The following is a 115343-nucleotide window of genomic DNA, read 5'->3' as shown; positions in this document are numbered from 1 at the left end:
AACATATGACAAACTTGTTTTGGCAACAGGTTCAGTGCCAATTTCGCCAAAAGTACCTGGTCGTGATTTAGCCAATATTCATTTCTTGAAGAGATTCCAAGATGGCCAATCCGTGGATAAAGAATTAGCAGCTGAAGAAGTAAAAAATGTTGCTGTCATCGGGGCCGGCTATATCGGAGTGGAAATTGCAGAAGCTGCAAAACGTCGTGGTAAAAATGTTCTTTTATTTGATGCCGCTAACCGTGCATTACCAAACTACTATGACAAATGGTTCACGGATGACATGGATCAAAACTTAGCAGAGAACGGGATCGAATTGCACTTTGGTGAATTAGCTCGGGAATACAAAGGAACCGACAAAGTAGAAGCAGTGGTAACGGATAATGGAGAATATCCAGTGGATCTTGTAATCAATGCGATCGGCTTCTTGCCAAACAATACATTAGGCAAAGAGCACTTGGAACTATTTACGAATGGTGCCTACTTGGTAGACCGTCACCAACAAACAAGTGACCCAGATGTTTTTGCGGTTGGAGACTGTGCAACGGTTTATTCGAATGCATTGCAACAAACGACCTACATCGCTTTGGCAACAAATGCCGTTCGCTCAGGGATCGTAGCTGGCCATAACATTGGCGGTACATCATTGGAATCAACTGGGGTCCAAGGATCAAACGGAATCTCAATCTTTGGATACAACATGGTTTCTACAGGTCTTTCCGTAGAAGCAGCAGAACGTAACGGTGTGAAAGTGAAGTATTCAGATTATGAAGATACTCAAAAACCTGGATTCATGAAAGAAAACGACACCGTGAAAATCCGGATCGTTTACGAAGAAGAATCACGTCGGGTGATTGGTGCCCAAATGGCATCACGTACTTCAGAAATCGCTATGGGAATCCACATGTTCTCATTAGCAATTGAAGAAGGTGTAACCATCGACAAGATGAAATTACTTGATATCTTCTTCTTACCACACTTCAATCAACCATACAACTACATCACAATGGCTGCATTGAAAGCTGAATAATAAATAGCTGAGGGAGCTGTGACAAAAATCTTGTCGCAGCTTCTTTTTTCAAATAAACGATTAGAAGTAGCTTCTTTGGAACCAAGCCGAAACTTCAGGTGGCTGGGCACTTTTGTTATGCGCTCTTTTTTGAAATAATCATGAAAATCATTGACAATAACTAAAAAAAGCAGTATACTATAAAAGTTGAGAAATTAAAGCAGAAGCACCCGCTTCTCGCCTGAGTGACTGTATCGCTGGGCAGAATAGGATTCCTACATTTTGTGTATGGAGTACGTGCGGGTTCGTGAAGAACTCGTTTTTTTTATTGTCTGATTTCGAATCGACAAGCTTTTCTTTCTCTCAAAAAACTCGGAGGTGAATGACCATAGCAAAGGATATGATGGTAAACGACGGCATTCGTGCACGTGAATTGCGTTTGATTGATCAAAACGGCGAACAACTTGGTGTAAAGAGTAAAGCTGAAGCATTGCAAATTGCAGAACGAGCAAACCTTGATGTGGTATTGGTGGCACCAAATGCGAAACCACCGGTAGCAAGAATTATGGATTACGGAAAATATCGTTTTGAGCAACAGAAGAAAGACCGTGAAGCTCGTAAAAAACAAAAAGTAATCAACATTAAAGAGGTTCGTTTAAGTCCAACGATCGACGTCAATGATTTCAACACAAAGTTGCGTAATGCACGTAAATTCCTTGAAAAAGGGGACAAAGTAAAAGCTTCGATCCGTTTCAAAGGCCGTGCCATTACCCATAAAGAGATTGGTCAGAAAGTGTTGGATCGTTTGGCTGAAGAAACAGCTGATTTAGCATCCGTTGAACAAAAACCAAAAATGGATGGACGCAGCATGTTCTTAGTATTATCGCCAAAAAACGATAAATAATGACTCACTGAGTTTCAGTTTAAAGTCAGATAACGAAAGATTTTGAGGAGGAAATTAGTTATGCCAAAACAAAAAACACACCGCGGATTAGCAAAACGCGTAAAACGTACTGGCGGCGGCGGATTGAAACGCTTCCGTGCATTTACTAGCCACCGTTTCCACGGTAAAACAAAAAAACAACGTCGTCAATTGCGTAAAGCTTCTATGGTTTCAGCTGGCGATTACAAACGTATCCGTCAACAATTAGCACGCATGAAATAATTGCGTCCCAGGCTTTACAAATTCAAACAACTATCGATTTTCATATTAGGAGGAATTATACATGGCACGTGTTAAAGGTGGAACAGTAACTCGTAAACGTCGTAAAAAAGTGCTAAAATTAGCAAAAGGTTACTACGGTTCTAAACACACTTTATTTAAAACAGCAAAAGAACAAGTAATGAATTCATACAACTACGCATACCGCGATCGTCGTCAAAAGAAACGCGACTTCCGTAAATTGTGGATCGCTCGTATCAACGCAGCGGCTCGTATGAATGGCTTAAGCTACTCAAAATTGATGCACGGTTTGAAAGTTGCTGAAATCGACATCAACCGCAAAATGTTAGCTGACTTGGCTGTAAACGATGCAACAGCATTTACTGCATTGGCTGACCAAGCACGCCAAGCCCTAGAAAACAAGTAATAGGCAACTTTTGAATACCCCGAACCCACTATAATCAGTGGGTTTTTTATTTTGCATTTTGTTATATTTCATTCATGAATTCAGCAAAACGATTAGCTGTTTTATCTCTTTGGTCTTTGGATAAGTGAGTGTAAATGTTCAGTGTCGTTTTCACATTAGAATGTCCAAGTCTTTCTTGAGCTTCTTTAATTGGGATATTTGCTTTGTACAATAGACTTGCATGTGTGTGCCTAAAACCGTGCATTGTAATTGTTTTGATTTCTTTACCAGTCTTTTTCCTATACAATCTCTGAATCGTTAAAAACCACTCTTTAGTTATACCTGATTCGAGATAAGTATTTTTGTAATTAGAAAAAATAATCTGTTTAGGATTTAGCTTAGGTAAATCAAATTTTATTGCTTGTTTTTCCTGCCATGTTTTTAAAGCTACTAATGTGGTATCGTCCAAACTTATTCTTCTAAAACCAGCCTTTGTTTTCGGTGGGTGAATTAGGGTTTTGTTTCTGTCTCCTTTAGCAACAGTTTTAGTTACTTCTAAATACTTCTCGTCAAAATTAATATCCTCCCAAGTTAAAGCAAATGCTTCTCCTTTGCGTAATCCAGTAAATGCCAATGTTCTAAAAAAGGCATATCTTTCAGAATCAAAATTTTCTTTTGTAAATCTCAGAAACTCGATTAATTCTTCTTTAGTAAAAAAATTTGAAAACTCTTCATACTGATTTAAATTAAGATTGGTTACTGGTTTTTTTACATTAGCCATTGGGTTTTGATAGATTAATTCTAAGAACATAGCATGTTCCATTACTCTATTAAAATAGTAAATAAACCTACTAGCTCTTTTTGGTTTATCTTTATACCATTCATTTACTATTTGCTGACAATAAATTGGAGTAATGTCTTGGATTTTCATTTCTTGAAATTTTGGCAATATAGCATACTTGAATTCACATTTAGCTGTAACTGCAGTGCTTTCCTTTACTAAGTTGCAATACTGCTTATACCATAGTGTGAAAATTTCATTAAAGGTACGGTGTTTCTTAGGTACATACTGTTCAGTTGCAACCAAAAGACTTAATTCCGCTAATGCTAAACTAGCTTCTTCCTCTGTTTTAAACCCCCTTCTAGTTGTTTTCTGTTTCTTCCCAGTTTTAGGATTGATGCCTACATAAAAATCAAACATATAATTGATAGTGCCATCCTGTTTTTTGTATGGTTTAATTTGTGCCATAAAAATTCTCCTTTTTATGGCATAGGATAAAGTTGAGATTATTATATGATATCGAGTAGTAAAATTCTATAAAAAGTATAAGTGGATTTTTCTACTTTTTCCCAGAGAAATAGGATTTTCCTGTTTACTAATGAAGATTTATTGTATAATAAATAATGAATATACCATCAAAATTTAGGAGATGTTTTTATGGAATTTGCTAAAATTTTTAAAAAAGTAGACCGTAATTCATGTGAATTTTTGCTGATTCCGTATGATTCTTCTAAGATTAATTATTCTGATTTTATCAAGTCGCAAAGAAAAAGAGGATTTAGACAAGTTTTATTTAATACAGAACTGATGCTTTTTTTAGTAAAAGCTACTTCTAAAAATTCAGATATTATTTTAACCAAGATAAAAATGTCTGAAGATGCAGAGGATGGTATTCAAGAAGAGCTTAATCATTGGTTACTGCAATTGAGGACGCAACCAAATAATATATATAAAATCGTTTCAGAATTAGAATGGATTTCAGACAAAGAATCTATAGATATTATGGAACTTAGATTTTTAAATAAAAATACTAGTTCTGAAATTACTATTAAATCAAATGGTATTTGTTTAGGACGAAAAATTGAGAAAGTTTTTGATAGCTTTATTTCTAAATGTCTTCTGAGGTACTTTTATGAAGAATGAAATATTTAAACAAATAAAGCAGTTAATAATTGTTATTATATCAGGAGTTTGTTCTTATTTTATACCGATTGCTCATTTTTTTGTTAATATCCCAGACACAAAAATCCTTACAGGATTTGATATTGCTATATTTAGTTTTATTGGAAATAGTTTATTCTCCGCTATAGACTATTTTTATAAAAAAAATAAGTTAATGATTAGAATTTCTATAGAAGCCATAGAACAAGAATCTGACAAACTAATTCTTTATGATAAAGATATAGATAAACAATTGGAAATAAAAGCTAACATTAAAATAGAGGGTAAAAAGAGGAAATGCCCATTGATTTCATTAAAAGTTCCTGATTGTTACTTATTACAAGTGCAGAACAATAAGAGTTCTTCTTTTGTAAAAGAAATTTCTACTTCTGAAGAATATGAAATTGATATAAATAAAATTTTACAGAAAAGCCCCAAAGAAGGAATATCGATTACAAGAGAAATTAAATTTATTTTATTATTAGAAGAGCATAATAAAGGAAATAATGATTATCTTGTTTGCGAAAAAGATAGTGGTTGGAAATATCTTGGTATGACGAATATAGATAGTAAAAGACTTCAATTGTTGCAAAAGTAGGAGGAGAATTTTAAGTTATGATTTATTCTAAATGGATTGATAATTCAAATGTTTCTTTGGATGATTTAATTAATAATATAAAAGTAAGTGAACAAAATCACGTAAGAGAGATAGATGCTTTTGATAATACTCCTCTGAATTATGAAGTTGATTTTGTATATGAAGAAAACCAAATTACGATAATAAATGGTAAAAAGGTATACTTTAATTATCTAAAATTTAATTATGAATATGTTAAAAATCACGAGGCTGTAAATCCGAATAGAGAAAAGCGGGTTTCTACTTATGCTATGAACGTAATTATTTTTAGCTTTGAGGGTAAAAACTATTACATATGTAATAAGAGATATAACAATAATACTCTGAAAAATTTAAGAAAATTAGTTGGCTATAAAAAAGACTTAGTTATAACAGAGCAACGAGTATTAGGTATAAAAACAGATTTATTTATTTGGATGACGCATTATTTAATAGACAATCCAAATGAGTTTTTGGAAGAAGATAGTGAAACTAAATTACTGAAGTTAACTGGTTTTAAGGGGAGAACTAAAGACAAACTAGCAGAAATTTCCGGTTCTGGGCAAAAAATTTTAAATATGTTAACAACTCTCTTATTTTTATTTGAAAATAAGGAAATATCAAGCGTTAAAGTAGAGTTATCAAGGTTTCAAGAATTTTTTTCTTTAACTTTAGGTGAGAAAAGCTATGTAGATATAGATGTTAATGAATACAGAGGAACAGAATATTTTGAAATGGCAGAAACAATAGAAGCTATTGTAGTTTTGAAGTGTTTTGTGGATGTAATTCCCTCTTTAGTAATAATGTTTTCTAATGAATTAGATAGTAAGAAGTGGACACCTAGAAAAGAAAATAAATTCTTTACAGGTATAGGGAAAACTCTGTCAAAAAAAATAAATGAGAGTTTGAGAAATAAATAATAACTGGAAAATATCACTAATATTTATTGGTGATATTTTTTGTTCTATAAATTTGCAACCCTTATAAGATGATGCTATAAAGGTCCTTGCAAGGGATACTTTTGTAATTAGTATCCCTTGAAGATGTTGATTTATCAACATCGAAACAGACCATAAAGATGATAAGGATACTTTAATTATTATTCAATATAAAAGTATCCCTATAGAACAGCAATAGGAGGAGGCAAAATGACACGATGACACGAAATATTATAAATGTAAAACCTATAAAAGACAAACAAGTGATGGTAGATTTTTTAACGGAATTGAAAAAAGGAAAACATGGAAAAAGAGACCATTTGATATTTACCATAGGTATTTTCACTGGCTTACGAATTTCTGATATTTTAAATTTGAAAGTTTCTGATGTTCAAAATAAGACTACTACAGTTATTGTTGAGAAAAAGACAAATAAACAAAGAGAATTAAATCTATCGAATCTAACAAGTTTGATTATTGATTATTTAAATGCTTATCATGATGGACAATCTAATTGGTTATTTTATAGACCTTCTGACCATTCTAAACCGTTAGGAACCCATCAATACTATAAAGTCTTGCAAAGAGTCGCAAATGTTCTTGAATTGGATTATATTGGAACACACACGATGCGTAAAACGTTTGGTTATAAATACTATCGTCAATTTAAAGATATTCCTACACTGATGAAAATTTTGAATCATTCTAGTCAATCAATCACGATTCGGTATATTGGATTAGAGGAAGAAGAAATTCGAGCAAGTTTAGACAAGTTTAATCCGCTAGATTGAATATCTAAGTTAGTCACCAGTGGATATTATCAACAATTTTTTATCGAATTACTTGTAATAGAAAATTATCTATGATAACATATAAATGAAAGTAAGAAGTTTATCTTTTCAAATATTTGTCGTTCCTCGATATACGACTAATAAAAGGTCGAGTTCAAATGTTTGTCGTTCCTCGATATACGACTAATAAAAGGTCGAGTTCAAATGTTTTTTACTCTATTCTTTTGAATAGAGTTTTTTTGTAGGAGGAAAAGAATGAATGTAGGGCATTTTTATTACTTAAAAGACCAGTATTTTATAGATTTTCCAGACCAATATTTAATGAAAAACAAAGAAAGAATTAATGGTGCATTTCACGATAGACCTTGTTTTTATACATTTCAAGATAGGAGTACTAGTTTATATTGGTTAATACCATTTTCTTCTCAAGTCTCAAAATTTAGAGCAATATATCAAAGTAAGATAAACAAGTTTAATCGATGTGACACAATAGTATTCGGGAATGTATTAGGTCATGAAAAAGCATTTTTAATTCAAAATATGTGTCCTGCATCAAGAAATTATATAAAAAATGAATACTTAGATAGTCGTGCAAATGTTGCTGTCCGAATAGATGGCGTACTGGAGAGAGAATTATTAACTAAAGCAAGAAGAGTTTTAGCTCTACATAGAAGAGGTATACGTTTAATTTTTCCTGATGTTTTAGAAATAGAACGACAATTATTACAAAATAATAACAGGAGAAATTCTTAAAATAATATAAAAGCACAGTCAGTCAAGATTGTGCTTTTTGTTTGCTCTTTTTTAGCTGAACTGTATTAAATTTTTCTTTATTTTGTTGACTTCTAGTATAGAGCCTATGTGCATAATTAAATTCTTGTTTATTTGAAGTAAAGTATAGTGAAGTCTTTGACTTAGAAAATTTAGCGACATAATAATAGAAATCCATTAGAGAAGAAATCACATGAACACCATATTGTCTGTTTTGCTCCATTTCATAGAAAATAAGTTTACCTAGGTTTTCAACATAAATCAGTATATCGTCACGTATATACTGACTATTCTTTTCCGAATTTCTATATGAAAAACTATCTAATTTTAGCTCAATTAGTGGTAAATATTCAATGTTAGGAACAACTAAAATATCAATCATATCTAATGAATGTGTGTGATAGTTTATATCTAATTTATTACGAAGACATGAAACTCGAATAGGAAATTTAGTTAATACATTTTTGATACATTCGACAAAAAAATTATATTCTTCAGATTGTTGTGGTAATTGATTCACTAATTTATTCGCTTGTAGTTTTAGATGTTCATTAGTTTGAAAAGTATCTTTACCTGAAGAATAACAAGATAAATACAATTCTTTTTGATGGTCACAATTCGTTACAATATGAATATTTTCTGTAAAAATACTATAAGCTACAAGTTTTTGAACAACATTAGTTTGTCTATCTAATAGGCTTAAATTCTTAGAATCAAAATGGTTCGTATAAAAGAAATATTTTCCCAATTTTTGTTTCGTAATCATTTTATTTTTTTCAAGTGTTTTTAACCGACTTTCTAAACTGATTCGATTGCACTGAAGAATCTTTAGTAGGGTGGATTCATAGATGCCATCTGAGTTATTTATTATCTGAAATAATTCTTCTGTGTCAATTGCTCGTTTGTTTACAAATTGTGTTGTCATGTTCACTCCCTCCAATAGTAATTTTGTATAATTGATAATATATTATATTTAGTAAACTTAATTGTTCATTCTCTAAACTATCCCTTAAAACTATCCATTCAATTTGCTGATTGTAAGTTAGTAGAAAATTAGGATGATTGTAAGGAGCAGCCAGTTAGAAAAAATTCACGGAGGTTTCCATTCAATTTTTTCAAAATCCTTTCAAATTTTCTATAGTTTTAAAAAAGTTCTCACGAAAGTTCTCAAAAAGTTCTCATCTGCTTTTATTAAAAAATGCTTTATGTAGGGTTTGTGAAGGGATTATGTAGCCTATAAATTTTATAGATGTAGGGTTTATGAAGGGGTGGTAATTTAATAAAAAAGAGTGTTCAATTCCTAAAAGTATCCCACAAGAGTATCCCAAATTCATAAGTATCCTAACCCTACTTCACCCCTTCATTATATCATCTTAAAATAGATGATGGAAATTTGAATCATGTCTTTAAAATTGTTGACAAACTAATAAATAAACCTAGTATGTTTTAACATACTAGGTTTATTTATTGCATTGTGTAGTAAGTATTATCTTCTAATCTTATTGACTGTGATTGTATCATTAAATCTTTACTATTATTTATGACTTTTTCAAATTCGGATGAATAAAATGCTCTGTTTCCGATTTCTTTTAATGAATGATTGATTATTAAATTGCCCGAGAATTTACTATACATAAAACTATCAGTGCCAACATATTCTAAGTCAGTGGGAAATTCTATGCTTTTTATAAATCTAGAATCTCTAAACGCTCGATTATCAATATATGTTAGGGTAGATGGTAATTTCAGCTCTCCTTCAAATATACAATTAAGAAAACTATCGTATCCTACATATTGTAGTTTATTTGGTAATCTTAAATGACCATCAAGCTTAGCTAATCTGAATGGATAATCACCGTTCTTGTTTCCTATATGAGTAATTGGTTTACCATTAATAGTATCAGGAAAAGAAAGACTACCAACCATGTCAGGTGTTCCGCTATTATAATTACTATCTGTAATACTTGATTTTACAATCCGCAAACCATTATTTTCTAATTTTTCAGCTTGTATCCAAATTTCTGTTTCATTTCTTTCGAGATTCGCTTCTCTTATTTTGGCGTATAAATAATGTTCATCTTCTCTTGTTGAGGATATATTTATTGAACATTCACCTGATAAAGAACAATTAGATTGCTCTAAACTGTCTGTAAATATTGTCGATAAGCTGGGTTTTAAAGTATTTCTAAATAATAAATAACTAATAGCTATAAAAATACCAAATATAATTATTGCAACAACTACGAATAAACCTTGACTTGTTCCATTTGTCATGAAATGACCTCCTTTGATAGTGTTATTTAATTTAGTACACATTATAGCAAGTACCTATGACAAATCAATTTTATAGAACAGGATAATTTCTGTAAAAAAGCGTTTTTGTTAGAATAATAAAGTGTTTAAAGGGAAATAATAGAAAAGTAAAGGAGGATTAATTCGCTGGACATTTGTTATTTTTGATGCAATAATAAATGTATACCTTGATGAAATACACCATTGTCATATAAATAGATACAATATTGGATAATTGTATTCCCTCTATATGATAGAAAATCCCTAATTTGCTCTAGTATCTCTTCTGTCTGGGATACTAGGGTATTTTTGTGTAGAAAATAAACGGTTAAACTAAAGAAGTAAGGAGGTTTATGAATATGCCAAATAAAACAATTGGATACATTAGGACAAGCAAAAATAATCAAAATCTAGGGGTAGAAGTTCAAAAAGAAGCACTTATTCGCTATAATATTGATTCTTATTTTATAGAACAAATCAGTGGTCGGAAAGAAAATCGAAAAGAATTGAATAAAGCGTTAGAATCTCTTGAAAAAGGTGATACCCTAGTGGTTTATAAAATTGATAGGCTAGGTCGTTCTACTAAGCAGTTAGTAAACATCATGAGTGAACTGCAAGAAAAAGGTATCAATTTAATTAGTATTAAAGAAAATATTGATACATCGACACCGATGGGAAAGGTTATTTTTACTATATTATCAGCGATTGCAGAGCTGGAAGCCGATTATATATCTGAACGAACAAAAGAAGCATTAGCAGTTTTAAAGGAAAATGGAGTGAAACTAGGAAACAAAGGATTGGATGTCAAAACTGTCAATAAAATAAAAAAACTTTATACTGAAACGACTTTAACTCAAAGGGAGATTGCAGAAAAATGTGATGTTTGTATTAAAACAGTATATAATGTGAAAAGGAAGTATCGTTTATCTAGATGATGGGTTTCACTATTATATATAATTTGATATAATTATTGCCGGTAACAAACGTTCGTTTGTTACCTATTAGATATAAAAAAATATAAATACATACAATAGTTGATAAATCTGAGTTCTACTCTTTAGATTTATCAGCTTTTTTTATTTGTTTCAAACGAACGTTTCGTTCATCTCACAAAAGAAGAGAAAGGATTGAGTTTTATGTCTTTAAAAGATGGTGTAAAAATAATTATCCAAGATGTAGTAGAACCAGAGCCAGAGAAAGAAGGTTGTCTAACAAAAATAGGAAGTTTTTTAGTTGTAATGGCAATTATTATTACTGTATTAGTTTTACTTTTTAAATTCTTTATGAATCATTTATTCTTGTTTTTTATTTTGTTAGTAGGATTTATTATTGTTGCAACAAAATTTGGTAGGAATTAGAAAATGTATTCAATGGAATTGGCACAAAAGAAATATGTCAAAAATAAGGTCAGGAAAGCATTTATCAAAGCAAATGTAACGATTCCTAAAATAGTAATCAATGGGATGGCTACTGCTCTATATAAAGAATTTATAAATTTATCTATTGAAGAGCAAGAAAGACTATTATTTAGTGATGAATTATTGCCTCTGTTGGTTCAAAAACATGTAGAACGAATGGAGCAAGAGTTTATTTTATAAAAATTTAGGAGGAAAAAAATGAATCGCTTAGAAAAAACAAAAAGAAAAATAAGAGGGAAGCAACTTCGGAAAACTGCTGTAATTGCCACATTGTCTACTATGTTGATTGCTCCCACAGTTTTGGCGGCTACTAATGGAACAAACAGCTATGAACCTAACAGCAGTGTCAAAGCAGCTGAACAAACAGCAAGCTTTACATGGAATGATGATGCAGATAAATGGACTCATGGTGATTTAGGAAGTGCTAAAACTGTAACTATTGGTAATGCTAAAATTGGTATTTATTCTCAACAAGAGGGTGTTTTAACAGTCGCAGCAGGAGATGCTCAATATGATAATAGCTACATGGCATCTCCAATGGCAACTATTCCTGTCGTTGAAGGAACTACTCAGTATGCTACAATTAATTTAGCTGATACTGGTTCTGAATTAACAGGAACTTTTACAGTAGCAGTTACTTTTGCTAAAGGTGAAACACCAACACCTGATAAACCACAAGCACCAAGTAATATTACATTTAATGATGCAGGTGATTTTGTTACTGCTTGGGTAGGAGCAAATACTTCAACTTCCGTCTATGATGCAAGTGGGAATAAAATTGATGATGGTTCAATGTATATGCAAACAGAAGGTCAAGCTCAATTAGACCTAGTTCGTCCATTAACTAAAGGTGAACAAATTTATGTTGTATCTATTAACCCTGATACACAAGTCGAATCAGATAAAACTTGGGCTACATTCATGCCTGTAACTGCTAAAACTGCAGTAACTGTAATGGGTATGGATAGAGATAGTGGAGAAACACTATGGTCTAATGTTCAAGAATTGGATTCTGATATGACACATACTCTAACTTCTCAAGCAGTTGAAGGTTATGATTTAGTATCACCTGCAAGTGAAGATGTTTATGTAACTGGAGATTCTATGACACATGTATTCTATTATGTGAAAAAAGCAGTTGTTCCAGAAGATAAATTCTCTACTGTAACTATTCAATATGTAGATAGTGAAACAGGACAATCTATTGCACCACAAACAACTATTAGTGATGTAAAAGTAGGAACTGATTATGTAGGAAATGCTATTGCAATCGATGGTTATACACTATCAGATGATGCATCAAAAACAATTAATGTTGTAGAAGATGCAAATAGTAATGTTATTAGCTTCCGTTATACAAAAGATGCTCCTGTAGTAGAAAAAGCAAATGTAACAGTAAAATATGTTGATGAAAATGGTAAATCAATTGCTGATGATAAAGTAGTGAAAGATTTAGAAGTTGGAACTAAACATACTGAAAAAGCAATTACAATTGATGGCTATGAATTGACAAGTGAAGCTGAAAAAACAGTAGATGTTCAAAGTGGTGGTTCTGAAATTGCATTTACTTATAAAGTGAAAGAAGTAAATCCACCAGTAGTAGAAAAAGGTAATTTAACAGTTAAATATGTTGATGAATCTGGTAAAGAATTAGCAACACCTAAAGTGGTAAAAGACTTAGAAGTTGGTAAATCACATACAGAAGTAGCTTTAGCAATTAAAGGATACGAATTAGTAGGTTCAGATACAGAAGAAAAAGAAATGGTTATTAAAAAAGGCGAAAACACAATGACATTTACTTATAAACAAGTAAAAGAAGTTGTAGCTAATGCTGAAAATGTAGAGTTCTTAAATGGTAAACAAATGACAGCAGTAATTCCAAAAGGATTAACAATGTATGTAGTATATAAAGGAGAAGTAATTGGTAAAGCAGAAAACCAAAAATCATTCTTCAATCGTGCAATGTTTGCAGATTTTGACCCAACATTAGAACCAACAACATTAAATCTAACAAAAGAAGTAGCAAAAGGAGATACTGTTCAGTATTACACAGAAAATGCTGAAGGGGAAAAATCAGAAACGTTAGAAATTACACGTCCTGAAGATGTAAACCCACCAGTTGACCCTACTGACCCTGTTGACCCAACAGAGCCTACAAATCCTGTTGTTCCAGAACCAGAACAACCCGTAAATCCTACTGAACCAACAACACCAACAGACCCTGAAAAACCTACTGATAATGGTGATGGAAATGGAAATGGTAATGTTGTAACAGATACTGAAGGAACTACTGATACTACAACAACAGATACAAATAAAGAAACGACTAAAGAAGATTCTAAAGAAAAAGAAACAACAAAAGATTCTAAAGAAGATAAGAAACTACCAGATACTGGTTCTAAAGTCATGAATAGTGCTATATTAACAAGTAGTGGATTGGTACTGGTGTTAGGCGTATTAATAATGTTTAAAAAAAGATTTAAGAAAAGTAAATAAACAAGAACAGGCTGAAATATGATTCTTAAACGAATCGTATTTCGGTTTTTTTATAGAGATTTTTAAGAGGTATCCGATATTCAAAAATGTTTTTTCGTATGATGCATGTAAATAGCTACCTTGGGTAGAGAATTTTTCTCTATTTTTCATTTCAGGAAATTTTTTTTCAAAATTTTTGTCAAAAACCACTTAAAAAATGCCTCTTTAAAAATCCAGTAAAATTAATATTTTTCTACTTGTTGACGGAAATACAAGATTACTGTTATATCAACGTTTTAAAGCACTGTTTTTCAAAAAACACCTCTCAGACTCCAATAAAAATTTTTGATGGAGAATTAACCACTTAAAGTTTATCTGAGATATATTTTCAGGTATATGTCTTGAATAAGTGTGGGAAATAAGTATAGATTACAGGGGATAGTAATTCTTTCGTTTTTGTATTTTGTTAACATATTTGTGGATTTTATTGTGTTTTATTTTTAATAATGTTAAACTATATTAAATATTATTTATCATTATGGGTGGAGGTAAGTATGTGGAATGGTTTTTCAAGTTAGAACCTGAGGAACAAGTATTTATTAAAAAATTTTTGTTGGCATCAGGTTCTTTAAAGCAGTTAGCAAAAGAATACGAAGTGAGTTATCCAACAGTAAGAATAAGATTGGACAGATTAATTGAAAAAATAAAACTTTTTGATGGAAAGCAAGAAGATTCTTTTGAAATATCAATTATGCAACTAGTTATAAATGAAAAAATAAGTTTAGATATAGCAAAAGAAATTATAAGAAAGCATAAGGAGAGTATAAATGAGTAATTTAATGGAAATTCTAATAATTATAGCTGTTATTGCGTTTCAAACGCTAAGTGGATATATAGGAAATAAATATATGGGAGCAATTTTACCACTTATTTTTAGTGGTTTAGTTATATATATCATTCTATCAGGGAATTTAAATCTATCTGTGAGAAATGTATTGATGCCTATAATAGGATTGGTTGCCTTGATTTGTATCTATGAAGGTGGAAAAGAATCAAAGAAAAAAAAGACAATAAAAGAAATGGAAAAAATGAAAGCTAAGGATATTTTGAATAAATAATAATAATTAAAATTCTATCTCAAAATAATTATAAAAACATACTTAAAAAATGACCTCTTAAAAAGTCGATAAAATCAAGGGTTTTATCTATGTTGACAAAATTAATAGATTGCTGTAATATCAACGGTTTTAATCACAATTTTTGAAAAAACACTTCTCAGATTCAATTAAAAAATTTTTGTGGGTAATCAACCACTTAAATTAATCTGAGATGTGTTTTTTTGTATGAATTGTTTCTTATACTTGTGATAAACATTGATATATCAGCGTTTTTTATTATTTCATTTGTCTGAGAGAGGTATAGATAGAAATAGCTGAAAATATAGAACACAGTCTGATAAAAATACACTAAACATTTTTTATTGTCCAAATCCGATACATTTGCTTTACTTCAGTTTTCTATGATGGTAAGGTCCTATCGTGATTAGAAAATTAATAACTATAAAGGAGAAAATTAGCATGAGCAATAAAAAATTCACAGAAGAAACTATTCAAAGACAAGAAAAAGTAAAAGAGTGGTTAGATACTTTAGAAGGATATTATGGAGTGAAGATGACTAGTGTAGCTAAGGCTGTTGGGATTCACTATCAAAATTTACATAATTTCAGAAAAGGACAACGAACGATAAGTGAAGAAAAATTAAGTGGATTAGAGGAACTATTACAGTTCAAATATGGTAAATTATTCGAGGAGGAGTTATAAGTATGAAAATTGAGCTGTGTATGGAAGATATTCAAAGAAAAAGTAAACCTAATCCTGATGAAATTAGATTGATTCAAAATACTTTATATAAAAAAATAAAGAAAAAAGAAATTGAAAATATTGCTGAAAGTATTGCTGTTAAAGGGAAAACAAGTATGTTGGCAACGTATTTTGAAACAGAAGAATTCTCTGAACGCATTCATTCGATTAATTTTAAACAGCAACAACTGATTATGCTTGATTTTGATAATTCTAAAGTAGATATAGAAAAATACGGTATGACCACTTATGACTATGTAAGAAATCATGACTTTATTAAACAAAATGCTTGTTTCATGTATCGAACCTTCTCTGATAAAGAAGCAATAGTTGATAAATTTAGAGTAGTCTTTGTGCTGAATAAGCCAGTAATAGACTATTTAGAAATTGGTAATATTTATACTAAATTGTTTCGTTTATTCCCATCAGCTGATAGGAAATGTTCTAATCCCAATCGGCTATTTTTTGGAAGTGATAGAGGGTATGAAGAAATTAATTTTTCCAATCTTTTGAATGTTAAAGAATTTACAAGTGATATTGTGCCGATGAAAAAACAGCCAAACAAAATAGTAAAATCAGAAATTTCTAACGAACAATATGAAATTCAAGATAGAAAGCTGGTTTGGCAATTAATTAAAGAAAATACACAGGAATCAATTAATGAGGCAAGAGCTATTATCCTAGATAAATTCGATTCAGAAATTTCTAAAATATATCCTTCTTACACAAATGCACGAGTGATATTACGGCAAACAATTGATATGAGAGAGTTTTTAGAACTACCTAAATCAGAACCGTTTCATGATATTTTAGAAAAAGACGAAAATCCAAGTGCGAGCGTGATTCAATGGGAAGATGACACACAAATTTACCATCGGTTTAATAAGGATTCTTTTGCCAATTTAGATATTTTGCGAGTAATTTCTAAACTGTTAAATCTAACAGGGTATGAAGGAAGTTGTAAATCCATCGATTTATTACTATATTTAACTGGAAGTAGTTTGGATAGAACTTCTGAATCAGCAGAACAAATCGATAAAATTCAATTCTTTAGAAAAGTACTGAAGAGTGAAAAATTAGCTGTTGAATACCCTAAATTCAGAAAGTTTCTAGGAAGTGATTTGAATATATCTATCGCATTGTTGGATATGCTTTCTGAATATATGTATGAAGATTTTAAAACAGGAGAAGTTCGACACTTACTATGCCTAACAAGTGAAAATATTGCAAAAGAAATAAATATTGTTCTGGGAACAAGGTATGATAGTAAAAGAATACAAAGAGTAATTAACAAACTGGCGATTACAGAAAATATTGAAAAGCTAGAAGAATCACAAATACCTACTGAATTATTTGAAAAATACACAGAAAATTCTTATGAAAAAATAACTCGCAATAAATATCATCATACAAATTTTATAGAGTTTAAAAATGCTGACATAGAAAAATCGGAGAACATATCTAAAGAATTATATGCTAATAATTATACATTGAGTGCTTTGAATTTTGAAGGAATTGCTAGAATTCTGGGAAAAGATATTGCTAGTAATGTATTTAAGCAAAGAGAAACAACTGTAGTATCTAAAAAAATTAAAGTAGATGAAAATCTATTATCAGAATCAAAAAAGGAAAATGAGTTGAAAATAGCTAAATTCATTTTAAGAAAAATAGAAACCCAAAGATATGTTGCTGAAAGAGATATAATTTTTTATGTTTATAAATATCTATTAAAGAAAAAGACAAAGAAAGATGCTGAATATTTGGTAAAACAATGTCGTGCAAATATCTGTAAAGACTATGATTTAGAGCTTATCAGAGTAACCAATAGTATTCGAGACAGTTATAAAATATCTAATGAAATTAGGAGTAGAAGTATCATATACGTGAAGAATTAGTATTATTGAAGAGATTGTATAAGTTATACCATAGTTTTATTGAATTGTAACTTTCATTTGATTTTTTCAATAAAACTAGGGGTAAATCATAACTTTTATAATCATACCTCAAAGAACTATTATTTATTTATTCTTATTTGAGGTATGATTATAAAACCTAATAAGTTTTACCAGAAAAACTGGGTTTTCTCCATGAAAGTTCCAATTCAATATTAATGGTGTATATCATGTAGGTTTTATAATCATACATACTGATTGAGTATTAGCAAAGCTATGCTTTGCTTACTTATATAAGGAATATTGAAATTTAAAAAGAGGATGTTTTCTTGTTTTTAGGTAGTAGCAAGTCAAAGACTTGCTTATTAAATAGGAATTCTAACTTTAGTCAAATAGCTAAAATTTGCTGCCTAGAAGGTTAGATGAAATCTTGCTAGAGTGAGAAATAAAAGAATAGAATTATTCAAAATAACTTTCAGAAAATTAGAGCTGATGTTTATAATAAATATGATATTAGGAGAGAATAGGTATTAATGAACAGGTAGGAATTCGTACCTGTTTTTTTATATTTTAAATAGTAATTATCAGATAATTACTTATTGTCAATAGATTATTTACATGAAAACTAATATGATACATAAAGAAAGTCCCCATAAAATCTAGCCTTTATTGACCAAAACGTTTTATAATAATAGATATATATATATTCTATTCTATTGTTATAAAACGCTACACTTAATTTTGCCCCTTTTTTCCTGATAAATTTGAATTTTTTTTCTAAAAATCGTGTAAAAAATTTTATTATACTTATTCTTCAAAACGTTTAGGTTTTTAAAAGTCAATAAAACTAGGGGTAAACTATCTGTTTTCACATATATAAATACGCAAAAACCTATTTACACTTGATGATTGTGTGATAAAAATAGCTATAAAATGTTGATATATCGGCATTTGTTTTTTTTACTAGCAAGATGAATCTTGCTTACTTAATAGCATTTGTTTAGGTTCAGTAAAATAGCTAAAATTTGCTGCCTAGAATTCAATATATAACAATAAATAAATGGATATATCGAATATACTTTTTAAGAAAAGCAATTTAAATTTTTTATACGAGCCTCTTCAGAATGAGAATATAACGTTAATGATATAAAGCAGTAGAATTTTATATTCATATGGATAAAATAACTTAAAATAAATTTTAAGAGGTCTGTATAATCATCTGTGAGTTGTTAAAATATTTTACGATAAATTATGCACAAAACTTTAAAACGTCTTAAAACGCAAATTAAGCAGTATAGAATTGATTTTACATTTTACAGAGTTACTTTAAAATGAGTAATTGGAGATAGGATTTAGTTAGGTAATAATTTCAGCGAGGATTTTTTAAACCTTGTTAATGCTGGAAATAATTTTAATTTGGAACCAATTCCTAAATGTATCCACATCATCAACTGATGTAGATGATGCTAAAAATGTTGCTATTTTATTTCTCCATTCGTGTTGAAGCTTTTTCGTATAGCAAAACCATTAGAAGTGTTATGATTCCACCCTGTATATGTTCCATCTTTATTTTGTTCAACGTTTGAAAAAAGAATAGAACCTTCAGGCAAAAGAACTGCTATTGCTGACAAAATCTCAAATAGATACTTTAAGTTTCCATATTCTGACATCATCTGTAAAAATTGGTGTCGTAAGCTTTGATATGCGTTATTCCATGAATATTGACGGTTTCCTTTAACATGTTTGTTAGTGAATGTTTTATTTAATCTTTCTTGGTTCTTTTTAAAGGGAGTGAATATTTTTTTTGGAAATTCATAATCTAAAAAGGTCACTATAACAACTTTATTTTCTAAGTCCAATTTTGCAATTATACAATCTTCATCATATTTGATGTCAGTTTTACCATACTTTTCTTTGATAATTGATTCTAGTAAGCTTCCAGAACGAAGAATTAAGTCAGCTATTCTTGGAGAGTAAACATTTTCTTGCTCTGCTTTAAAAGATATAGAATAAGAAAGGTCAATCACTTCTGTTTCAATATGATTTAATATTTTCTTGTATGCTTCCATGTAAGGCACCACCTTTCTTAAACAATAATAAATATATTGTTAAAGTTATTTTATCATAACTAATTAGTGAATAAAGTGAGTGTTAACTATAAATTCTATATCTATTTGAAAATATGTGAGTAAAAATTTATTTAGTAGTGGTTAATTCCCCATAAAAATTTCTTCGATGAATTTGAGAGGTGTTTTTTCAAAAATACCAAAAAACGTTAGTACTACAATAATATTGTATATTTGTTAACAAGTATAAAACCATTGATTTTATTGACTTTTATATAGGTTACTTTAAACGTGATTTCTGGTAATATTTTTGAGATGAAATTTATCTTTACATAGAGACAAATATTTTTCTTCATATGCTTTTGATAAGTAATAATTGATTTTAATTTTAATTTTAATTTGGTATTAAAAGGCTATCATAATATAATGAAAATGTAGATTTTCACTCTAAGGTGTGATGCTGATAGATAAGGATGATTCTGGAAAGGAGAAGAAAGTAATTAAGCAACAGAAGAAATTACAAGATGCATTTAATGATAAACGTGAAGTAGAAGTTATTCCTGCGAAAATTTCTGATTCGTATATCCAGAAGAAAAGGGGAGGCATATTGCTGAGCAAGTGCTTATGCCTAAGCTTAATCGGGTAGTTTCGAATTACAAATTCAATCGTATAAAGAAAAGATATTGTTAAATCTCGCATGGGAATTTACTGGTATTTATGAGTAGAGGAGCATCTGTTACAACTATCAAAAAAAGAGAACAATTTAATAGTATGCTAAATGATTGTCGGTTGAACAAGATGATTTGATTATTGTGAAAAGGATTATCCGCTTTTCAGGGAATACTGTTTATTTTGTTGTTATAGCAAGAGAATTCAGGACTTAAAAAATCTTGTAAGGTTTTATTGAAGCCTTAAATTTAAATACTTTTGATTTAGTTACGGAATGCTTAAATAATGAGAAGTTAGGAATGTTATTATGTGGAAATTAGATTCTTTAGAAATTTCTGGACTACATTTATTAATCGGAATATTTCTTATTCCAATAGTATTTTATGTAATAAAAAATATTATCAGAAAACTAATGTATCAAACCAAAATAACTGGAGTTATAGATATATTTTTTACTAAAAGATATTTATCATTATTAGGAGAGGTATTGCTTTTAATATTATTTTTCAGTTTATTTTTATTTCAAAAGAGACTATCAGTTAGATTATTTGAACCTACTACTTTTAAATTTAACTTAATAGAAATTTACGGTTTTGTAATTGGCATATTGAGTATCTATGGGATTTATATTGGTTTTTTACAATTTGTTATTGGTGATAGTGAGAAATCTAGGTGGTTAGGAAAAAACAAATTGAAATACTTAACAGACACATCAATTTGGTATCAAATTACACAAACAAAATACTTTTTAATTACATTGTTTATATTGGTTATCCTTCCAGTACCTATAATTTATACAAGTGATGAAATTCAGAATGATTTACTCTACATTTGGCAGGCGAGCTTAGTAATTCTTTTATGTATCTATATTTTTCTAATAGGAATGAGTTTAGAAATGTTGTTAATTTTATTTTTAATAAAGGGAGAAAGTGACTGGGGGCTTGAAAGGAATATAAAAAAGTATATTGAAAATGAATACTATAGGTATTTTAAAAAGATGTATAAATATGGATTTGATGCAGAAAAAATTGAAGTATTTTTTAGAAAATTAGCAAATAATCTTCAAAAAGTCAACGATGAGGAGGTTGACGAATTCATACTAACTATTTTTTCTGAAATAAATAAAAATATGATGTATCCTTTCGGTGAATTTAAAAAAGTACGAAAGATAAAGACGTTTTATGGAACTGATGATAAATTTTTATACTATGATTATAAGCGGTTTATTTATAAAAAGTGGGAATTTTTGACTAGAATACAGGAAGATATTAGATTTTCATCTTTTAAAGAGTTAATTGATGATGATATGTTTATTATTAGTCAGCTAGTAAAAGAAAATCCTGAATTTATAGAAGAAAGAAATGTCATGCAGAGAATGTGGTATGAACAAAATGAAAATACTCATGAATATTTATTTGATAAGTTGATAGAAAAAGCTATTCTAGACAATCGTATGGATGAACTTTGTAATGAAGTTAAACGAACAACTATGCAACTTGAGCATATAAGTAATGAAAAGAAAATCTTAATTGACTTTTATACGAATATCGAGAAATATAAGTGGGAAAAGATTTTTGAAGAGTACTGGAAAAACAGTGGTCAATTTGAATTGCCTAAATTTAGAAAAAAAGAAGAGAGAGTAATATCTACAAATAGATACCAAGAGAATATAGAATTGATAACGATAGACCCAGATAACTATGAATTATACTCTTCAGTTTTGTTTCATTATCTAATAAGTAATTTTGGTGACTTAGATAAAAAACATTTTGACAATGAAAAAATCAAAAAAATGATTAAAGCGATGGATAAAGAGTATTCTGTAGCATATTCTTTGTATCAATTATTATATCCAGATGGAAAGAACAATTGGAATGAAACTACGTTTTATTTTGGTAAACAGCTAGATAAATATTTTGATTTCTTTGATGAGAATGAACAAAGAGAAAAGCTATATATGACTGCTGCAAGTAAGGTGTCAAACACTCATATCGGTCATAGAATTACTTTAAAGGTGTTACGAGAATTATTTGACACTAGATATCAAATTATTACAAGTATGACTTATTTTGAGCAATTTCCTTTTAGTCGAATATCAATGTTAAAATGGTTATATGTCCAAGAGATGTTAGTTGAAAAGTATGAATGTAAAAGTAGTAGTATTTTGATTGATAATAAGGAAGATGAAAAAGAACAAAGACTTGTTGAAGAATTGGTTGTCAGTTATCTAAGAATGATTGATGATTTGCCTGAACTAAGTACTAATGAAGGCTTAAGAGATAAGATAGTGTCTTTATTTGAGTGGGTAACTATTAGAAAGTGGTTACTTTCTAAGGGGTTAGGTGTAGTAGGGTTAATGTATTATGAATACTTGCTGATGTATCATACAAAAAATTTTAATCAAGAAATATTTATTGATGCAATTAGGTTTAGTAATGACGAAAAAGAAAGGTATTATTTCATGTCTGATGGGATACTTGAATTTTTTGTATGGAAATTAATTGATGATACCTATAAAAAAATTTTTGAGAATAAGGAAATATTATTTTCTATAAAGTCAAAAGTAAGTTATACATTAAGAAGTAAAAATATGACTGTCAATGAATTTGTTGAAGAAATTTACATTAAATTAGATAAACTAGAGTTTTTACAAGTGGGAAAAATAGATATTGATTTGATAACAAACCGATTGTCTGAAATATTGTTTGAATAATGAACTTAAAAAGAATCATTTGAGTTAGGTGCTGTGGAATATACGCAAAAGCATTATCCTTCAGCAATCTTATTGATAGATTTAATTCCTAAAAATAAACGACATTTCATTCATTAAACTAAGTATATTTGTTATTTAATCTCTTTTTATTTATTTTTTTAATAAAAATCAACTTTATCCTATGCCTGTTTATTTTTGATTGAATACCCCATTGAATACCCCTAAATTAAGTGGAATGGAGTAACGATATTAAAATTAAATTTTTTTTGATAAGCTGCCTTGTCGTCAAAAGAAACGTGACTTCCGCAAATTGTGGATTGCTCGTATCAACGCAGCGGCTCGTATGAATGGCTTAAGCTACTCAAAATTGATGCACGGCTTGAAATTAGCTGAAATCGACATCAACCGCAAAATGTTAGCTGACTTGGCTGTAAACGATGCAACAGCATTTACTGCATTAGCTGACCAAGCAAAAGACGCTTTAAACAAATAATCTCACGTTGTTCTACAACGATTGAACCCGCTCACTGAGTGGGTTTTTTTGTTTCTTCCACTAAGCAAAATACCAAATTCGCTTGACTAATGGTATAGTAGTCTACAATGAAATCGGATTCCTATTAGAGCTGGGAGGATATAAAATGAAACTAGTAACGAGGAATGAAGTATTGGAAGAATCAAAGGCAGTCCTGAAAATCATCGTGGGTAATAGTTTGATGGGATTTGCTTATGCGAAATGGATGAAACCTAATGGGATCATCAATGGTGGTGTCACTAGTATGGCGATGATTTTAGAAAAGGTGACCAATGTACCGATCGTTTATTTGACATCTGGTATTACGACCCTTCTGCTGGTTTTTTGTTGGCTATTTTTAGGAAAAGCCAATTTTTTCAAGTCCATTATCAGCAGTGTTTTTTATAATTTATTTTTTGCTCTTTTTTATTATATGAAGATTGATTTTCAAGTAAACCTGATGCTTGATTTCTTATTTGCGAGCTTGTTCATAGCGGTAGGGTACTATTGCTGCATCACGGCTAACGCTTCAACTGTTGGGATGGATGTGATTGCCATGGCTATCAACAAAAAGCGTCCTGATTTTAGTATTGCTCGGGGCATCCGGTATATTAACTTTATAGTATTGGCACTAGGTTTTTTGACGTATGGCTTCAAATCAGTAGTGATCGGATTATTATTTAGTTTGGTCAATTCTTATTTATTAGATTTTTTATTGAAAAGAAGCAGTCGGTGATTGAACCTACGATGGCATGGTTGTTATTCCTCGTAGAAATACTATAGTAATACGACAACAGACTAAAAATAAATAATGAATTTTGTCCTATTATGAGACAGACAATAAGGAATAGGCGAATAGAAATAAGTCTGTTTATCAAAAAGGTCATGCAAGTATTGAAAAAAATAGCTTTCATAAAAGTTTTGATGTAACGATTGTTTTTATTGGTAGGAAGAAGTGAGATTGAACTACGATGGTAGTAAAGAAATTGACACATGTTTTCTTTTTCTGGATAAACAATAAATAACTAGACTAAAAAAAATAATTTAGCCTTTATTCTGTCAGTTACACGAGCTGAAAATATTCAATAATAATATTGAGTATTTTTAGTTCTTTTTGTTTAGTTTTTACTTAAAAGAAAAGCCATTTTTTGATAGCAACAATATTTGACAGATAGCATGAGCAATAATTTTGTCGTTGAGGCTCGGATGGGGTTGTTTTGATTAGCTGCGTTGGTTACAGTTTTTTGACCTTTGTTTTCGATAGATGCAAAAGAAACGTCGTCGAAAAAGCTAGACAGCATGAATAAAACAGTGCAAGACAAAGAGTCTTGCTATCTTGCTCGTAACTTCTCATAGAGAGAGAAGGTTGCAAAAAGACAAGAACAATGAAAAATGACACCGCAGTGCATTTAGCAGACTAGACACTTTGGGGAAGCAAACTTTGGAATTCACGAATAAACGAATATAACTGTACGGAAAAAGAAGAATTGCCAGAAGAATTAATGCAGGAGAAAAACGTTCATTTCAAATATGACTACATTTTAGGAGAAAGCTGAGGGGAAAGCTTTTTCCTAAAATAATTGGAGGAAATCTGATGTTGGGCCAAACATTTCAAATCAAAACGATTCAAGACTATTTAAATTATTTCATTAACAGAGTAAATGATCCGGTATTCTCAACGAATTTACCGAAAATAAAAGAACGGATTCTGCAAAATTGTGTCGAATTGGAAAAACAAATTAATGGTATCAATAAAGATAATTTCTTTCAGCGTTGGGCGAGCATCAATCGTCTAGAAGCCCAAATCTGGATCTTGTTGGAATTAAGTGAAGTCGCAGTAAAAAAAGGAAGAGTATTCACGGAAGAAGAGGTCGTGCTTACCGCACAAGAGGACTGCCAATCGTATTTTAAAGAAAAATGTGGCATGCGACTTTTAGACGAAACACCGCATTCGCTTCATTTTTCTATCAATTAGCTGCTACGAAAAGGCTCGAGAAGCTGTCATCACACACGTGAAGAAATGAACTTGGGGGGCGTATTCTCTGAGGAGAGAGTTGAAGTAGCACTGTTTTTCTTTCGCCAATCGTTGTTTTAGTAAAATTGGAGCATACAAGTGAATATTTCAAGAAGGCAGTAAAAAACTTTTTGCTTCTGCATAAAAAAGTTTTTACTGCTTTTTTATCGGGAAAGCAAGTCTTATAAATTGAATTGCATAATATAAGATGATATATTCTAAAGTTTAACAATAATAAGGGGGCCTTACTGTGCTAGATTCTTTTTTTAGAGGACAGGATCGGTTAGTGCAAAGTTTTTTTACATTCTATTATCGTTCATACCAAAATACTTATACCTACAAAGAATTAGTTGAGGAACTGAATGTTTCTTATCCAGTATTGAATAATGTACTTGAACAGGTAGAAGAGATCCAAAAAGGATACGCAGAGTTTTCGATAAAACGAGATAATAAAGAGATTCAAATGACTTTCTCGGAAAAATTTCTGTTGAATAAAATTCGTGTCAATTTGACTAAGTCTACCTTGCTATTCACTATTTGGGATGCGATTTTTTATCAAAAATTCAAGTCGCTAGAAGCCTTTAGTCAGAGTCAATATGTCAGTGGTCGTACAGTCCAACGTCAGATTGGTATCTTTGCCCCGATTCTAGATCAGTATAAGCTGGAACTCAATTTAAAAAAGAATGGGTACCTTGTGGGAGAAGAGTATCGAATTCGCTATTTTTTCCATAGTTTTTACTGGCACGTATATGATGAGATCGAAAGCAACCGTCCCCCGATTGTTGAAAAAAGCACCACCGAAGTCTACAAAAAGTTAACCGATTATTTTCCATTTCTGAGGCACGCGGCCAAAGAACGTTTTATCAATCTTTTGGCTGTATCAGTTACGAGGATTAAGCAAGGCTATGAGATACAAGAAATACCGGAAAGTGTCAGAAAATTTTATAATCCCTTTATGGATAAGAGGACATTTGACAATGAGATTTTGCTTCCATTTTTTGAAACAAACTTGATTTTTCAGAAGGATCTATCGGACGACGAGCTTATGTATCTTTACTATATGTTCACAGTAGGTCAAAGCTATTCTCAAGAGTCATTGCAGCGGTTACGTCTGCAATCTCCGATGTATTTGAATGATTATCGAGAGTTGATTGATGACTGGATCTCCTTAATAGAAAAACAAATTCACTTTTCTTTTGGGCAGAATGAACGGAAATTGCTTTTCATCAATGCAACATATATTTTTTCTTTCTTGCTGACGTTTGGTTTCGGGAGCAAAATCGATTCCTTTGGTGATTACACCACATTGTCAGAAATCGAGAGACAGTACCACTACTGGTTCACGGTTTTAGAAAAGATATCTTGCAATCTTGAAACAGAAAATCCTGAATGGTATGAGATTCTAAATTCTAATTCCTTTAAATACTATGCTTCTCAGATTTTGTATTACATTCTCTCCGATTACGATGCACCTGTCAGAGTGGCTGTTGAGTCAAAAAGTCGTGGGATAGAAGAAGAAATCCAAAAGCAAAAGTTGGTACGGATGAGTCCACGACCAATCAATATCGTAGGCATCAGAGAAAATCCGGATGTGATCATTTCTGATTACGCTATCGATCTATCCAAGTATTTTGCAAAAGAGATCCCCTATCTTTTTCAGTGGGGAGAAAAGCAATACTTGCCGGATTGGATTCGCGTGATCACATTTATTGATAAGATCAGAGATGAGAAGTATTACCGTCTATTAGAAGAGAACTAGTTTATTGCTGTACGACAAACATTTGCGGAATTGCTTTAGCCAGCAAAAAAGGTAGTAAATCTTCATACAAGGAAAGATTCGTTTTTGAGAAATTGCAGCAAAGATAGAACGATCAAGTCATCCGTGCCGGAATCGTGGACAGAGTCTAAAATGTCGGTTACAGGCTTACTGAGTGGCTCGCGCTATCAACAAAAGTGGATCTTTCTTTTTTTATTTTCATCCTTAGACTAGATAAGCATCATTTCCATTGTTTCGCGCGGGAATGTGCTATACTAGATGCTTGTAATCGCACCAAGAACCGGTGCTTGAAAGAAGGAGCATAAGAAATGAAAAATTTAAAAGTTCAAGACCTGATTGCTGTCGGGATATATACAGCTATTTATTTTTTATTGATGAGTTTTTGTCTGCTGATTTTACGGTTTGTTATTCCAGGGTTTCATAATTTATTCATTCCAGCCGTTACAGCACTTTTTTCTGGGGTCATTTATCTATTGATGTTGAATAAAGTACCAAAGTTTGGCGCGATCACCATCATGGGCAGTGTGGTAGGTCTCTTTTTTTTGATTTCAGGTCACTTTCCGCTAGCCTTTATGCCGAATATTTTGTGTGCAGTACTGGCAGATACGATCCAGTATAAAAGCAAGTGGAAAGGAAGTCTCAAGACAACTATTAGTTATACCGTATTCAGCTTTGGTTTAATGGGTCCCATCTTGCCATTGTGGTTCATGAAAAATGCGTATATTGATTCGCTAGTTGCTCGTGGAAAAGACCAAAGTTATATTGCAGGGGTCTTTGCTCATACTTCCACAGCGATGCTGGTGATTTGCGGGCTCGCTGTACTGGTTGCTTCGATTGTCGGAATAGGCCTCGGTGCTCGACTATATCAAAAACATTTCCAACCAACGTTGCATCAAACAAACGGGTGATCAATGTGACTAGGCTCTCACTTGACCCCAGAAGCAAATTATTTGTGACATTCTTTGCAAGTGTCACATTGATGATTTCATTGACGTGGACAAAAGAGTTGATTGTGATCAGCTTTTTGTTTATCTTGTTTCTACTTAGCGGTTTCTGGCGAAAGGGATTGTTGTTTTTCGGGCTGTTTCTATTATTGTCCTTGGTAGAAGGGATTTTTGCAGGGCAAAACAATTCAATAGTAACCACACTGCTGGATTTCTTTTCCGTAGGGTATCGCCGATTGTTACCGACGATCATGGCAGCCGTATTTGCGATGAGTGGGACGAAAATCAGTGAATGGTTAGCTGCTTTGCAAAAAATCCGCATTCCCTCATTTTTGCTGGTACCGCTGGCCGTACTGTTTCGATTTTTTCCAACATTGTTGCAAGATGTCAAAAGTATTCGCCAAGCGATGCGCTTTCGGGGAATTGCTTTGAACGGCTGGTCCTACATAAGGCATCCGCTGCAAACGGTGGAGTATTTCTTGATTCCTTTATTGATGTCTGCAGAAAATACTGCGACAGAATTGTCAGCGACCGCATTAGTAAGAGGCCTGTCGGCAAAAAATACCCATACGTCGGTTTATACACTGCGATTGAAACTTGCCGATTATGTAGTGTTTGGTACTGTGTTGCTACTTATTTTTTTGTTTGTAAGGATGTGAAGGAATGATCACCATCGAAAACCTATCTCTTAAACGGGGCACGCAGCAGGTATTGAAAGACGTCTCTTGTCAGATTTTTGCTGGTGAAGTCGTTGTGTTATGCGGCCAAAGCGGTAGCGGTAAGTCAACCTTGTTGAATGTTCTCAATGGCTTGATTCCTGAGCTATATCCAGCAGAAATGACGGGGGCTGTTCAAGTGGCAGGGGATTCTTTGCCGACGGAAGACTTTCCCGCCTACGCCAGAAAAATCGGTGTCGTTTTTCAAAATCCCAAAACACAATTTTTCACAACAGATGTTTATTCTGAACTGGCGTTTACAATGGAAAATGCAGGGGTAGAGCCAGTAGAAATACGAAAACGGATCAAAGAAGTGGCAGAACAATTTTCTTTGTCAGAATTGTTGGATGCAAGTGTTTTCGAACTGTCTGGTGGCGAGAAGCAGCGAGTAGCAATCGCTTGTGCAACGATGCTTTCTCATGATCTCTTTTTGTTCGATGAACCTTCCAGTAATCTTGATGAAGAAGCACTACAAAAAATTGCCGCAGCGATCCGTCTTTTGAAAGAGCAAGGGAAGACGATCGTCATTGCAGAGCACCGATTGTCCTACTTGACGGGGATTGCGGATCGCTACATATTACTAGCAGAAGGTCGCTTGGTCACAGAGTATACCAGTGAAGCATTGCTTTCTCATACCCCGCAACAGATTCACGATCTCGGATTAAGGCGGATCAACGAGCCGCAGTTTGAGTTGGCAATCAACGAAACAGAGGAAGCGAGTTCCTCAGCTGGTCTGATTGCGACGAATCTCCAAGTCACTTATCGACGCCAACAGCAACCAGCTCTTGATATTGCGAAACTTGTTGTGCCTACGCGACAGGTCGTGGGTTTGATTGGCCCGAACGGTGCTGGCAAATCAACATTGTTTCAAGTGTTCGCTGGCTTAAAAAAATGTTCAGCAGCTCAATTTTGGCTGCATGGTCAACCAATCAATCAAAAACAGTTATTGCGAGAAAGTTTTCTGGTTATGCAAGATGTGAACCTGCAGCTTTTTTTTGAATCTGTCGAAAAAGAATTGTTGGCAAAAGCTGCCAGACCGGAACGTTTTGAACAAGTCGTGACTTTGTTGGAACTAGAGCATTTACTGCGAAGACATCCACAATCTTTGTCCGGTGGCGAAAAGCAGCGGGTCGCGATCGGCAGTGCATTGCTTTCAGGTAAACGCTTGTTGTTTTTCGATGAACCGACTAGTGGATTAGACCTGCAACAAATGGAAGAGGTTGGAAATCTGCTGCAGGAAGTTGCCAAAGAAGTCGATCTGTTAGCCGTGATCAGTCATGATAAAGAGTTTTTGGATGAAACCTGCCCTTACGTGATCCAACTCGAACAGGGAAAGTTAGTTGATACCTATCAGTTAGCGACAAATGGGGAATAAAAGAAAAGCGGAGTGAGCGTTGGTTCACTCCTTTTTTGTCTGAACATGAAAAAATCTTCATGATTTTTTCTTTCAATCCGTTAGGAAGTTTTTACAAAATCCGTTATGATAGAAGCAAAAATAGGAGGAGAGCAGATGGCCTTGAGAATCTTGATAGTGGAAGACGAAGAAAGTTTAGCCAGTTTTATCCAGACTGAGTTGACTTTTGAGGGGTACGACACGGTATGGGCCAAAGATGGCCAAGAGGCATTGACCTTGTTCAATCAGCAAACTGATCTGTTTGATCTGATTTTGTTGGATTGGATGCTGCCAATCTATGACGGTATCACGGTAGCGCGGCGAATTCGCAAAGAAAGCGATATTCCGATTTTGATGATGACAGCCAGAAATCAAACCGCCGATGTCGTGACTGGTCTTGACGTTGGTCTAGATGATTATTTAACGAAACCCTTTGAAATCGAAGAATTGTTTGCCCGGATTCGCGTGATTGAGCGACGACTGCAGCGGGAAGCCCAACAGCAAAAGAACCAACAAAATCAGTTGGTGGTAGGCGAGTTGATGATGGACATCGCCAAACACTTGGTCCAGGTTACCGGAGAGACCATTGAATTGACCCCTAAAGAGTTTGGGATCTTGTATGAGTTGATGAAAGAACCAGAAGTAGTCAAAACCAGAGATGAGCTATTGAATGAGATTTGGGGGTATGAATACGATGGTCAAACAAATGTGGTAGATGTTTATATTCGCACCCTTCGCAACAAGCTGGATGTCTGCGGCAAAGGTAAAATGATCGCAACCGTTCGGGGATTAGGCTATGTGTTGAGGACCGCCCATGAAGAATAAGGTTGCCAACCCACGCAGAAAAACTGCCCAGTTTCAATTAACGAGCCGCTTTTCTTTGATTCTATTTGGTTTGCTGATTCTCTTCAATGGATTGTTTATCTTGTTATCCGTAGGGTATTTGTTTGAACATATCGAAAATCGTGCGAGCAATATTCTTGAGGCTATCGAAAACGGGGAGGCTTCAGGCGATGACTGGAATGATCTAGTCAATGCCTATGTTTCGGCAGATGAAGAAGATGCCTTGCAAGTGATCTTAGCTGATGGCAGTGTCATTTTATCGGAAGATGCAGCAGAGATTTTTGCCGAGATCAATCACGGACGGATCATCCCATTTTTGGAGGGCATCATCTTTACAGATGATGGTATCTATTATACGAAAACCCAAGAAGTCGATGGGGATCAGGTAAAGATCGCCATCAATGGTGAGGACAGTGTGGAATTAGCCTATGGTCTCTTTATGATCAGCAGTTTCCTGAACCTGATCGCTGTAGTCGTTGGCAGTCTATTGATTTATTGGAGCGTTGGGAAATGGAGCCGGAAATTAACAGGGATGGCGCAAGAAATTGCTGAAATCGAACAAAGCCAAAAAGGCGAATTGACGATTGTTGAAGAACCAATCGAGATTCGTTCTGTGGTGTTGGCTTTCAATAAACTACTGAAAGAACAGCGTGAGACGATCGCGCGAGAAAAACGGTTTGTTGCCGATGCTTCTCATGAGCTGCGGACACCTTTAGCTGCGATTCGCGGACATGTCCAATTGATCCAGCGGCGTGGAACCAAACACCCAGAAGTCATTCCTTCTTCATTGGCCTTTATCGATAAAGAATCGAAGCGTTTGGAAACATTGAGTAATCAACTGCTGGATTTGGAAAAAAACCATACCCAAGAAATGAGCCTCGTGAATGTCTCACAGATCGTGCGAGAAGAATGTGAAAAACAAGCAACGATCGTTTCGCAATCGATTGAATATTTTGTGGAAAACCAGTGTAGGAAGCAAGGGCACAAACGTGACTTCCAACAGATCATCCAAAATCTTTTAGAAAATGCAGCGAAGTATTCACCAGCAGATCAGCCCATTCATGTGAAACTGACACAAGATCAAACGCACTTGTCTCTAAGCGTTGCCGACTTTGGTATTGGGATCCCCCATGATAAGAAAGTGATGATTTTTGAGCGTTTCTATCGAGTGGAAGATTCTCGTTCCAGTCAAATTTCCGGTTCAGGAATCGGATTATCACTGGTAAAACAGCTGGCCGATAAGTATCATGCTGAAATTACCGTCACGGATAATCAGCCACAAGGCAGTGTCTTTAAAATTGATTTTCCAAGTGAAAGAGAAAGATGAAGATTTTTTTAGATTTTCTTCAAGCATTTTTGATTCTTTTTTCTGAAGGACTTGTTATTCTAAATATATAGAAAAAAGGAATAGACAATTAATTGGAGGAATGAAACATGAAAAAAACAACAATTTTGTTCGGAATCGCTGCCCTAGGATTATTGGCAGGATGTACACAAAATAATACTGGAAATTCTGAACCTGCACAAAACAGTAGTTCAAGCACAACAGTCGCATCATCAAGTGAAACAACTTCTTCACAAGCTGCGGACAGATCTTCAAGCAGTGCAGCTATCGCAAATGGCGGTTTGCCTGCAGTGACAGTAGAAGAAGCTATCCAAGTGTTCCAAGAAAAATATCCAGATGCAGCAATCACTTCGCTTGACTTGGATACTTCTTTTGGTAAGTACTTCTATCAAGTTGAAGGCGTAGATGACACGAATGAATTTGAACTAAAGATCGATGCAGAAACAAAAGAAACTTCTGAAGAAAGAACGGAAAAACTAGATGCGGACGAACAAAATGGTGTCAAAAAAGAAGCCGATCAATTGGATCTGACCAACTTGCTTTCATTGGCAGAGATTTCCGATAGTGCTGTGAAAGAAGCTGGCGGTGGACAAGCAACAGATTGGGATCTTGATAAAGAAATGAATGTGACTTATTGGGAAGTCAAAGTTGAAGATGGCAACAAAAAAACAAATGTCAAAATCAATGCGCAAACAGGAGAAATTTTAGAAACTGAACAAGATGACTAGCAAAAGCGATAAGCAATAAAAAAAGCAAGGCAGCGAATAATGAAACTTACGCCAGTAAGCGTTCTTTCGCTGTCTTGCTTTTTATTGATTTGGCTTTACTTCTGTGAGAGGTTTGACTCGTCCGCCTATTTTTGCTGCAAAGGCTTCCGACTGCTTCCGATCTTCAAAAATCCACAACTTGTCCGGTATTTTTTCACGAGTGCGACGACCATCTTTGCCAATGTAACCATGCAAGACTTTAACAACATACATTGTCATCATCCTCCCATAAAAATTACCTTTGATTATACAAAAAAGTGCTCTAAATGCAATTAATCTGCCTCGAGATTAATTTTTCGAGGCAGCCGATAACGCCGCATAATCTGAAAATACTTGATGGATCTCAGGAAAGTTGCGCTTCAAATGGACCAGGCGATAGGTCTCTTTACTCAAAAAACAATGTTTGGAAGCGCCAGTTGTCACTAACTGATTGTTGTCAGTTCTATAGATCTCATAACGAAAATCAAGTCGAGTACCGGTGTAATGCTCGACGAGCACATCGATGCGTACTTGATCCTCATAACGGATCATTTCCTTGTATTGTGCGTTGACTTCAAGAACGGGAACAATCAAACCAGCTTCTTCGATTTTATGGTATGGCAATTGTAAAAAGGCTAGCATATCTACTCGTGCTTCTTCGAACCAACGGATGTAATTTGCATGGTGAATGATTGCCATCTGATCGGTTTCATAGTAATGAGGTTGGCGGATATAGCCGGAATATAAGGACATCGGGTTTGCTCCTTTTCATAACTGTTTTCATCAGCATAATACAAAACAAGAGAAATGCAAAGTGCCTTCTCTTGTTTCGGGACTATTTAAATTCAGCAAACAGTTGATCAATCGCTTGATAATCGGTTGCGGATAAATGGATATCCAATGCTTGCGCGTTGTCAGCAACTTGACTGGCTTGTTTTGCACCAGGAATAACTGCTGCAACTGCTGGATTTTTCATGTACCAAGCCAACACAAGTTGGGGGATCGTTGCATCATAAGAGGCAGCGATTGGTTGCAATTGGTCGACAGCCGACACGATTTTTTTAAAGCGATCACCTTGAAAGTCCGGCTTTTTACTACGGATATCGTCTTTTGCAAAGGTCGTTTCTTGTGTGTACTTTCCAGTCAACAACCCAGATGCTAGTGGAAAGTATGGAACAAAACTGATTGAATGTTCAGCTAAATAAGGGAAAAGCTCTGATTCAGCTTGGCGATGGATCAAACTGTACTCATCTTCCACAACATCGACGTACCCTTCAGCATTGGCTTCTTTTAATTGTTCAAGTGTGAAGTTGGAGACACCGATCGCACGGATTTTGCCAGCTTCTTTCAGTTGATGCAATGCGCGAATCGCTTCATCTTTAGGGGTGGTTTCATCTGGAAAATGAATATAAAATATATCCAGATAGTTGGTTTTTAAGCGTATTAAAGCTTCTTCAACGGCTTGGGTCAGGAATTCTGGCGAATTATCTTTTTTGTTTGGTTCTTCTGGTCGATGAGCTGCTTTGGTGGCAATGATAACTTGATTGCGATCGAACGCCTCTTCTTGCAAGACATCACCGATCAGTTCTTCTGAACGACCTTCACCGTAAATATAGGCAGTATCAATCAAATTGATCCCATTGCGCAGCGCCGTCCGCACAATTTCCTTGCCTTCTTCTTCATCTAAGTTTGGAAACAAATTGTGGCCGCCGATGGCATTTGCACCTAAGCCAAGGGAGCGTACATAGACTTGTGATTTGCCGATTTGAACATCTGTCATAAAGCAATTCCTCCTTCTAATCTCTTCTTTTAGTGTAAAGGAAAAACTTGAAAAACGATATTCATAAGTATTGAAAAAGCCTATGAAACAGCTTGACATTTCCAAAGGATTCTTGTAGTTTATAGATAATATCAAAAATCTGTGAAAGATCGAGTACGTCATTTTGGACCTTCAAAGAGAAAACTGCCATGGCTGCAAGCAGTTTAGGACAAATGCCGGAAAGACAATCTGGAGATGAACAGAAGAAAAGCTGTTCCGTGAACGAGCGTTAATCGAAAGGAGAATGAAAGTTCTCGAATTTTAGGTGGTACCGCGTGTAATAACTCGCCCTTGTGTAGAAAACAAGGGCGAGTTTTTTGCTGTGAATCACTGCGACTGGTCGAAGACCAGAGCAGATGATGAACAGTAGTAGGCGACCAAAGGGAGCGTAGTCACCGCTTTCCGAATCACTGCGATTGGTCGAAGACCATGCAAGTCCTTCTTAGCGACAGCTTAGAAGCGACTGTAGGCGTAATGCAGAGTAGACGAGCAGATGATGAACAGTACTAGGCGACCGGAGGGAACGTAGTCACCACCTTCCGAATCACTGCGACTGGTCGAAGTCCATGCAAGTCCTTCTTAGCGCTAGCTTAGAAGTGACTGCAGGCGAAGCGCAGAGTAGAAGAGCAGATGATAAACAGAAAATCGTTTCCCACAATGAATCAAATCAGTATAGTTGTAATGAATACATACGATCGTTTTTGATCGATCGAAGATACCCACAATAGGAGGATGAAAACAGATGAGTTATCAACGTCCAAAAGGCACCAATGATATTTTACCAGGAGAATCCGAAAAATGGCAGTTTGTTGAAGAAACAGCCCGTTTGGTTTTTCGTGACTACCAGTACAATGAGATCCGCACACCGATTTTTGAACACTTTGAAGTGATTGCTAGAAGCGTTGGCGATACAACCGACATCGTTTCAAAAGAAATGTACGATTTCTATGACAAAGGAGAGCGCCATGTGACATTGCGTCCGGAAGGCACAGCGCCGATTGCTCGTTCTTATGTTGAAAATAAACTTTTCGGACCAGAGTACAACAAGCCTTACAAAGTCTTTTATGTTGGACCGATGTTCCGTTATGAACGGCCGCAAAAAGGTCGCTTACGTCAATTCCATCAAATCGGTGTAGAAGCATTTGGTTCCGCAAATCCTGCGACAGATGTTGAAACGATGGCGATGGCGATGGATTTCTTTAAACAATTAGGGCTAAGTCAACTTCGACTAGTGATCAACTCTTTAGGGGATAAAGAAACGCGTAAGAATTATCGCCAAGCACTGATTGATTATTTATCGCCTCATGAAGCAGAATTGAGCGACGATTCAAAACGCCGCCTGCATGAGAATCCACTGCGGGTTTTAGATAGCAAAGACAAACGAGATCAACAGTTCGTTGCGGATGCTCCTTCGATCTTGGACTATTTGAGTCCAGAAGCTAAAGCCCATTTTGAAACAGTCATCACGATGTTGGATGCTTTGGACATTCCTTATGAGATCGATTCAAATATGGTCCGGGGATTGGATTATTATACCCATACTATTTTTGAGATTATGAGTGAAGCGCCAAAAATGGGGGCGCAAGCTACGATCTGTGCGGGTGGACGCTATGACCATCTGGTCGAAGAATTAGGCGGCCCACAAACGCCAGGTTTCGGTTTTGCGATGGGCTTAGAACGTCTATTGATCACAATGGAGGCAGAAGAAGTCGTTATTCCAGCATTGAATGAATTAGATGCTTATGTTGTTGGTCTAGGAGAAGCAACCAATTTGGAAGCATTGAAAGTCGTTCAGGCGATCCGTAATTTTGGCTTTTCTGCAGATCGTGATTTTATGAATCGGAAAGCAAAAGCGCAATTCAAATCGGCAGATAAGCAAGGGGCGCGTTTGGTGCTGACCCTAGGTGAAAATGAATTAGCTGAACAAGTGATCAACATCAAATCGATGGCAAGTCGGATCGAGAAACAATTCAAGCTAGCCGATCTATATGATCATTTTGATGAAATCTATGATGAAATGACTACAATCTTAATCAAGCAAGGAGAAGAAGAATGAGCAAACGTACAGTATATTGTGGGCGCGTCTCAGAAGCCCATTTAGATCAAACCGTTACTTTAAAAGGCTGGGTCCAAAAACGTCGTGACTTAGGCGGAGTGATTTTCATTGATTTGCGGGACAGAGAAGGGATCGTGCAAGTTGTCTTTAATCCGGAAGTATCCAAAGAAGCATGGGCGATTGCAGATACTTGCCGCAGCGAGTATGTGCTAGAAGTGACAGGTCAAGTCATCAATCGGGCACCAGAAGCAATCAATCCTAAGATGAAAACCGGGCACTATGAAGTGATGGTCAGCGAGATCACTATTTTGAATACAGCCAAAACACCTGCATTTTCAATTGAAGATGATCAAATCGTAGGAGACGAAACGCGGTTGAAATATCGTTATTTGGATTTACGCCGTCCCAAAATGACTAAGAATATCATGATGCGGGCAAAAACGACACAAGTGATTCGTCATTTCTTGGATACCAATGACTTTCTAGATATCGAAACCCCTTATTTAGCGAAATCAACACCAGAAGGCGCCAGAGATTATCTCGTTCCTTCCCGGGTTTACCCTGGTCATTTTTATGCATTGCCACAATCGCCACAAATTTTCAAACAATTATTGATGGGTGCTGGATTCGATCGTTACTATCAAATTGTCCGTTGCTTCCGGGATGAAGACTTGCGGGGAGACCGTCAGCCTGAATTTACCCAAGTCGATATTGAAACAACCTTTTTGACGGCAGAAGAGATCCAAGCTTACACGGAGGAACTGTTAGTCAATGTCATGCGTGAAGTCAAAGGGCTAGAAGTAACTACGCCGTTTCCGCGAATGACTTACGATGATGCCATGGCACGTTATGGCAGCGACAAGCCAGACACTCGGTTTGATATGGAATTGATTGATTTGTCCGAAACTGTTAAAGATGTTGATTTCAAAGTTTTCCAAATGGCGCTTGAAAATGGCGGTGTGGTGAAAGCATTGAATGCGAAAGGTGCTGCGGATAAATATTCCCGAAAAGATATGGATAATTTGGGACATTACGCAGGACAGTTTGGTGCGAAAGGGTTAGCATGGGTCAAAGTAGAAGAAGATGGCTTAAAAGGACCAATCGCAAAATTCTTGACTGACGCTGCAGCATCGATCATTGCTGCTACGAATGCAGAAGTGGGCGATATCCTAATGTTTGGTGCGGATAAGTTTGAGATCGTTTCGGCGGCTTTAGGAGCAATCCGCAGCAAGTTAGGAAAAGAATTAGGCTTGATCGATGAAAGCAAGTTCAATTTCTTATGGGTAACAGATTGGCCACAATTTGAATACGATGCAGAAGCTGGCCGCTATGTCTCTGCTCACCATCCATTTACGATGCCTAAAGAAAAAGATGTACCATTGTTGGCAACTGATCCTGCAAAAGTGTATGCGGAAGCTTATGATATCGTCTTGAACGGTTACGAGCTTGGCGGTGGGTCTCTCCGGATCCATCAGCGGGATGTTCAAGAACAAATGTTTGAAACCCTTGGTTTTTCTCGGCGTGAAATGGAAGAGCAATTTGGTTTCTTGTTGACGGCATTGGACTATGGGTTCCCACCACATGGCGGAATCGCATTAGGTTTGGATCGTCTAGTGATGTTGCTGGCTGGCGAAGAAAATATTCGTGAAGTGATCGCGTTCCCTAAAAACGGGAAAGCAGCCGATCCAATGTCACAAGCGCCAAGCAAAGTTGCTCCTCTGCAATTGTTTGAATTGAATATTGATGTCACGACAGTTGAAGAAGATTAAGTAAAACGTAAGTAATAAGTAAGTAATAAACGTGCGAATGATGAATGAAAATAGACGATTAAGAAAATTCCATGAGAATTTGTCTATTTCTTTCATTGTTCGTTTCTTTTTTTACTATCTGAAGTATAATAAGAGCAAATCAACAAAGCGAGGCTCTTGAATGAAATGAATACCCTCTTTAAATGGCTGCCACACCCTGATTATGCCAACAAATTATCGTTTTCGATTGTCTATGCCATTTTATCGGCGATCGCAGTCAATTTTTTTTATCAACCCGGCAAAATCTATTCTAGCGGGATCACAGGGATTGCTCAAATTTTGACCACCGTTTCCACGGATTGGCTCGGATTCTACATCCCTGTCTCAGTCGCCCTATTGTTGCTGAATATTCCGCTTTTCTTTCTCGGCTGGTTCAAGATTGGTCATAAATTTACGATTTTCACAGGAATTACTGTAGTCCTAACATCTTTGTTCGTACAGATCCTTCCAGAAGAAACACTGACGACAGATCCGATGATCTGCGGGATTTTTGGGGGAGCCATCAACGGAGCCGGTATTGGTTATGCGCTAAAAAGCGGACTTTCCTCTGGCGGCCTCGATTTTGTAAGTATCGCGATCCGGAAACGTACAGGGAAAACCATCGGATCCATCTCGATTTTTTTCAATATTGCCATCATGTTTGCTGCGGGCATCCTGTTCGGCTGGCAGTATGCGCTATATAGTGCCATTGCGATTTTTGTCAGCGGTAAAGTCACCGATGCTGTTTTTACCAAGCAAAAGAAAATGCAGGTAACGATTATTACGAGAAGTCCTGAAGAAGTCATCCATACGATCCAGAAAAGTCTGCGCCGAGGAATTACGATCATCAATGAAGCAGAAGGAGCCTACAAGCATGATAAACAGACAGTGTTATTGACTGTCGTTACCCGCTTCGAGTTGCCGATGTTACGTTCTGCCATGAAAGAAGCAGATCCCAAGGCATTTGTCAGTATTGCTGAAAATGTACAAATATTGGGTCGTTTTTATGAAGAAGAATTATAGGAGAGCTTGGATCAAAGCGTTTCGTGATGAAATGCTTTTTTCTTTTTGTAAAAATTAATTTTTTTAGAAAATAGAGTATTCTTGCTAGCTTTCTTGTTGCTTTATCTGGTAAATTATGAAGAAATGGGTCATTATTTTTTAATGGTTCCACATTGACTGTTTCTTACGAAAAACAGTTGATCAAAAAAAAGAAAAGTGGTTGGAGAATGAACAAACGGTTAAAAACAAGCCGCTATATCACTGGTTTCGACGGTATCCGTACATTAGCCGTGATCGGCGTTATCTTATATCATTTATTACCTACTCAAATGCGAGGCGGGTATTTAGGAGTTCCTGTTTTTTTTGTAGTTTCTGGTTATTTGATCACCGATTTGCTTCGACAGGAGTGGGACCAGAACGGTCGTATTGCTGTCAAAGATTTTTATGTCCGCCGGATGAAACGACTGTATCCTGGCATGGTGGTGATGCTGCTTCTGTCTGCTGCCTACATTACATTATTCCAGCGGAATTTACTGAACAATCTGCGGGGAGTCGTCGTCAGCAGTCTCTTGTATGTCAACAACTGGTGGCAGATCAATCACGGTCTTTCTTATTTTGACCGATTCGGCAATGAATCTCCCTTTACGCATCTATGGTCTTTGGCTGTTGAAGGGCAGAATTATTTGATTTGGCCGTTACTCTTTATTTTATTGATGAAGTTAGTCAAAAATCGTGGGACGATTTTTAAAATCGTGATCGGCTGCTCGTTACTTTCGGCTCTTTTATTAGCGATCTGGTATTCACCAGGGGCAGACCCTACTCGAGTTTATTATGGTACCGACACGCGTTTGTTTTCGATTTGGATGGGAAGTGCGTTGGCTTTCATTTGGCCTAGCACCCATCTAAAAAAAGAAATTCCGAAGAAAGCGAAGCGGGTATTGAACCTAGCTGGTGGTCTTTCTTTTATTGGTTTAGTGATAACATTTTTTGTGCTAGATGATCATCTTTCCTTTGTTTATTACGGAGGAATGCTGCTAGTCAGCTTGCTTTGTACGATCTTGGTGGCGGTCACTGCCCATCCTGGAGCTAGTCTGAACCGTTGGCTGACAAATCCGTTATTCAGTTACATCGGCAAGCGGAGTTATGGGATTTATTTGTATCAGTTCCCTGTGATGATTTTTTATGAAGCAAAGATTGGGAATGTTGGCGAGAATGTTCTTCTGCATACATTGATTGAGATTGTATTGATTCTCTTGATCAGTGAATTGTCCTATCGATTTATCGAAAATCCGTTGCGGAAATTTCACTACAAAGATACTTTCCGTACGGTGCGCAATTGGTTCAGTAAGCCAGTGATCAGTCGCCAAAAACCTTGGCTGCTTCCAGGACTGCTTGTTTCCTTAGTTGCTCTTTATGGAATAGCTACCGCTCCGGTGAACTATGTAGATGCGCAACAGCAGCAGTTAAAAGAAAATATTGCTGCCAATAAAAAAGCGGCTGAACAGACACAAAAAAATGCGAATGGCTCGGATACAGAAAGTACAGGAGACAATTCTTCAAAGGCAACGGAAGCCGAAAAATCAGTAATGGAAAAATATGGGTTGACAGAAGCCCAGGTGAAGAAGGCCGAAGAGCTGGAAATTACCGCTTTTGGTGATTCTGTTATGCTGGATGCCACTGCTGACTTGCAAGAAATTTTTCCCAAAGCTGTCGTTGATGGGGATGTGGGACGACAATTGTATGAGAGTCCTGAACTGATCAAAGCGTTGAAAGAAAAAGATTTGTTACGAGATACAGTATTGATCGGTCTAGGAACGAATGGGTCCTTTACAGAAACTCAATTCGATAATTTGATGAAAGAAATTGGCGATCGCAAAGTCTATTGGATCAATGTGCGGGTACCTACGCAAAGATGGCAGAATGAGGTCAACAGCATGCTGGAGAAAATGGCTGCTAAATACGACAATATGACATTGATCGATTGGTACGATTTAAGTAATGAGCATGAAGAGTGGTTTTATGAAGATCGAGTCCATCCAAATCCTGATGGCATGTTGCAATATTGTACACTAGTTTCCCAAGCTATTTTGCAATAATGGCGTTGACAATTTCTTAGAAAAATAAACTAACCGAGAGGTCTCAAGCACAGATTCTTGTTTGTCTTCAAGAATCGCAAGAGATCTCTCGGTTTTTTGTATCGCCCTTCCTAAGTGGATGAGGATCTTTATCCAATCGTTGCAACAAGCGTTTCAAACAACAATGCACTGGAAGCGGCACCTGGATCGATATGTCCGATTGCCCGCTCGCCTAAATAAGAAGCACGGCCTTTTTTGGCGACTAGGTCTTTTGTATGTTCTTTGGCTTCCTCGATTTGTTCTTTAGTCAGACTGCCGTTTTTTAACGCTGCGGCAACAGGTTGCCAGACATCGACCATCGTTTTGTCTTCGAATTCTGCTTTGCCTCGAGCTTTGATCCCATTAAGTCCTTCTTCGATGATGCTTCCTAATTGTTCATACGAATCAATTGTTTCTAGGTCTTTTGTAGCTTTGGTCATGTTCATGAATGCTGAGCCATAAAGTGGACCTGAAGCACCACCAACTTTAGAGATCAATGCCATCGAGAGTACTTTGAATGTGTCTGTGATTGTTTTAGGCTGTTGTTTTGCAAATGCTTCTTGATAGGCTGCGACGCCGCGAGCCATATTGTTGCCGTGATCGCCGTCACCAATAGGGGTATCTAGATCACTTAAATAGCCTTTATTTTCCTCAATGGCTTTTGTAAATGCATTTAACCATTGTTGGGTCATCTCTGTTGTCATTTGCATTGAAAATTCCTCCTTTACCAAGCGATCGTTTCAACAGGTTCGTTGAGCGCATCCGTCGCATCGTTGTTACTGAAATCGATCATGGTCAATGATAGACCTTGCATATCGATAGAGGTCATATAGTTGCCGACTTTATGGAATGTGACAGAAATGTCTTTGTCTGCGAGCAATTTTTGTACATCGTTGGCAAAGACGAATTGTTCCATCAGTGGTGTACCGCCCATGCCGTTGATCAAGACACCAACTTTTTTCGGTGTTTGTTCATAATCAGCTAAAATTTTGTCCACCAATTCCTTGGCTAGCTCTTTCGATGGTTTCAATTTTTCCCGGCGATAACCAGGTTCTCCATGGATTCCCACGCCATACTCGATTTCATCATCTGCTAATTCAAAACCAGGTTTACCCACTTCTGGAACGGTTGCTGCTTTTAAGGCAACACCAATAGTTTTGATGGTTGGAACTAATGCTTCACCTAATTCTTTTAATTCAGTTAATGAACGTCCTTGACGAGCAGCAGCACCCAAAATTTTATGAACGAGAATGGTTCCAGCCACGCCTCGTTTTCCAGCAGTATAGGTACTGTTCTCGACGGCAATATCATCATCTACGACGACGATTTCAGCAGTGATGTCTTCCATCTCAGCCATATCTTTGGCCATTTCAAAGTTTAGGATATCTCCCGTATAGTTTTTAACGATTAAAAGCACGCCTTGCCCTTGATCGGCTTCTTTGATCCCAGTCAGGATCTGATCTGGTGTTGGAGAAGTGAAGACGTCTCCCAAGACGGCGGCACTCAACATACCATCACCAACAAACCCAGCGTGTGCCGGTTCGTGTCCGCTGCCTCCGCCTGAGACTAAGCCAACTTGTTCGTGGGTGGCGTTTTTTGCTACGACTCGGGAGTCTTCGACTTGATGAACCAGTTGCGGATAGCTGGCAACTAGACCAGCTAGCATTTCTTCGACGATCGCTGAAGGATCATTGATTATTTTTTTCATTATTGATTCCATCCTTTCTCAGCTGCTTTTTGGGCTTCTGCTGTGATCTGGGAGAGGTCATCACTGAATCCAGCGGTGATTGCTGCGGCAAAAGCACCTTCTACAAGCGGTGCATCAATCAAGTGATAGCGGGTTTGCTGTTCCGGTTCCAACATATCATAGGCTAGCTCTGCGTTTAGTACGGCACTACCCAAATCAGCAAAAACGAGAATCTGTTCGGCATCCGGAGACTGATTGACCGCTTCAACGATTTTTGTCGGATCAGACCCTAATTCGCCTTCAGCTGTTCCACCCAATGAAAAAAGAGTGACTGTTTCGCTGTCCGACATGTCTTCGATCATGGCTTTCAGTCCGTCTGTCAGTTGTTGACTGTGAGAAACAAGTAAAATACTTTTCTTCATTTCGATTCACCAACGCTTTCTTAAATAGATTCAGCGGCAGTAGACGAAACCGCCTTCACTAAAAGTATAACAAATTTCGCAAAACTTGCATGAATGACGATTGCTCCACTATATAAATAGAAAATAAGTGAATAAATAGAAAATAAGTGAAGAAAAGATAAAAAAACCGAACAACTACAAATAAATATCCTTAATTAGGAGAATTTATCATAGTTGTCCGGAATCATTTTCTTCCATTGATCAAGCCGTAGCGTTTTGCTCTAGCCGGCGGGTGATCTGTGTTGCAAGGGCAGATAGCCCCCACTGCAATAAGCAGTTGATCGCCATCAATCCAACAAAGATTGGCAAGGTGATGCTAGTCAAAAAGCCTACTTCTAAAATATGATGGAAGAGCATTGCGGCGATGTATGTTCCGCTAATCGTGGTTACGATCAAAAATAAGCGCAATGGATTTAGCGGCAAACAACTGCGGATCACAGCTAAACAACTGATGCCGATCAGCAGATAATAGAACAATGTAGTTGCGGTCATTGGTTCCCAGCCATAGTCAGTTTGCAGGAACTGTACAGCGAAATAATTCAAAAGCACCAAGAGTGCGCTCGGCAACGCCCGCAGCAATGCGGTAGGCAAGTAACGGCCGGTGATTCGCTTTTTGTCTTCTTCAAAGGAAAGGAAGAAGGAAGGGTATCCTTCAATCGCCAGATCCAATAATGTGATTTGGATCGGAATAAAAGGAAATGCCGTAGAAGTGGCAACACATAGTAAGGACAATAGGAAGCTGTAGATCGTTTTGATAAAAAAGATCCCAGATACTTTCGTCACATTATTAACGACACGGCGACCTTCAAAGAGTGCTGCTGGCAGTGTCGTGAAATCGGAATCTAATAAAACCAGATTCGCGATTTGGCGAGCCGCACTGTCCCCAGCAGCCATAGCGATACTGACATCGGCTTCACGCAGTGCCAACACGTCATTGACGCCATCTCCAGTCATGGCGACCGTATTGCCTAGTGCCTTCAACTCAGAAACTAGCAGTTTCTTTTGCTGAGGCGTCACACGCCCAAAAACGGTATAGGTTTGGGCAGCTTGACGAACATCTGCTTCTTCAGTTAGTTGGGAAAGATCGATATAGTTCTCGGAATCAGGCAGCCCAGCCCGTTTGGCGATGGCTGACACAGTGATTGGATTGTCACCCGAGATCACCTTCAAGTCCACTCCTTCTGCAGACAGGTAGGCCAACGTGTTTTCTGCATTTTCCCGAATCACATCAGCAAGAACAAGAACTGCCAGCGGGGCAGCCTTTGCTGGATCAAAGGGCTGATTGGCGTCGTTATAATGAGGGTCAAGAGTCAAGACGAGGACTCTTAAACCAGCCGATTGCGCTTCTTGAATTTGCGGCAGCTGTTGATTGGCAATCGTCTTTTCAGGTGCTCCTAGATAGACTGCCCCTAATTCGTGAAATGCGATAGCGCCCCATTTCCGATCAGAAGAAAATGGCATTGCTGCAAAGGACTGGTAATGATCAGATCCAGTGATGGTTTGGCGCAACGCTTGCATCGTCACATTGTTGTCAGTACTGGCAGCCAAATAGCTGCCTAAGATTGCCGTTACATCTTGGGTGTCATCGATTGGCTGGATCGATTCGACGGATAGTCGACCTTCCGTTAATGTGCCGGTTTTGTCCAAACAGAGGGTATCGACATGGGCCAGTGTCTCGATCGCGTACATATCTTGGACTAAGATCCTTTTTTTGGCTAGTTTGATGACACCCGTGGTCAAAGCAATGCTGATCAATAGGACGAGTCCTTTAGGCAGCATTCCCAATAAAGCAGCAGACGAAACGATCACTGCTTCTTTTAAGTCGCTACCACGAAATAAATAAGCTTGTAGAAATAGGATCACCCCTAATGGAACAATCACTAGGCTTGTGAATTTTGTGACTTTGCGAATCGAAGAAACTAGCTCTGAGCGCAGCGGTTTATGTGTTTTGGCTTCATTGCTTAATTTTGCCGCATAATTCTCTGCTCCTACGCGGATCACTTTTGCAGTGACCTCTCCACTGGCGACAAAACTGCCAGATAAGAGGATCGCGTCGTTTTCTTTGACGACGAGATCGGCTTCGCCTGTCAGCATCGACTCGTTGACATCGGTTTGCCCAGATAAAACCACCATGTCGGCTGGAATCTGTTCTCCTGCACCAATGACAACAAGATCGTCAAGGACCAGGGATTTGGCATCCACCGACTGTGTAACGCCATCTCGTATCACACGTATTTCTTGTTGGGCGATGATCGAGAGTTTTTTGACTAGATTCCGAGCGTGGATCTCTTGACTGATCCCTACAGTGATATTGATCAAAATGATTACCAGATAAAATAAATTGGAATAGGCGCCAACTGCCAGAAGACAGACACCAATCAACAAGTTCAGCAAATTGAACAATGTGAGGATATTGTCCTTAAAAATTGCTGTCGTAGACTTCGATGTTTTTGTTTCATAATCGTTGTGTTGGCCTTGTTCGGTTCGTTGTGTGACTTCTTCTGAGGTAAGCCCCGTATCTATTTGCTTCATATAATTCTCCATTTCTTTCAGATTCCTTGTTTAGTCTAGCATGCCAAGAAGTCATTGCAAGAAATGGTGAAAAAATAATTGAAATCTTAAAAAACAGTAGCGGTTTGTTCGGAAGAAGAGGCTTTTCATTGACTTGTTCCCAGAAACTTGATATAGTCATAATGCTCAAATAGTAATGATTTCGATTTGTTGTTTTTGAATCGAAAATGGAGGACTCTGCTAGCTGATTTCTTTTCTTTTTAGAATGATGGATAGAAAAAACAAAGGAGAAAATAATGGCCAAAAAATCAAAACAAGCAAAAGCAAAAAAACAAGCCGCAATGATCGAGCAATACGCAGAGATCCGTTACCAATTGAAACAAGAAAAAGATTACCAAGCTTTAGCAAAATTACCTAAAGATTCTAATCCGAATCGCTTGAAAAATCGGGATATGACCGATGGTCGTCCACGGGGCTATATGCGTAAATTTGGTCTTTCACGGATCACTTTTCGACAATTGGCACATGAAGGCAAATTGCCAGGTGTAAAAAAAGCCAGTTGGTAAACGTTTAATAGGTGTAAGAAAAATAATACAATCAAACGATCTCCCGTCTAGATAGCTCAGAAATACGCTGTATGGAGGGATATTCAAGGAAAACTATCTGAATGCTGAGGCAGCTGATCTCCTAAAAAGACTGGGAGATAGATGCCGAGCGTTTAGGTAGTTTTTTGTTTGAATTTTTTGAGGGTAGCGATTCGACTAATCGGAAGTGGTCTCGTATAATAGAAAAAGCAAAGACGAAGGTCTGATGAACACATGTTGGATAGGAGTATATCATGTCTTTAAAAGAGAAAATCATCGCAGAAAGCAAGCGTTTAGGTATTGATAAAATCGGTTTTGCTTCTGCTGAACCGTTTTATGAATTAGAGTCCTCGTTGAGGGAGCAGCGCGCAAAAGGCCATACATCTGGTTTCGAACATCAAGTGATCGAAGAGCGGATATATCCAGAAAGAACCTTTGAAAATCCGCAAACAATCATTGCGATCGCTCTGGCATATCCCACAAAAATCAAAGAGAAAGTGCCGCGAGATGAGAAACGGGGGATGTTTGCCCGCGCCTCTTGGGGGATCGATTACCATGATATTTTACGTGATCGCTTAGAAAAATTGATCCAGTTTATCAAAGCGCAAGCAGAGAATCTGGAAGAAGCAGAAAACTGGCGGTTTGCCCCGCAAGTGGATACCGGTGAGCTGGTGGATGTGGCAGTTGCACAGCGTGCTGGTTTGGGGTTCATTGGCCGCAATGGCTTATTGATCACGGAAGAATTTGGTTCTTTTGTTTATTTAGGCGAGATCGTCACCAATATTTCCTTCGAAACAGATGAAGCGGTACCCTTTGGCTGTGGGGATTGTATGCGCTGTGTTACTGCCTGTCCCACAAAAGCGCTCTTAGGGGATGGACGAATGAACGCACAGCGCTGCCTTTCCTATCAGACACAAACAAAAGGCATGATGCCTGAGGAGTATCGTAAAAAGATGCATAATGTCATCTATGGCTGTGATATTTGTCAGTTGGTCTGCCCCTATAATCGAGGCAAGGATTTCCATTTTCATCAGGAAATGGAGCCGGAAGTAGAAACCGTTTATCCTAAGTTGCAGCCAATGCTTTCTTTATCAAATAAAGCTTTTAAGAATCAGTTTGGGCATTTATCTGGTTCTTGGCGCGGGAAGAAACCATTGCAGCGTAATGCGATCATTGCCTTAGCAAATCTGGGAGATCGCACCGCATTGCCAGCCATCTGGCGGTGTGCGACAGAAGACGTCCGACCTGTCATCCGTGGAACAGCCTATTGGGCCATTGGACAATTAGGCATCAAAGAACCCGAACAATGGCTAGAACGCTTACAGCAGTGCGAAGAACTAGAACCGGAAGAAGAAGCACGCGTTGAACTACAAGCGGCGATCGAACGCTTAAAAACGATCGTGGCATCCTCCGGAGAAGAACGGAAAAACAAGTCAGTTGATTGATCGCGTGCTAGGTAGAGCTCCATAAGCACGTGAGCAATCGTACAAAAAATTGAAGCATGCGATTTTTGATAATAAAGAGCCGAGCAATGTTTAGCATACGTCAACTATGCCGCAAATGCGACATGACCTGAAAGGTCTGGAAGTATTCCAACATCGCTCGGCTATTGGTCGAATGGATGCTATTTTTGGGGGAAGATTTTTCACAGTAGCCTATTTTTTCAGCTTAATCCAGCACATCATCGCTTTCAACGATTTCTTCTGAATCTAATTCAAAGTCTGGTGCTGGATGGACACGTTCCGGTAATTCCATCTCTAGTTCAGCTGTTTGTTGGTATTCGTTGTCGCTATCAGCAACGTCAATCAATATATCCGTTGGCAGTTCTTGATCGATTCGATAGCCTTGTGCATGGCGCGCATCGAGTAGTTCTAAGAGGTGCTGCCATTCATCTTTGGCAATCACCACGACATCGATTCCTTCTTGATTTTGAATTTCGACAACAGAAGATAGATCAGTTCCAACAGTCTGAATGATTTCTTCTAATGACCATTTTACGTTTTCTAATGCAATTTTTTGTGCCATTTGGTTACCCCTTTCTTGTCAATTGACTCTCATTTCATTGTAGCGGGAATTTGGTTGATTGCAAAATAGTATGATCGCAGGTCTATGAAAGGGGTTAAAAAAATGAGAAGAAGAATTGAAGTCTTTTGTGAACAAAGGTAATATGGTATTAAAAGAAATGAGGGAGTAAAGATGAAAGAAAAACAAACGTTTCATGTTAACGGTTACTTAGCACTGATCGTCTTGATCGCCTTAATGATCGGCGGCGGCTATCTCTTTTATGATGGGATCGTCCGCAATGCGGTTTGGGAGTTAGTCATCAGTGTCGTGTTGTGGATCATCGCTATCTTGTTCATTAGTTCATTGACGATTGTGCAGCCGAATCAAGCGAAAGCGATTCTTTTCTTTGGTCAATATTTAGGTACCATCAAAGACAATGGACTCTTTGTGACTGTGCCGCTAACACAGAAAATCAATGTATCACTGAAAGTCCGTAACTTCAATAGCTCTTTATTGAAGGTCAATGATTCTGATGGCAATCCGATCGAAATCTCAGCAGTCGTCGTCTTTCGAGTCGTAGATACGGCCAAAGCATTGTTCGATGTCGATTACTACCAAGATTTTGTTGAGATCCAAAGTGAAACAGCGATTCGCCATATCGCTACCCAGTATCCTTATGACACTTTTAATGATGATGATTTGACTTTGCGAGGCAATACCAATGAAGTTTCTGAAGAACTGGCACAAGAACTGCAAGAGCGTTTAGCGGTAGCCGGTGTCGAGGTGATCGAGACGCGGTTGAATCACTTGGCGTATGCCACTGAGATCGCTAGTGCCATGTTGCAGCGTCAGCAAGCCAAAGCAATTTTATCGGCACGACAAATCATTGTTGAAGGAGCGGTCTCCATGACACAAATGGCCTTGGAACAGATCGAAGATGGTCAGGATATTAACTTTACTGACGATCGAAAAGTCCAATTGATCAACAATTTACTCGTATCGATCATTACTGACAAAGGCACTCAACCTGTGATCAATACAGGCGATGTGAAAGAAAAGGCGGTGTAATCAAATGAAAAAACTTTACATCAAGCAAAAAGTCTTCAGTATCGGTGAAAAATTTACTGTCATGGATGAGCAGCAAAAGCCGCGCTATTTTGTCGAAGGGAGTTTCATGAAGATTCCTAAAAGCTTTGCGATTTATGATGAACGACAACAGCAAATCGGTGAAGTCACAAAGAAAGTGTTTAGTCTATTGCCCAAGTTTTTTGTTGAGGTACATGGAGAAGAAGCAATTGTTCTAGAAAAAGAATTCACGCTTTTCAAAGCGCGTTATTCCATCCATGCCCAAGGAATTGAAATTCAGGGGAATTGGTGGGACATGGACTTTGTCGTCAATCGACAGGGACGTCAAATTGCTGAGATTCATAAACGATGGATCTCATGGGGGGATACCTATGAAGTAACGGTTTATGAGGAAGATCTGGAGGACTTGATTATTTGTCTCGTCATTGCCATCGATCGCGTAAAAGCCGATGATGGTGCAGCTGCGAGTTCTGCCAGTACTTAAACAGAAAATGAAAGCAACGATGGAAAAGGAGACGAAAAGATGTACGGATCGATAGAAGCAGGCGGTACAAAATTTGTTTGTGCGATTGGTGATGAAGAAATGACCATTAAAGAACGGGTCAGTTTTCCCACCACCACACCAGAAGAAACAATGGCATTAGTGATCGATTTTTTCAAAAAGTATGAAGACCAGTTAGTGGGGATCGGTATTGGTTCCTTTGGCCCAATCGATATCCATCGAGATTCCGCAACGTATGGCTACATTACCTCCACACCCAAATTAGCTTGGCAGAATTTTGATTTTGTAGGTACGATGAAACAAGCCTTTCCCATCCCCATTGCTTGGACCACAGATGTCAATGCTGCAGCTTATGGGGAATATGTTTTCGGTAAAGGAAAAGGACTATCCAGTGTAGTTTATTATACGATCGGCACCGGTGTTGGCGGCGGTGCATTACAAGATGGCCGCTTTGTTGAGGGATTCAGCCATCCGGAGATGGGACATATGCTGGTAGTGCCTCATCCTGATGATTCATTCGAAGGCAGCTGTCCATTTCATGGCAACTGTCTCGAAGGGATGGCCGCAGGTCCAGCGATTGAAAAACGCTTAGGAAAGAAAGGACAGGAACTGTCTGAAGATGAGCCTTTCTGGAGCATCGAAGCTGAATATATCGCGCAATGCGCCTACAACACTACATTGATGCTTTCACCGGATGTCATTATTTTTGGTGGTGGCGTAATGAAGCAGCGTCACATGGTGGAAAAGGTTCATCAAGCTTTTGAACGATTGGTCAACGGCTATGTCAAAACACCAGCAGTTGCAGACTACATCGTGACACCTGAATTAGAAGACAATGCAGGAACATTAGGCTGTCTGGCACTAGCACGAGAAGCTGTGTTACATTCCTGATACATGTGATCACACCAAAACATTGGTGTGATTTTTTTGTGATTGAAGGGATTATTTGGCAGGTAAGAGCAGAATGCGTATACTTAAGCAGAGGTGGAAAGAGATGAAAATTGCAGTTCGTAAAAGAAAAATCGGGAATATCCCAGTATTGGAAGTCGTTCCAGAACATTTGATCTATGAACCGTTGCCGTTGATCATTTATTATCATGGTTGGCAAACGAGTAAAGAATTGGTACTGACGCAAGGTCGAAAACTAGCACGGGAAAACTTTCGTGTGATTTTACCTGATGCCGCCAATCATGGCGAACGAAAGACCCAACTATCCGAGATTCCTTCATTGATTTTCTGGCAAAGCATTCATACCAACTTATTTGAGTTTTCTTATTTGGTGGATTTCTTTGAAAATCTAGGCTTGGTAAATGGGCAAATCGCTGTAGGAGGCGTTTCAATGGGAGGGATGACGACTTGCGGCTTGCTATGTCAACATCCGGAGATCACCGCTGCTGCGTGTGTGATGGGCTCGCCATCGATGATCGGTTACCGTGAACGGATCCAGAAACATGCGGGTGCTGCAGGTTTCTTTGTCCCAGATGACTATCAGTTGCTACTGGGATGGATCGAAGCTTATGATCTCCAGACGCAACCAGAAAAACTAGCTGGACGTCCATTGTTGTTCTGGCATGGGACGGAAGATGAGAAAATCCCTTACGCCGATGTAGAAACCTTTGTGCAAGAGAATCCAGAAGCGAATCTGACATTTATCTCTCGCGAAGAACGACATTTAGTTCGTGGAGAGACCATGGATCAGGTAACGGCCTTTTTTGTTGAACAATTAGGAAAAAGCACTGATTCACTCTGACAACAAAAAACGACAGGTATCTAGGTAAGCAAAGGGATTGTGTGGTTATGTACAAGCATAAAATTCGTGTTCTTCATTTTTCTTTTTTATACTGTAGGGTGGAAAAAAGGAGGAATGACTGTGAACTATCGCGTTTTATTATTTTATAAATACACGACCATCGAAGATCCAGAAAGTTTTGCGAAAGAGCATTTAGCTTTTGGGAAAGAGATCGGTATCAAAGGTCGAATTCTTGTTGCGAAAGAAGGAATCAACGGAACGCTTTCTGGAACGATTGAAGCAACGGATGCCTATATGGAAAAAATGGAAGCGGACCCCCGTTTCAAAGGAATCTACTACAAAATCGATGAGGTGGAAGAACACGCCTTTAAAAAATTGTTTGTTCGACCGCGAAAAGAATTGGTGTCATTGAACTTAGAAGATGATATCGATCCTTTAGAACTAACCGGAAAGTATCTAGAACCGAAAGATTTCAAAGAAGCGTTGTTGGATGAAAATACCGTAGTGATCGATGCGCGGAATGATTATGAATACGATCTTGGTCATTTTCGAGGTGCGGTCCGTCCCGATATCCGCAGTTTCCGTGAATTGCCTCAATGGATCATTGAGAACAAAGAGAAATTCATGGATAAAAAAGTGGTCACTTACTGCACAGGTGGGATTCGCTGCGAGAAATTCTCGGGCTGGTTGTTGCGAGAAGGATTCCAAGACGTAGCACAACTTCACGGGGGAATTTTTGCTTATGGCAATGATCCAGAAGTTCAAGGAGAGTTGTGGGACGGTAAGATGTATGTCTTTGATGAACGTATCAGTGTTGAGATCAATCATGTCGACAAGACCGTGATCGGTCGCGATTGGTTCGATGGCACACCATGTGAGCGTTACGTCAATTGTGCAAATCCAGAGTGCAATCGTCAGTTCCTCACTTCGGAAGAGAATCAAGCGGCACACTTAGGCGGCTGCTGCTATGAATGTGCCGCCAATGAAAACAATCGTTACGTCATTGAGCACAATATCTCTCAAGAAGAACAAGCAGCAGTTTTAGCACAACTAGCGTCTGAAGTGACGGTTTAAAAAGATCCTGAAAAGGATCTTTTTTTGTTCTTTAATTATCTGAAAAATCAAACGATTCCAATTGATTTTTTTAACAAATTTCACTTTAAAAAAGGCAAGCTCCTCGCATATTTGTTTGATTTGGAGTAAACTATACCTAATTGTCAGATAGGAAAGAGGAATAGAGATGAAAATTGTTATTGCTGGTGCTGGTGCCATGGGCAGCCGATTTGCCATTAAATTAAAAAGAGGCGGCAACGATGTAACGTTGATCGATGGTTGGCCAGCGCATATCGAAGCGATCCGTACCAATGGACTACAAGCAAATTTGGATGGAGAAGAAATCACAGAATCTTTCCCCATTTATCCACAGTCCGAAGTAACGGCGGATACGCCAGCGGATCTGATCATTGTTTTTACAAAAGCGATGCAATTAGACCAAATGATGCAAGACATTGCTTCACTAATCGGTGATCAAACAAGAGTACTTTGCTTACTTAATGGCATTGGACATGAAGATACAATTGAAAAATATGTCGCTACCGATAAAATTTTCTTAGGAAATACCCTATGGACAGCAGATTTGATTGGACCTGGACAAGTTCGATTGTTTGGGGAAGGATCGGTTGAACTGCAAAACATTGGTGAAGGCAAAGAAGCAGCGGCCAAAGAACTGGCTGAGGTACTAACTGCTTCTGGATTGAATGCGTCATACTCTGAAAATATTCGCTATTCAATCTATCGTAAAGCCTGTGTCAATGGTACATTGAATGGTTTATGTTCAATTTTGGATGTCAACATTGCACAGTTTGGAAATACAGCCACTGCACGACAAATGGTGCAAACCATTGTTGGAGAATTCGCAGCTGTTGCGGCTCATGAATCGGTAGAACTAGATGTTCCAGAAGTCGTTGCCCATATTGAAAAAACCTATGATCCTGCAGGTATTGGTTTACACTATCCTTCCATGTATCAAGATTTGATCAATAATCATCGTAAAACGGAGATCGATTACATCAACGGGGCTATTTCGCGTAAAGGTCGAAAATACAATGTTCCCACGCCTTATTGCGACTTCTTGACCCAATTGATCCATGCCAAAGAAGATGTGCTTGAAGCGAAGTAGTAGTAAAAATAAAAAACTATGATATAAGTCTAATAATAAAAGATCCGAATCATCTATGTAATGCCCTGGTAGTTTAGGAGAACATCGTCACACATTTTGGACGTTCAGGAGCAATCAAACATTTATGGTCCGGATCCTTTTTTTTGTTCATATCGTAGTGACTTTAATTCAATTGACGATAAAGAATTTTTCCTGCTATTGCTTATTACAAATTTTACTTGTGATTAATTAACTTTTTTTGAAAAGTGACGGTATTGAGTAGGAGTCATCTGCATTTTGTTTTGAAAGAGCTTGAATAAGGAGGGCGTACTCTTGTAACCTAAATTTTCAGCGATAGTATCAATAGTCATGGAAGATTCTCTAAGTAATCTTTGTGCTTCAATCAAACGTTTTTGGTCGATCATTTCTTGAAAAGTCGCGCCAGTTTTTGTCTTGAGCATATTACCTAAATAGTTTTGGTTATAACCAAACTCCGTGGCTAATTTTTTGAGAGTGATAGTTGTGTAATGATCGTTAATATATTTTAAGAGTGCAGCTAAATCATTTCTTTGAGAAGTTAACGACAGTTCATTCAAACTAGGAATTGCTGCTAATTCCAATAAACATGATCCTAAAAGGAGACTTAAGGAACGATGATAGAAGATTTCTTTGAGATAAAATTTGTGAATCATCAAGAATAAAAGCTGATTGATGATCGCGTGTTCTTTTAAATCAAAAACTAAAAAAGTATTATGAACACTATCCTTTTTAGCAGCATTCAAAAAGAAGTCCGTGACTGGATTACTTGAAGCGGGCAAGTGGTTCAAGAGCTCTGTTTGTAAAGTATGTTTGTCAATTAAAATATTGAGAATCAAATCATCTTTTCCTACATAATCAATTTGCTGAATCACTTCAGTGTCCATAATAATCAATTGCTGTTCAGTGAACCTCCATGCCTCCCCGTTTATTTTTTGCCGACAACATCCTCTTAGAAGGTAATTCATTTCAATGAAACTATGAGTATGAGCAGACGTATAAGAGTAGCGATGATGCTTATTGATATAAATAGATCCCTCTTCAAAAAAATCATTAACGGGTATTTTTGGAATTACTGATCCATGATAGTCTAAATTCATTTCATTAATATTCTTCCCAGTAGTTCTTTGCTGGGCTTCAATTCGATCTTCTATATCAAAAAGTTTAATCAAACTTTCCATCCGTCAATCACCTAATTTTTTTATATAGTTAGTTCTATATATAAGTTATTCCCAATAAATAGTCAATATTTACTTTGCTATTAAAGGGTTTGTCAGATCAAACAAATAGCCTTTCAAAAAAATTCAAATTTATGACCTGTGAATTTGATAGTAAAGACCTACATTTTTGAAATTGTACCATTTTGTGTAAGCGTTTAATATAACCCTATGAACAAGAAAGGATGTTTCAAATGGACACAAATGGAAAGCAGCAATCATTAGTGAAAAAGTATTCTCCTTTAGCAACTGCAGCCGGTGTAGGTTCTATGTTGGGTTCTGGATGTATCGTTGGTCTCTCGGCAACCATACCGGTTTGGCAAAAAGGGTTGAACTTATCTGCGGGACAAGTTGGATTAATCTCTGGTGCACTAACCTTTGCAATTGCGTTCGGCTCTTTGTTTGCAGGACAAATTACAAAAATCTTCGGCCTGATTCGAGCGTTCAACTGGATCAATTTGTTTTATGCTATTGGAGCAGCAATTTGTGTATTTTCAGGAAATTTTGTGGCTTTATTATTAGGAGTCATCGTCATGGGGATTGCATCTGGGGCGGATTTACCAATCAGTTTAACCGTTGTCTCTCATGATGCACCAGATGAAAAAACTTCTGCAAGTTTAGTATCTTCGACACAAATATTTTGGCAAATTGGTATTTTTATTTCCTATATTTGTTCTTTCTTACTTTCCGGAGTCAATGGAGTTTTGGGAGCGCGTATTGTTTTTGTTATTTTATTGGTCTTTTCAATCTTTGCGTGGGTTTGGCGGACAGTCTCAAAAAAATTTCGGATGTTCCACGAAGAAGGTGCAGCACGTCAGTCTGCGTTGAATCTGGTTAGCAATCAACAAAAAATTTCACTAAAAGAGATTTTTAGTGGGAACAATGCAAAAATTTATCGCAACTTTTTCTTCGCTATTTTAGTCTTTTATGTTTGTTGGAATTTGTTAGCGAATACATGGGGACAATTTCAGACATACGCTTTGACTAATGCTGGTGCTACACAAATGCAAGCAACAGGGCTAGGTATTGTGCTGAATATCATTTCTTTAGTGACTACGATTATCTTTGCTTCAGTAGCGGGTGGAAAGCATCGGAATAAAGCATTTTTTGTTGGCGCTTTTGTTCAATTCATGGCAATGGTTGGTATGGCAGTTATTGGCGGTAGTGCAGGATTCATCGCATTGGCGATAACGATTGCTTTTTATAATTTTGGAAATCCATTAGCAGGGGAAGCCATCTATAAAGTTTGGACTCAAGAATCATTTCCAACAGAATCTCGGGCATTCTTACAAGGCGTTATCAATGGTTTTTCACGGTTGTGTTGCGGATTGTTTGCCTTTGTCACACCATTTTTGGTATCGCCAAACAATATTCAATTTTCGATGTATGGCTTTGCGGCGATTGTTCTAGTAGCAGCTATTGCAGGAGCTGTCATGATGAAATTGCAAAAAGGAGCTAAAACGAGAGCAAACAGTCGAAGAGATTCTAATCTAGCTGATTTAGTAAAGTAGTTGATCGATAGAATATAAATGAGTAAACGAAAGGAACGGATAATAGTGATAACAAATGAACGGCCACGATGGATCTGGTATGCTGGCGATTTTGAAATACGTCAAGGACTTTTACAAAATTTTTCTAGAGAAGAACGAGGATACGATTGGCCAGCTTACTGGTATATTGATGACTGCCATAAAAATGTAAAATTTAAACGTGAATATGAATTACAAAGTCCCACGACATTTGTTGTATATGCAACAGGGATTGGCTTTGTAGAAGTGAATGAAGTGAAATATTCTTTTGAACAAGAGATTGTCTGTCAACCCGGTTTTAATAAGATTAGGGTGAATGTAGGGAATCCAAACGGTTTGCCAGCCATCTATATTGAAGGAGAAAGAATCAAGAGTGATGAAGGCTGGTATTGCAGTAACTTTGTTGAAGAAGCTCCAGTAGGATGGAGCAATCTTTATATGAATAAAGAGCAAGACCCTAATAAAGTCTATTATGAAATAGAAACTTGTTTCCCTGTTTCGAAGACGGCGGTTGCTGGCGGCACGTTGTTTGATTATGGACGGACGATTTTCGGTTCATTAATGATCGATAAATTGTTGTCGGAGATACCGATATCTATTTGCTATGGAGAATCAGAAGCAGAAGCATGTGATAGTCAAATGTGTTATTACAAACAGGAAAATGTAAGAAAAGAAACAAACATTCGCAAACGTGCTTTTCGTTATCTTTTCATTCCTAATATAGCACCAGAAGCAATTGATATTCGTGCGATGCATGAATATCTTCCCATACACAATCAAGCCACATTCAAATCAGATGACTCTGTGATGAATCGAATATGGGATATATCTATAGAAACCTTTACATTGTGCAGTGGGCTTTTCTTTATTGACGGAATCAAACGAGATCGCTGGATCTGGTCAGGGGATGCTTACCAAAGCTATTTTATCAACCAATACTTATTCTTTGATGAAGATATCAATAAGCGAACGATCATGGCATTGCGAGGTCAAAATGAAGTAAAACAGCATATGAATACAATTGTTGATTATTCCATTTTATGGATCATAGGGATTGAAAATCACTATATGATGTCTGGGGACAGCTCATTTCTTGCACAGATTTATTCGAAAATGGTGACTATGATGGACTATCTTGAAAAACAAACCAATGAGTTAGGATTTATTTATGGTCGCGAAAAGGACTGGATTTTTATTGATTGGTCTGAAATAGATAAGGAAGGGACATTGGCAGCGGAACAAGTCCTGTTATTGAAAGCATACAAAGCTATGACTGTTTGTGGCTCTATCTTGAATCGTGATATTGATCACTATGTGACAAGATATGAACAGTTGAAAGCTAATTTAATGAGTTATTTCTGGGATGAAGAAAAAGGGGCATTTATTGATTCTTATCTATCTGGAAAGAGAAATGTGACACGCCATGCCAATATTTTTGCGGTCTTATTCGACTTTGTAGATGAAACGAAAAAGCAACAAATTTTGAAAAATGTATTGCTTAATGATGAAGTCACTCAAATCACAACTCCTTACTTCAAATTCTTCGAACAAGATGCCCTTTGTAAACTGGGACAGACAAGTCAAGTACATGAGATTATTCTTGACTACTGGGGTGGAATGGTGGAACAAGAAGCGGTTACTTTCTGGGAGGAGTATATTCCTGGAGAAAGTGGAAATGCTATTTATGAAATGTATGGGGATCCTTTTGGGAAAAGTTTATGTCATGCATGGGGAGCCAGTCCTATCTACTTATTAGGACGTTATTTCGCAGGAATTCAACCTATTCGACCAGGTTATGAAACATTCTTAGTTGACCCTAAGCTCGATTCTTTTCATCAATTAACGTGTATATTCCCAGTTAAAGGTGGCTGGGTGAAGATTGAGAAGACAGATACGTGCTTAACAATTTGTACAAATCGAGACGGTGGGATCTTGCGGATAGATGGAAAAGAGCAGCCAATGTTTGCCAATCAACCTGTAAGTTATGAGGTTGTAAAAAAGGTCTAAGCTGGATTCATCAAAGAAAGGAAGAAAGCAATGAATAGTGATCGGTTAAAAGTGTCTGAAAAACTCGGATTTGCCTTAACAAATCTAGGGAATATTCCTATTATGACACTATTAAATACGTATTTGTTAATTTTCTATACGGATGTCATTGGTGTTAATCCAGCTTTGGTAGGAATGTTATTCCTTGTTTCGAGACTTTTAGATGGCGTTAGTGATCCACTTATTGGTTTTGTGATTGATCGTTTTCCAAGAACAAAGATAGGGAAATACAAACCTGTGTTGATTTTAGGAGTCATCATCTGTTGCTTAAACTATTTGCTTGTTTGGTTTTCGCCTCTCCTATTTCCAGCTCAAAAAATCATTGCTATTAGTATTTCTTACATCCTTCTAGGAATTAATTTTGATTTTATGGATATTCCTTTGAATAGTTTAATCCCCGTACTGACGCAAGAGGATGAAGGGCGTAATCAACTTTCATCAATCAAAGGGATTTCATATACGGTAGGTCCAGCTATCTTAAATGTAGCAGCACCTTTGGCAATCGCAGCTTTTGCAACGTCTTTGAAAGGATACTTTTATTGATTGTAGGGACGGTACTAGTTGTTCTATTTTTTACGATTGTAGGGACGTTGATGGTAAAGGAAAGAGGGACGGAAGCTGCCTATGTAACAAAGCCGGTAAAAGAAAAATATACAATGAAGGATGCGTTATCTGTATTCAAACTGCGTCCAGTTGTTTCATTGTTTCTAGCAATGCTATTCATTACAGCGGCAACGAACATCTTCAATGGTTCACTTCTATATTATCTTAGTTATATTATTAGCAACCCTAAATTATTGAGTGCAGCCAGTTTCTTAGGTATGCTGGGGGCATTGGCAGCAGGGCTTCTGGTTCCAAAATTATCGCAGCGATATGGAAAAAACATCTGTACATTACAGGTTTGGTATTGATTTCATTATGTATGCTGGGATTTCTGGTCATCAATCATCACTCAGCCGTTTTCGTTTTATGCTATTGCGGGGTGCAATTTGCATTAGGGTTGACGAATACACTGCAATACAGTATTTCGGCCGATAATGTTGATACGATAAGAAACGAATTAGACATAGAGGCGACAGCATTGATTGCTTCTCTCACTTCATTAATCATGAAATTTGCGATGGCTATAGGTGGTGCTGTTCCGGGATTTGTGTTAAGTTTTACCGGCTATGCAGCGAATCAGTCACAATCAAGCACTGCGGAAAAAGGGATTTTATTCGTGACTTTCGTTATCCCGCTGATTTTATATGTAGTGACGATCGCTGTGTTCAGCAGTGGTTTTAAAAGTAACAAAATTAAAAGTTTGCATGTGCAAAAACGAAAAACAATGAACTAAGAGCGAAGTAGCATTTTCATTAAAACGATCTTAAAGCGAGAAAAATCTATCTTGAAGATGGAAAGAAATAAATCCATTCTCCGGATAGATTTTTTCTGCTATTGTTATTCGACTAGCTATACGGATGCTTCGCAGGAAGAAGTTTTTGTTTACAGTATCCTCCCTCAACCTTCAGGCAAATCTGCCATGTATCTTTCGGTTCCTTGAAAGACGGCCAATTGTTCTACACCGAAGGAGCACAGCATCTGGCTCATTTCGGCAAATAACAAGCGATAATCACTGGACTTATGCGCATCTGAACCTAGTGTAAAGAGTTTGCCCCCCACACTTTGATAGAGCGGGATCGCATATTCGTAAAGTGATGCATTTTGATAAGGACCAAAGCTTTTGGCATTGACTTCAAAAGCTAGCTCGCGAGCGACGACTTTCTTGAAAATAACTGTCAGTTCTTTTTCGAAATGCTGTGCAAGTTCTTCTGCTGTAAAGTCGAAGCGCCGCAACCCGTAGTCAAAATGGGTCAGGATATGTCCGTCAGAAAAAGTATCTAAAACTGTGGCCATCTGATCAAAATAAGACTTGACGACGGTAAGTTTGTCTTTCTCCAATACGGCATCATCCATATAGTCAAAGGAACCGTTTTGATGGATGCTGACTAACTTCAGGTCATAAGGATGCTGATCCAGATAGTCGCGTATTTGTGTTTCTTGCCCAGGAACGACACCGATTTCGATCCCTTTCAAAAGTTTCGTTGCTGTTTGTTCCTGTAAAGTCTGATGGCATTGTTGAAGCTGTTCATAATCGGGAATATCATCGCGATAATTTGAATAAGGGTTCTTGAGATCAAAGTGGTCAGTCGCCACAAAAAATTCCGGTTGAAAAGCTAAATAATTTTCGAAGCGTTCTTCTGAATCAAAAGATAAAAAAGTATGCAAATGCTGATCGTAGTAATTCATAATAACCTCCTTTTTGTACAAGATACCATAAAAAGCGAGAAGCGACTATTTTTTCATAAAAAATCAGAAAAGCATTTCGTACAAAAATTCTTTGTTCTATAATGGATGAGAATGGAAGCAAAGGAGTAAATAGCAGTATGAGTATGTATCTTGAGATTCCGGAATTTGAAAGCGATTTTCGCTTTCGGACATTCCTTAATGATGGGCTGACGATCGTTTATCCCCATGTACATAAAGAAATCGAGCTGATTTATGCGAAACGAGGAAAAGTCAATATTGGGGTAGCTGATGAGATCATTGAGTTGGAAGAAGGCGAGCTGTACATTTTTGCCAGTGGCCAGCCCCACTATTTTTTGGCTTCTCCAGAGAGTGAGCGTTATGTGTATCAGTTTGATTTCGCACTGTTTGATGAAACCATTTTGCGAGAAAAAGAACTTTCTTTAAAAACACTTTTTGACGAGGGGGAACCCCACAGCAAGCATTGGCCAGTCAGTTTTACCGAAAAAATCACAGGATTGTTGATCGAACTCTACCAGTTAGAGGAAGAGCAAGTAGCTGGTAAACGCTATTTGACTATGGGTTTTTTGTATCAGTTGATCGGCGAATGTTATCAAGGGTTGCCGCCGCGTGCCAAAAAGATCGCTCCTTTAAAACGTTCTGCAGCTCAATACAAAGAAACGCTGCAACGTCTGGATGAAGTGTTTGAATATATTGAATCCCATTACCAAGATGTCTTAACGATGGAAGAAACAGCGAAGCATGTTGGATTCAGTCCCCATTACTTTACCCGCTTTTTTAAGACGAATACTGGAAAAACATTCATGCAGTTTCTGACGGAATACCGGATCAATCAAGCCAAATTCATTTTGGCAAACGAGAAACTTCCAATGGCAGAAGTAGCGGAAAAAGCCGGATTTGCCAGTGTCAAAACGTTCCATCACGTGTTCAAAGAGACCGTAGGACAATCCCCATTGCAGTATCAGAAACAATTAAATAATTGAATACTTGATGAAAGCTAGATCAACGAGCCAATCTTGTCAATCACTCGAACCCTTGAACAAGCGCAATTTTTAAGCGATTGTTCACTGTTTGTTTGGGTGCTTTTATTTGGTGTGAAGGAGTCTTTGATTCGTTTTAGTGAGAGTTCCATAAGATAAATTTCGGGAATTTTTTAAGAGGAAATTGGGAAGAACCTGTCAAATCCTTTCGCTATAATGAATGAGTAGAAAATAATAAGCGTTTTCAGGAGGAAAGAGATGACAGTAAGAATTGGAATCATTGGTTGCGGTGGGATTGCGAATGGCAAACACATGCCGGCATTATCACAAGTAAAAGAAGCGGAAATGGTCGCATTTTGTGATTTGATCGTCGAACGAGCAGTGGAAGCTAAAACAGCTTTCGGTACAGAAGATGCCCAGGTATTCAGCGACTACAAAGAAATGTTAGCAGAAGCTGAATTAGATGTTGTGCATGTTTGTACACCAAATGCTTCTCACGCGGAATTGTCCATCGCAGCATTAGAAGCAGATTGCCATGTAATGTGCGAAAAACCAATGGCAAAAACGACAGAAGAAGCAAAAGCAATGATCGATGCCGCTAATCGAACAGGCAAAAAATTAACGATCGGTTATCAAAATCGTTTTAGAAAAGATTCCCGCTACTTGCACGAGGTTTGTGCGGAAGGACAATTAGGCAATATCTATTTTGGGAAAGCCCATGCCATCCGTCGTCGTGCAGTACCAACTTGGGGTGTCTTTCTAGACGAAGAAGCTCAAGGCGGGGGACCATTGATCGACATCGGTACGCATGCTCTTGATTTAACATTGTGGATGATGAATAACTACCAACCTAAATTTGTTGTCGGAAAAGCTTACCATGAATTATCTCAGACAAAGAATGCGGCGAACGCTTGGGGGTCATGGGATCCAGAGAAGTTTTCAGTAGAAGACTCTGCTTTTGGATTTGTCGTGATGGAAAATGGCGCAACGATTTTCTTGGAAGCTAGCTGGGCGTTGAACAGTTTAGATGTCAAAGAAGCAAAAACAACATTGATGGGCAGCAAAGCTGGCGCGGATATGAATAATGGCTTAACAATCAATGGCGAAGACCATAGTTTGTTGTATGAAAAAAATATTGAGTTGGAAACTGGTGGTGTCGACTTCTATGAAGGGGACGGCGAAACGCCTGAAATCTTGGAAGCACAATCTTGGATCAACGCCATCATCAATGACACAGAACCTGTGGTCAAGCCGGAAGAGGCAATGGTAGTTACTGAGATTTTAGAAGCAATCTACAAATCCTCAGCAACTGGCGAACCGGTCTACTTGTAAAAGCAGTCGCTAAAAAGGAGCAAAGCATGAAACCAAAAATCGGACTACAGTTATGGAGCATCCAAGAAGCGTGTAAAGAAGACTTGTTCCAAGCACTTGAAAGTGTCAAAAAAAGCGGGTATGACGGAGTCGAATTCGCGGGTTACTACGGTTATTCCGCAACAGAGGTCGCAAACGCGCTAAAAGAATACGACTTGGGAGTTGCTGCTTCTCATCTACCCTTTGAAACATTGCGGGATCATTTTGAAGCAACACTGGCCTATGAAAAAGCGATCGGGAATCACCGACTCGTGGTTCCATATGCTTCATTTGAGACATTCGCAGAATGGCAACAGTTTGCCCGAGAGTTTGCAGAAGTTGCTAAGAAAGCAGCTGCTCAGGGCTTTGAATGCTACTATCACAATCATGCCCATGAATTTACCGAGATTCCTAATAAATCAATGATTGAAGAATTGTTAGCTGAAAATCCAGCACTTAAATTAGAAGCAGATCTTTATTGGATCGCTTATTCCGGCACTGATGTTTTCACTTGGTTGAAAGAACATCAAGAGTCCGTTGGTCTTTTGCATATCAAAGATATGCAGGAAGAACCAAAAGAAAGCACAGAAATCAATAATGGCATTTTACCTATCAAGGACTATGTCACAGTTGCGCAACAATTCCAATTGCCTTGGTTGATCGTGGAACAAGAAGCGTTCCAAAAATACGCACCTTTAGAAGCGACGGCCATCGATTATTTGCAATTAAAAGCTATCGTTGAGGAGGTTTACCAATGATCCATGTCACTGTTTGGAATGAATTTAGACACGAAAAAACAGATGAAACCGTTCAGGCAATGTATCCCGAAGGAATCCACGGACAAATCGCTGCCTTTTTGCAAGCAGATGATTTTCAAGTTCGCACAGCAACCTTGGATGAACCAGAACACGGATTAACAAACGAAGTATTAGCTGATACCGATGTGCTCGTTTGGTGGGGGCATATGGCCCATGATGAAGTACAAGACGAAATCGTTCAGCGCGTTCAACAACGGGTGTTAGAAGGAATGGGTCTGATTGTCCTCCATTCTGGTCACTTCTCAAAAGTCTTCAAGAAATTGATGGGCACTTCCTGTGACTTGAAATGGCGCGTGGATGATCAGCATTGTCGAATTTGGAATATCAACCCGAGTCATCCAATCGTAGAAGGTGTCGGCGAATTTATTGAACTTGAGAAAGAAGAAATGTATGGGGAACACTTTGACATCCCAACTCCAGACGAATTGATCTTTGTTAGCTGGTTCCCAGGAGGCGAAGTCTTCCGCAGCGGCTGCACCTTCCGTCGTGGCAATGGCAAGATCTTTTATTTCCAACCTGGGCATGAGACGTTTCCGAGTTATTACAACGAAAAAGTACAAAAAGTTATCAAAAACGCGGCACGTTGGTGCGCACCAACAGAAAATACGTACCCAACGTACGGCCATTATCAAGCCAATGAGGAGGTAGGCAAATGAAATTAGGAGTATTTACGCCATTATTCAATCATTTAACGTTTGAAGAAATGATCACAGAAGTTGCAGAAAAAGGATTGCAGACAGTTGAGATCGGTACAGGAGGTTCTCCAGGCAATGCCCACTTGGATATCGATAAGTTGCTTGCTAGTGAAGCAGACCGGAAAGAATATTTAGCTAAATTAGCCGACAAAGGACTAGAAATCTCGGCGTTAAGCTGTCACAACAATCCCATTTCGCCTTTAAAAAATGAAGCGCAGGAAGCAGATGAATTATTACGCAAAACGATCAAGCTGGCCAGTTTGATGAATGTCCCTGTCGTCAATGGATTCTCTGGTGTTTCGGGAGGAAATGCAACAGACACGCAAGTCAACTGGCCTGTTCTGCCATGGCCAACGGAATACGATGATAATTACAACTATCAATGGGAGCAAAAGCTGATCCCTTATTGGAAAGAAATCAATACCGAGGCAGAAGCTGCTGGTGTAAAAATCGGTATTGAGCTGCATGGCGGATTCTTGGCTCATACGCCTTATACGATGTTAAAACTTCGCGACGCTGCAGGTAAAGCAATTGGTTGTAACCTTGATCCAAGCCATTTGTGGTGGCAAGGGATCGATCCAGTGGCAGCAGTCAAGATTTTAGGTGAAGCAGATGCGATTCATCATTTTCATGCCAAAGATACGTATCTTGATCAAGATAATATCAACATGCATGGGTTGACAGACATGCAGCCATACAGCAATGTCAAAACAAGAGCTTGGACTTTCCGCTCTGTTGGCTGCGGGCACAGCTTGCAAGTTTGGTCGGACATCATTTCCGCATTGCGGATCTATGGGTATGATTATGTCTTGAGTATCGAGCATGAAGATCCAATCATGTCTGTTGATGAAGGATTGAACCGAGCAATCACTAATTTGAAATCGATTATGATCAAAGAAGAACCATCCGCAATGTGGTGGGTGTAACGAGGAGTATAGAAAATGAGTGCAATCAATTTTGTTGTCATCGGTTATGGCGGTATGGGTGCTTACCATGTGCACAACATCCTGCCGAATGAAAATGAACGGATCCATATTGTGGGAACCTATGATATTTCGGAAGAAAGACAAGCTATTTCACAAGAAAAAGGGCATAAAATCTATAAAAGTTATGAAGAAGTCTTAGCAGATGAAACCATTGAAGCAGTGCTGATCGCAACGCCGAATGATTTGCATAAGGATTTGTCGATCGCAGCCCTCAGAGCGGGTAAGCATGTTGTATGTGAGAAACCTGTTGCTTTAAACACTGCTGAACTAGACGAAATCGTTGCTGTGGCCAAAGAAACAGGCAATACATTTATGGTCCATCAAAACCGTCGCTGGGATCCAGACTTTCTGATCGTTCGCGATTTATATCGTAATAGGCAGATCGGTGATCTTTTCCAAATCGAATCACGGGTCCAAGGTGCAAATGGCATCCCAGGTGATTGGCGCCATGTGAAAAAACAAGGAGGCGGCATGGTATTAGACTGGGGCGTTCACTTGTTGGATCAAATACTTTGGTTAGTGGACAGTCCAGTGAAAGATGTGAAAGCTGACTTAAGCTATATTCTGGGAGAAGAAGTCGACGATGGATTCTTTGCTTTGATCACATTTGAAAATGGTGTCAAAGCAATCGTGGAAGTTGGGACCTCCAATTACACCCAATTGCCTCGCTGGTACATTAAGGGAATTGAAGGAACTGCTACGATCCAAGATTGGGCGTTGAATGGTAAGATGGTTCGGGCAACTGGCCGCGAAGATGTTGCCGCACCTAAACCTGTCCAAGCAGGTGTTGGATTAACGAAAACAATGGCACCGCCATCTGAATTGGCTGCAGAATCAATCCCATTTCCAGAAGCGAAAGCCGATTTTGATCCTTTCTACAAGAATTTTTATCATGTAGTCCGTCACGGTGCTGAACCAATTGTCAAAAATGAAGAAGTTCGCAACGTCATGGAATTGATCGAACGAATCTTTGCCGTAGCCAGCGCAAAATAAGAGCAATCAAGACACAGAAAAACGAATCCCGCCATAGCAAATGATCCCTGTTAAATCTTGCAGTCAAAGGAGAGTTAACAGAGATCATCAAGTGATGCAGGTGATTGTTTGCCTGTGTCTTTTTTTATTCCGAAATATAAAAATTGAAAAGCAGATCCTGCGGGTAATTGCCCCAACGATCGCCAAAAATAGTTAGACCGCCAGCGTTTTCTGCGGTTGCCGGTGCTGCAATTTTGAATGTAAAGAAATCACTGTGATCCAAATCGATCTCGCTTAAGTTATGGTCGGTCAGCTTTTCTCCGTCGATCGAAGTATCAAAACGGTTGATCCGCAGATGTTTCAACAAGCCGTATTGACTGAACTCATCGATCCACCATTGAGGGGTCAATGCCCCCCGTACATCTGAAAAGTTTCCTGGAACAGTATAGGTTCCTAAACAGACATCGTTGATATAGAAAGAAATATCACTCGGCCAATAATTATTGGAAATAGGGAATTCAGAAGCAATCTCCATGCTGATTTCCAGCATTTCGATTTTTTCCCCATTTTTTAGCGGTTTCGGAATTTTGTACTCTAAGAATCCATTGTTTAACCAGATAATACTGGCATCTACTCGTTCTTGTGCCAAAAAGGATTTAGGATCATCCAATGCGCCGATCAGGCGATCTTTTGTAGCCATTCCACAAGAAGCTTCGGCTCTAAAATCAGTGAAGTGACCAATTTTCACAGGTAATGAAGTCAAATTCATTTCTGGAAATACTTTTTCGGGGAAGTTGATGTTGATGAAATCAGTCTTTAAAGCTAGAAACTTCTTTTTCCAATCTTTTCCCGTTCCTTTTTCTAATCTGATCAATTGTGCCTGCTCTAATTTTTTGATGTGCTTGGTCATGAGTGCGTTGCTGATTGCCAGTTTTTCCCCAATCTCACTGATGCTTTTTCTTTCCCCGCCTAACTCTCTCAAAATTGCCAAACGCGTCTCATTGGCTAAAGCTTCATAAACCGGTAAAGAGGTTTTCTCTAAATTTAATTCCATTCTATTCACCTCGTTATACTTTTTTGTTAATTGATTGCGCAGGTTTATTATAACATAACTTGATGATTTTACACTATAGTTAAACGATATAAATATTTTATTTTAGTTGTTAAATAGCTGTTGATAGCGCTTTATTTTGATGTTAATTTAACGGTGTAAACAGTTTGGTTTTTATTGTTGTTGAAAAAAGTAAAGTGAGTTGGAATATCGTTTTACAAATAAGTTAAATAATAGGAGCGTGGAAAAATGAAATTTAGTAAAGCAGCTATAGTAGTAGGGGCGACGTTGCTGTGTGGCATCGTATTGTCAGCATGTGGAAGTGGCGGCGGCAACTCAAGCAAGAGTTCTGAAATTTTGTTATGGTCATCCACAACTGGACCAGATGGGGAGAAAATCAAAAAGACGATTGACGAATACAATGCGACGGATCCGGATTTCAAAGTGAAATTAGTGAGTATGCAAGGGGATACCTTCACCTCAAAACTAACTACAGCAGGTAAATCGGGGAAAGGTGTACCAGATTTGGCTTTAGTCGCTTCAGAAGCACTTCCCACCTATAAGAACCAAGAGATGCTGGATTCTTGGGATGACATGATCAAAGGTACAGAGCTAGATCGCAGCAATTATGTTGAAGCAGCTTGGGATACCGGCACTCTTGAGGACAGCCAGTATGGGATTCCTGCCACCATGGGGTCGTGGGTCATGTATTACAACAAAGATCTGGTAGACAAATACATTCCTGGAGCATTAGATGATGGCATCGTGACCTATGAAGAAATCAATCAGGCAGGTGAAAAAGCAAAAGCAGATGGCGTTTATAGCTTTGGTTATACCTGGGGGATGCAGAATTATTCCAATCTATATCAGCAAATGGGCGGGCAATGGCAAGATCAAGATGGCAAGATCAATATCGATAATGAGTATTCGTATAACACGGTACAGGAGTTCAAAAATTTGTATGATGCGGGCTACATGGTGCCAGACGGGGAAGATGCCAATAAACTTTTTGCGAATCAACAGCTGATCTTCTTGCCAGAAGGAACGTGGATGTTGAGCAATATGGAAGAAATCAGTGACTTTGAGTGGGGAGAAACCTTTACACCGCAATGGGATGCGGAAAATATCGTTCAAGGATCGGGAGTTGATCAGTTTGCGATGTTTAAGACAAAAGAAGAACGGTCTGATGAAAAGAAAGAGGGAATGGTGGATTTCTTGACTTGGTTGCAGGCAAACCAGTTAGAATGGGTGAAATCTGGCGCCAATCCAACTTCACTAGCGATGCTTGACAATGAGGAATATGTCAAGATGCCGCAATCTTTCTTGTTGAAAACAGAAAAAGGACAGGCGGCGATCTCTGTGAATGCAGTCGATGGATTGTCTTACATTTTTGATGAATACGACAATCGTTCTTGGGACATGATCACTGGAAAAGCCGATATTAAAGATACCTTTGGTGAAATCCAAAAAGTCGTGGAAGAGAAAATGAAATAGTCGCAGGGTCTGTGACAAAAGCTGAAGGCAAAGAAGATAGTGCTCAGACATGTCGAGAAGGCACATACCAAAAGAGGACTCATATAAGATTTCTCAAAGAGTGGCCTTTTGATCTGGTTAGCTTGGCAACTTACACGAAAGAGCATCTTCCATGCAGAAGTGGTTTTTGTCACAGTCTTTTTCTAGTCGATTTTATCAAGGCATGAAAGGATGCGTAATGTATGAGTAGCAAAAAAAAGCTCAGTGGTTGGCCCGTTTTGTTTATCGGTCCCCACATGATTCTTTTTATTTTATTCTTTTTGGTTCCTGCTGTAATTGGTGTTTATGTTTCCTTTACCGAATGGGATCTTTTTAGTTCACCGATTTTTATTGGTTTAGACAATTTTAAGACGATTCTATTTGATCAAGACTCGCTGTATCATACGCAATTTTTCAATGGGATGAAAAACACGCTATTCTTTGCAGTGATATCAGTACCTCTGTGTATCGCGATTCCATTGCTATTAGCTGTGGCATTGTCCGCAAAGCCAAAGATGATGCGCTTTTTTCAATCGGTTCTTTACTTGCCGACATTGTTTGCCATCTCTGCTGTAATGATCATTTGGGGGTTTCTGTTAAGTAAATCCTTTGGCCCGATCAAAGAAGTTTTTGGGATAGATATCAATTTTGTCGGGACACAACCATGGGCCTGGATCGCGATTTTGATCGTAACGATTTGGTGGACATTAGGAGGAAATTTGATCATTTATGTAGCTGCGTTGAACGGTGTGCCCAGGGAACAAATGGAGGCAGCCGAGCTTGACGGAGCCAGCAGTGTAGTGAAGTTTTTCCGGATTTCGTTGCCGAGTATTCGGAATCAGCTGATTTTTACAACAGTCATGACGACTATTGCTCAATTCAATATTTATGGACAGCCATTGATGCTGACCGGGGGTGGTCCGAACAATTCGACGAGAGTACTCATGATGTATATTCAAGAGAATGCTTTTGGCAGTAGTACGTCCGTTGCCGGTATGTCATCGGCGATGGCGATTTTACTAGGGATCGTTATCATGATCGTTTCGGTCTTTCAATTTATCATGATCAAAAAATTAGAGAGGTAAGGGGACAGCCATGCGAGAAAATAAAGTAGGAAAAAGAGTCGCATTTATCGTATTAGCTATTGTTTGTATTGTCTGGATTTTTCCTCTGATATGGGCTATTTTTACCTCTTTCAAATCAGATGCTGAGATTCAAAAAGTTGGCTTTAGCCTGATTCCTAAAGAGTGGACTTTCGCAAACTTTTTAGGGTTGTTGCAGGGGAATGATTCATCGCCAGTCTTTCGCTGGTTTTTGAATTCGATGATCATTTCAACAGCCCACATATTGTTGGTGATGGTGATCGTTTCTTTTGCGGCTTATGGCTATACACGGCTGACGTTTAAAGGTCGAGACTTGATTTTTGCATTATTGCTGGGAACGATGATGTTTCCTGGTGTCGTCAATTTGATCCCCAATTTCAAAATCGTGGATACATTAGGCTGGACCAACACGTTTCTAGCCGTGATCGTTCTTGGCGCAGCAGGTGTCTATAACATTTTTCTAGTTCGTCAGTTTATCTTAGGGATTCCTAAAGAATTGGATGAGTCGGCTGTAATCGATGGGGCCAATGAATTTCAGATTTTTTATCATATTATTCTGCCACTGATCAAGCCGGTTTTAACCGTCGTTGCGTTATTTAGTTTTACTGGTTAGTGGAACGACTTCTTGTGGCCTTCTATCGTTATGAGCGATATTGATAAACTGCCTATCACGCCGGGACTTCAGTTGCTGCAAGGGCAATATATGACGTATCCGGGAGTAGGAGCTGCAGGAGCTCTTTTAGCATTGATCCCGACATTCCTTTTATATTTAGTGGCGCAAAAGAGTTTCATGGAATCAATGTCATTGCAAAGTGGTATAAAATAAATTGTTTTTTGGAGGAACTATGAGCAGAAATGAATACCCTAGACCCCAGTTTCAACGAGAAAACTGGCTGAATTTAAATGGAGAATGGCACTTCGCCTTTGATGATAAAAATGTAGGACTAAAAGAGAAATGGTATCAAGAGGAGGAAGCCTATCCGCATAGAATCAAGGTGCCCTTCGTCTATCAAAGCGAATTGAGCGGGATCAACCAACGAGAATCTCACGATATTGTCTGGTATTACCGGACATTCACAGTGCAGGCAATGGACAGTCAACGTGTAGTCTTGCATTTTGGTGCGGTGGATTACGAGGCGGATGTCTTTGTCAATGGTTGTCATGTAACGAATCATCAAGGCGGTCATACCTCTTTTGAAGTAGATATTACCGATTATTTGGTCGACGGTCAGCAAGCGATAAGTGTGCGTGTATTTGATCCTCATGCAGATGAAAGTATTCCTCGAGGAAAACAATTCTGGGAGACAGAATCTGCTGGTATCTGGTATACGAATTCTACCGGGATTTGGCAGCCAGTATGGTTGGAAGTCGTTTCAGAGACTTATTTGAAAGAAATCAATTTGACTCCAAATTTTGATGAGGGGACCGTGACTGTTGAAACGATCTTGAATCAGTTCCAGCCGCAGTGTGAACTGGACTATCGGATCTCTTTTAAAGAACAGCTAATCGCAGCGGGGAGACTGTCTGCAGATTCGGCAAAAATGAAGTTCAATGTCGATCTTTTTCAGGAACATATTTTCAGAAGCAATTTCCATCATGACGGTTGGTCTTGGACACCGGAAAATCCCCGGTTATTTGATATTAAACTTTCTTTAATCAACGATGGAGAAACAATTGACTACCTGAAAAGTTATTTCGGCATGCGTAAAATCCATACGGAAAACGGCATGGTCTATTTGAACAACAAACCTTACTATCAAAAGTTGATTTTGGATCAAGGGTACTGGCCTAGTGGCCTCTTGACTGCACCGTCAGATGAAGACTTTAAAAAAGACATCTTACTAGCAAAAGAAATGGCCTTCAATGGTTGCCGCAAACATCAAAAAACAGAAGATCCGCGCTTTTTGTACTGGGCGGATCAGTTAGGTTTTCTGGTTTGGGTAGAATGTGCGGCTCCGGCGATTTACAATGAAGATTCTGTTGAACGACTGATGCGGGAATGGACCGAGATCATTGCCAGAGACTTTAGCCATCCCTCCATTGTGACTTGGGTGCCGATCAATGAAAGCTGGGGCGTGCCAAAGATTTCCTTTGACCGAACACAGCAACATTTCTCTCAAGCAATGTATCATTTCTTGCACGCATTGGATAAAACACGATTAGTGATCTCAAATGATGGTTGGGCAATGACAGAAACAGATATTTGCGCCATTCACAACTATGCCCATGGCCAAAAAGAAGAAACTGAGAAATATGATTACTTTAAAGAAACCCTCCGAACTCGCGAAAATCTGATTAAGCGGCTTTCTACTCCGTGGCCGATTTTTGCCAACGGCTTTTCTTATCAGGAGCAACCAATCTTGTTAACGGAATTTGGTGGCATCGGCTTTGATGTATCGGGACAACCAGGTTGGGGGTATACGTCAGTCGACAATGAAGTTGAATTCTTAAAGGACTACCAACGGGTGCTGTCGGCTGTCTATGCTTCAGTAGGGCTCTGGGGATATTGCTATACGCAATTGACCGATGTCGAACAGGAGATCAATGGGTTATTGACTTATGACCGTCAGCCTAAAGTGGACTTGGCAGCAATCAAAGCTATCAATGATCAATTTCATGTTTCTCAAGTTGAATGATATGCAGACGGCAACATTGGAAAGGAGAGACAATGAGAAAAAATGGTATTATTTGTGCATTGATTTTGGCGACTCCTTTCGTAGGAGGTTGCGGTACTTCTCATGAAACGCTGGTTGACGATTTCACAGCGATCATCGACAACGATGGTGCAGACCCGTGGATTTTTCAAGATGAGAAATATTATTATTATACGAAAACTACTGGTAACAACTTAACCCTTTGGCGTTCGGAAAATCTGACTGAAGTAGCAGCGGGGGAGAAAAAAGTCATCTGGGAAATGCCTGCGGAGTTTGAAAGTATCTGGGCACCGGAACTTCATCAGCTGGATGGTACGTGGGTCGTTTATTTTGCGGCCAATCATCCCTCAGAAACCCACCGGATGTATGTACTAGTCAACGAAAACCAGGATCCTTACAGTGATGATTGGCAGTTGGAAGAAATCAAAGGACTGGATGACAAGTTTGCTATTGATGGAACTGTCCTCGAATTAGACGAACAACGGTATTTCCTTTGGTCAGGTTGGGAAGGATATGAAAATATTGCCCAAAATATTTATATTGCTGAAATGATCTCACCTACAGAAGTCATTGGTGAAAAGCAGCTGATTTCGACTCCGGAATACGAATGGGAAATGCGGCAAACGCCGTTGATTAACGAAGCACCTCAAGTGATCATCAAAGAAGATACGGTGAATGTGGTCTATTCGGCTAGTGGAAGTTGGGACAATGATTATGCACTGGGACTTTTGACAATGGATCGCCAAGATGATCCATTAGATACCCGAAGTTGGACGAAAGAATCCGAACCGATTTTTCAGCAGACAGAAACTGTTTTTGGTCCCGGGCACAATGGGTTTGCCAAGTCGAAAGACGGCACCGAAGACTGGTTGATATTTCACGCTGCTCGTTGGGATCATTCTGGCTGGCAACGCTCGATTCGTTTGCAGCCGATCAAATGGGAAGAAAACAAGCTGAAATTAGAAGTTCCTTTAGCGGATAATGAAACACAGAAGCTTCCCAGTGGTGAAGCAAAAAGGATCCGAATGACCGCCAGTGATGCGCTTCTTGAAGGTGATTTAGTAACAGTGACAGACGAGGAAGCATTGATGAAAAAAGTGGTTCAAGGGTTTGAATCGATCGAAGATCGTTTGGTTTTTCAACCAACAATGGGACAGGCTAGTGAAGCGACGGTCATCGTTTATCTTAAAACTCAAGATTATTTGTCATTGAATGAGCCCGTGTATGTTCAACTGAAAACAGATGATGACAGCCAACGTTTGGCGGTCTATCCGTCACAATACTATCAGCCTATCCAAACTACTATGAATTTGAAAGCAGGCACTATCAAAATCGAAGTGTCTTCAGAAATTGGGGTCGACACACTGAGTGTCGATCGGATGGAGATCATACCAAAAGAGGGAGAATAGTTTCTAGAGCTGCTTTCAGTGGTTTAGATATCATAACACTGAAAGCAATGGCGTGGCTCAAATGGCCATGCTGTGATCTGTCTTGTTCAATTTAGGGCTGTTCTTCGATCCGAATGAAGCAAACTAACATCCTAAAGCAGTGTCATGGACAGACGTGCCATGATACTGTTTTTTTTTGAGTAATTAGGATGAGCCGCTGATAGAGCTCTAGGCCAAGATAGGCAGTTTTCCTTCTTCCATGTATAATAAAGACAAATGGGACGGAGCAAATCGTTTTACAAAGTAGACGTAAAAGTAAATGCAAATGAGGTGAATGGATGAAAACCAGGCAAGAAATGATTCGATCTTCAAACGGCAAAGATCAACTTTATGTGAAAATTTGGCAGCCGGAGGGACAGTCCAAAGGAATGCTTCAGCTGATCCATGGCATGATTGAACACATTGAACGGTACGATCCGTTTGCTCAATATCTCGTTTCAAAAGGATTCACAGTGATCGGTCATGATCACTTGGGACACGGGAAAACAGTAGCTGAGCAAAACGAGTATGGGACATTTGGAGAAACAAATGGTGCGGATTATCTTGTAGCAGATGTGGGATTGGTTCAGCGTTTTGCGTTGGAGCAGTTTCCAGCTCAACCTTATTATCTTTTAGGTCATAGTATGGGCTCTTTGGTTTTGCGCAATTTTTTGTATCAGAAAAATACAAAATTGGCAGGAGCAATCATTATGGGGACGACACTGGAAGCGCCGGCCAAAATGACCAGTGCCGCTTTATTGACGAAGTCGTTGATGCCTTTTCGACAGCAAGCATGGCCCTATCGCGTGATGGAAAATCTGGTTTTTGGTCAACATAATCGGCGGTTTCAGCCCAACCGAACGGCGAAAGATTGGTTGTCCAGTGATCCCCAACAAGTAGATGCTTATTTAGCAGATCCGCATACGCAATTTCATTTTTCATTAAGTGCCTATCGAGATTTGTTTTTATTGACAAAAAAAGCGAGTGCCCCCCGCCTGTTGCAGAAAATCGATCGCGAATTGCCGTTACTGCTGATTTCAGGAAAAGAAGATCCTGTGGGCCATTATGGCAAGAGTGTCCGTAAGCTAGCGAACTATTTGAACCAGCAAGGGCAGCGGCATCTGACAGTTTATTTGCTGGAAGGCGGTCGTCACGAGATCTTAAATGAAACCAATAAACAAGTCGTATTTCATGAAATCTGGCAATGGTTAGAAAGCAATTGATGAACGTCATCAATTGCTTTCATCTTTTTTTCAGAAAATTGAGAATTTTAATTATTTTTAACCTTTTTTCATATTCCTCCTTCTGCTATAATGGGTGTCACATCTAACAACAAAGGAGAGATTTTTGTATGACTGTTTATAACTTTTCAGCTGGTCCCGCCGTCTTGCCCCGCCCCGTATTGGAAAGAGCTCAATCCGAGCTTTTGGATTATCGTGGCAGTGGGATGTCCGTTATGGAGCTGAGTCATCGGTCCTCCTTGTTTGAAGAGATCATTCAAGACGCAGAAGCCCTCTTGCGGGAATTGATGGCGATCCCGGATAACTATCGGGTGCTGTTTTTGCAAGGTGGAGCAAGTCTGCAATTTAGTATGGTGCCATTAAATTTAGCGAAAAACAAAAAGGCCCTTTATATCAACACGGGCTCTTGGTCAAAAAAAGCGATTCAAGCGGCTGAAGCAGTTGCTACGGTTGAGGTGATCGCATCAAGTGAAGATAAGCATTTTACTTATATTCCAGAAATCACAGTAGATAACATCGACCAAACAGCGGCTTATCTGCATATTACTACGAATAATACGATTGAAGGAACAGCTTTTCAGACGATTCCGGATGCTGGCAAAGTCCCGATCATTGCTGACATGTCATCAAATATCTTGGCCAATGAGTATCGTGTAGAAGATTTCGGTATGATCTATGCAGGTGCCCAAAAGAACATTGGACCAGCAGGATTGACGGTGGTTATTATTCGAGAAGATTTATTAAATGAAGAAGCGGTCTTTGCTCCAATGTTGGACTATCGTCTTCAATCTGACAACGGTTCCCTTTACAATACGCCGCCTACTTACAGCATTTATATCGCAAAACTGGTTTTTGAGTGGTTGAAAGAATTAGGCGGTGTAGCAGCGATTACTGCGCAAGACCGTCAAAAAGCTGCACTGCTCTATCAAGCGATCGAAGCATCGAACTTGTTTAGCAGTCCCGTAGACAAAAATAGCCGCTCCCTAACGAACATTCCTTTTATCACTGGCGATAAGGAGCTGGATCGACAATTTAATGAAGCTGCAGAAGCAGCCGGCTTTAAAAACTTAAAAGGACACCGTTCGGTAGGCGGTATGCGAGCAAGTTTGTACAATGCGTTCCCTATCGAAGGCGTTCAGGCACTTGTCGATTTCATGAAATCATTCGAAGCGGAGGTCAAATAAATGTATCAGATCAAGACATTCAATGCGATTGCACCAGAAGGGCTTCAAAGGCTAGACAAAGAAAAATATGCCATCAATGAAAGTGATGAGCCAGAAGGAATCTTGCTGCGAAGCCAAAAGCTGCATGACTATCCTTTTCCAAAAAGTGTATTAGGGATTGCGCGAGCTGGAGCTGGTACGAACAATATTCCGGTCAAAGAATGTACAGAACAAGGCATCGTCGTCTTCAATACCCCAGGAGCTAATGCAAATGCAGTCAAAGAGTTGGTTATTGCAAGCTTGTTATTAAGTGTTCGCCCGATTCTCCAAGGTGCTCAATGGGTCCAAACACTGAACGGATCAGATGTAGAGGAACAGGCAGAAGCCAACAAAAAGCAATTCGCCGGTACGGAACTAGAAGGCAAAAAGCTTGGTGTGGTGGGGTTAGGCTCGATTGGTGCCATGGTCGCTAACGATGCCTACCGTTTAGGGATGGAAGTTGTGGGCTATGATCCTTATGTTTCGGTGGACACAGCGTGGACCATCTCCCGCAGAGTCAAACGGGCCAATGATTTAGCAGAAATTTTCACAACCTGTGATTTCATTACTCTTCACGTGCCATTGATGGAAAACACCCGCCATTTAGTGGGCAAGAATGAATTGGCCAAAATGAAGCCAACGGCTAAACTGTTTAACTTTTCTCGTAGTGAGATCGTTGATACAGCTGCAGCTCTTGCTGCGTTAGATAATAATGAGATTGCTGGTTATACAACTGATTTTGCAGATGAACGCTTACTGGGCCATGACAACGTGCTAGTTCTACCGCATTTAGGAGCATCGACAGAAGAGGCTGAGATCAATTGTGCCAAAATGGCTGCCCGCACATTGAAGAAATTTTTGGAGTTTGGGACGATCAAACGCTCAGTGAATTTTCCAACCGTAGAAATGGCGTTCCATTCGCCGTATCGTTTAACAGTGATTAACCGCAACGTGCCAAATATGCTAGGACAAATTTCCTCGATCATCGCTGAATCTGGAATCAACATCGATAATATGTTGAATCGCGGACGTGACGACTTTGCCTACACATTGGTGGATGTCGGAGCAACAGATGCTGCATTGCTTGAAGCGGTGGCAGATAAATTACGAGCTAAAGAAGATATTATTCGCGTGCGAGTGATCAAGAATCAGGAGGTAGGCTATTAATGGTTCAAGTTTTTCCTTTTAAAGCAATCCGCCCACAAACTGACTTAGCAGAGAAAATTGCGGAGTTGCCCTATGATGTAGTCAACACGCAAGAAGCAGCGGCATATGCTGCCGGCAACCCTTACAGCTATTTTCATATCGATCGCTCAGAAATCGATCTGCCAAATATTGCTCCTTATGATCCGCAAGTGTATGCGAAAGCAGCAGAAAATTTGGCTGCTTTTCGAGAAAAAAAATGGCTGATCCAAGACAATGCACCGTCCTATTATTTATATGAGCTGACAATGGCGGGGCGGAGTCAAACTGGGCTTGTTGTTTGCACATCGATTGAGGATTATGTAGCTGGTAAAATCAAAAAACATGAGTTTACTCGACCAGAAAAAGAAGTTGACCGCATCAATCACATCCAAGCTTGTGATGCAAACACGAGTCCAATCTTTCTAAGTTACCGTCAGCCTGAGTCCTTAAAAAAAACGATCCAGGATTGGCAGAGTCACCATCAACCGATCTATGATTTCACGAGTTACCATGAGGTCCATCATCGGGTTTGGCTGATCGATGATTCTGCGGTGATTGCTGCTTTATCACAAGAATTCTCAGCGATTGATGCGTTGTATATCGCTGACGGCCATCATCGTACCGAGTCGGCAGTGAAAGTCGGCTTGCAAAAGCGCAAGGAAAAAAACAATAGTGAGGAAAGCGAGCGCTTCTTAGCGATTTTGTTTCCGGAAAATGAATTGGCGATCTGGGAATACAACCGAGTGGTCAATGTACCGATTCCAGATCATTTCTTCGATCATCTAGCAGAGAAATTTCACATTGAGAAGCCAACTAGCAGCAAGCCTTCTCAAAAGGGAACCTTCTATTTGTATTTGGGCCACGAATGGTTCTCTTTAACCATCAAAGAAGCAGGGAATGACGCAGTCGAAAGTCTGGATGTTTCTCTTTTGCAAAAAAATATCTTAGCGCCATTACTCGGTATTGAAGATGTCCGCACAGATAAGCGCATCGATTTTGTAGGAGGAATTCGTGGTCCAGAAGAATTGGAACGGATGGTGGATTCCGGAGAATGGACAATGGCCTTTTTGATGTATCCAACGCAGATGAAAGATTTATTGGCTGTTGCCGATGCGAATGAGATCATGCCGCCTAAATCTACATGGTTTGAACCCAAATTGTTAAGTGGTCTGTTTTTACATGATTTAGAAACCAAAAGCTAGAAAGCTAAAAAGAAAAAAGCCGCACGTCTGCAGAGAAATGTAGTGACCCCAAAAAGTTAGACTTTTATGGAGTGGAGAAATCCACTCCTTTTTTGTATGATAAGATTAACTGTTAGACAGCTGTTTTTACAGCTTCTCGAAACTGAACCGGACTTCGCCAATTTAATTTCTTTTTGATGCGTTTATGGTTGTAATAATAGATATATTGGTCAATTTTTGTTTTCAATTCATCTAAACTCCGATAGACTTCTCCGTGAAAAATCTCTTGCTTTAATAAACCAAAGAAGTTTTCCATAGGCGAGTTATCTAAACAATTCCCTTTACGAGACATACTCTGGAAGATTTTATGCTGCTTCAATTTATTCTTATAAGCATTCATTTGATAGGCCCATCCTTGATCTGAATGGAAGGTTCTACGAAATGGACAATCATTTGTCATCTGGATTGCTTCTTCTAATCCTTCCATTATGGCTAGTGCGTTTGGTTTTTCAGAAATCCGATAAGATAGAATTTCACTATTGTAGAAATCCATGAAAGGATCTAAATACAGCTTTTTCTGACGAACGACACCTGTGGTGTCTACTTCATAATACTTAAACTCTGTGGTATCAGTTGTAATTTTTTGGTGACAGATATTTGTATAAAACCGACGATGAATACGATTTTTGGCGACAGTGCCAACCTTCCCACGATAAGAATTGTACCGTCGAGATTTTCGAGTGTAAGACTTTACTTCGATACCTAGTTTTTTTATCAGACGTTGAATCTTCTTTTTATTGACATGAATCCCTTGATTCTCTAATTCTTTTTTTAGTCGCAGACAGCCGTAATCTTTATGATCTTTGCGAATTTCAAGCATTTTTTCTTCAATTTCTTGGTCTGGGTTTGGTCTGTCAAACCGTTTCTGCCAATACATATAGGTTGCTTTAGGAAATTTCAATGTTTCAAGAAGCTCAACTAGTTTGAATGATCCTCGGAGGCTGGCGATGATTCGTGCGATTGATTCTTGCGTCTTTGCTGGGCTTCCTGTTTTCGCAGCTTCCTCAACTCTTTTAAAAAGGCATTCTCAATTTGAAGGGATCGGACTTGCTTTTCTAATGCCTTGATACGATCGCGTTCTTCAGTTGTTGTATTTTTCTTTTTTGTTTTCTTTTTTTCTAGTCAAAGTAAGTGGTCGCCCTTTCTCTTTTGAGAGCCCCTCAATACCTGCTTCTCTGAAATTACGCATCCAATTGGCAATAAGCGCAGGGTTGTTCATTTCTAAAGTGCTAGCAACTTCTCGATAGGACATCTCACTTGTTTGATATAACTCTAGCGCATTTAACTTAAATTGAACAGAATATTTCTGATTTTGATGCTTTCTCAATAGACCTTCCTCTCCGTATTCACGATAGACATTCACCCAATTACTTACTTGAGACTTGCTTGAAATACCGTATTTGTTGGCAAGATACCGATATCCGCCCACGTCACTAAGATATTCTTTAACGATTTTTAGTTTTAATTCAAAAGGATATTTTGCCATACAAATAACGACCCCCAAAAGTTAGATTTTTTGGTCTAACTTTTGGGGGTCGCTTCAAAAACTGCGATCGTGCGGCTTTTTTCTTTTTTTAAAAAATACCAGACATTGTTTCGATGATCAAGCGAATGTTGAGGACTGTTAATGCGATGGCGCAAATCCAGCCCAGAGAAGTGACCCACAGAGGGTTCTTGAACTTTTCGCCCATGATTTTTTTGGAACTAGTAAAGTAAACCAATGGAATCATTGAGACTGGTAATGCAATACTCAAAAAGACCTGTGAATAGATCAAAAGATTATCTAGTGCCTGTTCATTACCGCCAAAGTAGAGGGTACATAGTAAAACAGGTACGACAGAAAGGCCACGAGTGATCAATCGTCTTGCCCATGTTGGAATCTTCATATGGATGAAGCCTTCCATGACGACTTGTCCTGTCAGTGTTCCAGTGATAGTTGAGTTTTGTCCGGAAGCCAGTAATGCTACGGCAAAAAGAACACTAAGGGCTGGACTAGCCACCGCTCCCGCGATCGCTGAATTTTGTAAGGCATCATACAGCGCTGAAAAAGTACCGACTTCTTCGCTGTGACCGAAGAACAATGCGCTCCCTAAAATCAGCAACAGACAATTAACGACAAAAGCAGCCGAAAGCTGAATATTTGAATCCCATGTGGCAAAGCGAACAGCTGTAGCGACTTCTTGCGGATTCGTCCGATCAATCTTTCTTGATTGTGAAATCGACGAATGCAAATACAAATTATGGGGCATGACGGTCGCGCCAACGATCCCTAATGCCATGGTCAGCTGTCCAGGGTTCAATACTTGTTTTTGGGGAATGAAGCCTTGAACAAGTGCCGGAAGATCAGGTTGGGCAATAATCACTTCGTAAACAAAAACAAGCAGAATCACCAATATTAAGGTCATTACGATGGCTTCGATTTTTCGAAAGCCTAATTTCATCAAGAAAAGCAGTAAAAAGACATCGAAAATCGTCAAAAAGACCCCTACAACTAATGGTAGACCGAATAATAGATTCAAAGCAATTGCTCCACCGATTACTTCGGCGATATCTGTTGCCATGATCGCCAACTCGGTAATAATCCAAAGGAAAAAGCCCAGCTTTTTACTGGTGTGTTTACGGATTGCTTGTGCGAGGTCCATATGGGTGACAATCCCTAGTTTAGCTGCCATGTATTGGAGCAACATCGCAATCAGACTTGAAATCAAGATGACGGATAGCAGGAGATAACCATATTCGGCACCACCCCCGATTGAAGTGATCCAGTTACCAGGATCCATATACCCAACCGCGACTAACGCTCCGGGACCAGAAAAAGCTAAAAGATTACGCCAAAAATTCCCATCCTTGGGAATAGCTACGGTATTGTTTATTTCTTCCAAGCTAGGTCCATTTGCTGCCTGGATCAATTTTTTTTCTTCATTCATTCTGTCACATCCTATCTTTTTAGGTGTACCTAAAAACAATCTTATTGTATTCCTTGTTTATGAATTTTTCAAGAGAAAAACTTCTGAAAGTTTGCATTAACTAAAAAAACAGATATTAGAAAAGGACAGATTTCGTTTGCCAAGGTGATTGGTGATTGTTGGATTGATCAATCCTAATCTAAAATAGGGAATGTTGCTCTACATAGAATTGATGAATGAAGGAAATCTATTTGATCCCACTTGTTTAGAAAGACCGAAAATTTTCTTAAGAAACATAAAAAAACAAGAAGCACTCAAAATTGATGATTTTGAGTGCTTCTTGACGCTGGATTGTATGTCGAGGATGAATGAACTTTTATCAGGATCTTTTTTATATTCTTATTATGTCAAAAGAACAAGAAGAGCAGCCTTTAGAATGTTAATAACCAAGTTTATTAATCAAAGAACAGCCAAGAGGCTGCCCACTATTGTGCGACGTGTATGGCTATCAATAATAAAAAGTATCATTGTTTTGTGTTGTTGCTGATAAAACACTGTGTCAGCGTGTCTACAAATTCATCGAAGGTGGTTATGGCACTTAATTTATGAATGTTTTGTTCATCTGTACAAATCATGGCCAGATCATCAAAAATTTCCCGAAACACATGACGGTTATGGTAATTGATGGAAATCAAAAAAACCAATGTGACACGATTATTTCCCCACTGGATCCCCTTTGGATTGACGGCAATCGCAACCCCCGTACGATTGGCATTCATTGTCAGTGAATGTGGAATAGCCACTGAACCAAAGGCAGTAGAAGAAAGTTGCTCCCTCTCAATTACTTGTGGATAAAAGGTCTCGTCCACGATTCCTTCTTCTTTCATTTGACCACATAATTGTTTGAGCAATTCTGCGGAGTTTTGATTTTCAGTTGTATATGAGAATCGCTTTTTATCAACAAGCGATAGAAAGGTTTTCACAAATTGTTCTTTTCGTTTTTTTTCTTTGATATCAAAGATCTTGGCGGTAATTTGTTGCCGATCTTCAAGGGTAAAAAAAGGATTAATGATCACGTATGGGGTAGCGATCACTTGCTTCAGTTTAACAGCAGACACAATCAGTTCTGTATCTACATACTGCAACTCTTTTTCACTAGTAAGAATATTCTGGATCTCAAGGTCATCAGAGAAATTTTTCTGAAGCTTTTCCATCACCTGAATATTCATGTTGTAGTAATGAGGCACTAGAATCGTGCAGTTTATTTTATTCGTACGCTGTTTTTGAATTTCTAACGCATAGCCTAAATGAAAAGCTATGTAGGCAATTTCGTCTTCACTAATCGTATAACCGATTTCTTTTTGAATGACATGAGAAACCTGGACGGCACAATCATAGATGAGCGGACATTCTTTTTTTAGTGTTTCTGTCATTGGGTTTCTACAAGAGTAGCCGTTATTGATCCGATACAGTAAATTCTTTATATGGAGGGCAAATCGAATGAAGAACTCAGGTTCATTGCCATCAATAAAGTATAATTCATCCACTTTTGCTAGAATTTTTCTTACTAAGTCAAGGCAGTTTTTGTCCGTGACCTTCTCTAACTCATCAGGTGAAATTTGAGTGAAATTCACGCTAGTTCCATTCGCTGAAATTAGGATAGCTAAATCACGAATTTCTTCTTTGGGAAAACGAATACCGTACCGTTCCGCTACTTTTTCCGCGATTTTTTCGGAAATTTTTAGTACTGTCGGATGGATTGAGTGAGGCGCTTGAGCTTCTGCTTCAGGAGACTGAAAATTTCCTTTCATACGGTCTACGGCAATTGCTAGATGAATAACTATATTTGTTAACGCATAATCATTCGTGAAAAAATCATAGTCTGAAAAAAGTTCGGCAATAATTTCCTTGATATAATCAAGGTCAAAATCTATAAAACTTTCTTGTAGCTTAGTCATATCAACGAAATGATTATCCAATTCGGATAGCAATGTCTGATGGATTAATTGTCTTTTCGCTTTTTCTGTCCCAATCAACTGTAGTGTATCGTTGGTTAGTCTGACTTCGATAGCCAGTTCAGAACATTTTTTTTTAAGTTTTTTTGCATCACTCAATAATGTGGACTCGCTGATAAATAGTTCTTCTGCTAGATCATAAACAGATAGAGCTTCCTCGGTTGAAATCAGTCGCAAAAGGAGATAAGCAGTTCGTTCAGTAGGTGTTTCAGGGACACTTGTTTCTGTGTTATTGAAAAAAGTGACCAGATTACTTGCTATCACTCGATAGCCTTTGTTTGAAGAAAGGATCAAATCAGATTCATTGTCTTGAATATCTGCGATATACGATTTTATCGTCCGTTTGGATAACCCAAATTTTTCCGCTAATTGAGTGGAGGAAACCCAATTGTCTTGCTCATTTAGATAGTGAAGAAGTTTTATATACTTTGCTTTCATTGGCTGACACCCTCTCTTTCACCACTGCAGTGCAAAAGAATATTTGTTTCACCGCTGTAGATTGACTATAGTATAACTGTAATTGATAGCGCTATCAATGAAAATTGAATTGGGGGAGAAAAATCATGAAAAAATTGAATGTTTTACTTGTGTGTGGATCTGGAGCCAGCTCAGGTTTTATGGCTGCTAATATTCGTAAAGCTGCTGCTGAAAAAGGATTGGACATAAAAATTACTGCTCGCGGTGAAAGTGAGATTGAAAACTACATTGACGACATTGATGCGTTAATGGTTGGTCCCCATCTAGCGTATATTTTGGATGAAGTAGAAGAATTTGTTGGTGATGCACCAGTGAAAGTGATTTTGATGAAGCCTGAATACTATGCCATATTAAACGGAAAACAAGCTTTGGATCACTTGTTGGAAGAGGTACAGTAGCTTTCAGAATGGAGGGAATAAAATGCAATCCTTAATTAACTGGCTGGAAAACAGCTTTACGCCCAAAATGAATAAAATCAATCATAACGTTTGGATCGTGACTCTTAAAGACTCAATCATGCAGGCTTTGCCATTAATTTTCTTAGGATCGGTCTTTTGTATGCTGGCAATTTTAAATGATTATTTTCCAAGTTTACCCAATTTCTGGACACCATACGGATGGACGATGGGGATGATCTCACTCGTCATATCTTTTCTGATTCCTTTCAACTTGATGGAGAAAAAAAGACTGCGTAAGCAAAGAATCAATGCTGGAATGTCTGGAATCATCTTATTTTTGATTATTATTTCTCCACAAGTCATTGCTGACGGAGAACCTGGTTTTAGTCATAGTGCGCTTGGTGCAGGGGGAATGTTTATTGCAATTGTTGCAGGACTATTCGCTGGTATGGTGTTGAATTTATTTGGAAAGTTTTCTTTTTTCAGTGAGGAATCGGTGATTCCCGATTTTGTCCGCTCTTGGTTTGATGCTATGCTGCCAATCGGTATTGTTGTCCTTACCGGATGGATCTTCGTTGATCTTCTTGGCTTTGATGTCTACAATGCTGTTCTAGCCATCTTTATGCCATTACAAAGTGTGATTGAGACGCCATGGGGCTTTTCATTGATGATGTTGATTGTTTGTTTCCTCTATTCGTTGGGAATTTCAACATGGGTATTAACGCCTGTTTTAAATCCAGTTTTATTGACTGCTATTCAAGCAAATATTGACGGAAAGGCAATGAATTTAGTAACTGATCCAACTATTTATTCTGCTTATCTATGGATTGGCGGTATCGGCTGTACAATGCCTCTTGTTTTTATGTTGATGCGCTCCAAATCAAAAAAATTAAAAGCCTTGGGTACGGCTTCGGTTGCTCCGACGATTTTTAATATCAATGAACCGATTGTTTTTGGCTGTATTGCTTGGAATCCACTATTGATGGTCCCGATGTGGTTACAAGGGTTGATATTGCCATTAATTGTCTGGTTATTTACGAAAGTCATTGCTTTTGCACCTATTCCAACAGTCATGTTTCAAATGTGGTACTGTCCATTTCCGATTGCCACTTGGCTAACTACCGGAACAATTTCAGGCATTCTGCTAATGCTGATTGTTTTTGTCGTGGCGGCAGCGATTTGGTATCCATTTTTTAAAGCCTATGAAAAACAAGAATGCGAAAGAGAAGCTGCTGAAGCAACTGAAAGAGTATAGAAAGATAATTGTGAAAGAAGGTCTTAGAATGGTGAAAGAACAAATCGTTCAACATGCCATGCAGATAATTCTACATGCGGGAGATGCCAGAAAGCATTGTATGGATGCCTTGAAAGCGATTGAATCATATGATTTTGCACTGGCTGAAGTGGAAATAAAGCAAGCAAATGAGGAGATTGTACAGGCACACCGCATACAGACAGATGCAATTACGGCTGAAACATCTGGTGAAGATGGAGAGTATTCTGTGTTGTTCGCACATGCACAGGATACATTGATGACTATTTACAGTGAGATAAATATTGCTAAACGCATGCTGGCAATTTTTAAAGCCTATGATCGGCGCATTGAGCAATTGGAGAGTAGACTGGAAAGAGAGGAAGAAAATGACTAAAATACCTGAAGGTTTTCCAAAAGATTTTTTATGGGGCGGTGCTATTGCAGCTAATCAAGCTGAAGGTGCGTGGGATGTAGACGGAAAAGGCTGGTGTGTGGCAGATATTAATGAGTTTCTTCCAGATGTTGACTTAGAAAAGAAATCTAATATGGAAATAACGACAGCTTATATCAAAGAAGCAATGAACAGTACAGAGCGAATTTTTCCAAAACGGTGGGGAATTGATTTCTATCACACGTATAAAGATGACTTGAAATTGCTTGCTGAATTAGGGCTAAAAACATTTCGGACTTCTATCAACTGGGCAAGAATTTTTCCAAACGGAGATGAGTTGGAGCCGAATGAAGCGGGTTTGCAGTTTTATGACGATTTATTTGATGAAATAATAAAAAATGGTATGGAACCAATGATCACAATGTCTCACTATGAAATGCCACTTCATTTGACAACTTCGTATAAAGGCTGGTATTCAAGAGAAGTTATTGATTTCTTTGTCCGTTATGGTCAAGTTCTGCTAGATCGCTATCATGACAAAGTAAAGAAGTGGATAGTGGTTAATCAAATCAATTTAATTGTCCATGAATCGTTCAATCATCTTGGAATTCCTGAGGATGCAGTAGAGGATTTGCTTTCTGCTAAATATCAAGGAGTACACAATGAAATGGTTGCTAGTGCATTGATTACAAAATATGCGCATGCACATTATCCAGATAATGAGATCGGCATGATGCTTTGTGGCGGTCCATCTTATGCGGCATCTAGCAAGGCGGAAGATGTTCTAGCTGCATTAAAATTAAATCAAATGGAGTATTTCTTTGCAGACGTCTTACTTCGCGGCCGCTATCCTGGTTATGCTTTCCGTTACTTTGATGATAAAGGCATTCATGTAACTTTTGGAGAAGATGACGAAGAAGCACTGAAGCATACGGCAGACTTTATGTCTTTTTCTTACTACTATACACAAATATGCGATCAAGACTCTTACGATAAGGATTTAGGACCACACAGAAATAAGGAACTACCAGCAAATCCTTGGGGGTGGACAATTGATCCCATTGGCTTGAGAATTCTTTTAAATGAGTTTTATGATCGCTATCAGTGTCCAATTTATATCACTGAAAATGGGATTGGCTATTTTGATAAATTGGAAAATGGGAGCATTCATGATTCCTATCGTATAGAGTATTATCGAGATCATATTCGAGCCATGAAAGAAGCAATCAAAGATGGTGTGGATCTGCGCGGTTACTATGCTTGGGGACCCATTGATATAGTCAGCTGTTCGTCTAGTGAAATGAGCAAACGCTATGGATTTATTTATGTAGATAGTGATGATTATGGAAAAGGCAGTGGCGAAAGAATCAAAAAAGATAGCTTTGCTTGGTATCAAAGAGTTATCCGCAGTAATGGAGAAATCATTGACTAAGATTAAAGAGAGTTAAAGAGAATAGAAGATAAGTGCTGGCTGCTCTAGCTGAATGCTTTCTTTTAGTGGAAGCAGACCATCCACAAACTCAAAGGAGCAGTCCTCTATAACCCGGATTTTCAGGTTACAAAAGAGCTTATCGCAGGCATAAAACAAAAAGTACTCGAAAATGACTTTTTGTAGTGACCCCAAAAAGTTAGACTTTTATGGAGTGGAGAAATCCACTCCTTTTTTGTATGATAAGATTAACTGTTAGACAGCTGTTTTTACAGCTTCTCGAAACTGAACCGGACTTCGCCAATTTAATTTCTTTTTGATGCGTTTATGGTTGTAATAATAGATATATTGGTCAATTTTTGTTTTCAATTCATCTAAACTCCGATAGACTTCTCCGTGAAAAATCTCTTGCTTTAATAAACCAAAGAAGTTTTCCATAGGTGAGTTATCTAAACAATTCCCTTTACGAGACATACTCTGGAAGATTTTATGCTGCTTCAATTTATTCTTATGAGCATTCATTTGATAGGCCCATCCTTGATCTGAATGGAAGGTTCTACGAAATGGACAATCATTTGTCATCTGGATTACTTCTTCTAATCCTTTCATTATGGCTAGTGCGTTTGGTTTTTCAGAAATCCGATAAGATAGAATTTCACTATTGTAGAAATCCATGAAAGGATCTAAATACAGCTTTTTCTGACGAACGACACCTGTGGTGTCTACTTCATAATACTTAAACTCTGTGGTATCAGTTGTAATTTTTTGGTGACAGATATTTGTATAAAACCGACGATGAATACGATTTTTGGCGACAGTGCCAACCTTCCCACGATAAGAATTGTACCGTCGAGATTTTCGAGTGTAAGACTTTACTTCGATACCTAGTTTTTTTATCAGACGTTGAATCTTCTTTTTATTGACATGAATCCCTTGATTCTCTAATTCTTTTTTTAGTCGCAGACAGCCGTAATCTTTATGATCTTTGCGAATTTCAAGCATTTTTTCTTCAATTTCTTGGTCTGGGTTTGGTCTGCCAAACCGTTTCTGCCAATACATATAGGTTGCTTTAGGAAATTTCAATGTTTCAAGAAGCTCAACTAGTTTGAATGATCCTCGGAGGCTGGCGATGATTCGTGCGATTGATTCTTGCGTCTTTGCTGGGCTTCCTGTTTTCGCAGCTTCCTCAACTCTTTTAAAAAGGCATTCTCAATTTGAAGGGATCGGACTTGCTTTTCTAATGCCTTGATACGATCGCGTTCTTCAGTTGTTGTATTTTCTTTTTTGTTTTCTTTTTTTCTAGTCAAAGTAAGTGGTCGCCCTTTCTCTTTTGAGAGCCCCTCAATACCTGCTTCTCTGAAATTACGCATCCAATTGGCAATAAGCGCAGGGTTGTTCATTTCTAAAGTGCTAGCAACTTCTCGATAGGACATCTCACTTGTTTGATATAACTCTAGCGCATTTAACTTAAATTGAACAGAATATTTCTGATTTTGATGCTTTCTCAATAGACCTTCCTCTCCGTATTCACGATAGACATTCACCCAATTACTTACTTGAGACTTGCTTGAAATACCGTATTTGTTGGCAAGATACCGATATCCGCCCACGCCACTAAGATATTCTTTAACGATTTTTAGTTTTAATTCAAAAGGATATTTTGCCATACAAATAACGACCCCCAAAAGTTAGATTTTTTGGTCTAACTTTTGGGGGTCGCTTCAAAATGACTTTTCGAGTACTTTTTGTTTTATTGAGAGCACCATTAACTGACAGCTGCAATGCTCTCTTTAGCTGTGACTAGTTAGAAAGAATTAATCTGCCCGCAAAGCGATCGCAGCATCTTTTTTCGCTGCCATCCGTGCTGGGATATGGCCGCCGATCATGGTTAGGATCGTGCTGACCAGAATTAAGATCAATCCATGGACTGGATTCAGTTGTGCAACATTTTCCAACTCGGTCATATTGTATAAGACTGCGTTGATTGGGAAAGTAGCTAACCAAGCAATCAAGACACCTAATGCACCTGAAGCAATCCCGAGGATACATGTTTCAGCATCGAAGACACGAGTGATATCTTTTTTACGTGCACCTAACGCTTTTAGAACACCGATTTCTTTCGTACGTTCCAAAACTGAAGTATAGGTGATGATACCGATCATAATCATGCTCGTCACTAATGAGATAGCGGCAAAAGCAATCAGAACATAAGTGATGGCATCCATCAAGCCGCCGGTCAATTGCGTCATGGTTCCAGCTAAATCAGAATAAACGATTTGATCTTTACGATCTTTGCCTTTGTTGTAAGCATCAAGATAGTCCAAGATTTTTTCTTTGGAACTAAAATCATTTGGATAGATCATAATACTGTTTGGCAAGTCGCTGCCACCTAAGTAATCGATTAGAGAATCGCGCGTGCTAGCATCGATTTTTTCGTTGGTCATAACATTGATATCACTGTCTTTTTGGGCTTTGACGATTGCCGAGTTTTTGTTTTCTTTGATAACTTCTTGGGCTAATGCATCGCTATAAGCGATCCCGGTAGAAAGCAAATTCATCGTAGATTTTTCTTTGATACGTAAAATCCCGCTGATTTTTAATTCTTTATTTGCACTGTTGTCATAAACAGCTGTTAAATCTTGATTTGGGATAAAGTTCCCAGTTGGCAATTCAGTATAAAAGGCATCGTTAAGTGCCAACTTGACTGTTGTTCCTACGATATCATCGAAAGACACTTTATCGCCGTCTTTGATATCAAATCCTAAGTTGATCAATGCGTTGACGTTCGTCACGTTGTTCTCGTCAACGATCAGTACAACGTCATTTGCTGATGCAGGATATTCTCCCTGCAGCAAATCATAGTTGTCTTTCAGGAAGTTGCCGTTTTCCTCAGATAGTTGTTCTGGGAAGGTTGAAACGCCGATTCCCGTCGAAGCACTCATTGCGGACATCATGGCATTTGTCTGCTCGTTATCAGCTGAAGCATTTGAAAAGCTGACTTGTTCTACTTTATCATCGACCTTACGCAGTAAGTTCAACGAAGTCGAACGAGTGTAGCCAATGTTGTTGCTTAACTCAGGATCAATTTTATTGAGATAGTCAAGAAAGTCCTGATCAATATTATTGATATGGGTTGCCCGGTCAGCGTCACTCAGTTTTGCGGTCACTTCTTTAGTGGACGGGAAATTCTCTTCTTTAGTACGAGTACTGATTGCAGAAGGGTCTTGTTCCGTCGTTACTTTAGAGATCGTGATCGGGAAACGGGCCAATGTTTCAGACTGTGTATTATCGATTTGCTTTTGGAATCCGGTCGATAAAGACAAGACGATGGCAATGCCGATGATCCCAATGCTTGAAGCAAATGCCGTTAAGAAAGTTCTGCCTTTTTTTGTCCGGATATTATTGAAAGAAAGACGCAATGCAGTGAGGAAACTCATCTTCGTGTGCTTTAATTCAAATTGATCTTTCTTTTGTTCTTCAATATGCGGGTTAGAATCTTTTAAGATTCGACCATCCTTGAACTCAATGATTCGATCCGCATACTGATTCGCTAGTTCCGGGTTATGGGTAACCATGATTACGAGCTTTTCATTGGAAAGCTCTTGGATCAGCTTCATGATTTGGACGCTAGTCTCTGAATCCAACGCACCCGTCGGTTCATCACAAAGCAGAATATCTGGGTCGTTGGCTAATGCTCGGGCAATCGCTACCCGCTGCATTTGCCCACCAGAAAGTTGATTTGGCTTTTTGTGCATATGGTCCGCAAGACCAACCCGTGTCAGCGCATCTTCGGCTTTCGCTCGTTTGACTTCTTTTGAAACACCGCTTAGTGTCATTCCTAGCTCAACGTTATCAATAATCCCCAAATGACTGATTAAATTGTAACTTTGGAACACAAAACCGATCGAATTGTTCCGATAGGCATCCCAATCACGGTCCTTGAAAGATTTGGTCGATTTTCCATTAATGACCATGTCTCCAGAGTCGTAGTTGTCTAATCCACCGATCACATTTAGCATGGTGGTTTTTCCAGAGCCGCTTGGTCCCAAAATGGCTACAAACTCTTGTTTTCGGAAAGCAACCGAGACACCGTCCAATGCTTTGGTGGTACTTGATCCTACTTTATAATACTTCTTGATATCTTTTAATTCTAGCATGCTGTCACTCTTTTCTTGCCATTTTCATGTTTTTTTCATCCTGTTTAAAAGCTATCATAACAGTTAACAAAAATCAACAATCGTTATTGTTTTGCAGAAGTTCTTATACTAAACTATAGAGAAGAAAAGAGGGAGAAAATGACAAAAGCGATAGAGAAGTTTGATATATCAGTATTTGCAGAAGTTTTCTCACTACTGGGAAACCTTTTGTTTGAAGAAGTTGGGTTTGAAGATTTAAAATTGACAAAGATGGAAATACTTGAATTGGTTATCATCGCAGCTAATGAAGGGATGACGATGTCGGAATTAGCAAGACAAATCGGCACATCGAAGGTCCAGATTAGTCGTTCGATTGCTGGATTGGAAAAAGCTGGGTTTGTCATTCGCAAAACCAATGAAACGAATCGGCGCAGCGTCAATGTCTTTATGTGTGAAGCGGGAAGAGAATTGTTTAGTCGCAAAAAACAACAAATTGAGGATCGCTTGAATGAGAAGGTTTCGGCAATGCGCCCTTCGGATTTTACAGAGCTTTATCAGGCGCTGACTACAGTGATTGGTTTGTTGCGGAAGTATGACATTTTAAAAGAACACGCTTGCTCGAACAATTCTAAACCAAGTAAATGATCCCCAATTTATAGCAATGCAAACGATTGCTTCGTTTGTGTTATTTGATGTTTCTATTATATTTCTCGCCCTTTTGTAAAAAGAAGAGGATAAAGCAATCGATTGCATATTTTGCTTGTATTCTCTTCTTGTGTGTGGGAAAATAGAGGCAACAAATAATTAAAGGAGTCTGCTATGAATACTACTGCTATTTATCATCGTCCAGAAAGTGAATTTGCTTATTTATTTGAAAAAGACAAAATGCACATTCGGCTGCGCACAGCTCGTCAAGATGTGCGTCACGTGCAATTATTATGCGGGGATCCGTATACCTTATACAAAGAAGCTTGGTACCAACGAAGGATCGAAATGGATAAAATCTTGTCTACGGACTTGCATGATTATTGGCAAGTGACTGTAAGTGCAGAATTTCGCCGATTGTCTTACGGCTTCTCAATTGAAAGTTTTGACGGTCTCCATGTTTTTTATGGGGATCATGGGGTCTATCCTTTTGAAGAGCAATACTTAGAAATGAACAACAATTATTTCCGGATGCCTTACTTTCAAGAAGCGGATCGGTTCAAAGTGCCGGAATGGGTCAAAGAAACCGTCTGGTATCAAATTTTTCCGGAGCGCTTTGCCAATGGCGATCCATCGAATGATCCTGAAGGCACATTGCCCTGGGGGTCCAAAAATCCTGATCGGCAAGATTTTTTTGGTGGAGATTTACAAGGTGTGATCGACCATCTGGATTATCTCGTTTCGCTAGGGATCAATGGGATATATTTCTGTCCGATTTTTGAAGCCTACTCCAACCACAAATACGATACCATCGACTATTTAGCGATTGATCCGGCATTTGGGGATAACGAGACCTTTAAACGGTTGGTGGAGGAATGTCATAAACGAGGAATCAAGGTCATGCTTGACGCAGTTTTCAATCACATAGGAGATACTTCCCACCAATGGCTCGATGTCATTAAGAATGGTGCAGATTCTCCCTTTGCCGATTGGTTCCATATCAATGAATTCCCTGTCAATTATAAAGAAGGCGAAGATTTTGAAGATGCTTATGATATCACGTATGATGTGTTTGCATTTACCCCGCATATGCCGAAGCTGAATACAGAGAATCCGGATGTTCAAGACTATCTCCTGAAAATTGCTCGTTACTGGATCGAAGAATTTGATATCGATGCTTGGCGCTTGGATGTAGCCAATGAGGTGAGCCATAATTTCTGGAAGAAATTTCGTCAGGTCTGTGATGAAGCCAAAGACGATTTTTATATTTTAGGAGAGATATGGCATTCTTCTCAAAGATGGCTCCAAGGGGACGAATTCCATGCAGTCATGAACTATGCTTTTACAGATGCAATCATTGAATACTTCGTCAAAGGCGAAATATCAATGACAAAGATGGTCTCGGAACTAAATAATCAATTGATGCTTTATCGGGACCAGACAAATCAAGTCCAATTCAATATTTTGGATTCTCACGATACGCCGCGTCTATTGACATTGGCACGAGGCGATAAGGACCTGATGCGGCAGGTGATGGCTTTTACCTACTTGCAGCAAGGGGTTCCCTGCCTGTATTATGGCGATGAAATCGGCTTGACCGGGGATATGGATCCGGATTGCCGGAAATGTATGGTTTGGGAAGAAGAAAAACAAGACCGCGATTTGTTGCGCTTCACAACTGATTTGATTCATTTGCGCAAGAGTCATCAAAAAATCCTTTCAGAGGGCTCTTTGAATTGGAACGTGATTTCTGAAGAAGAAGGATTGATCATTTTTGAGCGGGAATTAGGTGCGCAACGAATCATTGGAATCTTTAATACCGGGGAAGACCAACTCACATTGTCTTGCCCAGAGGAAATTTTATTAGATCAGTTTATGCAGATCGAAGATGAGACAATGATCATTGATAATAAAGGATTTGTCATTGCAAAAATCAACAATGAAATCAGCAATAATTAAAAAATAAAATGAGGCAAGATCTGTTAAAACAGGTCTTGCCTCATTTAGGCTGATTGGGTTTTATTTCCCCATGCACGTTGGAAAGAATCTTCCCCAAAATTCTTTCTACTAATATTATAGCCTATAACCCGTAGATGTGACAAATAATAACAGTCGAAAAATAACCCTTTTTTGAAAAAAAGCGAAAGAAGAGGGAATTTTCAGATTTTTTCTTTTTCTTTCTGAGAATGCTTATGTAAGATCTTTTCTTTTTGCTTAAATATGATAAACTAGTAAAAATGTATTTTTATTCGAGGAGTGATCAAATGGATAGAGGGTACCGGGTAGCTGTTGTTGGTGCGACTGGCGCAGTTGGAACAAAAATGATTGAGATGTTAGAAAAGACTACATTGCCGATCAAGGAATTGATTCTATTGGCTTCAAAGCGATCAGCTGGGAAAACCTGTGTCTTCAAAGGAGCCACTTTGGTCATTCAAGAATTAACTACGACCTCATTTATTGGAGTAGATTTGGCTTTATTTAGTGCTGGCGGCAGTATCTCCAAGCAATTTGCCCCAGAAGCGGTTAAAAGCGGTGCGGTCGTAATCGACAATACGAGCTACTTCCGAATGGATCCGAATGTCCCTTTAGTGGTTCCCGAAGTAAATGCTCATGCTTTAGCAAAACACCAAGGGATTATCGCAAACCCAAATTGTTCAACGATTCAGATGATGGTGGCATTAGAACCGATTCGGCAACACGCAGGTTTATCGCGGATCATTGTTTCGACGTATCAAGCTGTTTCAGGTGCCGGTGCTAAGGCAATGGCAGAATTGACACGGGAATCTCAAGCTTACTTGTCAGGAACACCAGCTGATCAGTTGGCACCAGAGATCATGCCAGCGGGCGGTGACAAGAAACACTATCCCATCGCATTCAATGCCTTGCCGCAGATCGATGTTTTTGCGGAAGATGATTACACCTATGAAGAGTGGAAAATGATTAATGAAACCAAAAAGATCATGGAAGACTCAGCGATCCAAGTAGCGGCTACTTGTGTTCGGATCCCAGTCTTTAGCGGGCACTCAGAATCTATTTATATCGAAACAAAACAACCTGCGGAATTGACTGCAGTCAAAGAGTGGATCAAAGCAGCTCCCGGAGCAGTTCTGCAAGACGATCCAAGTCAGCAGATTTATCCACAAGCACTGACGAGTGTCGGTAAGACAGAGACCTTCGTCGGTCGGATTCGAAAAGATTTAGATGTAGCGAATGGTCTGCACCTTTGGGTGGTAGCGGACAACTTGCTGAAAGGTGCTGCCTGGAACTCTATCCAAATCGCAGAATCGCTGCATGAACAGTCTCTAGTTCGAGTGTAAATCATAAGTTTTTCAGAAAAGTGTAGCGAATGCCACGCTTTTCTTTTTTTTGTTGTATAATGAAAGAGACGGCTTAGGCTAGGGAAATAAATAGTGTAAAAAAATCAAGAGGTGAATAGATTGGAAACTATCAAAATCATTCCTCTCGGTGGTGTACGTGAAAACGGAAAAAATATGTACATTGCTGAAGTTGGAGAGGATATATTTGTTCTGGATTGCGGTGTCCGTTATCCAGAAAACGAGTTATTGGGAATCGATACGGTCATTCCTGATTTCACGTATCTAGAAGAAAACGCAGATCGCGTAGCGGGGGTCTTTTTGACTCATGGACATGCCGACGCCATTGGGGCGCTGCCCTATTTCTTGGAGAATGTTCCAGTTCCGGTGTTTGGAACAGAGCTAACGATCGAATTGGCAAAATTGACCGTAGCAAAAAACGAAGCAACAAAGAAATTCAAAGATTTCCATATCATTGATGAACATTCAGAAATCGATTTTGGTCATGCAACCATCAGCTTTTTCCGGACAACGCATTCGATTCCTGATTCTGTCGGAATCAGCGTCAAAACCAGCGCTGGAAATATCGTCTATACAGGGGATTTCAAATTTGATCAAACAGCTATCCCAATGTATCAAACGGATTTCGGACGTTTGGCAGAGATCGGTAAAGAAGGCGTTCTGGCATTGCTGAGCACCTCAACAAATGCAGAAAACCCAGCACCGATTGCTTCTGAATTGACGATTCAAGATGAAGTGTTTGACAACATTCGCTATTGGGAAGGTCGGATCATTGTCGCAAGTGTAGCCAGCAATCTGCAGAGGGTTCAACAAGTGCTGGATGCAGCATATCGTTCCGGACGAAAAGTAGTTTTGACTGGTCAGGACTTTGGACGGATCATCCGCACTGCGATGAAGTTGGGTAAACTAAAATTACCAGCAGAGGATTTGCTGATCACCCAAAAAGAAATGAAAAAGTATGCCAATGAGCAATTGCTTATTCTAGAGACTGGCCGTATGGGTGAACCGATCAAAGCATTGCAGAAAATGGCGAACGGAACACATCGTACATTACGGATTCAAGAAGGGGATCTCGTTTATATTACGACGACGCCTACGACAGCTATGGAAACGGTCGTTGCCAAAACGGAAGATATCATTTACCGAGCGGGTGGAACCGTGAAGCAAATTTCAGATAATTTTCGTGTTTCCGGTCATGCGAATCCGAATGATCTGCAATTGATGCTGAATTTAATGAAGCCAACGTATTTCCTACCAATCCAAGGAGAATATCGTCAGTTGGCAGCACATGTGGACTTGGCTCATGAAGTGGGCATTCCGTTGAAGAATATTTTCATTACCGCACGCGGGGATGTTTTAGAATACAAAAAAGGCGAAATGCATTCAGCTGGTGCTGTACCAGCTGAGAATGTCATGATCGATGGGATCGGTGTCGGTGATATCGGCAATATTGTTTTACGCGATCGTAAAGTCTTATCTGAAGACGGTATTTTCGTCGCAGTCGTAACGATCAACCGTCGCGAAAAGAAAATCATTGCAGCACCGCAAATCACTTCCCGCGGCTTTGTTTATGTCAAAGCAAGTCGTGATTTGATTCGGGAAAGTGGTGAGATCGTTGCAGAGATCGTTGAAAAACATTTGCATGATGAAGAGTTTGAATGGAGTAAATTGAAACAAGACATTCGAGATCGCTTAAGCCGCTTCTTGTTTGAACAGACAAAACGCCGACCAGTGATCTTGCCTGTGATCATGGAATCCAGTCAAAGAAATCGATCACGCAAATAAAACATCCAGAAAACTAGGACGCCAGCTACAAACGTCCTAGTTTTTGCTTTGATTTTTGTGGTGTCTCTTTAGATACATAGCGCAGAAATACGAGAACATTGTCCGATCGATAATATCTAGGTCTTCATTGACAGGGTGTTGTCTAAAGCAAGTGTTCCAATAACCAAACATTGAAATTGCTCCTGTTTTCCGGTGCGGATTGGTGGGGTCTCTCAAGGCGTGTCAGTTATTTTTGTTAGTCTGGCTAATTTGACTTGTCCGAATGCTGGAGTGATGTCTGGATAAAAAACAATTCCACGAAGAAACTCGTGTTAAAAGAAAATTGATTGGATCGAAAGGATGGTTTTGAGTGAAAAGTTATCAAGAAGATACGCTTGTCCAGCAGAGAAAATGGTGGATCTTGATTGCTGTTGCGATGTTCACGTTTATGTCTACATTAGACGGCAGCATCGTGAATATTGCGTTGCCGACGATATCGGCAAATATGTCCGTACCCATGAACCAAGCGGAATGGGTCGTGTCGGTTTATTTGATGGTGGTTTGTGCTTGTTTGTTGCTATTTGGTAAGATTGGCGATAGTTGGGGGAAAATCAAGGTCTTTCGTCTCGGCATGTTGATTTTTACCATCGGTTCTTTATTGTGCGGGTTCAACCATTCGTTGGCTTTTTTGCTCTTTGCACGAGTCGTCCAAGCGATCGGTGCAAGTATGACGATGGCAACAAATACTGGAATCATTACGGAAGTATTTCCTATTAGTGAGCGAGGACGGGCACTGGGGATGATCGGCGCTTTCGTGTCGCTAGGATCAATTGCTGGTCCAGGACTAGGCGGGATCATATTGTCTCATTTTTCATGGCCTTATATTTTTTGGATCAATGTTCCTGTCGGAATTCTGACTATGATTGCCGGGGAGAAAATTTTACCCAAAGATATCACCATGAGCCGCAACTCCATCGATAAAAGTGGATTTGGTCTATTCTCTGTGGCGATCTTGACCTTTTTCGGTGGAATTTTCATCGGTCAGGAGCAAGGCTTCTTGACATGGTTGCCATTAGTATTGATTTTCGTTGCAATCATTGCTTTTATTGCTTTTATTCAAGTAGAAAAACGGGTGGCGATGCCGCTGATTACTTTCAGCATTTTCCGAAATAAAATTTTTACGTTAAGTTTGTTTACGGCACTTCTGATCTTTTCTGCTAATTTTTTTGTTAATGTCGTGATTCCATTTTATCTGCAAAATGCCCGTGGGTTGACTCCAAGTGTAGCCGGGATGTTGATGATGGTCTTTCCTTTGATGATGGTTATCGGATCGCCTATCAGCGGTTATTTGACAGACCAAGTCGGTCCAGAAATCTTGGTGTTGATTGGCTTGGCCTTACTATCGATTACCCAACTGATGTACATGTTTATGAACCAGCATACACCTATTTGGTATTATGTGGTGGCTACAGCAATCATGGGATTAGGAAATTCCTTGTTCCAATCGCCGAATAATACCATGGTCATGAGCAGCGTGACCAAAGAAAATTTGGGAGTGGCCGGTAGCTTGAACTCTTTTGCTCGTAATCTAGGCATGGTGCTAGGGATTGCAATGTCCACAACGATTCTATATTCTGCGATGAGCAGTGCCTATGGTCAGCATGTGACGACATATATCAATGGACGACCAGATATCTTCAATTATGGAATGAAAGTTACTTTCTTCGGTGCGTTTCTTTTATGTGCTGTGGCCCTATTGATGACTATGTGGCGTATCAAAAAACAAGGTGGCTTCCAGAAACATTCTCTGTAAGCTGCGAACCTAAAAAAACTGTTCTAGTTCTTTTTTCTGAAGACTAGAACAGTTTTTTTGTGATTTCTTGACTAAGAGAAGAATAACGTCATGAATGAAATGGATACACCGAATTGATTGTTTGGAATTTTGTATTAGTCTGTTATAATAGAAAATATTAGTCTGTATTACTTATGAATAGGAAAGGGGTAATTGTTGTGAAGATTACTTTTCATGGACACGCGGTTCTTTCGATCGAGTTGGAAGATGGACAAAAGTTGTTGTTTGACCCTTTTATAAATGGAAACGCTATGACTGATCTGGATGCAGAAACAGTTGATCCAGACTGGCTGCTGATCACTCATGGGCACAGCGACCATGTAGGAGATATGGTGGCGATTGCCAAACGTACAGAAGCACCTATTATCAGTGTAGTGGAAGTTTGTCAGTATGCAACAAGTAAGGGAGTAACGAAGACTCACGGTATGAATATCGGTGGCTCATATACTTTTCCCTTTGGCAAGGTACGGTTCGTTCAAGCTCAGCACAGTTCCGGTCTGGAAGAAGACGGCAAGATGATCTATATGGGAAACCCAGCGGGAATCATTTTAGAAGCGGAAGGCAAAACAATATATCACGCGGGGGATACAGCCCTCTTTGGTGATATGGCACTGATTGGCGAACAATTTGCGATCGATGTGGCTTTCTTGCCGATTGGTGATAACTTCACTATGGGACCTAAAGATGCAGCCGCAGCTGCCCACTTATTGAAAGCAAAAAAAGTTGTACCAGTTCACTACAACACATTCCCACTGATCAAACAAGATCCCGCCGCTTTTATCGACTTGCTGCCTGAGGGAGTAGGCACCGTTTTGGCTGTGGGAGAATCGATTGATTGTTGACCGTCTGATTGACGGATTTTATTAACTAGGAGAAAATTATGGCGACGAAACATGACTTGATTTTAGCGCATATCGAAAGTTTGCCGGTAGGAGACCGTATTTCAGTACGGGGAATCGCAAAGGATTTAGGTGTCAGTGAAGGAACCGCCTATCGGGCAATCAAAGATGCAGAAAATATCGGTCTGGTCTCTACCATTCAACGGGTAGGAACCATTAGGATCGAGCGTAAGTTAAAAAAACATATTGAAAAATTGACCTTTGGAGAAGTCGTACAAATCATTGAAGGAGAGGTTCTAGGAGGCGCAGCCGGTCTAGATAAGGACTTGAATAAGTTTGTTATCGGTGCGATGAAAGAATCAGCAATGGAACGATATATCACCCCGGGATCGCTCGTGATCGTAGGGAATCGAAATGAAGTTCACCAATTAGCATTAGAAGATGGTGCTGCTGTCTTGATCACTGGTGGGTTTGAAACATCAGAAGAAAACTGTCGTTTGGCCGATAAGCTGGAACTGCCAATATTGCAGACGACTTATGATACGTTTACCGTTGCAACGATGATCAACCGGGCATTGAGTGACCAGCTGATCAAAAAAGATATTATGCTCGTTAGCGATATCTATATGCCGCTGGAAAAAACAAAGTATCTGCATACGTTTGACACTGTCAAAGACTATAAACGTCTTTCAGAAGAAACCAATCATTCTCGCTATCCGGTAGTTAACAAGAACATGCGCGTGGTTGGGATCATTACGGCAAAAGATGTTTTGGAAAAACCCGATACGCAAATCATTGAACGAATCATGACTCGTGAACCGCGAGTCGTGAAAAAAGAGATGAGTGTTGCTTCTGCCAGTCATCAAATGATTTGGGATGGCTTGGAAGTGATGCCAGTAGTAGCAGATGACTTATCTTTGATCGGAATCGTGACTCGGCAAGACATTATGAAGGCGATGCAACTAGTCCAAAGACAGACCCAGATTTCCGATACGATCTCTGATCAGATTTCTGGTCAGATCCAAATCATTGAACAAGATTTTGAAGGCAATAAATTGGCACAGCCAAACTTTCGTTTCGCTGTGACTCCACAAATGGTCAATGAAGTAGGAACGATTTCTTTTGGTGTGCTCAGTGAAGTGATCGCCAATGCTGCCAAACGAACGATGCAAGTCAATCAGCGGCGAAACAGCTGGATCGAACAAGTGAATCTACACTATTTCCGCTTGATCCAATTAGAAAGTGAGATCATTATTCAGCCCAAAATTTTGGAGCTGGGGCGCCGATCTGCTAAGATCGATATTGAAGTCTATATCGAAAATTCCATGGTAGCTAAAGCAATTGTCGTCTGCCAAGTAATGGAGCGCCCTTAATTCGAACAGCAGTCATCAGATAAATGCTTAGAAAATGGAGATATGCAATGAACGTACAAGAGGAAATATTGACAGCAATTAAGGAATATCAGACAATTATTATTCACCGCCATCAGCGACCTGATCCGGATGCACTAGGGTCACAAGTTGGATTGGCAGAAATTTTACGAGCTAGTTTTCCTGAAAAAGCGATCTATCAAGTGGGAGGGCCTGTTGAAGGGCTAGACTACTTAGCAGAAATGCAGGAGATTTCGGATGAAGTCTACAAAAATGCCTTAGTGATCGTGACCGATACCGCCAATTCACCAAGAGTCAGTGATCAGCGCTATGCCAATGGTGCAAAATTGATCAAAATCGATCACCATCCTAATGACGAACCTTATGGAGATTTGGTCTGGGTGGATACTACTGCTAGCAGCTGCAGTGAAATGATTACGGCATTCTGGAAAATGTTCGCTGAAGAACTTACTATGTCGCAAGAAGCTGCGCGCCTGCTTTATGCCGGAATCGTAGGGGATACGGGTCGTTTCCTGTACCCAGCAACGACCTCCGCGACATTGCGTTACGCAGCTGATTTGTTGGATTATGGTTTTGATGCACCAAAAATCAATCGTGAGATTGATCAGGTTTCGAGAGCAGTGGCTCGTCTTTCCGGCTATGTCTTTGAAAATTTAGAAGTTGATTCACTAGGAGCTGGCAAAGTGATTCTGACAAATGAGATTCAACAGCGTTTTGGCGTTGTTGATTCAGAAACATCTGCTATCGTGTCCTTACCAGGGAAGATTGAAGATGTCTTAGCATGGGCAATTTTTGTTGAGCAGCCAGAAGGCTATTATCGGGTCCGGATGCGTTCGAAAGGACCTGTGATCAATGAGATCGCCAAACGTCATCATGGTGGCGGACATCCGCTTGCCAGCGGAGCGAATGCAGCGGATCTGGAAGAAGTGGCAGCCATCTATCAAGAAATCCAGACCGCAGTTTCAGCTTTTCGAGAACAAGCATAGACTTTATTCGTCGTGATCAGTGTTCTTTTGCAGAAGAAAAAACCAACAGCGAGGAATCTTAGGACTTGCTAGGGGAATGATCGGTGAGTTTTTGATTGTAGTAAATAACTGTAGTAAAAAATTACGCAAATAAAAAAAGCGTATGACTCGCGGGTCATACGCTTTTTTGCAAGTTGCAACAGGCGAGATCAGCCCCGCAAGTCGTCAAGAAACTCGGTTTTACTAGCCGTCTTTTCATCTTTCATCTTGATGACTTTAGCCGGGGAACCAGCAACTACAGCCCCTGCCGGTACATCTTCTGTGACTACAGATCCAGCAGCAACCACAGCACCTTCACCGACACGAACACCTTCAAGGACTACGGCATTGGCGCCGATCAACACATGATCTTCGATAATCACTGGGCTAGCTGAAGGTGGCTCTAAGACACCAGCTAAAACAGCCCCAGCTCCGATATGGGCTTTTTTACCGACAGTAGCCCGGGCGCCTAAAATCGCCCCCATATCGATCATTGTTTCTTCGCCGACAACGGCACCAATATTGATGACCGCTCCCATCATGATGACCGCATTCTTCTCAATGATTGCTTGATCACGAATGAAAGCCCCTGGTTCGATCCGAGCATCGACTGTTGTTAAGTCCAACAGAGGGATCGCAGAATTCCGACGGTCATTTTCTAAATAGAAATCAGTGATTTTATCTTGATTGGCCGTTAGAAAATCAGCTACTTCTTGACTGTCTCCAACAATAAAGTAAAAGGAGCCAGCCCCAAAAATTTTCAGTGTCTCGGAAGAACAGGTAGATAGATCACCATTCAAATAGACTTTGACTGGGGTCTGCTTATTGGCTTCTTTGATGTATTTGGCTAATTGATAAGGATCAGAAAATTGTAATTCAGTCATACGTTACCACCTTTACTTGTCAAGTAGATTTTCCATGTCATATAGTCCAGCAGGTTGTTGTGCAAGATATTCGGCAGCCTTCAACGCACCATTGGCAAAAATATCCCGTGATAATGCGGTATGTTTCAGCTCAATGATCTCGTCTGCTCCTGCATAGATCACCGTGTGTTCGCCCGGGATCGTGCCACCGCGAACAGCGTGAATACCTAATTGTTTTCGATCATTGGTCAGATCGTTGCCAGAACGGCCATAAAGATATTCTTTTGGTTCTTGACAACTTTCATTGATGCTGTCTGCCAGTAACAATGCAGTTCCGCTTGGCGCATCGATTTTTTGATTGTGATGTTTTTCAATGATTTCAATATCGAAATCTGCTTCCAAAGGTGGGGTGATCGCTTTTAGGGCTTTGATCAATACATTGATCCCCACGGACATATTCGCAGAATAAAAAACAGGAATCTTTTGAGCAGCGGCGACCATTTTTTCTTGGGTTGCTTGACTTAAACCAGTCGTAGCCACAACGATGGGCAGTTGGTTGGCAACACAGAAGTCAAGGAGGCCTGCTACATTGCTATGATGTGAAAAATCGATCACCAAATCAACAGGTTCTTTGACTGCTTCTGGTGCAGAATAGATTGGAAAGTCGCCAGTTGCTTCCGTGTGACGGTCTAATCCAGCACTGATCACAAATTCAGCATGTCCAGCAATCATGTGCTGCAAAACTTTTCCCATTCGACCATTGGCACCGCTCAATAAAATATGTCTCACTTGATTGCCTCCTTATAAAAGCCCATAAGCGGACATTTCTTTTTTTAGACGGTTGATTGTTTCTTTCTCAGGCGGTCCTAATGGCAACCGATAGTGCAAGTCAGACTTTCCTAATAAGGAAACTGCCGCTTTGATGGGCACTGGATTGACTTCACTAAAAATCGCATCGATCAAAGGTTTTTGTCGTAACTGCTCCTGAATCGCTGCTTGAATATTTCCAGAAAGAAAATCTGCCACCAAAGTCGCTGTTTGTTTAGGGGCAATATTACCGATCGTCGAAATCACACCAGAACCGCCTAATGCTAAGATTGGTGTGACTTGATCATCATTGCCGGAATAGAGAGAAAATTCATCATCCACTAGTTGCGCGATAGACGCAATTTGTGAGATATCTCCACTGGCCTCTTTGATTCCTTTGACATTCGGAATCTCTTTTAATTCAGCAACCATGTCGTAAGTCAAGTTCATTCCTGTTCTTGATGCGACCGAATATAAGATGACAGGCAGTTCAACGCTTTGACAAATTGCCTTGTAATGAGTAACCAAACTCTTTTTTGTTGCTTTGTTGTAATAAGGGGTTACAACCAATAATGCGTCGGCACCGACACGCTCTGCTTCTTGGGAAAGATGGATCCCATGTTGCGTATTGTTTGAACCAGTGCCACCGATCACAGGAATGCGGCCCGCAGCCTGCTTGACAACCGCCTCGATAACAGCAATGTGTTCTTCATCGTTCAATGTTGAGGCTTCACCGGTCGTTCCACAAGCGATCAATGCATCGCTACCTTGCTGGATATGCCACTCAACCAGTGACTTCAACTTGTCGAAATCCACCGAACCATCATGAAACATCGGGGTGATCAATGCAACGCCAGAACCTTTAAAAATCGTCAAACTACTCCACATCCTTTCAACCTTTTTATTCTTTCTCTAATTGTACTAAAAATCAAAAAATTTTGATTATTTATACTATAGATTATTCGAATTATATACTATAATATTATCCAATATCAATGAAAATGTGGATATCCATACATTTTCAGCCGATATTGCTGATCAAATGAAAGAAAGGTGCCCACGAATGCAATTATCTCAAGCAGTAATGAAATTAACCGAAGACGTGGTTCGTTTTCGACGGGAACTACATAAGATTCCCGAGTTAGGATTAGAAGAATTCAAAACGAAGGAATATTTGCTTAAACAGTTGCAGTCTTTCGGGATCAAAGAAATTTATCCGGTTCTGGATACCGGATTGATCGCTGTTTTTCGCAGTGAAAAACCAGGGAAGACGTTAGCATTCCGCACGGATATCGATGCATTGCCTATCAAGGAAGAAACGAATGCTCCTTTTGCCTCGCAACATCTCGGCAAAATGCATGCTTGTGGACATGATGGACATATGGCGACGCTTTTAGGTTTTGCAAAGTACTTATCCGATTACCCGGAAGCTGTTCGCGGGACCATTGTGTTGATTTTTCAGCCAGCAGAAGAAGGCCCTGGTGGTGCGCAGCTAATGATTGATGAAGGAATCTTAACCGATTTTGCGATTGATCAGATTATCGGTCTGCATGTTTTTCCAGACTATCCTGAAGGTGTGATTGCTTGCCGCAAGGGACCAATGATGGCTCGAAATGGCGAGATCACGATTCGAGTCCTGGGAGAAAGTGCTCACGGGGCCCAACCTCATCAAGGCAGCGATGCGATCTTAGCGGCAGCTGCGGTCATTCAAGGTCTCCATGCAATCGTTTCTCGCAACATTAGTCCATTGTCTTCGGCCGTCATTACATTCGGCAAGATTCGCGGAGGAGATGCAGAAAATATTATTCCCGGAGAAGTCGTGTTGAACGGAACGATGCGGGCTTTTGAAGATGGGGTCTATGAAACATTGACGCAACGAGTAAAATTGGCGGCTGAAGAGATTGCTAAAGGGTATGGCTGTTCAGCAGAAGTTTCTTTCGAACACTTGTATCGGGTGGTAGACAATGATCCAGACATGGTAGATGCTGTTCGGGATGTTGCTGGCGACAGTTATATCGAGACACCGCCGTACATGTTAGCGGAAGATTTCTCCATGTACCAAAAAGAGATCCCTGGTGTCTTTTTCTTTGTCGGGACTCGGGATGAAGAAAAAGGGTATACCTATCCGCTGCACAGCAGCAAGATGAATTTTGATGAGAAAGTCTTATTAGGAGGCATTGAGTGCTACCTGCGATTGATTGAAAGATTGAATCAGAGTCAGGTACTAAGAGAGGAGCGCAGTAATGATCAAAGAGATTAAAGACAATCACCTGTTTTGGGATGGATGCGATACAGTGGCATTAGCAAAAGAATTTGGCACACCCTTGTACGTTTTTTCGGTGACCGAGATTCGCACTCAATGTCGTGCTATTCGCGAGGAATTTCTGTCTCGCTATGAAAACACCCGAGCTGCCTATGCTTCGAAAGCCTTCAATACACTAGCCATGCTGCGGTTGATTGATGAGGAAGGCCTGTCTTTGGATGTTGTTAGTGGCGGTGAACTATACACAGCCATCCAAGCAGGATTTCCAGCGGAACAAATCGAATTCAATGGCAACAATAAATCTATTGATGAATTGGCATTAGCGATCGATTATGGTGTAGGTCGGATCATTGTCGATGGCAGTCAGGAGATCGGTTTGATTCGAGCGCTATGTCAAGAGAAACAGCGGAAAGCAAAAGTGATGTTCCGAATCACACCAGAAGTGAATGTCCAGACCCATGCGTTTATTTCAACTGGACAGAAAGATTCGAAATTTGGGATCCCATTGGATGAAGAGATTTTATTTCCTTTGATTGAAGAAGTGATTGACGCACCGGAAATCGATTTTTATGGGTTGCATTTCCACATCGGAAGTCAATTGTCTGACAATCATTCCCATATTGCTGCGACAGAGGCTGCGCTAGCATTAGTTCTAGAAATCCATCATCGATTTGACTATACTGTTAAAGAGTTGAATGTTGGCGGCGGATTTGGTGTCCGCTATACGGAAAAGGATATTCGTCAACCCTATTCTTACTTTTTGGACCCGGTGATGGCGACGATTGAAACGTTTTGCCAAGCGCATCAGCTCCAACGTCCGACTGTGGTGATCGAGCCTGGGCGTAGTATTGTAGCGGAAGCAGGTATCAGTCTGCATACTATTGGTACGATCAAGACATTGCCACAGATTCGAACCTATGCCAGTATTGATGGCGGCATGACAGATAACATTCGTCCCGGTCTTTATCAAGCTGAATATACGGGGATTCTAGCCAATCGGGCAGCAGAAGCTGCCACAGAGACAGTTACGATTTCTGGCAAGGCTTGTGAAAGCACGGATATCTTAGTCAAAGATCTGCAATTACCCAAAGTAGAGACGGGAGATCTTTTTGCGACTTTTGCGACGGGAGCATATGGTTATTCAATGGCTAGCAATTACAATAAACTTGCGATTCCAGCGGTAGTTTTTGTTGAAAAGGGGCACGCGGAATTGGTGGTTGAACGTCAGACTTTCCAGCAGTTGATTCAAAATGAACGTATCCCTTCGTTTTTGATGAAAGAATAAAAAAAAGCAGGTGAAATCATGGAAATCGTTTATACCAAGATGCAAGGTGCCGGAAATGATTTTATTGTGATCGACAATCGTCGCTATAATTTTTCTTCGAAACAGTTGGCTAAGTTAGCGGCTCAAGTTTGTCAGCGGAAATTTTCAATCGGCGCAGATGCGTTGATGGCTGTCGATCATCCCGAAGGAACGGGAGATTTCCGCATGCGTTTTTATAATGCGGATGGTACGGAAGCGGAAATGTGTGGCAATGGTGCACGCTGTATCGCTCGCTATGCTTATGAAAATAAGGTTGCTTCAGAAGCAATGGTGATCGAGACCGTTGCAGGACCTGTTCCTGCTTGGCGATTGGATCGGCAACAGTACAAAGTGACGTTAAATCCCCCCACCGTTGCGAAGTTTGACCAACCTTTCGCTGACAGAGAGGTTCCTGTCGTTGATTATATCGAGTTAGGTGATCCAGGAATCCCTCATGCGGTGGTGAAGTATCCCGGTCTGCAAGAAACATCCCTCGATGCATTGACAGATTTAGCACAACGGATTCGCTATTGGTCAGCATTTCCTAAAGGCGCCAATGTGAATTTCTACGATGCCGATTCAGCTGGGGAGCTCGTTGTCCGCACCTATGAACGGGGAGTCGAGGGCTTTACGTATGCTTGTGGGACCGGCTCTGGGGCAACTGCTTATGCGGTGGCGCGACGCCGGGAACAAACGCAAGCCAATCTTGTGCTGCATGTTTTAGGCGGAGAGCTGCGAGTCGAAGTTGCATCAGAGGAGCTCCAACTGATTGGGGATGCGATTTTTGTTTCTGAAGGGCGTATTTTAGACGAAAATCTATTTTTAGACTGAGGGTGGTCTTGCGACGGAATTATCCTGTTCATAGAATCATTTAGGCGACAGTTCTTATGGAAGCCTTATTCTTAGAAGCCATCTTTAGCTAGAACTGAGAAGATCATCAAATGCAATCGATAGAACTTAGTTTGTTCTATCGATTGCATTTTTTTGTGCAGGATATTGCAGGATAGTCAGAAATTTTGTATGCTACAGTTATATTTATTTTTTCACGATCGTGCTCGATCGTTGAATAAACACAGAATACATCACTATGAGGAGTAAGAATATGTCTCAAATTCCAAATTGTCCAGTTTGTCAATCCGCCTATGCATATGAGGATCGCGGCTTGTTTGTCTGCCCTGAATGTGGCAATGAATGGCAGGAAACAGAAGAAACTGCTGCTGTCGTCAAAGATGCCAACGGAAATGTTCTTCAGGATGGCGATGCCGTGACGGTCATCAAAGATTTGAAAGTCAAAGGTGCTTCTGGTGCCATCAAACAAGGAACCAAAGTCAAAAACATTCGTCTGGTAGAAGGGGATCACAATATCGACTGTAAAGTCGATGGTTTCGGTGCCATGAAATTGAAGGCAGAATTTGTAAAAAAACTTTAAAAACAGAATCTTCCATACCTCTTCATAATATTTTCATCCATTTAATGGTAAAATAAGGTCAAAGACGAAAGGGAGGGATTTCATCGTGTATGGAATCGGTGGATACGGTTTTGGTTGGTTTTATGATCCAACATTCATTTTAGTCATTATCGGGATGGTGATCTCGATGGCGGCTTCAGCATACGTTAAAAGCACGTTTAGCAAATACGATAAAATAAGCAGTAGAAACAATATCACCGGGACCAAGGCGGCTCAGTATATTTTGGAAAGCCAAGGCATCAACAATGTCGGCGTCCAAGCTATCGCAGGAGATTTGACTGATAATTATAATTCCGGCAACAAGATGCTAAGTCTATCTCAAGCAACTGCACAATCAACTTCTGTGGCAGCAATCGGAGTGGCAGCCCATGAATGCGGGCATGCTGTGCAAGATGCTAAAGGGTATCTCCCATTGCGTATCCGGCATGCGATCGTCCCAGTAGCTAATATTGGTTCCGCGGTGTCGATCCCGTTGATTTTGATCGGGGTTCTTTTGAGAGGGTCCTTCCTAATCAATCTGGGGATATTAGCATTCTCGTTAGCATTTATTTTCCAATTGGTGACGTTGCCAGTCGAATTTGATGCTTCAAGACGAGCGTTACGGATTTTAGCCGATGGCGGTCTCTTAACGGAAGAAGAAGTACCGCAGGCCCGTAAAGTATTGTTTGCTGCAGCCTTGACTTATGTGGCAGCTGCAGTTGCGACATTGCTGCAATTACTACGTTTGATTATTTTATTCGGCAATAACAATCGCCGCGACTAATGAAAAGAAGGAGACTTGAGAATGCTCAAGTTTCCTTTTTTTGAAATTGTCGTTATAATAAAAAGAAAAAGGTGGGGAATAAATGAAAAAAGAAACATGGCTGCGGTCGCTTTTTGCGTTGATCGGGGTAGCTATCATCGGTTTTGGCGCCTCCTTGCTTCGCGTAGGTGGCGTCGGGCTGGATCCGTATACAGCTGCCAATATTGGAACAGGTGAACGGTTAGGTCTTTCATTAGGTGTTTATCAATTAATGATCAATCTCGTTTTGTTGATCTTGATTTTCTTTTTTGGTCGTCGGCATATTGGGATCGGCACAGTGATCAATATGGTCTTGACGGGCTTTTTTATTGATTTTTATACGAAAATCTTTGAACTTTTCGCAGTTTCTCCGGAAGGTTGGCTGCAAAAAGGGCTCTTTTTAGTGATCGGTATTCTGTTCTTTACCTTTGGTGCTTCCTTCTATATGTCAGCAAAAGTGGGAAGTGCGCCTTATGATGCGATCGCACCGACGATCGTTGATCGAACGAAAGCGAATTATCGGGTCGTCAGAGTGATCCAAGATGTGGCTTTTGCGACACTCGGCTGGATCACAGGTGGACCGATCGGGATTGGGACATTTATCAGTGCCTTTCTAGTTGGTCCGCTGATCAAGTTCTGGGATGATTACGCCTCAGTGCCGTTCATCGAAAAGACCATCAAGAAATCTTTATTTAAATGAGCGCGGACCTATCGAAACAACAATGATAAGTAGCAGATGATAGATACCAGCAGTACAAAAAAACACTGTAGATATGCTATTGATCGATTTCAACGATACCTACAGCAATAACGAAAGACTGTGACAAAATCAGCAGTGAATGGGCAATGGATAGCGTAAATCGTTTTCGAACGAACGATCCTTTGCTGACCTATTTTAGGTTTGATTTCCTTCTGTTGATTTTTGTCACATTTTTTTCAAAATTGCCTGACGCTACTTGCACAATCGCTGAGCACTCGCTATGATAAGAGAGCTTAGGAGGGATCATCTTGAAATTACCAGCAGCATTCATTACCAAATATCAGCAGTTACTAGGAGCCGAAGCGGCGGCCTTTTTTACTGCTTTAGAAACAGGGCATCCAGTAAAAGGATTTCGCTTGAATCCGTTGAAGCCACAAGCCGTCTCGATGCTGGAAATGTTTGGACCGGATAAAAGTCCAGCACCATACGCAATGAACGCCTATATTGGAGAAGTCAAAGGGAAATCACTGCTTCATCAAGCGGGGTATGTCTACAGTCAGGAACCAAGCGCGATGATCGTTGCGACGATCGCAGATGCACAACCAGGAGAAAAAGTGCTCGATCTTTGTGCAGCGCCTGGAGGGAAAACCACGCAATTAGCAAGTCAGATGCAAGGCAAAGGTTTATTGGTTTCCAATGAGATTTTTACTAAACGCGCAAAAATCTTATCGGAAAACGTTGAACGATGGGGGATCAGTAATGTGGTGGTGACGAACCATGCGCCGCAAGAACTGACGCCGCATTTTCCACAATTTTTTGACAAAATCGTGGTGGATGCTCCTTGCTCAGGAGAAGGAATGTTCCGCAAAGATCCTGTGGCCATCGCGGAATGGCAAGCTGATTCGCCACTGCAGTGCGCTCAGCGCCAGAAGGAGATTTTGGCTGAAGCGGTTGCGATGTTAAAGCCTGGCGGACAGTTGATCTACTCTACTTGCACGTTTGCACCTGAAGAAAATGAAGCCATCATTGAATGGCTGGTCTCAGCATATCCTTTTTCCATTGAACCGATTGAATTGGAAAATGTGTCTCATGGACGCCACGATTGGGCACCGATGAACGACATTGAAAAGACGATTCGGTTATGGCCTCACAAAAATCAAGGGGAAGGTCATTTTGCCGCAAAGCTGACCTATCTTGGATCGGAGAACATAGCCAAACCAAAGAAAACCAAAAAAACCAAAAAAGCTTCTGGGATTGATTCTGTCACGCGATCACTTTGGCAATCTTTCCAAGAAAACTATCCATTTTTAAAAGAGACTGCTGCCGATATCCAGCTTTTTGGGGATCATCTGTGGTTAGTACCTAGTGAATTACCATCACTAAAAGGGGTTCGCGTATTACGTCCAGGGCTTCACGTAGGGACTGTGAAAAAGAATCGTATCGAACCGAGTTTTGCATTGGCAATGGCGATCAAAGAAAATGATGAAGCACCTTTCTTGTCAATTGAGTTAGCTCAGTGGCAGAAGTACGTGGCTGGTGAAACGATTACGGTGCCTGGAAATGAAGGCTGGGTCGTCTTGAAGGTGGCTGAGGTCCCGATTGGCTTCGGCAAACAAGTGCAAGGTGTGGTGAAAAACTTCTTCCCGAAAGGATTGCGGTTCACTCTGGAATAAACGAAATAGTATTTTTATTTGATCGGTCGTGCTATCATAGAAGTAGCAAATAAAGGGAGCTGATCGATATGAAAACATCAACAAAAGTAACGATTGGATTAAGTATTGCGGCAATTGCTGGCATCTCAACAGCAGTCGTTGTCTCAGACAAAGTCGTGAACAAAGTACGCTTCGCTTGCAACCGTCACAAAGTGAAAAAGTTTGTTGACGACAAATTTAATGGCAACGAAAAATTATTAGGTGTCGTCGATGATTTGACGGATAAAGATTTAGATGCATTGCTCGGCGTCATGAAGAAAGTCAAAGACAGCCGTCATAAAGTCTCGGTTTATGGAGATAACGTCAAAGATGCAACAGAGAATGTCAAAGACAAGTTGACTAGCTTTATTGATGCAGTCTTTTAAGCTAATATCTCCTTGGAGAAAATGCTGTTAGAAGCGGCCAGAAGATCGTTGAAAGAACCTGCCAGTGGTTGTCCTGCCATAGCAGTTGTTTGACTAGGCTTCATTTGGCGCTTCTTTTTGTTCAGAGAAAAGGAAAATAGGAATTGGGAGCCATAGCAACTGGAACAGGTACGGCTACTGAATGACTGCGTTAAAAAATTGCCAGAGCTTTTCTATAGAGTCAGTGTCAGCTTTCCATGTTTATCCCAATTGAGAATTGAAAGGAATCATTTTGAAGAAAGAAAGTACCCTCACACAAAGTGAAAAAGAATATTTTATGCGTGAAGCACTGAAAGAAGCGCAAAAAGCGGAAGCAATCGCCGAAGTCCCCATCGGGGCAGTTGTCGTCTTAGAGGGGCAAATTATTGGCCGAGGACACAACTTGCGGGAAAAACAGCAAGAGGCAACAGCTCATGCCGAAATGTTTGCCATCCAACAAGCCTGCCAAGCCATCGAAAGCTGGCGCTTAGAACAAGCGCAGCTATTTGTTACATTGGAGCCTTGTCCTATGTGTAGTGGTGCAATGATGCTGGCTCGTGTCGAAGAAGTTTACTTTGGCGCCTACGATCCAAAAGGCGGTGCTGCCGGTTCTTTGCTGAATCTGTTGGAAGATGAGCGTTTCAACCATTGGTCCTACGTAGAAGGCGGGATCTTGGAAGAAGCGTGCGGGCAAGTGCTAAAAGATTTTTTTCGGGCATTGCGCCAAAAGAAAAAACAAAAAAAGTCTGGTAATCTATAGAAAAATACGTTATACTAAATTTTGCCGAAAGGCTAGGACAATGGAGGTCTTGTGAAGCGTGTCAGATCCGGAAGGAAGCAGCACT

101 protein-coding genes, 4 pseudogenes and 2 other annotated features (1 of these 107 running past the window's edge) are annotated in these 115343 nt (G+C 39.2%); of the genes and pseudogenes, 80 read left to right on the top strand and 25 right to left on the bottom strand.

What is annotated here, in order from left to right; genetic code table 11:
* The 4 genes from nox to rplT (EG2_RS00515) all read left to right on the top strand — a co-directional run.
* Positions 1–1030 carry the 3' portion of a H2O-forming NADH oxidase gene (gene nox, locus EG2_RS00530; protein WP_060813065.1) on the top strand. The gene continues 305 nt to the left of window position 1, outside the view, so 1030 of the gene's 1335 nt are visible here — the last part of the coding sequence; its start codon lies off the left edge, out of view; the stop codon is at positions 1028–1030.
* Between the two features lie 191 nt (positions 1031–1221).
* Positions 1222–1343: a sequence feature (ribosomal protein L20 leader region), on the top strand.
* A gap of 48 nt (positions 1344–1391) precedes the next feature.
* Entirely contained in the window at positions 1392–1913 is a 522-nt protein-coding gene (gene infC / locus EG2_RS00525; protein ID WP_003128645.1) for a translation initiation factor IF-3, read from the top strand.
* Between the two features lie 60 nt (positions 1914–1973).
* Positions 1974–2174, top strand: a complete 201-nt coding sequence (gene rpmI / locus EG2_RS00520; RefSeq protein ID WP_003128650.1) for a 50S ribosomal protein L35 — start codon at positions 1974–1976, stop codon at positions 2172–2174.
* 61 nt (positions 2175–2235) lie between these two features.
* Complete coding sequence (gene rplT / locus EG2_RS00515; RefSeq protein WP_060813064.1) at positions 2236–2598, top strand: 50S ribosomal protein L20; 363 nt, start codon at positions 2236–2238, stop codon at positions 2596–2598.
* 61 nt (positions 2599–2659) lie between these two features.
* Here rplT (EG2_RS00515) and EG2_RS00510 read toward each other — a convergent pair whose 3' ends face one another.
* Entirely contained in the window at positions 2660–3826 is a 1167-nt protein-coding gene (locus EG2_RS00510; RefSeq protein WP_060813063.1) for a tyrosine-type recombinase/integrase, read from the bottom strand.
* 189 nt (positions 3827–4015) lie between these two features.
* On the opposite strand from EG2_RS00510, the gene EG2_RS00505 reads away from it, so the two are divergent.
* The 5 genes from EG2_RS00505 to cptIN all read left to right on the top strand — a co-directional run bounded on the left by EG2_RS00505 (position 4016) and on the right by cptIN (position 7617).
* The gene (locus tag EG2_RS00505) at positions 4016–4501 is read left to right on the top strand and encodes a hypothetical protein (protein WP_060813062.1); all 486 of its coding nucleotides are present in this window, start codon (positions 4016–4018) and stop codon (positions 4499–4501) included.
* A complete protein-coding gene (locus tag EG2_RS00500; protein ID WP_060813061.1) occupies positions 4491–5117 on the top strand; it encodes a hypothetical protein in 627 nt (208 codons plus the stop codon). Before EG2_RS00505 ends, EG2_RS00500 begins: the two co-directional genes overlap by 11 nt.
* 17 nt (positions 5118–5134) lie before the next feature.
* Positions 5135–6055, top strand: a complete 921-nt coding sequence (locus EG2_RS00495; protein ID WP_060813060.1) for a hypothetical protein — start codon at positions 5135–5137, stop codon at positions 6053–6055.
* A 236-nt stretch (positions 6056–6291) separates the two neighbouring features.
* Positions 6292–6864: a tyrosine-type recombinase/integrase gene (locus EG2_RS00490; RefSeq protein WP_060813059.1), complete on the top strand. Its 573-nt coding sequence runs from the start codon at positions 6292–6294 to the stop codon at positions 6862–6864.
* A gap of 255 nt (positions 6865–7119) precedes the next feature.
* Positions 7120–7617: a type III toxin-antitoxin system CptIN family toxin gene (cptIN, locus tag EG2_RS00485; RefSeq protein ID WP_060813058.1), complete on the top strand. Its 498-nt coding sequence runs from the start codon at positions 7120–7122 to the stop codon at positions 7615–7617.
* Between the two features lie 22 nt (positions 7618–7639).
* On the opposite strand, the gene EG2_RS00480 is transcribed toward cptIN, so the two are convergent.
* A complete protein-coding gene (locus EG2_RS00480) occupies positions 7640–8560 on the bottom strand; it encodes a hypothetical protein (protein WP_071870103.1) in 921 nt (306 codons plus the stop codon).
* Positions 8561–9099: 539 nt separating this feature from the next.
* Positions 9100–9909, bottom strand: coding sequence for a leucine-rich repeat domain-containing protein (locus tag EG2_RS00475; protein ID WP_060813056.1), 810 nt, complete (start codon positions 9907–9909; stop codon positions 9100–9102).
* Between the two features lie 377 nt (positions 9910–10286).
* Between EG2_RS00475 and EG2_RS00470 the strand changes: the two genes are divergently transcribed.
* The 8 genes from EG2_RS00470 to EG2_RS00430 all read left to right on the top strand — a co-directional run bounded on the left by EG2_RS00470 (position 10287) and on the right by EG2_RS00430 (position 17574).
* A complete protein-coding gene (locus EG2_RS00470; protein ID WP_060813055.1) occupies positions 10287–10862 on the top strand; it encodes a recombinase family protein in 576 nt (191 codons plus the stop codon).
* Positions 10863–11063: 201 nt separating this feature from the next.
* Positions 11064–11285, top strand: coding sequence for a hypothetical protein (locus tag EG2_RS00465; RefSeq protein ID WP_060813054.1), 222 nt, complete (start codon positions 11064–11066; stop codon positions 11283–11285).
* Positions 11286–11288: 3 nt separating this feature from the next.
* Entirely contained in the window at positions 11289–11525 is a 237-nt protein-coding gene (locus tag EG2_RS00460; protein ID WP_060813053.1) for a hypothetical protein, read from the top strand.
* A gap of 18 nt (positions 11526–11543) precedes the next feature.
* Positions 11544–13841 (top strand): MucBP domain-containing protein, encoded by a 2298-nt coding sequence (locus tag EG2_RS19885; RefSeq protein WP_060813052.1) that lies wholly within the window; start codon positions 11544–11546, stop codon positions 13839–13841.
* Between the two features lie 535 nt (positions 13842–14376).
* Positions 14377–14655, top strand: a complete 279-nt coding sequence (locus EG2_RS00445; protein WP_060813050.1) for a DUF2089 family protein — start codon at positions 14377–14379, stop codon at positions 14653–14655.
* Positions 14648–14938: a hypothetical protein gene (locus EG2_RS00440; protein ID WP_060813049.1), complete on the top strand. Its 291-nt coding sequence runs from the start codon at positions 14648–14650 to the stop codon at positions 14936–14938. The genes EG2_RS00445 and EG2_RS00440 overlap by 8 nt, the downstream gene beginning before the upstream one ends.
* A gap of 459 nt (positions 14939–15397) precedes the next feature.
* Positions 15398–15640 carry a hypothetical protein gene (locus tag EG2_RS00435; RefSeq protein WP_060813048.1) on the top strand — a complete coding sequence of 81 codons (243 nt, stop codon included), beginning with the start codon at positions 15398–15400 and terminating at the stop codon, positions 15638–15640.
* Between the two features lie 2 nt (positions 15641–15642).
* Positions 15643–17574: a hypothetical protein gene (locus EG2_RS00430; RefSeq protein ID WP_060813047.1), complete on the top strand. Its 1932-nt coding sequence runs from the start codon at positions 15643–15645 to the stop codon at positions 17572–17574.
* Positions 17575–19049: 1475 nt separating this feature from the next.
* Here the strand turns inward: EG2_RS00430 and EG2_RS00425 are convergent.
* Complete coding sequence (locus EG2_RS00425) at positions 19050–19640, bottom strand: hypothetical protein (RefSeq protein ID WP_060813046.1); 591 nt, start codon at positions 19638–19640, stop codon at positions 19050–19052.
* A gap of 973 nt (positions 19641–20613) precedes the next feature.
* Here EG2_RS00425 and EG2_RS00415 point away from each other — a divergent pair.
* From EG2_RS00415 to EG2_RS00365, 11 genes and pseudogenes are all read left to right on the top strand, one after another.
* Positions 20614–23019 carry a hypothetical protein gene (locus tag EG2_RS00415; RefSeq protein WP_060813044.1) on the top strand — a complete coding sequence of 802 codons (2406 nt, stop codon included), beginning with the start codon at positions 20614–20616 and terminating at the stop codon, positions 23017–23019.
* A 283-nt stretch (positions 23020–23302) separates the two neighbouring features.
* Positions 23303–23512, top strand: a pseudogene (rplT, locus tag EG2_RS00410) (50S ribosomal protein L20); the annotation flags it as partial.
* Positions 23513–23657: 145 nt separating this feature from the next.
* Complete coding sequence (locus EG2_RS00405) at positions 23658–24266, top strand: YitT family protein (RefSeq protein ID WP_060813043.1); 609 nt, start codon at positions 23658–23660, stop codon at positions 24264–24266.
* A gap of 858 nt (positions 24267–25124) precedes the next feature.
* Positions 25125–25505 carry a DUF7006 family protein gene (locus EG2_RS00400; RefSeq protein WP_060813042.1) on the top strand — a complete coding sequence of 127 codons (381 nt, stop codon included), beginning with the start codon at positions 25125–25127 and terminating at the stop codon, positions 25503–25505.
* 289 nt (positions 25506–25794) lie between these two features.
* The gene (locus EG2_RS00395) at positions 25795–27303 is read left to right on the top strand and encodes a helix-turn-helix domain-containing protein (RefSeq protein WP_060813041.1); all 1509 of its coding nucleotides are present in this window, start codon (positions 25795–25797) and stop codon (positions 27301–27303) included.
* A 326-nt stretch (positions 27304–27629) separates the two neighbouring features.
* Positions 27630–28229 (top strand): MptD family putative ECF transporter S component, encoded by a 600-nt coding sequence (locus tag EG2_RS00390; protein ID WP_060813040.1) that lies wholly within the window; start codon positions 27630–27632, stop codon positions 28227–28229.
* Complete coding sequence (locus EG2_RS00385) at positions 28226–28924, top strand: energy-coupling factor transporter transmembrane component T (RefSeq protein ID WP_060813039.1); 699 nt, start codon at positions 28226–28228, stop codon at positions 28922–28924. The genes EG2_RS00390 and EG2_RS00385 overlap by 4 nt, the downstream gene beginning before the upstream one ends.
* Before the next feature lie 4 nt (positions 28925–28928).
* The gene (locus tag EG2_RS00380; protein WP_060813038.1) at positions 28929–30356 is read left to right on the top strand and encodes an ABC transporter ATP-binding protein; all 1428 of its coding nucleotides are present in this window, start codon (positions 28929–28931) and stop codon (positions 30354–30356) included.
* A gap of 135 nt (positions 30357–30491) precedes the next feature.
* Positions 30492–31199 (top strand): response regulator transcription factor, encoded by a 708-nt coding sequence (locus EG2_RS00375; RefSeq protein ID WP_060813037.1) that lies wholly within the window; start codon positions 30492–30494, stop codon positions 31197–31199.
* Positions 31189–32544, top strand: a complete 1356-nt coding sequence (locus EG2_RS00370) for a sensor histidine kinase (RefSeq protein WP_060813036.1) — start codon at positions 31189–31191, stop codon at positions 32542–32544. The genes EG2_RS00375 and EG2_RS00370 overlap by 11 nt, the downstream gene beginning before the upstream one ends.
* A gap of 107 nt (positions 32545–32651) precedes the next feature.
* Complete coding sequence (locus tag EG2_RS00365) at positions 32652–33290, top strand: PepSY domain-containing protein (RefSeq protein WP_060813035.1); 639 nt, start codon at positions 32652–32654, stop codon at positions 33288–33290.
* A gap of 81 nt (positions 33291–33371) precedes the next feature.
* On the opposite strand, the gene EG2_RS19065 is transcribed toward EG2_RS00365, so the two are convergent.
* From EG2_RS19065 to EG2_RS00355, 3 genes are all read right to left on the bottom strand, one after another.
* Positions 33372–33542, bottom strand: coding sequence for a hypothetical protein (locus EG2_RS19065; protein WP_005472698.1), 171 nt, complete (start codon positions 33540–33542; stop codon positions 33372–33374).
* A gap of 75 nt (positions 33543–33617) precedes the next feature.
* Entirely contained in the window at positions 33618–34061 is a 444-nt protein-coding gene (locus EG2_RS00360; protein WP_060813034.1) for an acyl-CoA thioesterase, read from the bottom strand.
* A gap of 82 nt (positions 34062–34143) precedes the next feature.
* Positions 34144–35088, bottom strand: a complete 945-nt coding sequence (locus tag EG2_RS00355) for an aldo/keto reductase (protein ID WP_060813033.1) — start codon at positions 35086–35088, stop codon at positions 34144–34146.
* Between the two features lie 132 nt (positions 35089–35220).
* Positions 35221–35423: a binding site (T-box leader), on the top strand.
* A 446-nt stretch (positions 35424–35869) separates the two neighbouring features.
* Here EG2_RS00355 and hisS point away from each other — a divergent pair.
* The 4 genes from hisS to EG2_RS00335 all read left to right on the top strand — a co-directional run bounded on the left by hisS (position 35870) and on the right by EG2_RS00335 (position 42068).
* The gene (hisS, locus tag EG2_RS00350) at positions 35870–37183 is read left to right on the top strand and encodes a histidine--tRNA ligase (protein ID WP_060813032.1); all 1314 of its coding nucleotides are present in this window, start codon (positions 35870–35872) and stop codon (positions 37181–37183) included.
* Entirely contained in the window at positions 37180–38952 is a 1773-nt protein-coding gene (aspS, locus tag EG2_RS00345) for an aspartate--tRNA ligase (protein WP_003128677.1), read from the top strand. The genes hisS and aspS overlap by 4 nt, the downstream gene beginning before the upstream one ends.
* Positions 38953–39117: 165 nt before the next feature.
* The gene (locus EG2_RS00340) at positions 39118–39993 is read left to right on the top strand and encodes a YitT family protein (RefSeq protein ID WP_060813031.1); all 876 of its coding nucleotides are present in this window, start codon (positions 39118–39120) and stop codon (positions 39991–39993) included.
* A gap of 206 nt (positions 39994–40199) precedes the next feature.
* Complete coding sequence (locus EG2_RS00335; RefSeq protein ID WP_060813030.1) at positions 40200–42068, top strand: acyltransferase family protein; 1869 nt, start codon at positions 40200–40202, stop codon at positions 42066–42068.
* 128 nt (positions 42069–42196) lie between these two features.
* On the opposite strand, the gene dhaL is transcribed toward EG2_RS00335, so the two are convergent.
* From dhaL to EG2_RS00315, 4 genes are all read right to left on the bottom strand, one after another.
* The gene (dhaL, locus tag EG2_RS00330) at positions 42197–42796 is read right to left on the bottom strand and encodes a dihydroxyacetone kinase subunit DhaL (RefSeq protein ID WP_060813029.1); all 600 of its coding nucleotides are present in this window, start codon (positions 42794–42796) and stop codon (positions 42197–42199) included.
* 14 nt (positions 42797–42810) lie between these two features.
* Positions 42811–43794 carry a dihydroxyacetone kinase subunit DhaK gene (gene dhaK, locus EG2_RS00325; protein ID WP_060813028.1) on the bottom strand — a complete coding sequence of 328 codons (984 nt, stop codon included), beginning with the start codon at positions 43792–43794 and terminating at the stop codon, positions 42811–42813.
* Positions 43794–44195, bottom strand: coding sequence for a dihydroxyacetone kinase phosphoryl donor subunit DhaM (gene dhaM, locus EG2_RS00320; protein WP_003128685.1), 402 nt, complete (start codon positions 44193–44195; stop codon positions 43794–43796). Before dhaM ends, dhaK begins: the two co-directional genes overlap by 1 nt.
* A gap of 240 nt (positions 44196–44435) precedes the next feature.
* Positions 44436–46766, bottom strand: coding sequence for an HAD-IC family P-type ATPase (locus EG2_RS00315; RefSeq protein ID WP_071870104.1), 2331 nt, complete (start codon positions 46764–46766; stop codon positions 44436–44438).
* A 275-nt stretch (positions 46767–47041) separates the two neighbouring features.
* On the opposite strand from EG2_RS00315, the gene rpsN reads away from it, so the two are divergent.
* Complete coding sequence (gene rpsN, locus EG2_RS00310) at positions 47042–47311, top strand: 30S ribosomal protein S14 (RefSeq protein ID WP_060813026.1); 270 nt, start codon at positions 47042–47044, stop codon at positions 47309–47311.
* A gap of 272 nt (positions 47312–47583) precedes the next feature.
* The gene (queG, locus tag EG2_RS00305) at positions 47584–48774 is read left to right on the top strand and encodes a tRNA epoxyqueuosine(34) reductase QueG (protein ID WP_060813025.1); all 1191 of its coding nucleotides are present in this window, start codon (positions 47584–47586) and stop codon (positions 48772–48774) included.
* Positions 48775–48997: 223 nt separating this feature from the next.
* On the opposite strand, the gene EG2_RS00300 is transcribed toward queG, so the two are convergent.
* Positions 48998–49354, bottom strand: coding sequence for a hypothetical protein (locus EG2_RS00300; protein WP_060813024.1), 357 nt, complete (start codon positions 49352–49354; stop codon positions 48998–49000).
* 171 nt (positions 49355–49525) lie between these two features.
* On the opposite strand from EG2_RS00300, the gene EG2_RS00295 reads away from it, so the two are divergent.
* The 6 genes from EG2_RS00295 to EG2_RS00270 all read left to right on the top strand — a co-directional run bounded on the left by EG2_RS00295 (position 49526) and on the right by EG2_RS00270 (position 54850).
* Complete coding sequence (locus EG2_RS00295) at positions 49526–50401, top strand: SPFH domain-containing protein (protein ID WP_003128704.1); 876 nt, start codon at positions 49526–49528, stop codon at positions 50399–50401.
* 4 nt (positions 50402–50405) lie between these two features.
* Positions 50406–50903, top strand: a complete 498-nt coding sequence (locus EG2_RS00290; protein ID WP_003128705.1) for an LURP-one-related/scramblase family protein — start codon at positions 50406–50408, stop codon at positions 50901–50903.
* Between the two features lie 39 nt (positions 50904–50942).
* Positions 50943–51812 (top strand): fructokinase ScrK, encoded by an 870-nt coding sequence (gene scrK / locus EG2_RS00285; protein ID WP_003128707.1) that lies wholly within the window; start codon positions 50943–50945, stop codon positions 51810–51812.
* Positions 51813–51915: 103 nt separating this feature from the next.
* Positions 51916–52671, top strand: coding sequence for an alpha/beta fold hydrolase (locus EG2_RS00280; RefSeq protein WP_060813023.1), 756 nt, complete (start codon positions 51916–51918; stop codon positions 52669–52671).
* A 120-nt stretch (positions 52672–52791) separates the two neighbouring features.
* Positions 52792–53745 (top strand): oxygen-dependent tRNA uridine(34) hydroxylase TrhO, encoded by a 954-nt coding sequence (gene trhO / locus EG2_RS00275; protein WP_003128711.1) that lies wholly within the window; start codon positions 52792–52794, stop codon positions 53743–53745.
* A gap of 166 nt (positions 53746–53911) precedes the next feature.
* Entirely contained in the window at positions 53912–54850 is a 939-nt protein-coding gene (locus tag EG2_RS00270; protein WP_003128712.1) for a 2-dehydropantoate 2-reductase, read from the top strand.
* 224 nt (positions 54851–55074) lie between these two features.
* Here the strand turns inward: EG2_RS00270 and EG2_RS00265 are convergent, their stop codons facing one another.
* Entirely contained in the window at positions 55075–56046 is a 972-nt protein-coding gene (locus EG2_RS00265; RefSeq protein ID WP_041119841.1) for an AraC family transcriptional regulator, read from the bottom strand.
* Between the two features lie 230 nt (positions 56047–56276).
* On the opposite strand from EG2_RS00265, the gene EG2_RS00260 reads away from it, so the two are divergent.
* The 4 genes and pseudogenes from EG2_RS00260 to EG2_RS19940 all read left to right on the top strand — a co-directional run bounded on the left by EG2_RS00260 (position 56277) and on the right by EG2_RS19940 (position 60993).
* Entirely contained in the window at positions 56277–57593 is a 1317-nt protein-coding gene (locus EG2_RS00260; protein ID WP_060813022.1) for an MFS transporter, read from the top strand.
* 48 nt (positions 57594–57641) lie between these two features.
* Positions 57642–59618: an alpha-L-rhamnosidase-related protein gene (locus EG2_RS00255; protein ID WP_172461436.1), complete on the top strand. Its 1977-nt coding sequence runs from the start codon at positions 57642–57644 to the stop codon at positions 59616–59618.
* Positions 59619–59648: 30 nt separating this feature from the next.
* Positions 59649–60200 carry an MFS transporter gene (locus EG2_RS19455; protein WP_255210063.1) on the top strand — a complete coding sequence of 184 codons (552 nt, stop codon included), beginning with the start codon at positions 59649–59651 and terminating at the stop codon, positions 60198–60200.
* A gap of 50 nt (positions 60201–60250) precedes the next feature.
* Positions 60251–60993, top strand: a pseudogene (locus EG2_RS19940) (MFS transporter).
* A 164-nt stretch (positions 60994–61157) separates the two neighbouring features.
* On the opposite strand, the gene EG2_RS00240 reads toward EG2_RS19940, so the two are convergent.
* The gene (locus EG2_RS00240; RefSeq protein WP_003128717.1) at positions 61158–61946 is read right to left on the bottom strand and encodes a PHP domain-containing protein; all 789 of its coding nucleotides are present in this window, start codon (positions 61944–61946) and stop codon (positions 61158–61160) included.
* Positions 61947–62083: 137 nt separating this feature from the next.
* Between EG2_RS00240 and EG2_RS00235 the strand changes: the two genes are divergently transcribed.
* The 6 genes from EG2_RS00235 to EG2_RS00210 all read left to right on the top strand — a co-directional run bounded on the left by EG2_RS00235 (position 62084) and on the right by EG2_RS00210 (position 67786).
* Complete coding sequence (locus EG2_RS00235) at positions 62084–62947, top strand: helix-turn-helix transcriptional regulator (RefSeq protein ID WP_003128718.1); 864 nt, start codon at positions 62084–62086, stop codon at positions 62945–62947.
* Between the two features lie 255 nt (positions 62948–63202).
* Positions 63203–64276, top strand: coding sequence for a Gfo/Idh/MocA family protein (locus tag EG2_RS00230; RefSeq protein WP_003128720.1), 1074 nt, complete (start codon positions 63203–63205; stop codon positions 64274–64276).
* A 26-nt stretch (positions 64277–64302) separates the two neighbouring features.
* Positions 64303–65052, top strand: a complete 750-nt coding sequence (locus EG2_RS00225; RefSeq protein ID WP_060813021.1) for a sugar phosphate isomerase/epimerase family protein — start codon at positions 64303–64305, stop codon at positions 65050–65052.
* On the top strand, positions 65049–65768 hold the full coding sequence (locus EG2_RS00220) for a ThuA domain-containing protein (protein ID WP_003128724.1): 720 nt from the start codon (positions 65049–65051) through the stop codon (positions 65766–65768). Before EG2_RS00225 ends, EG2_RS00220 begins: the two co-directional genes overlap by 4 nt.
* Positions 65765–66733 carry a sugar phosphate isomerase/epimerase family protein gene (locus EG2_RS00215; RefSeq protein ID WP_003128726.1) on the top strand — a complete coding sequence of 323 codons (969 nt, stop codon included), beginning with the start codon at positions 65765–65767 and terminating at the stop codon, positions 66731–66733. Before EG2_RS00220 ends, EG2_RS00215 begins: the two co-directional genes overlap by 4 nt.
* 15 nt (positions 66734–66748) lie before the next feature.
* On the top strand, positions 66749–67786 hold the full coding sequence (locus EG2_RS00210; protein ID WP_003128728.1) for a Gfo/Idh/MocA family protein: 1038 nt from the start codon (positions 66749–66751) through the stop codon (positions 67784–67786).
* Between the two features lie 124 nt (positions 67787–67910).
* Here the strand turns inward: EG2_RS00210 and EG2_RS00205 are convergent, their stop codons facing one another.
* Positions 67911–68819: an ArsR/SmtB family transcription factor gene (locus tag EG2_RS00205; RefSeq protein WP_003128730.1), complete on the bottom strand. Its 909-nt coding sequence runs from the start codon at positions 68817–68819 to the stop codon at positions 67911–67913.
* Between the two features lie 246 nt (positions 68820–69065).
* Between EG2_RS00205 and EG2_RS00200 the strand changes: the two genes are divergently transcribed.
* The 9 genes and pseudogenes from EG2_RS00200 (at position 69066) to EG2_RS00160 (ending at position 80342) form a co-directional block, all read left to right on the top strand.
* On the top strand, positions 69066–70310 hold the full coding sequence (locus EG2_RS00200; protein WP_005472664.1) for an extracellular solute-binding protein: 1245 nt from the start codon (positions 69066–69068) through the stop codon (positions 70308–70310).
* A gap of 221 nt (positions 70311–70531) precedes the next feature.
* Positions 70532–71413: a carbohydrate ABC transporter permease gene (locus EG2_RS00195; RefSeq protein WP_003128733.1), complete on the top strand. Its 882-nt coding sequence runs from the start codon at positions 70532–70534 to the stop codon at positions 71411–71413.
* Between the two features lie 10 nt (positions 71414–71423).
* Positions 71424–72257 (top strand): annotated as a pseudogene (locus EG2_RS00190) (carbohydrate ABC transporter permease).
* 19 nt (positions 72258–72276) lie between these two features.
* Entirely contained in the window at positions 72277–74067 is a 1791-nt protein-coding gene (locus tag EG2_RS00185) for a glycoside hydrolase family 2 protein (RefSeq protein WP_060813020.1), read from the top strand.
* A 32-nt stretch (positions 74068–74099) separates the two neighbouring features.
* On the top strand, positions 74100–75494 hold the full coding sequence (locus EG2_RS00180) for a glycoside hydrolase family 43 protein (RefSeq protein WP_003128736.1): 1395 nt from the start codon (positions 74100–74102) through the stop codon (positions 75492–75494).
* Between the two features lie 317 nt (positions 75495–75811).
* Positions 75812–76735, top strand: coding sequence for an alpha/beta fold hydrolase (locus EG2_RS00175; RefSeq protein WP_003128737.1), 924 nt, complete (start codon positions 75812–75814; stop codon positions 76733–76735).
* A 128-nt stretch (positions 76736–76863) separates the two neighbouring features.
* Positions 76864–77937, top strand: a complete 1074-nt coding sequence (serC, locus tag EG2_RS00170) for a 3-phosphoserine/phosphohydroxythreonine transaminase (protein WP_060813019.1) — start codon at positions 76864–76866, stop codon at positions 77935–77937.
* Entirely contained in the window at positions 77938–79122 is a 1185-nt protein-coding gene (locus tag EG2_RS00165; protein ID WP_060813018.1) for a phosphoglycerate dehydrogenase, read from the top strand.
* Complete coding sequence (locus tag EG2_RS00160) at positions 79122–80342, top strand: DUF1015 domain-containing protein (protein ID WP_003128740.1); 1221 nt, start codon at positions 79122–79124, stop codon at positions 80340–80342. The genes EG2_RS00165 and EG2_RS00160 overlap by 1 nt, the downstream gene beginning before the upstream one ends.
* Positions 80343–80454: 112 nt before the next feature.
* Here the strand turns inward: EG2_RS00160 and EG2_RS19440 are convergent.
* The 4 genes and pseudogenes from EG2_RS19440 to EG2_RS00140 form a co-directional block, all read right to left on the bottom strand.
* Positions 80455–81366, bottom strand: a pseudogene (locus tag EG2_RS19440) (IS3 family transposase); the annotation flags it as partial.
* Between the two features lie 96 nt (positions 81367–81462).
* Complete coding sequence (locus EG2_RS19435) at positions 81463–81867, bottom strand: transposase (RefSeq protein WP_255210060.1); 405 nt, start codon at positions 81865–81867, stop codon at positions 81463–81465.
* An 88-nt stretch (positions 81868–81955) separates the two neighbouring features.
* Positions 81956–83308: an Nramp family divalent metal transporter gene (locus EG2_RS00145; protein ID WP_060813017.1), complete on the bottom strand. Its 1353-nt coding sequence runs from the start codon at positions 83306–83308 to the stop codon at positions 81956–81958.
* A 503-nt stretch (positions 83309–83811) separates the two neighbouring features.
* Positions 83812–85740 (bottom strand): BglG family transcription antiterminator, encoded by a 1929-nt coding sequence (locus EG2_RS00140; protein WP_060813016.1) that lies wholly within the window; start codon positions 85738–85740, stop codon positions 83812–83814.
* A 125-nt stretch (positions 85741–85865) separates the two neighbouring features.
* Between EG2_RS00140 and EG2_RS00135 the strand changes: the two genes are divergently transcribed.
* From EG2_RS00135 to EG2_RS00120, 4 genes are read left to right on the top strand one after another with little or no spacing between them, the layout of a single operon-like run.
* The gene (locus tag EG2_RS00135) at positions 85866–86177 is read left to right on the top strand and encodes a PTS sugar transporter subunit IIB (protein ID WP_034705290.1); all 312 of its coding nucleotides are present in this window, start codon (positions 85866–85868) and stop codon (positions 86175–86177) included.
* Positions 86178–86199: 22 nt separating this feature from the next.
* Positions 86200–87432 (top strand): PTS sugar transporter subunit IIC, encoded by a 1233-nt coding sequence (locus EG2_RS00130; protein WP_003128746.1) that lies wholly within the window; start codon positions 86200–86202, stop codon positions 87430–87432.
* Between the two features lie 31 nt (positions 87433–87463).
* Positions 87464–87826: a PTS lactose/cellobiose transporter subunit IIA gene (locus EG2_RS00125; protein WP_003128748.1), complete on the top strand. Its 363-nt coding sequence runs from the start codon at positions 87464–87466 to the stop codon at positions 87824–87826.
* Positions 87819–89255, top strand: a complete 1437-nt coding sequence (locus tag EG2_RS00120) for a glycoside hydrolase family 1 protein (protein WP_005472648.1) — start codon at positions 87819–87821, stop codon at positions 89253–89255. Before EG2_RS00125 ends, EG2_RS00120 begins: the two co-directional genes overlap by 8 nt.
* A 252-nt stretch (positions 89256–89507) precedes the next feature.
* Here the strand turns inward: EG2_RS00120 and EG2_RS19935 are convergent, their stop codons facing one another.
* The 3 genes from EG2_RS19935 to EG2_RS00105 all read right to left on the bottom strand — a co-directional run bounded on the left by EG2_RS19935 (position 89508) and on the right by EG2_RS00105 (position 93409).
* Entirely contained in the window at positions 89508–90383 is an 876-nt protein-coding gene (locus EG2_RS19935; protein ID WP_409359858.1) for an IS3 family transposase, read from the bottom strand.
* Positions 90353–90919 (bottom strand): IS3 family transposase, encoded by a 567-nt coding sequence (locus tag EG2_RS19930; protein ID WP_005473325.1) that lies wholly within the window; start codon positions 90917–90919, stop codon positions 90353–90355. Before EG2_RS19930 ends, EG2_RS19935 begins: the two co-directional genes overlap by 31 nt.
* A 147-nt stretch (positions 90920–91066) precedes the next feature.
* Positions 91067–93409 (bottom strand): ABC transporter ATP-binding protein/permease, encoded by a 2343-nt coding sequence (locus tag EG2_RS00105; RefSeq protein ID WP_060813014.1) that lies wholly within the window; start codon positions 93407–93409, stop codon positions 91067–91069.
* Between the two features lie 138 nt (positions 93410–93547).
* Between EG2_RS00105 and EG2_RS00100 the strand changes: the two genes are divergently transcribed.
* The 8 genes from EG2_RS00100 (at position 93548) to EG2_RS00065 (ending at position 104200) form a co-directional block, all read left to right on the top strand.
* Positions 93548–94033, top strand: a complete 486-nt coding sequence (locus EG2_RS00100; RefSeq protein ID WP_003128751.1) for a MarR family winged helix-turn-helix transcriptional regulator — start codon at positions 93548–93550, stop codon at positions 94031–94033.
* Positions 94034–94207: 174 nt separating this feature from the next.
* Positions 94208–95992: a glycoside hydrolase family 13 protein gene (locus tag EG2_RS00095; protein ID WP_003128752.1), complete on the top strand. Its 1785-nt coding sequence runs from the start codon at positions 94208–94210 to the stop codon at positions 95990–95992.
* A 305-nt stretch (positions 95993–96297) separates the two neighbouring features.
* Entirely contained in the window at positions 96298–97350 is a 1053-nt protein-coding gene (locus EG2_RS00090) for an aspartate-semialdehyde dehydrogenase (protein ID WP_005472640.1), read from the top strand.
* A gap of 120 nt (positions 97351–97470) precedes the next feature.
* Complete coding sequence (locus tag EG2_RS00085; protein WP_003128755.1) at positions 97471–99153, top strand: ribonuclease J; 1683 nt, start codon at positions 97471–97473, stop codon at positions 99151–99153.
* Positions 99154–99502: 349 nt separating this feature from the next.
* On the top strand, positions 99503–100945 hold the full coding sequence (locus EG2_RS00080; protein WP_003128757.1) for an MFS transporter: 1443 nt from the start codon (positions 99503–99505) through the stop codon (positions 100943–100945).
* Between the two features lie 197 nt (positions 100946–101142).
* Positions 101143–101826 carry a metal-dependent hydrolase gene (locus EG2_RS00075; protein WP_003128759.1) on the top strand — a complete coding sequence of 228 codons (684 nt, stop codon included), beginning with the start codon at positions 101143–101145 and terminating at the stop codon, positions 101824–101826.
* 38 nt (positions 101827–101864) lie between these two features.
* Complete coding sequence (locus tag EG2_RS00070) at positions 101865–103196, top strand: DRTGG domain-containing protein (RefSeq protein WP_003128761.1); 1332 nt, start codon at positions 101865–101867, stop codon at positions 103194–103196.
* A 47-nt stretch (positions 103197–103243) separates the two neighbouring features.
* Positions 103244–104200, top strand: coding sequence for a DHH family phosphoesterase (locus tag EG2_RS00065; protein WP_003128762.1), 957 nt, complete (start codon positions 103244–103246; stop codon positions 104198–104200).
* A 188-nt stretch (positions 104201–104388) separates the two neighbouring features.
* Here EG2_RS00065 and dapD read toward each other — a convergent pair whose 3' ends face one another.
* Genes dapD through dapA form a run of 3 tightly spaced genes read right to left on the bottom strand, consistent with a single transcriptional unit; the run spans position 104389 to position 106764 of the window.
* Positions 104389–105102: a 2,3,4,5-tetrahydropyridine-2,6-dicarboxylate N-acetyltransferase gene (dapD, locus tag EG2_RS00060; protein WP_003128763.1), complete on the bottom strand. Its 714-nt coding sequence runs from the start codon at positions 105100–105102 to the stop codon at positions 104389–104391.
* A gap of 12 nt (positions 105103–105114) precedes the next feature.
* The gene (dapB, locus tag EG2_RS00055; protein ID WP_003128764.1) at positions 105115–105870 is read right to left on the bottom strand and encodes a 4-hydroxy-tetrahydrodipicolinate reductase; all 756 of its coding nucleotides are present in this window, start codon (positions 105868–105870) and stop codon (positions 105115–105117) included.
* A gap of 12 nt (positions 105871–105882) precedes the next feature.
* Positions 105883–106764, bottom strand: a complete 882-nt coding sequence (gene dapA / locus EG2_RS00050) for a 4-hydroxy-tetrahydrodipicolinate synthase (RefSeq protein WP_021149191.1) — start codon at positions 106762–106764, stop codon at positions 105883–105885.
* 187 nt (positions 106765–106951) lie between these two features.
* Between dapA and EG2_RS00045 the strand changes: the two genes are divergently transcribed.
* From EG2_RS00045 to tadA, 9 genes are all read left to right on the top strand, one after another.
* A complete protein-coding gene (locus EG2_RS00045) occupies positions 106952–108148 on the top strand; it encodes a M20 metallopeptidase family protein (protein ID WP_005472632.1) in 1197 nt (398 codons plus the stop codon).
* The gene (gene lysA / locus EG2_RS00040) at positions 108132–109436 is read left to right on the top strand and encodes a diaminopimelate decarboxylase (RefSeq protein ID WP_003128767.1); all 1305 of its coding nucleotides are present in this window, start codon (positions 108132–108134) and stop codon (positions 109434–109436) included. Before EG2_RS00045 ends, lysA begins: the two co-directional genes overlap by 17 nt.
* Positions 109437–109454: 18 nt before the next feature.
* Positions 109455–110285 (top strand): diaminopimelate epimerase, encoded by an 831-nt coding sequence (dapF, locus tag EG2_RS00035; RefSeq protein WP_003128768.1) that lies wholly within the window; start codon positions 109455–109457, stop codon positions 110283–110285.
* A gap of 271 nt (positions 110286–110556) precedes the next feature.
* A complete protein-coding gene (locus tag EG2_RS00030) occupies positions 110557–110883 on the top strand; it encodes a zinc ribbon domain-containing protein YjdM (protein WP_005472630.1) in 327 nt (108 codons plus the stop codon).
* Positions 110884–110968: 85 nt separating this feature from the next.
* Positions 110969–111685, top strand: coding sequence for a zinc metallopeptidase (locus tag EG2_RS00025; protein ID WP_003128772.1), 717 nt, complete (start codon positions 110969–110971; stop codon positions 111683–111685).
* A gap of 82 nt (positions 111686–111767) precedes the next feature.
* A complete protein-coding gene (locus EG2_RS00020; protein WP_003128773.1) occupies positions 111768–112403 on the top strand; it encodes a YczE/YyaS/YitT family protein in 636 nt (211 codons plus the stop codon).
* Between the two features lie 308 nt (positions 112404–112711).
* Positions 112712–114076: an RsmB/NOP family class I SAM-dependent RNA methyltransferase gene (locus EG2_RS00015; RefSeq protein WP_003128775.1), complete on the top strand. Its 1365-nt coding sequence runs from the start codon at positions 112712–112714 to the stop codon at positions 114074–114076.
* A 68-nt stretch (positions 114077–114144) separates the two neighbouring features.
* Positions 114145–114480 carry a hypothetical protein gene (locus EG2_RS00010; RefSeq protein ID WP_003128776.1) on the top strand — a complete coding sequence of 112 codons (336 nt, stop codon included), beginning with the start codon at positions 114145–114147 and terminating at the stop codon, positions 114478–114480.
* Between the two features lie 271 nt (positions 114481–114751).
* Entirely contained in the window at positions 114752–115258 is a 507-nt protein-coding gene (gene tadA, locus EG2_RS00005; RefSeq protein WP_005472626.1) for a tRNA adenosine(34) deaminase TadA, read from the top strand.
* Positions 115259–115343: the final 85 nt, after the last annotated feature.

This window comes from Enterococcus gallinarum NBRC 100675, assembly GCF_001544275.1.
Taxonomy (GTDB): Bacteria; Bacillota; Bacilli; order Lactobacillales; family Enterococcaceae; genus Enterococcus_D; species Enterococcus_D gallinarum.
The sequence above is the reverse complement of the archived record's forward strand: the minus strand, read 5'-3'. Positions and strand labels throughout refer to the sequence as shown.

Bases quoted from the DNA above. Each gene is read 5' to 3' on its own strand.
- EG2_RS00300 (WP_060813024.1), bottom strand. From the start codon at position 49,354: ATGGCACAAAAAATTGCATTAGAAAACGTAAAATGGTCATTAGAAGAA.
- EG2_RS00370 (WP_060813036.1), top strand. From the start codon at position 31,189: ATGAAGAATAAGGTTGCCAACCCACGCAGAAAAACTGCCCAGTTTCAA.
- EG2_RS00505 (WP_060813062.1), top strand. From the start codon at position 4,016: ATGGAATTTGCTAAAATTTTTAAAAAAGTAGACCGTAATTCATGTGAA.
- lysA (WP_003128767.1), top strand. From the start codon at position 108,132: ATGATCAAAGAGATTAAAGACAATCACCTGTTTTGGGATGGATGCGAT.
- EG2_RS00270 (WP_003128712.1), top strand. From the start codon at position 53,912: ATGAAAATTGTTATTGCTGGTGCTGGTGCCATGGGCAGCCGATTTGCC.
- EG2_RS00180 (WP_003128736.1), top strand. From the start codon at position 74,100: ATGAGAAAAAATGGTATTATTTGTGCATTGATTTTGGCGACTCCTTTC.
- cptIN (WP_060813058.1), top strand. From the start codon at position 7,120: ATGAATGTAGGGCATTTTTATTACTTAAAAGACCAGTATTTTATAGAT.
- EG2_RS00140 (WP_060813016.1), bottom strand. From the start codon at position 85,740: ATGAAAGCAAAGTATATAAAACTTCTTCACTATCTAAATGAGCAAGAC.
- EG2_RS00065 (WP_003128762.1), top strand. From the start codon at position 103,244: ATGAACGTACAAGAGGAAATATTGACAGCAATTAAGGAATATCAGACA.
- EG2_RS00290 (WP_003128705.1), top strand. From the start codon at position 50,406: ATGAAAAAACTTTACATCAAGCAAAAAGTCTTCAGTATCGGTGAAAAA.
- dhaK (WP_060813028.1), bottom strand. From the start codon at position 43,794: ATGAAAAAAATAATCAATGATCCTTCAGCGATCGTCGAAGAAATGCTA.
- rpmI (WP_003128650.1), top strand. From the start codon at position 1,974: ATGCCAAAACAAAAAACACACCGCGGATTAGCAAAACGCGTAAAACGT.
- EG2_RS00185 (WP_060813020.1), top strand. From the start codon at position 72,277: ATGAGCAGAAATGAATACCCTAGACCCCAGTTTCAACGAGAAAACTGG.
- aspS (WP_003128677.1), top strand. From the start codon at position 37,180: ATGAGCAAACGTACAGTATATTGTGGGCGCGTCTCAGAAGCCCATTTA.
- EG2_RS00440 (WP_060813049.1), top strand. From the start codon at position 14,648: ATGAGTAATTTAATGGAAATTCTAATAATTATAGCTGTTATTGCGTTT.
- EG2_RS00295 (WP_003128704.1), top strand. From the start codon at position 49,526: ATGAAAGAAAAACAAACGTTTCATGTTAACGGTTACTTAGCACTGATC.
- EG2_RS00365 (WP_060813035.1), top strand. From the start codon at position 32,652: ATGAAAAAAACAACAATTTTGTTCGGAATCGCTGCCCTAGGATTATTG.
- EG2_RS00100 (WP_003128751.1), top strand. From the start codon at position 93,548: ATGACAAAAGCGATAGAGAAGTTTGATATATCAGTATTTGCAGAAGTT.
- EG2_RS00120 (WP_005472648.1), top strand. From the start codon at position 87,819: ATGACTAAAATACCTGAAGGTTTTCCAAAAGATTTTTTATGGGGCGGT.
- EG2_RS00260 (WP_060813022.1), top strand. From the start codon at position 56,277: ATGGACACAAATGGAAAGCAGCAATCATTAGTGAAAAAGTATTCTCCT.
- EG2_RS00210 (WP_003128728.1), top strand. From the start codon at position 66,749: ATGAGTGCAATCAATTTTGTTGTCATCGGTTATGGCGGTATGGGTGCT.
- EG2_RS00195 (WP_003128733.1), top strand. From the start codon at position 70,532: ATGAGTAGCAAAAAAAAGCTCAGTGGTTGGCCCGTTTTGTTTATCGGT.
- EG2_RS19435 (WP_255210060.1), bottom strand. From the start codon at position 81,867: ATGGCAAAATATCCTTTTGAATTAAAACTAAAAATCGTTAAAGAATAT.
- EG2_RS00465 (WP_060813054.1), top strand. From the start codon at position 11,064: ATGTCTTTAAAAGATGGTGTAAAAATAATTATCCAAGATGTAGTAGAA.
- EG2_RS00205 (WP_003128730.1), bottom strand. From the start codon at position 68,819: ATGGAATTAAATTTAGAGAAAACCTCTTTACCGGTTTATGAAGCTTTA.
- serC (WP_060813019.1), top strand. From the start codon at position 76,864: ATGACTGTTTATAACTTTTCAGCTGGTCCCGCCGTCTTGCCCCGCCCC.
- EG2_RS00200 (WP_005472664.1), top strand. From the start codon at position 69,066: ATGAAATTTAGTAAAGCAGCTATAGTAGTAGGGGCGACGTTGCTGTGT.
- EG2_RS00495 (WP_060813060.1), top strand. From the start codon at position 5,135: ATGATTTATTCTAAATGGATTGATAATTCAAATGTTTCTTTGGATGAT.
- EG2_RS19065 (WP_005472698.1), bottom strand. From the start codon at position 33,542: ATGTATGTTGTTAAAGTCTTGCATGGTTACATTGGCAAAGATGGTCGT.
- EG2_RS00375 (WP_060813037.1), top strand. From the start codon at position 30,492: ATGGCCTTGAGAATCTTGATAGTGGAAGACGAAGAAAGTTTAGCCAGT.
- EG2_RS00335 (WP_060813030.1), top strand. From the start codon at position 40,200: ATGAACAAACGGTTAAAAACAAGCCGCTATATCACTGGTTTCGACGGT.
- EG2_RS00225 (WP_060813021.1), top strand. From the start codon at position 64,303: ATGAAACCAAAAATCGGACTACAGTTATGGAGCATCCAAGAAGCGTGT.
- EG2_RS00380 (WP_060813038.1), top strand. From the start codon at position 28,929: ATGATCACCATCGAAAACCTATCTCTTAAACGGGGCACGCAGCAGGTA.
- EG2_RS19455 (WP_255210063.1), top strand. From the start codon at position 59,649: ATGAATAGTGATCGGTTAAAAGTGTCTGAAAAACTCGGATTTGCCTTA.
- EG2_RS19930 (WP_005473325.1), bottom strand. From the start codon at position 90,919: ATGGCAAAATATCCTTTTGAATTAAAACTAAAAATCGTTAAAGAATAT.
- EG2_RS00130 (WP_003128746.1), top strand. From the start codon at position 86,200: ATGCAATCCTTAATTAACTGGCTGGAAAACAGCTTTACGCCCAAAATG.
- EG2_RS00135 (WP_034705290.1), top strand. From the start codon at position 85,866: ATGAAAAAATTGAATGTTTTACTTGTGTGTGGATCTGGAGCCAGCTCA.
- EG2_RS00010 (WP_003128776.1), top strand. From the start codon at position 114,145: ATGAAAACATCAACAAAAGTAACGATTGGATTAAGTATTGCGGCAATT.
- EG2_RS00145 (WP_060813017.1), bottom strand. From the start codon at position 83,308: ATGAATGAAGAAAAAAAATTGATCCAGGCAGCAAATGGACCTAGCTTG.
- EG2_RS00265 (WP_041119841.1), bottom strand. From the start codon at position 56,046: ATGGAAAGTTTGATTAAACTTTTTGATATAGAAGATCGAATTGAAGCC.
- infC (WP_003128645.1), top strand. From the start codon at position 1,392: ATGACCATAGCAAAGGATATGATGGTAAACGACGGCATTCGTGCACGT.
- EG2_RS00235 (WP_003128718.1), top strand. From the start codon at position 62,084: ATGAGTATGTATCTTGAGATTCCGGAATTTGAAAGCGATTTTCGCTTT.
- rpsN (WP_060813026.1), top strand. From the start codon at position 47,042: ATGGCCAAAAAATCAAAACAAGCAAAAGCAAAAAAACAAGCCGCAATG.
- EG2_RS00490 (WP_060813059.1), top strand. From the start codon at position 6,292: ATGACACGAAATATTATAAATGTAAAACCTATAAAAGACAAACAAGTG.
- EG2_RS00090 (WP_005472640.1), top strand. From the start codon at position 96,298: ATGGATAGAGGGTACCGGGTAGCTGTTGTTGGTGCGACTGGCGCAGTT.
- EG2_RS00020 (WP_003128773.1), top strand. From the start codon at position 111,768: ATGAAAAAAGAAACATGGCTGCGGTCGCTTTTTGCGTTGATCGGGGTA.
- EG2_RS00105 (WP_060813014.1), bottom strand. From the start codon at position 93,409: ATGCTAGAATTAAAAGATATCAAGAAGTATTATAAAGTAGGATCAAGT.
- EG2_RS00390 (WP_060813040.1), top strand. From the start codon at position 27,630: ATGAAAAATTTAAAAGTTCAAGACCTGATTGCTGTCGGGATATATACA.
- scrK (WP_003128707.1), top strand. From the start codon at position 50,943: ATGTACGGATCGATAGAAGCAGGCGGTACAAAATTTGTTTGTGCGATT.
- dapD (WP_003128763.1), bottom strand. From the start codon at position 105,102: ATGACTGAATTACAATTTTCTGATCCTTATCAATTAGCCAAATACATC.
- dhaL (WP_060813029.1), bottom strand. From the start codon at position 42,796: ATGCAAATGACAACAGAGATGACCCAACAATGGTTAAATGCATTTACA.
- hisS (WP_060813032.1), top strand. From the start codon at position 35,870: ATGAGTTATCAACGTCCAAAAGGCACCAATGATATTTTACCAGGAGAA.
- EG2_RS00175 (WP_003128737.1), top strand. From the start codon at position 75,812: ATGAAAACCAGGCAAGAAATGATTCGATCTTCAAACGGCAAAGATCAA.
- EG2_RS00480 (WP_071870103.1), bottom strand. From the start codon at position 8,560: ATGACAACACAATTTGTAAACAAACGAGCAATTGACACAGAAGAATTA.
- dhaM (WP_003128685.1), bottom strand. From the start codon at position 44,195: ATGAAGAAAAGTATTTTACTTGTTTCTCACAGTCAACAACTGACAGAC.
- EG2_RS00340 (WP_060813031.1), top strand. From the start codon at position 39,118: ATGAATACCCTCTTTAAATGGCTGCCACACCCTGATTATGCCAACAAA.
- EG2_RS00510 (WP_060813063.1), bottom strand. From the start codon at position 3,826: ATGGCACAAATTAAACCATACAAAAAACAGGATGGCACTATCAATTAT.
- EG2_RS00160 (WP_003128740.1), top strand. From the start codon at position 79,122: ATGGTTCAAGTTTTTCCTTTTAAAGCAATCCGCCCACAAACTGACTTA.
- EG2_RS00415 (WP_060813044.1), top strand. From the start codon at position 20,614: ATGTGGAAATTAGATTCTTTAGAAATTTCTGGACTACATTTATTAATC.
- EG2_RS00360 (WP_060813034.1), bottom strand. From the start codon at position 34,061: ATGTCCTTATATTCCGGCTATATCCGCCAACCTCATTACTATGAAACC.
- EG2_RS00460 (WP_060813053.1), top strand. From the start codon at position 11,289: ATGTATTCAATGGAATTGGCACAAAAGAAATATGTCAAAAATAAGGTC.
- EG2_RS00030 (WP_005472630.1), top strand. From the start codon at position 110,557: ATGTCTCAAATTCCAAATTGTCCAGTTTGTCAATCCGCCTATGCATAT.
- EG2_RS00165 (WP_060813018.1), top strand. From the start codon at position 77,938: ATGTATCAGATCAAGACATTCAATGCGATTGCACCAGAAGGGCTTCAA.
- dapF (WP_003128768.1), top strand. From the start codon at position 109,455: ATGGAAATCGTTTATACCAAGATGCAAGGTGCCGGAAATGATTTTATT.
- EG2_RS00435 (WP_060813048.1), top strand. From the start codon at position 15,398: ATGAGCAATAAAAAATTCACAGAAGAAACTATTCAAAGACAAGAAAAA.
- EG2_RS00400 (WP_060813042.1), top strand. From the start codon at position 25,125: ATGTTGGGCCAAACATTTCAAATCAAAACGATTCAAGACTATTTAAAT.
- EG2_RS00220 (WP_003128724.1), top strand. From the start codon at position 65,049: ATGATCCATGTCACTGTTTGGAATGAATTTAGACACGAAAAAACAGAT.
- EG2_RS00240 (WP_003128717.1), bottom strand. From the start codon at position 61,946: ATGAATTACTACGATCAGCATTTGCATACTTTTTTATCTTTTGATTCA.
- EG2_RS00475 (WP_060813056.1), bottom strand. From the start codon at position 9,909: ATGACAAATGGAACAAGTCAAGGTTTATTCGTAGTTGTTGCAATAATT.
- EG2_RS00355 (WP_060813033.1), bottom strand. From the start codon at position 35,088: ATGACAGATGTTCAAATCGGCAAATCACAAGTCTATGTACGCTCCCTT.
- EG2_RS00470 (WP_060813055.1), top strand. From the start codon at position 10,287: ATGCCAAATAAAACAATTGGATACATTAGGACAAGCAAAAATAATCAA.
- EG2_RS00095 (WP_003128752.1), top strand. From the start codon at position 94,208: ATGAATACTACTGCTATTTATCATCGTCCAGAAAGTGAATTTGCTTAT.
- EG2_RS00215 (WP_003128726.1), top strand. From the start codon at position 65,765: ATGAAATTAGGAGTATTTACGCCATTATTCAATCATTTAACGTTTGAA.
- EG2_RS00315 (WP_071870104.1), bottom strand. From the start codon at position 46,766: ATGAAGCAAATAGATACGGGGCTTACCTCAGAAGAAGTCACACAACGA.
- EG2_RS00045 (WP_005472632.1), top strand. From the start codon at position 106,952: ATGCAATTATCTCAAGCAGTAATGAAATTAACCGAAGACGTGGTTCGT.
- EG2_RS00500 (WP_060813061.1), top strand. From the start codon at position 4,491: ATGAAGAATGAAATATTTAAACAAATAAAGCAGTTAATAATTGTTATT.
- EG2_RS00230 (WP_003128720.1), top strand. From the start codon at position 63,203: ATGACAGTAAGAATTGGAATCATTGGTTGCGGTGGGATTGCGAATGGC.
- EG2_RS00425 (WP_060813046.1), bottom strand. From the start codon at position 19,640: ATGGAAGCATACAAGAAAATATTAAATCATATTGAAACAGAAGTGATT.
- queG (WP_060813025.1), top strand. From the start codon at position 47,584: ATGTCTTTAAAAGAGAAAATCATCGCAGAAAGCAAGCGTTTAGGTATT.
- EG2_RS00280 (WP_060813023.1), top strand. From the start codon at position 51,916: ATGAAAATTGCAGTTCGTAAAAGAAAAATCGGGAATATCCCAGTATTG.
- EG2_RS19885 (WP_060813052.1), top strand. From the start codon at position 11,544: ATGAATCGCTTAGAAAAAACAAAAAGAAAAATAAGAGGGAAGCAACTT.
- EG2_RS00070 (WP_003128761.1), top strand. From the start codon at position 101,865: ATGGCGACGAAACATGACTTGATTTTAGCGCATATCGAAAGTTTGCCG.
- EG2_RS00430 (WP_060813047.1), top strand. From the start codon at position 15,643: ATGAAAATTGAGCTGTGTATGGAAGATATTCAAAGAAAAAGTAAACCT.
- EG2_RS00405 (WP_060813043.1), top strand. From the start codon at position 23,658: ATGAAACTAGTAACGAGGAATGAAGTATTGGAAGAATCAAAGGCAGTC.
- rplT (WP_060813064.1), top strand. From the start codon at position 2,236: ATGGCACGTGTTAAAGGTGGAACAGTAACTCGTAAACGTCGTAAAAAA.